The following is a 113094-nucleotide window of genomic DNA, read 5'->3' as shown; positions in this document are numbered from 1 at the left end:
CCGCCCGGCAGCATCGGCTTCGGCGTGCCCGGCACCGTGGTGCCGCTGGCCGGCGATTTCCCCGAGGACCTGCTGGGCGAGGTGCGCATCCACCGTGCCATCTACCGCCGCCGCCCCGACATCGGCGGCGTGGTGCGCGCCATGCCGCCCAAGACCATGTCGCTCTCCACGCTGCGCCGCACGCCGCGCGTGCTGCACGGCATGGGCAGCTACTTCCACCCCGGCACGCCGCTCTGGGACGATGTACAGCTCTTGCGCTCGGACGCACAGGCCGAGGCCCTGGTGGCACAGATGGGCCAGGCACCGGCCATCGTGATGCGCGGCAACGGCGTGGTCGTGGCCGGCCCCAGCCTGCCCGAGGCCGTGGTGCTGACCTGGTACCTGGAGGACGCCGCCCGCATCGAACTGGACTGCGCCGCCGCCGGCGGCGAGCCCATCGAACTCACGGCCGACGAAGCCACGCGCCGCGCCACGCGCGCCGGCCGCATCTTCGAACGCATGTGGGACCACCTTTCGCACGGAGATACCGAAGTTTGAAGACTGCAGACCAAGCCCCCATCGCCGTGCTCGGCGCGGGCGTCATCGGCGCCGCGTGGGCGGCCTTCTTCGCGCTGGCCGGCCGCGAGGTGCGCGTGGCCGATCCCTCGCCGGACGCGCAGCAGCGCCTGGACGACATGCTCGCGCGTGCCCGCCCGGCCATGCAGGCGCTGGGCCTGCTGGCCGAACACCCCAGGCTGCCGCGCCTGTGCGCCGGCATCGAGGAAGCCGTCGCGGGCGTGGGCGCCATCCAGGAAGCCCTGCCCGAGCAGCTGGAACTCAAGCGCAGGGCCTACCGCGCCGTGGAGGCCGCCGCGCCGGCCGATGCGCTGCTGATGTCAAGTTCCTCCGGCCTGATGCCCACGCTGCTGCAAGAAGGCCTGGCGCATCCGCAGCGCCTGCTGATCGCCCACCCCTGCAACCCGGCCTACCTGATGCCGCTCGTGGAACTGGTCGGCGGCCAGGCCACCAGCGCCGACACGATGGACCGGGCCGAGGCCTTCTACCGCACGCTGGGCAAGCAGACCGTGCGCCTGCAGCGCGAGGCCACGGGCCACCTGGTCAACCGGCTGCAGGCCGCGCTGTGGCGCGAGGCCGTGCACCTCGTCGCAGGCGGCTACGCCACGGTGGCCGACGTGGACCGCGCCGTGACCGAAGGCCTGGGCGCGCGCTGGACCGTGTGCGGCCCGCACGCCATCTTCCATCTCTCGGGCGGCCCCCGCGGCATGGAAGCCTTCCTGGAGCGGCTGGGCCCGGCCGTGGAGAGCTGGTGGGCCGACCTGGGCCAGCCGACCCTGGATGCGGACACACGCGCCAAGCTCATCGCGCAGATGCAAGACGCCGCCGCCGGCCGCAGCACCGAGACCATGGCGCAGGAGCGCGATGCCCACATGCTGCGCGTGATGCGCTTGCTGCAGGGCGACTCTCCATCCGTCTGAGGATTGCGTTCGCCGCTGGGCGCCGCACAATCCGCAGCGCGGCCCGCCGGCCGTGCAAGGAGCCCACGATGAGCGAAGAACGCAAGCAATGGATCTGCACGGCCGTCGACATCGACGGCGGGCAGCGCGTGGCGGGCAGCCCCACGCAGCTCACGCCCATGGGCGTGGCGGCGAAGAACAAGCTCTGGCCGCGCGACAAGCTGCTGAAGGTGCGCTTCCTGCAGGGCGACGCCGCCCTGCACGCCCGCACGCTGAAGACCGCGCAGTCCTGGATGCTGGACGGCGTGCACCTGCAGCTGGAGCAGGCCCAGCCGAACGAAGCGGGCGACATCCGCATCACGTTCGACCCCGGCGCGGGCTCGTGGTCCTACGTGGGCACGGACGCCAAGGGCATCCGCAGTTCGCAGGCCACCATGAACCTGGGCTGGGCCGCGCTGGACACGCCGGAGGAAGACTTCTCCAGCGTGGTGATCCACGAGTTCGGCCACGCGCTGGGCCTGCTGCACGAGCACAACCACCCTGGCGCGCTGGTGCAATGGGACAAGGCGGCCGTGAAGGCCGACCTGGGCGGCTCGCCCAACTTCTGGGACGACGCGACCATCACGCACAACGTGTTCGCCAAGTTCGACGCGTCCACCACCATCACCACCGACTTCGACAGCGCCTCGGTCATGATCTACACGATCCCGGCCCACTGGACCACCAACGGCAAGAGCTTCATGCCCTCGTGGAAGCTGTCGGCCGGCGATGCCGCAACCATCCGCAAGCTCTACGCATGAGAGCTTGAGAGGCAATCGCTTGAGCTCACGCGATCCCCCGCGGTGCGCCGTGGCATCTGAGAACAATGGGTTGGCGGGGTCTCGCCCTGCGGGCCATGGCCCCCAAAGACGCCGGGCGGCGTTGCACCGCTTGCCCATATCCCGATATGGGCTGCGCGGCGCGCCTTGCCCGGCGCCTTCGGGAGCCCTGTCGTGAGCCCAACCAATTCCCTCTCAAGCTCTGACCTGCAGCGCGACCTGCTGGTCTTCATGGGCCTGCGCATGCGCGTGCACCGCATCGGGCTGGCCCACTGGCAGGCCGGCGCACGGCTGCGCAGCTGGGGCGTGGTGCCGCTGCACCGCAATGGCGACGAGCTGCTGGCACCCTGCGGCGCGCGCGAGGCCCTGTGGCTGGGCTTCTGGCAGGACGAGGAGGACGGGCCCGGCGCAACCGTGGAACTGCACGACCGGGCGCGCGGCGCCTCGGCCAGCATCGTGCTGCCGCCGGAGTTCCAGCTCACCGCGCTGCGCGGTGCCGACGGCACGGCGCACCCGATCGCGCCACCCGCGGCGCACTACGCACTCGCCTTGTCCACCGGCGGCGCGCAGTGCCTGCTGTCGCTGCAGCTGCAGCCGCCACGCGAATGGGCACAGGCGGCCGGCCGTGCCGCACCGCCGGCCCTGACCGGCCCGCCGCCCCTTCCGCCCCGCTACGCCTAGGAGATCCCATGGCACTGGAACCCGTCGCCAACACGCCAGGCCTGTGGCGCGACACGCAGTGGCAGGCCGGCATGCCGGGCCTGTATGCGCTGCTGGCCGGCGTCAGCGCCTACCCACACCTGGAAGGCGGCAGCGCACCCGCGCCCGACGCCTTCGGCCTGGGCCAGCTGGGCGCATCGGCCAACACCGCGGCCAGCCTGTTCGACTGGCTGCGCGCCGACTTCCGGCGCGACGGCCTGCCGCTGGTCTGGTGCCAACTGCTGCTGGCGCCGACGGACGAGGAGAAGGCCGGCTTCGACCAGCGCGGCCTCGTGCACTACGCGCCAGCGGACCACGCCACACTGGTCAAGGCCATCCAGCGCTGGACGGGGCAACTGCCCAGCGCGCCGGCCGCGGCACGCCAGAGCCGCACCCTCTTCTTCTTCAGCGGCCACGGCGTGCAGTCCAACTGGCGCGCGCTGCTGCTGCCCAGCGACTACCTGGACCCGGACCCCGGCGCGCCCCAGTTGCAGAACTGCGTCAGCACGCGCGAACTGCAGGACTGGATGGAGCAAAGCCCCGTGGCCGAGCACCTCGCGCTCATCGATGCCTGCCGCAACGAGTTCTCGCCGCTGGCCTCGCGCGGCGCCACGGCCAACACCTGCTTTCCGCTGTTGCAGGCCGGCACCCAGGTGCCGCGCACGGCCGCCTCGCTGGCCGCCACCTCGCCCGGCACACAGGCCTACCAGGTGCCGGGCCAGCCGCACACGCTGTTCGGCCAGGCGCTGCTCAACGCCGTGCGTGGCGATGGCGGCACCGATGCGCGGCTGGAATTCCGTGAACTCGTGGAGGCCGTGCGCAAGGACGTGAATGCGCTGCTGAAAGCGGCCAGCCAGGGCCAGCTGGAGCAGGCTGTGCGGCCCCGCGTCGAGGGCGACGATGCGCTCGTCGTCACCGAGTTGCTGGCCGGGCCGGTGCCGCCACCGCCCGTGCCCACGCCGGGCGCGCTGCCGCGCGTGGGTGGCGGACGCCCGCGGCCCGATGCACTGACCGAAGCGCTGCGCGCCAGCGCGGAGCGCTTCGATCCCCGGCTGGCGGTGGGCGACGCGATCCCGCTCGAGGCGATGGTGCAGGACTTCGGCGAGATCCACCGCCGCATGGGCCACGAGTACACCTCGCACCTGTGGCGCGAAGGCGTGCATGCGTTCGGCCTGGACGACGGCCTCCCGCTCACCGCAGGCCTGCTGCTGCTGGCCGTCGAGCGCGACGACCCGAGCAGCCAGGTGCAGGTCGACCTGGAACTGCCGGCGCGCACCGGTGGCGTGCTGCTGGTGTTCGAGGGCGTGCAGTACGTGCAGCGCGAGCGCCTGGCCGTGGCGCTGCCGACCGACGCCAGCGGCCCGGTGCCGATCCGCCTGTCGCTGCAGTTCGGCCCGGGCATGCCGGGCGAGCCGCCGCGCCTGCTCAAGCTGCAGGCCCGCCTGGGGCCGTCGGCCCACAACCCCCACTACCAGTACCTGTGGACGCTGCTGCGCGAGGCCGAACTCGGCAGCGCGCGCAAGGCGGCCGAGCGCATCGACCCCGAGCGCCTGCGCGCCGCCGCGCAGGACCAGCCCAATGGCCAGGCCGCGCTCACGGCCGGCATGTTGCTGCAGGCCAGCACCGGCCACATCGAGGAGCTGCAGGCCTGGCCGCGCAGCCTGCTGCAGCGCGCGCCGGACCTGCCCGATGCGGCGGTGCTGTGGGCTGCCTCGCTGCGCCACGCGCTGGAGCACGGCAAGAAGAAGCCCTTCGGCGAAGCCGCGCCGCAGGCCGCATTCGTGGCGGCACTGGCCAGCCTGCAGACGCGCGGCCTGCCTTACTTCGTCGACAGCCTGGAGCTGGCCGAACGCCTGCTGCGCCAGGCCCTGCGCGGGCCACTGCAAGCCGGGCAGGGCGAGCAGCTGCGCGGTGTGCAGCAGGCCATCGCGCAGCTGTTCGAGGTGGCCCAGCCCGACGGCCAGTTCCCCGTGCTGGCCGGCCTGCCGCGGCCCGCCCAGCTGCCCGGCGACGGTCCGCTCACGGTCGCCGAACTGCGCGCCGTGCTGGGCCGGCGCTGAGCTACCATGCCGGCCGCGGTGCAAGCCGCGCCCGGACCCGCGGGAAGGGTTGAACCCACTTGCCCCACGCACGCTGTCACGCGTGCGCCCGAGGTTTTTCCCCACCTTTGTGCGGCCGATGCTGCGGGTCCCCGGCCATCCACGCACGGAGGTTTCTCGTGAAGCACATCCCCCCGCGGCCCGACGCCGCGCACCTGAAGAAGCAGGCCAAGCAGCTGCTGGCCGCACTGCGCGCCGGCGACGCCGACGCCTCGGCCCGCATGCGCGCCGCCCTGCCCGCCGCCCGCGGCGCCAGCAACGCCGCCATCGCGGCCATGGGCCTGCGCCTGCACGACGCGCAGTCCTGCATCGCGCGCGAACACGGCTTCGTCTCCTGGTCCGAACTCATGGACTTCGTGGCCGCGCGCATCGCCCACGCCGAGGCCATCGCCGACCCCGCGCGCGCACGCCTGCGCTGGCTGCAGCTGGCCTATGCCGGCGATGTGGCCGGCGGCACCGGGCGCGCGCAGCCGGCCGTGGCCGCGCGGCTGCTGGCCGAGCAGCCCGAACTGGCGGACGGTGACCTGCTCATGGCCTGCGCAACGGGCGATGCCCCGCGGCTGCGCACCGCCATCGCGCAGGACCGCGCGTGGCTGCACCGGCCTGGCGGCGCGCTGCAGCTGCCGCCGCTGTTCGCCGTGGCCCACTCCAGCCTGTGGCAGCTGCCCGCCTTCCGCCCGGGCCTGCTGGCCTGCGCGCAGCTGCTGCTGGATGCCGGGGCCGATGCCAACCAGTCCGTGGGCAACCGCTGGCCACCGGCATCGCTGGCCGCGCCCTCGCCCACGGAGCACCTGTCGACGCTGTACGGCGCTGCCGGCCAGAACCGCGACGCGGCTCTCACACGCATGTTGCTGGCCGCGGGCGCCGACCCCAACGACGGCGAATCGCTCTACCACGCGCTGGAGAGCGTGGAGTGCACGCTGCTGCTGCAGGCTGGCGCGCGCGTGACGGGCAGCAACGCGCTGTACCGCGTGCTCGACCTGGACGCCCTGCCCCAGCTGCGCCTGCTGCTCGCCCATGGTGGCGACCCGAACGAGCCCGCGCCCGCCCCGCTCGCGGGGCCGTGGGGTCGGCCGCTGCTGTGGGCGATCCGCCGGCGCCGCTCGGCCGCGCATGTCACGGCCTTGCTGGAGGCCGGCGCCGATCCACAGGTGCGCACGCCGGACGGCACCGACGCCGCCACGCTGGCGCTGCGCTACGGGCTGCCCGAGGTGGCGGCGCTCCTCGTGGCCGCCGGCGTGCCGGCACCGGCCGCGCCGCTGGAGCGCTTCCTCGCCGCCTGCGCGCGTGGCGACGAGACCGAGGCCAGGGCACTGCAGGCCGGCCATCCCGAGTGGCCGGCCGCCCTGCCGCCCGAGCACCTGCGCCTGCTGCCCGAGCTCGCGGCCCAGGGCTGCCTGGCGGCCGTGCAGTGCATGGTGCGGCTGGGCTGGCCGGTCGCCGTGCGCGCGGGAGACTGGGACGCCTCGGCACTGAACCAGGCCGTGTTCCGCGGCGACGCGGCCATGGCGCGGTTTCTCCTGGCGCACGGCGCGCAATGGACCGAGCGCCACGGCTTCGACGACAACTGCTGCGGCACGCTGCAGTGGGCCTCGTGCAACCGGCCCGACGACGCCGAGGGCGATTGGCTGGGTTGCGCGCAGGCGCTGGTCGCGCACGGCATGCCCGGTGCGCGGCCCGATCCGCAGAATCCGGATGGTGTGCTCGTCCACGGCCAGCCTGCCCGGTTTTCCGACGAGGTCGCGGAATTCCTGCTGGAGGCCGGGGCCGCACAGGCGCGGCCTGCATCGCCCGGCTGATCTCGATAGACTGGATCGATGCCTGACGATCCAACCTACACCCCGCCCGCCGTCTGGACCTGGAACAAGGCCAGCGGCGGCCGCTTCGCCAACATCAACCGCCCCGTGGCCGGCGCCACGCACGACAAGGAGTTACCGGTCGGCCGGCATCCGCTGCAGCTGTACTCGCTGGGCACGCCCAACGGCGTCAAGGTCACCGTGATGCTGGAGGAACTGCTGGCGCTGGGCCACAGCGGGGCCGAGTACGACGCCTGGCTCATCAACATCGGCGAGGGCGACCAGTTCGGCAGCGGCTTCGTCGGCATCAACCCGAATTCCAAGATCCCGGCGCTGTTGGACCGCAGCGGCCCGCAGCCTGTGCGCGTGTTCGAGTCCGGCGCCATCCTGCTGTACCTGGCCGAGAAGTTCGGCGCCTTCCTGCCCACGGGCGGCGCAGCGCGGGCCGAGTGCCTGTCGTGGCTGTTCTGGCAGATGGGGAGCGCGCCCTTCCTGGGCGGCGGCTTCGGCCACTTCTACGCCTATGCGCCGAGCAAGATCGAGTACGCGATCGACCGCTACGCGATGGAGGTCAAGCGCCAGCTGGACGTGCTCGACCGGCGCCTGGCCGAGAGCCGCTATGTGGCTGGCGACGACTACAGCATCGCCGACATGGCCATCTGGCCCTGGTACGGCGCGCTGGCCAAGGGCCAGCTCTATGGCGAATCGGGCCAGTTCCTGCAGGTGCAGGAGTACACCCACGTGCAGCGCTGGACCGAGGAGATCGCGCAGCGCCCCGGCGCGCGCCGCGGCCGCATGGTCAACCGCGTGCAGGGCAAGCCCGAGAGCCAGCTGCGCGAACGCCACGATGCGAGCGACTTCGACACGAAGACGCTCGACAAGCTCGGCGGCTGAACGCGGCTACGGGCGCACCGTGGGCGGCGCCGCGTTGAGCGTCTCGATCGCGAAGCCCGCCGCCGCCTTATAGCGCGCCATGAAGGCCTCGCGTTCGGCCTTGGGCAGCACCTGGTCGATGTCCTCGAACACGCCGCCGCAGCGCTCGTCCACCAGCCCCAGCAGGCCGAAGGGCCCGGCGCCACGGTTGCGCAGCACCAGGGCGGAGATGTCGGCGCAGAGCTGCTCGTCGTAGCTGCGCAGCGCGGCAGGCCCCACGCCCTGGTCTTGCAAGGCTGCGCCCAGCACGCGCGCATCCACGATGGCCTGGCTCGCGCCGTTGGAGCCCACCGGGTACATCACGTGCGCGGCATCGCCGAGCAAGGCCACGCGGCCATCGACCCAGGTCGCCACCGGGTCGCGGTCGATCATGGGGTACTCGAACACCTGGCTCGCGCCGCGCAGCATGGCCGGCACGTCGATCCAGCCGTAGTCCCAGCCCTCGAAGTGGTGGATGAACTCGTCGATGCCGACGCGGCGGTTCCAGTCGCCCTGCGTCCAGCCCTGCGAGTTGTCCACCGTGATCTCGGCGATCCAGTTGATGGTGGCCAGGCCCGTGGCCGGGTCCGGCTGGGAGATCGGATAGCACACGACGCGGTGCTTCAGGCTGCCCAGGCCCACGAACGACGCGCCCGTGCGGATCGGCACGCCCGGCGTGGTGCCGCGCCACATGATGGCGCCGCCCCAGTGGATGGGTGGCTGCTGCGGATGCATCTGGGCGCGCACGGCCGAGTGCAGGCCGTCGGCTGCGACCAGCACGGCGCCCTGCACCTCGCGGCGCTGGCCGTCGCGCGTCTCGATCAGCGCTGTGACGCCAGCTTCGTCGTTGCGGTAGCCCGCCACGCGCTGGCCCAGCTGCACGGCCTGCGGCCCCAGGCGTTCGAGCACGGTGCGGTACAGCAGCATCTGCAGCTCGCCGCGGTGCACCGAGTACTGCGGCCAGCGGTAGCCTGCAGCCAACCCGCGCGGCTCGGCATAGATTTCGCGGCCATTGCGGCCCACCAGCGCCCACTCGCGGGCCTGGATGCCGATGCGGTCGAGCACGTGGTGGTCCAGGCCCAGGTCGTAGAGTTCGCGCACGGCATTGGGCTGCAGGTTGATGCCCACGCCCAGCGGCTGCAGGGCCGGCACGGCCTCGTAGACCACGCAGGGCACGCCGATCTGGTGCAGCGTGAGGGCCATGGCCATGCCGCCGATGCCGCCGCCGGCAATCAGCACGGGGGCCTTCGAAGGGGTGTTCGTCTCCAACATGGGGCGCGATTGTGCGCGCGTTGCGGCAGCTGCCGCCGCTCGTCGGTTCGGTGGATGCGCCCTGGCTTCGCGGCGCGCATGATGCCGGCGGTCGTCGCAACGGAGACCGCCATGGCCACCCGCCGCAAAAGCCCGAGCCGCAAGACCACCTCAGCCAAGCCCGCCCCGGCCAAGGCCGCCGTGGCCAAGAAGCGCGCGCCGCCGAAGAAGGCCGCAGCGCCCCGCCCCGCACGGCCTGCGGACGGGCCGCTGACGCTGGGCCAGGCCAAGGCCCTGGTCGCTGCCCGCAGAGCGGCACCGGCGCATGCGCCCATGCGCGGCGTGGCCCCGGCCGGTGCACCGGCCGGCCCGGCACCGACGCAGCCCACGCCGGGCGACGTGGGCCGGGAACGCCGCCAGCTGGCCATCGCCCAGCGCCGCGAGGAACGCCAGCGCATCCAGGACTACAAGGCCGTGATGCGCCTGCTCAAGCAGCGCGGCGTGCAGGGGCTGCCGGCGCCCGCGGCGGCACCAGCCCGGGCCGGCGCTGCCCCGCGCGAAACGGCCGGCGCGGGCATGCCGCTGCAGATGCTGGCCGAGGGCGATTCGTGGTTCGACTACCCGGTGCCGCTGTTCGGTGGCGGCATCGTGCCGCGGCTGGAGCGCCTGGCCGGCCTGCCCATCCTGAACCTGGCCAAGGCCGGCGACGAGGCGCGCCAGATGATGGGCGTGGAGCAGCGCCAGCGCTTGACGATGCAGCTGCGCGATGGCTGCCCGGCCGGCGGCGCCTGGGATGTGCTGCTGTTCTCCGGCGGCGGCAACGACATCGTGGACGACCCCATGGCGCTGTGGGTGCGCGACTTCGTGGCTGGCCGGCCACCGGCCGAACAGCTGCACCGGCCACGCTTCGATGCGGCACTGGCCATGGTGCGCGCGGCCTACGAAGACCTGATCGGACTGCGCGACACCTGCAGCCCGGGCACGCAGCTGGTGTTCCACGCCTACGACTTCGCGCTGCCCGACGGGCGGGGCATCTGCCACATGGGCCCCTGGCTCAAGCCGACCTTCTCGCTGCGCGGCTTTCCGACGCAGCAGGACGGCTTCGAGGTCATGCAGGTGATGCTGACCGAATTCGCCGCCATGCTGGCCAGCCTGGCGGCAGCCAATGCCCGGGTGACCCTGGTCAACGGCCAGGGCACGCTGGCGCCGGAGCGCGCGAACTGGCACAACGAACTGCACCCGTCGCGCCAGGGTTTCGAACGCTTCGCCGAGCAGTTCCCGGCGCAGCTGCGCGCGCTGTTCCCGGGCCGGCTGCCGAACTGAGTCAGCGCCGGAACTCGGGGATGTCCGGCCGAGCGCCCCACATGCAGAACGAGGCCGGCTCGAACGGAAACTGCCGCGGCCGGTGCGCCGGATCGGTGATCTGGCTGACACCGCTCGAGTACTCGTAGACCATGCCGTCCGGCCCCTCGAAGTACAGGAACATCGCGCCCGAGGTCGGATGCCGGCCCGGGCCGAACACGGTGCGTACACCGCGCTCCTGCAGGAAGTACCAGGACTGCATGATGTCGTCGATGGAAGCCACCTGGTGGTTGATGTGCTGCACGCCAGCGAAGGCCGAGGGGAACAGCGCGATCTTGTGGTGCACCGCGTCGATGCGCAGCAAGGGGGCGGCGCCGATGCGGTCGCTGACCTTGGCCGACAGCACGCCGGTCCAGAAGGCCTCGTCGCGCACCGGGTCGGTGCTGCGCAGGCCCACGTGCGAGAAGCCGGTGTTGGCCACCGGCCGCGTCGGCGCGAAGGGCCGGCCCGCCTGCGGAGTAGGCGCCAGCAGCTCGATGCGGTTGCCGCTCGGGTCGCGGAACTGGATGAAGGCGTCCACGCGGCGCTGCGCGCACTCGGCATCGCTGCCGCGGTGCACCGGGTGGCCCAGGCGTTCCAGTTCGGCGGCGGCGGCGTCCAGTGCCACACCTTCGCGCAGGTCGAAGCCGACCGTGTGGTCGCGCGGGTCGCCGTCGTGGTAGACCAGCGTGTGGTCGCGCGTATCGCTGCGCAGGTAGACCGTCTGGCCGTTCTTGGCATTGCCGCTGCGCCCGCCTTCGGCCAGCCCCAGGATGTCGTGGGCGTAGCGCACGGCGCCGTCCAGGTCCCGCGTGCCCAGGCGCACGTAGCGGATGTCGTGCAGGTCGATCATGCTTGTCTCGCTTCGGCGCTCTGGTGGCGCCATCGTGGTGGAGTGCCGAGTCTAGACACCGAACGCGCCCGACGGAACCCACCGGCCCGCAAGCCCCGCGCAGGCCGTGCGGAATGCGGCCCGGCCCTGGGACGGCGCGGCGCCGCCATTACGCGCAGCCCGGCGCGGTCCGGGCCGCGCCAGCTTCATGGTCCCGGGCGTGTCAGCAGCTTCTGCAGCACCGCATGCACCTGCGGCGGGTCGACCGGCTTGACCAGGTGGCCGGCGAATCCCGCGGCAGCCGTGCTGCGCAGGTCGCTCTCGGCGCCGTAGCCGCTCAGCGCCAGCACCGGCAGGCGCCCGCCGAGCGCGCGGCCGATGTCCACGCCGCTGCCATCGGGCAGGCCCAGGTCGGTCAGCACGATGTCGAAGGCCTGCGACTGCGCCAGCTGCAGCGCCTCGGCCACGCTGGCGGCATGCTCGACGGCGTAGCCGTACTCCTCCAGGCACATGCGCAGCGCCATCGCCGCACCCGGGTGGTCTTCCACCATCAGCACGCGCGCATGCTGGGCCTGCACCGGCTCGGCCGCCGGGTCAGACGGCGGTGGCGGTGGCGGGACGGCGCCCTCGCGCAGCGGCAGGCGCAAGGTGAACCGCGCGCCCTTCCCCACGCCAGCGCTTTCCGCCAGCAGCACGCCGCCGTGCGCCAGGGCCAGGTGGCGCGCAATGGCCAGGCCCAGCCCCAGGCCACCACGCTCGCGCGCGGTGTCACGGTCGGCCTGCTCGAAGGCCGTGAAGATGCGCTCCAGCGCATCGGGCGCGATGCCGATGCCCTGGTCGCAGCAGGAGAACACGAACTCGCCGGACTCCAGCGCCGTGTTCAAGTGCACCACGCCGCCGGGCTCGCTGAACTTGATGGCGTTGCGCACGAGGTTGGCCATCACCTGCTGCATGCGCACCGGGTCGGCGTGCACCCAGGCCGGCTGCTCGGCCAGCGCCAGCTCCACGCGCATGCCGCGTTCGGCAATCGCCTCGGCCAGCATGGTGAGCGCCTCGCGCAGCACGGCGTGCATGTCCACCAGCTCGGGCTTGACGCCCAGCTTGCCGGCAGAGATGGCCGAGATGTCGAGCAGGTCGTCGATGAGCCGCGTCTCCACGGCCACGTTGCGGCGCACCAGCGGCACCAGGTCCTTGTGCGTCGCCGGCACGCTGGCATGCCGCTCCAGCAAGTGCACGGCGGCCGAGACGGCCGACAGCGGCGCGCGCAGTTCGTGCGAGAGCATGGCGATGAAGCGGTCCTTGGCCTGGCTGGCGCGCTCGGCCTCGCGCCGCGCGGCTTCGGCCTGCTCCTTGGCCTCGCGCAGCACCTGCGCGGCCAGGTGCTCGGCCGTGGTGTCGCGCGCGATGCTGCACCAGCCGACCACGGCGCCGCCTTCGCCATGCAGCGGCATCAGCACGCCTTCGGCCCACAGGCGCGAGCCATCGCGCCGGCGCATCCAGCGCTGCGTGGCGGCGCGCTGCGCGGTGGCGGCCAGGCGCAGGTCGCGGCGCCAGGCCTCGTGCGCGTCCTCGCCCTCGGGCAGCAGCAGCATGGCGTTCTGGCCCACGGCCTCGGCCCGCTCGAAGCCGAACATGGCCTGGGCGCCGCGGTTCCAGCTGGTGATGCGGTGCTCGGCGTCGAGCAGCAGCACGGCGTAGTCGCGCAGGGATTCGACGATGTGGGCGTACAGGCTGTCGGCCTCGCGCAGGCGTGCCTCGGCGGCGTCGCGCGCGGCACGCTCGCGCACCTCGCGCAGCGCGCGCTCCAGCACCAGCGGCAGCCGCTCCAGGCGGCCCTTGCTCACGTAGTCGGTGGCACCGCGCTTGAGCAGCTCGACGGCGTTGTCCTCGCCGATCACGCCGGACACGAAGATGAAGGGCAGCTGCGGCGCCCTGGCCCGGGCGATGGCCAGTGCATGGTCGCCGCCGAAGCCGGGCAGCTGGTAGTCGGACAGCACGGCGTCGAAGCGCTGCGTGGCCAGCGCCTGCACGAAGCCGGCCTCGTCGCGCACCAGCGTGCAGCGGGCCGCGGGATGGCTAGCACGCACGCACTCCTGCACGAGCTCCGCATCGAAAGCGGAGTCCTCCAGCAGCAGCAGCTCCAGCGGTTCACTCATGTTCGTAGCGCCGGCTGGCCCGCAGCGAACCGGGCGGCGGCTCATTCAGCACGGCCCAGAAGATGCCCAGGTCGGCGATGGCGGCCACGAACTGCCGGAACTCCACGGGCTTGACCACATAGGCGTTGACGCCGAGCTCGTAGCTGCGCACCACATCGGTCTCCTGCTGCGAGGAGGTCAGCATGACCACCGGGATGGCGCGCAGGCCCGGGTCGGCGCGCACGGCCTGCAGCACCTCCAGGCCGTTGACCTTGGGCAGCTTGAGGTCCAGCAGGATCACCGCCGGGTTGCCTTCGCTGCGCTCGGCATGCGCATCCTCACGGCGCAGGTAGGACAGGGCCTGGGCACCGTCGCGCAGCACCACCACGTCGTTGGCGAGCTGGCTGCGCTCCAGCGCCAGCAAGGTGAGTTCGAGGTCGCGCGTGTCGTCCTCGACGAGCAGGATCGGCTTGAGCATGGGGATGTTTTTCTAGTGGATGGGGGAGCGCGGCAGCACGAATCCGAAAGCCGCACCTTGCTGGGGCGCACCGCGGGCCCAGACTTCGCCACCATGGCGTTCGACGATGCGCTTGACGTTGGCCAGGCCAATGCCGGTGCCCTCGAATTCTTCGGTCGCATGCAGGCGCTGGAAGACGCCGAACAGCTTCTCGACGTACTTCATCTCGAAGCCGACGCCGTTGTCTTCGACCTCTAGCCCGACCCCGTCCTCGCGCACGACGGCACGCACTGTAATGCGTGGCGCGGGCTGCCGGCGCGTGTACTTCTGGGCGTTGGCCAACAGGTTGCGCGTGGCCACCTGCAGCAGGAAGGGGTCGGCGTGCAGCGCCGGCAGGTCTGGCGCAACGTCCCATTGCACGTTGCGCCCGGGTTCGTCGCGCCGCAGCTCGCGCACGAGGTCGGCCACCATGGCGACCATGTCCACGCTGCGTGGCTTGAGCGCGGCACGGCCCAGGCGCGAGAAGTCCAGCAAGGCATCGACCAGTTGGCCGGCGTACGCCGCGGCCTCCTTCACGTGGCCCAGGTAACGCCGGCCGCGCTCGCTGACATGCGCGCCGTCCATTTCCAGTACCAGGTCGGCGTAGCCTGCGATGTGCCGCATCGGCGCGCGCAGGTCGTGCGATACGGTGTAGGAGAAGGCTTCCAGTTCCTTGTTGACGCGGCCCAGCGCCGTGGCGGCGTCCGCCATCTCCTGGGCACGGCGCAGCACGATGCCGATCAGCGCATCGCGCAGCTCGCGCGCCGCCGCCAGTTCGGACGGCAGCCAGCGGGCCGAGCGGCCGCCCAGACGCTCGACCCAGCTGTCGAAGCTCTTGCGCGGATGGATGCGGCCGGCCTCGTCCACCGCCTTGCGCGGGTTGCCGGCCCAGCGCACGGTACGCACGATCTCTGGCCTGAACCACAGGATCACGTGGCGGTGGACCTGCGAGATCGACACCGCCAGCACGCCGGCGGCGTTCTCGCGCAGCGCAGGGCTGCCGCCGAAATCGCGCGCGAGCTCATCGCTCGCGTAGATGTCCTCGCCGCGGGCGGCGACCCAGTGCGCCAGCGCCTCGAGCTCGGCCGGCGGCGGTGTGGTGCCGACGGTCCAGACGGCCTCGTCCAGCACGACGGCAGCGCCGCTGGCGCGCGCCAGCCGCAGCAGGCCGCCGGCCTGCACCAGGCGGCTCAGCGTGCCATCGCTCTCGGCCAGCTGCGCCACGAGCGACAGCGTGAGCTGGCGCAGTTCCAGCCGCGCGGCTGCCTCCTCGGCGGCCTGCAGCGCGCCGATCTGCAGCGACAGCAGCTGGCCCAGGTGTTCACAAGCGGCCCGTGCGTTGGGCCCCAGCGTGCGCGGCGCATGGTTGTGGCAGGACACCAGGCCCCAGAGCTTGCCGTCGACGACGATGGACACCGACATCGAGGCCAGCGTGCCCATGTTGCGCATGTACTCCACGTGCACGGGCGAGACGCTGCGCAGCAGGGCATGGGACAGGTCGACCTGCGACGCAGCGCAGCCCTCCAGGCCGAGCAGCGGCACCGGTGCATAGCCTGCGTCGGGGATCAGCCGGAAGTGGTTGAGCAGGTAGAGCGCGCGCGCCTGCCGCGGAATGTCGGAAGCCGGGAAATGGTGGCCGAGGTAGCTGTCGTAGTCGGGCTCCAGCGTTTCGGCGAGCACCTCGCCGTGGCCGTCGTCGTCGAAGCGGTAGACCAGTGCGCGGCCGAAGCCGCTCACCCGGCGCATCTCCTCGGCCGCGAGCAGGCACAGCGCCGGCAGGTCGCGTGCCTCGTTCAGCCGCGACAGGAAGTTGCGTGCCAGTGCATAGATCCGCGACGGGCCGTGGTCCTGCGGACTGGCGTCCTCGCACTCGACGATCACATGGGAGGCGGTGCGGTGCGCCGACACTTCCTGTGCAGCGCGGCCTGGCAACTGCACGCTGCCCAGGCTGATCGGCGACATGCCGGGGCCCGCGGCCGGCAGCGACGACAGCGCCGTGCGGTCGAGCGCCTCGAGCACGGCGGCGTGATCGGGCGCAGGCCAGCCAGCGCTCGCAGCCACGGGCTGCAGCGTCTGGGCGTCCAGCACCAGCATGCGGCCATGGGGCTGGATCGCGCCGGGCCAGCGGATCGGTTCGAGATCGCAGGCAGCGAGGTCGGAGGGGAGTGCGTCCGCCGTCATGAAGCGGTGTGTGGGCTGGCAAGGAAACGTTTTCGGCGGGCGGAGTTTGCCACCGTGCCGAAGCGCGCCCTGTAGGAGAACGGCGCGGCCCGCTGTGGCATCCTCGCGCGGCCCCCAGCCCCACCCCGCCCTCACCATGAACGCCGCCACCGCCCGCGCACCGCACTACTGGCTCATGAAGTCCGAGCCCGACGAATGCTCGATCGACGACGCACTGGCCGCGCCCGGGCAGACCGTGCCCTGGACCGGCGTGCGCAATTACCAGGCGCGCAACTTCATGCGCGACGGCATGCAGGTCGGCGACGGCGTGTTGTTCTACCACTCCAGTTGCCCGGAGCCCGGCATCGCCGGCATCGCGCGCGTGGCCTCCGAGGTGCGCACCGACCCCACGCAGTTCGACCCGGCCTCGCCCTACCACGATGGCGCCTCCAAGCCCGATGCGCCGCGCTGGCTGCTGCGCGACGTGCAGGCGCTGCGCAAGACCCGGCTGCTGCCGCTGGCCGAGCTGCGCGCGCATCCTGGCCTGGCCACGATGGTGGTGCTGCAGCGCGGCAGCCGGCTGTCGATCACGCCGGTGGAGCCCGGGCATTGGACCTTGATCGTCGATGGCTTGCTGGGCGGCCGATAATCCGGGCCCGCAATCCGCATCCCACAAGGCCGCCCAACGGCCTGCATCCCCTCAAGGAAGACTCGACATGGCACGCATGGTGAACTGCATCAAACTGGGCCGCGAAGCCGAAGGCCTGGACCTGCCGCCCTACCCGGGCGAGCTGGGCAAGCGCATCTGGCAGAGCGTCAGCAAGGAAGCCTGGGCCGCCTGGCTCAAGCAGCAGACCATGCTGATCAACGAGAACAAGCTCAACATGGCAGACCAGCGCGCGCGCCAGTACCTGTCGCGCCAGATGGAGAACCACTTCTTCGGCGCCGGCGCCGACGCCGTCCAGGGCTACGTGCCACCCGCCGCCTGAGCACCGGTGGCCGAGCCCATCGAATGGCTGGCCGATGGCGCTCCCTACAACCCGCGCTTCGGTGACCGCTACCGCTCCGAAGCCGCTCTGGCGCAGGCCCGCGGCGTGTTCCTGCACGGCTGCGGGCTGCCGCAGGCCTGGGCCGGGCGACCGCACTGGGCGATCCTGGAAACCGGGTTCGGCCTGGGCCTGAACTTCCTGGTGGCCTGGGCCGCCTGGCGCGCCGATCCGCAGCGGCCCGCACGTTTGCACTTCGTCTCGGTCGAGGCCCATCCCGCGTCGGCCGAGGACGTGCTGCGCGGCGCTGCGGCCTTTCCCGAGCTGCAGCCGCTGGCCGATGAACTGGCGGCCCAGTACCGCAGCCTGCGGCCGGGCGTGCACCGGCTGCGCCTGGACGAGGGGCGCGTGCTGCTGACGCTGGCCATCGGCGAAGCACAGCCCATGCTGCGCGAACTCGTGTGCCAGGCCGACAGCGTCTTCCTGGACGGCTTCAGCCCGGCCCGCAACCCCGACATCTGGAGCCTGGACACCCTGAAGGCCGTGGCACGCTGCTGCCGCAACGGCACGCGGCTGGCCACCTGGACCATCGCCCGCGCCGTGCGCGACAGCCTGGCGCAATGCGGCTTCACGGTGCAGCGCGTGGCCGGCGTGCCGCCCAAGCGCGACCGGCTCGAAGCCACCTACGCACCCGCCTGGACGCCCAGGCTGCGCCCGCAGCCCTGGCACGACGACGGCCCACCCGCCCAGCCCGGCCATTGCACGGTGCTGGGCGCCGGGCTGGCGGGCGCCAGCGTGGCGCGCCAGCTGGCCGAGCGCGGCTGGCAGGTGCTGGTGCTGGACGCCGCGGAGGCGCCGGCCGCCGGTGCCTCCGGCCTGCCCGCGGGCCTGTTCTCGCCACACGACGCCGCCAGCGACACCTTGCCCACGCAGCTGTCGCGCGCGGGTGCCCGCTGCACGGCGCAGCTGCTGCGGGCACTCCTGCGCGAGGGTGAAGACTACGCGCTGACCGGCGTGCTGGAACGGCGCCTGCGCGGCGCGCGGGCGCTGGCCACGCCCGGCGATGCGTTCAGCGCGGCCGCCGATGCCGCGCAGCTGCAGGCCGCGGGCCTGCCCGTGGACACGCCCGCGCAATGGCATGCGTTGGCCGGCTGGGTGCGCCCTGTCCGGCTCGTGCAGGCCCTGCTCGCACATCCGGCGATCCGCTTCCAGGGCGGCTGCCGCACCACCAGGGTGCAGGCCACGCCCGGGGGGTGGTCGCTGCGCAGTGACGACGACTGCGAACTGCACGCCACGCCGCTCTTGGTCGTGACGGCTGGCATCGGCAGCGGCGCACTGCTGCAAACACAGGGGCTGCAGACGGTGCGTGGACAGGTCAGCCTGGGGCCCTGCCCGCCCACGCTGCCGGTACCGGCCATGCCGGTGAACGGCCATGGCCACTTCATTCCCGGCGTGCCGGGTCCGCAAGGCCCGGTCTGGCTCAGCGGCTCGAGCTTCGAGCGCGGCGACACGGCCACCGACCTGCGCGAGGCCGAGCAGCGCTACAACCTGGAGCGCCTGCAGGCGCTGTTGCCGGCCACTGGCCAGGCGATCGCCGAGGGCCCCGCGCCCGCGGCCTGGGCCGGCGTGCGCTGTACCTCTGCGGACCGGTTGCCGCTGGCCGGCCCCTGGGCCGCCGGCCTGTGGGTGTTGACGGCCTTGGGCGCGCGCGGCCTCACCCTGGCGCCGTTGGCGGCCGAGTTGATCGCCGCCCGCCTGCATGGCGAGCCGATGCCCTTGCCGGCCCGCCTGGTCGCGGCACTCGATCCGCGCCGGCTGCGGCCCGCCGCGTAGCCATCAAAAAAAAGGGGCCCGAAGGCCCCTTGTCGCTGCGGTCGCGGAAAACGCTCAGCGCACCACGGCGAGCTGCTCGCGCTGGCCACCCTTGTAGGTGTACAGCGTCAGCGCGCCGTTCTTGATGTCGCCCTTCTCATCGAAGGCGATGTTGCCGGTGATGCCCTTGTATTCGATCTTGGCGAGCTCGGGCAGGTACTTCTCAGGCTCGGGCGAACCGGCCTTCTGCATGGCCGTGGCCAGCACCTTCACGGCGTCGTAGACATACGGGGCGTACAGCTTCACGTCGACGTTGTACTTGGCCTGGAAGTCGGTCTTGAACTTGTCCAGGCCGGGCTTCAGGTCGCCGTCCACACCGCCGGCTTCGGCACACACGACCTGGCCGTCGGCCATGGCGTCGCCGGCCAGCTTGGACAGCTCGTTCGTGCAGATGCCATCGCCGCCCATGAACTTGACCGTCAGGCCCAGCTGCTTGGCCTGGCGCAGCATCGGGCCGGCCACGGCGTCCATGCCGCCGTAGAACAGCACGTCGGGCTTGGCGCCCTTGAGCTTGGTCAGGATGGCGTTGAAGTCGGTCGACTTGTCGGTCGTGAACTCGTGGCCGATCAGGGTGCCGTTGGCAGCCTTGACGGCCTTCTCGAATTCCTCGGCCACGCCCTGGCCATAGGCCGTGCGGTCGTCGATCACGGCGACGGACTTGCCGGCCAGTTCGCCCACGGCGTACTTGCCCAGCGTGCTGCCCAGATGCACGTCGTCGGCCACCACGCGGAAGGCGGTCTTGAAGCCCTGGCGCGTGTACTTGGGGTTGGTGGCGGACGGCGATATCTGCGGAATGCCGGCGTCGCTGTAGATCTTGGAAGCAGGGATGGTGGTGCCCGAGTTCAGGTGGCCGACCACGCCATGGACCTTGCTGTCCACGAGCTTCTGGGCGACCGAGGTGCCCTGCTTGGGATCGGCCGCATCGTCTTCGGCCAGCAGTTCGAACTTGGCGGTCTTGTCGCCGATCTTGAACCCGGCGGCGTTCAGTTCCTCGATGGCCATGCGGGCACCGAGTTCGTTGTCTTTGCCCAGGTGGGCGATCGGGCCGCTGGTGGGGCCGACGTGGCCGATGCGGACGGTGACCGTCTCGCCGGCAGGTGCGGCTGCGGGTGCAGCCGCAGCGGGCGCAGATGCGGGCGCCGGCGCCGGTTCGTCCTTCTTGCCGCACGCAACGAGCACCATGGCGGCCAAGGCGACAGCGGTCCATTTCAACTGCATAAAAATCCTCCAGACAGGGAAAAACGAGAGAACAGGTTTATACATCTGCCGGTATGCAATTTGCGGGCCCGATTGCGACGATCGGCACAAACGCCACTAGGGGTTTCACGCAGGTGGACGCTGGGCCAGTTCGGCCGCCACGGCCTCGGCCACGGCCTGGCGCACGACGAACTCGATTTCCTCGCGCAGGCGCGGTACCAGCGCGTGCGTGTGCTGCAGCACCATGCTGGCCACGGCGTCGTGCAGTTGCTGTTCGAGCGCGAGGTCGACGCGCTGCATGACACGGTGCAGCAGCTGGTCTTCGAGCGTCTGCGCGTCGAGCGGCGGAGCCACCGGCACGGGTGGTGCCGCAGGCGGCGGCGGCGCCGGCGGCACGGGCTCCACGCGCGCGGCGGCGCCGACCACCTCGGTCAACACCGGCACGTAGCGCGGCGGCACGCGGGGCACGTCGCTCATCGCCTCACTCCTTGAGTTCCAGGTCGTGGCGCACGATGGTGTAGCCACGCGCGACGTAGTGCTTCCAGCGCCCGCGCGCGAGCGCGCGGTCTTCCTCGTCGTTGCTGACCACTTCGATCAGGCGTTCGAAGCGTTCGAAGCCGGCCGGCACCAGGTCGGCCAGGTTCACGAGCACGGGCAGGGCCGGTGCCTGCAGCACGTCCACGGCCAGCACCACGGGCGAGGCGGCCAGCACGCGGTCCGGGCTGCTGCCCAGCATGCAGTGGGGCACGAAGTCCAGGGCCGAGAAGGTCCACAGCTGCTGGTCGAGCCGGGCCAGCATGTCGTCCGGGCCGCTGACGACGGCGCGCGCGCCGCCCGCCACGGCCTTGCGCAACAGCCGGCAGGCATAAGCCAGTTTGTCCGGGGCGTTGAAGTGGAAGGCGATCTCGGTCATGCCCGCGGACGGCCGCAGCTCAGGCCTTGACGCTGCGCTTGCGGGCGACTGCCTTGGGCGCAGCGGTGGCCGCCTGACCCAGCAGGTAGGCCAGCAGAAGGCCCACGGGGCGACCGGTCGACCCCTTGGCGGCACCGCCCTTCCAGGCCGTGCCGGCGATGTCCAGGTGCGCCCAGGCGCGCGTGCCGACGAAGCGCTGCAGGAACTTGGCCGCCGTCACCGCGCCACCCGCGCGGCCCGCCACGTTGGCGACGTCGGCGAAGTTGGTCTTCAGGCCATCGGCGTAGTCGTCGTCCAGCGGCAGGCGCCAGCAGGGGTCGAGCGCGCTCTCGCCGGCCGACAGCAATGCGGCGGCCAGCGCCTCGTCGTTGGAGAACAGGCCGCTGCGCACGCCGCCCAGCGCGACCACGCAGGCGCCCGTCAAGGTGGCGATGTCGACGATGGCCGCGGGCTTGAAGCGCTCGGCATAGGTCAGCGCATCGCACAGGACCAGCCGCCCCTCGGCATCGGTGTTGAGGATCTCGATGGTCTGACCGCTCATGCTCGTGACCACGTCGCCGGGCTTGACGGCGCGGCCATCGGGCATGTTCTCGCAGCTGGCGATCAGCCCCACCACGTTGATGGCGGGCCGGATCTCGGCCAGCGCGCGGAACACGCCGAGCACGCTGGCGGCGCCGCACATGTCGAACTTCATCTCGTCCATCTCGCCGGCAGGCTTGATGGAGATGCCGCCGGTGTCGAAGCTGATGCCCTTGCCGACCAGCACCGTGGGCGCCACGCTGCGTGCCGCACCGTTGTAGCGCAGCACGGCAAAGCGCAGCGGCTCCTCGGAACCCTGCGACACGGCCATGAAGGCGCCCATGCCGAGCTTGGCCACCTCGCGCGGGCCCAGCACCTCGCAGCTGATGCCGGGATGGCGGGCCAGCGACTTGGCGGCGTTGGCGATCAGCGTGGGCGTGGCATGGTTGCCGGGCCGGTTGCCCCATTCCTTGGCGAACTCCACGCCGGCCACCAGGCCCACGGCCTGGTCGAACGCTGCGCGGGCCTTGGCGACCTCGGCCACGGCGACGACGACCTGGGCCAGCTTGCGCGGCTCGGCCTTGGACTTGGTCGCGGTGTAGACATAGCTGGCGTCGGCCACGGCGGCGATGGCGGCGCGCAGTGCGGCCTCGGTCCAGGGGCCGGCGCAACACAGCACCAGGCGCTTGGCCTGGCGCAGCGTGCCCATGCCGGCCAGCACGGCCTGGCGCACGGTGCGGGCGCTGCCGTCGCCGCTGCCGGCCAGCACCACCCGCGTGGCCGCCACCCCCTGGGGCTGGTACAGGGCCAGCGTCTTGCCGGCCTTGCCGTCGAAATCGCCGGATTTGCGCGCCTGCGCGATCCAGCCGGACAGTGCGTCCTTGCCCGTTGCCGCGGTTTCTGGCACCAGGACCAACAGGGCATCGCACCTGGCGCTGGCACAGCCCGCAGCGTCGAGGGACTTGAGTTCGAAGTTCATAATCCAGCCTTTTTTGGCTGGCGATGTTATTCCATTCCTCCCTACGCAAGGAGCTGGCCAGGGGCTTTGGCGCGACCTTCGTCGCCCTCATCACCATCGTGATGACCATGCTGCTGATCAGCACGCTGCGGCTGGCCTCGCGTGGGCGCGTGAACCCCTCGGACGTGCTGCAGGTGCTGGGCTACACCATCCTGGGCCATCTGCCCACCATCCTCACGCTCAGCCTGTTCGTGGCGTGCGTGGCGACGCTCTCGCGCATGTACCGCGACAGCGAGATGGTGATCTGGTTCACCGCGGGCCAGGGGCCGGCGCGGCTGTTCGTGCCGCTGCTGCGCTTCGCCTGGCCGATGCTGCTGGTGGTGGCCAGCATGGCGCTGGTGGTCTGGCCCTGGTCGAACCAGCAGATCCAGGAGCTGCGCTCGCGCTTCGAGCAGCGCAGCGATGTGGAGCGTGTGACGCCGGGCCAGTTCCAGGAGTCGGCTGATGGCAGCCGCGTGTTCTTCGTCGACAAGGATTCGCCGGACGCGATGAACGTGAACAACGTGTTCATGTCGGCGCAGGACGCGGGCAAGGAGTCGGTGACCTCGGCTCGCGCGGCCCGCACCGAGATCCGCGGTGACGACCGCTTCGTGCTGCTGACCGAGGGCCAGCGGCTGGAGACCACCAACGGCAAGGAATCGCTGCGCATCACCGAGTTCCAGGAGTACGGCACGCGCATCGGCGACAGCAACGCCGGCGGCGCGCAGCGCGTGAACCCGCGCACGCTGTCGACCATGGCGCTGCTGGCCGAGCCCACGTCCGTGAACCAGGCCGAGCTGTCCTGGCGCATCGGGTTCGCGATCGCGGCTTTCAATTTCCTGTTGCTCTCGCTGGCACTGGCCAGCGGCAACCCGCGTTCGGCGCGCAGCGGCAACCTGGTGCTGTCGCTGTTTGCGTTCGTCGTCTACTACAACCTGATCAACCTGGGGCAGAGCTGGATCGCCAGCGGCCGCGTCGGTTTTGCGACCTTCGTCGTGCTGGTGCATGGTGGCGTGCTGCTGCTGGCGCTGCTGGCGCTGGCGCAGCGCCACCACCGCTTGAGCCTGCGCGCCTGGCTGCGCCGCGGCCGTGCCCTGCCCGACTCCGCGCAAGCCACATGAAAACCATCCGCCGCCTGATCTACCGGGAGCAGTTGACGGCCGTGGCCTTCGTCACGCTGGGCTTCCTCGCGCTGTTCTTCTTCTTCGACTTCGTCGACGAGCTGTCGGACATCGGCAAGTACGGCGCCGCCGGCTACCAGCTGACCCACGCGCTGCTGTACGTGACGCTGCTGGTACCCAACCACCTGTACGAGCTGCTGCCGATCACGCTGTTGATCGGCACCATCTTCGTGATGGCGCGCTTCGCCCAGAGTTCCGAATACACCATCCTGCGCACCAGCGGCCTGGGGCCGTGGCGCGCGCTGGGCACGCTCGTGGCGCTGGGCCTGGGCTTCGTGGTGCTGACCTTCGCTGTGGGCGACTACGTGGCGCCGGCCACCGACCGCACGGCGCAACTGCTCAAGGCGCGCTACCAGGGCCGCATCACGATCGGCCAGACCGGTGCCTGGCTCAAGGAAGGGCAGCGCGAGCATTCGTACGCCGCCAACGTGGCGGCGCTGACGGCCGATGGCCAGATGCAACAGGTGCGCATCTTCGAATTCGACGGGCGCAATGCCCTGCGCTCCGCCGTGCAGGCCGAGCGCGCGCGCTTCGCCCCTGGCGGCTGGGAGCTGCAAGGCGTGCAGCGCACCACCTACAGCCACAGCGGCGACGAGGCCAGCGTGCAGCGCGAGCGGCTGCCGCAGCTGCGCTGGGACACCGGCATCACCTATGAGATGGTCACGACCGCGCTGCTCAAGCCCGACCGCATGCGCACCATCGACCTGTTCCAGTACATCCAGCACCTGAACGCCAACCAGCAGTCGGCCCAGCGCTTCGAGATCGAGTTCTGGCGCAAGGTGTTCTATCCGATCAGCTGCGTCGTGATGGTGGTGCTGGCCCTGCCCTTCGCCTACCTGCACTTCCGCAACACCGGCATCGCAGGCTATGTGTTCGGCGGCGTGATGGCCGGCATCAGCTTCTTCCTGCTCAACAACGTGTTCGGCTACATCGGCAACCTGCAGAACTGGCAGCCCTGGCTGACGGCTGCGGCGCCGGGGTTGATCTACAGCGCGATCTCGCTCGGGGCGTTCGGCTGGCTGGTGCTGCGCCGATGAAGGGCGTTCTGCTGTTCGGCCATGGTTCGCGCGACCCGGCCTGGCGCCAACCGATCGAGGCCGTGGCTGCGCGCATCGCGGCCCGGCCCGGCGCGCCGGTGGTGCGCTGCGCCTACCTGGAACTGTGCGAGCCCGATTTCGACAGCGCCTGCGCGGAGCTCGTGGGCCTGGGCGTGACCGAGTTGCGCGTGCTGCCCATGTTCCTCGGGATGGGGCGGCATGCGCGCGAAGACCTCCCTGCTTTGGTGCACGCCCTGCAAGAGCGCTGCCCCCAACTCAGCATTGCCGTGCTGCCACCCGTTGGTGAGCACCCCAGCGCACTGGACCTGTTCGCGGACATCGCGGCTCTATAGATGATTGCGACATAATGAAGCTCGTCGTTAGGCGAAATCATTATGAATTTGCACCAGTTCCGTTTCGTCCAGGAAGCCGCACGGCGCAACCTGAACCTCACCGAGGCGGCCAAGGCCTTGCACACCTCGCAGCCCGGGGTCTCCAAGGCCATCATCGAGCTCGAAGAGGAACTCGGCATCGAGATCTTCGCGCGCCACGGCAAACGCTTGAAGCGCATCACCGAACCCGGCCAGCATGTGCTGCGCAGCATCGAATTGATCATGCGCGAGGTGGGCAACCTGAAACGCATCGGCGAGCAGTTCAGCGCCGAGGACAGCGGCACGCTGTCGATCGCCACCACCCACACGCAAGCGCGCTACGTGCTGCCGGTGCCGGTTGCCAAGCTGCGTGAGGCCTACCCCAAGGTCAACGTGAGCCTGCACCAGGGCGCGCCCGACCAGGTGGCGCGCATGCTGATCGATGAAGTGGCCGAGATCGGCATCGCGACGGAATCGCTGTCCAATTACACCGAGCTGCTGACCCTGCCCTGCTATGAATGGCAGCACGTGCTGGTGCTGCCCAAGGAGCATCCACTGGCGGCCAAGGAACGGCTCACGCTGGAAGACATCGCGACCGAGCCCATCATCACCTACCACCCCTCCTTCACGGGCCGCACGCGCGTGGACCACGCCTTCGCGCAGCGCCACCTGACACCGCGCATCGCGCTGGAGGCGATCGACTCGGACGTGATCAAGACCTATGTGCGCCTGGGCCTGGGCCTGGGCATCGTGGCCGAGATGGCGGTGCGCGACGACACCGGCGGCGACCTGGTGTCGCGCCCCATGGGCCAGCTGTTCGGCATGAACGTGGCGCGCGTGGCCTTCAAGCGCGGCGCCTACCTGCGCAACTTCGTCTACCGCTTCGCCGAGTTGCTCAGCGACCGGCTGGACCGCAACCTGGTGGCCAAGGCCATGTCCGGCCAGGCCAACGACTACGAGCTCTGACCCACCCCTTCTTCTCCTGTTCCATCGCCATGTCGATCGCACCCCGCACCCCCACGATCCAGAGCAAGCTGCCCAAGGTCGGCACCACCATCTTCACCGTCATGTCGGCCCTCGCGACCGAGAAGAACGCGGTGAACCTGGGCCAGGGCTTCCCCGATTTCGCCTGCGACCCCCTGCTCGTCGATGCCGTCGACCAGGCCATGCGCGAAGGCCTGAACCAGTACCCGCCCATGGCCGGGGTGTTGCCGCTGCGCGAGGCCGTGGCCGCCAAGATCGAAGCGCTGCACGGCAAGCGCTACAGCGCGCAGGACGAGATCACCATCACGGCGGGCGCCACCCAGGCGATCCTGACGGCGATCCTGGCCATCGTGCGGCCGGGCGACGAAGTGATCGTGCTCGAGCCCTGCTACGACAGCTACATCCCGAACATCGAACTGGCGGGCGGCACCGTGGTGCGCGTGCCACTGGTGCCGGGTACCTTCCGGCCGGACTTCGACAAGATCGCCGCGGCGATGACGCCGCGCACGCGCGCCATCCTCGTCAACTCGCCGCACAACCCCAGCGCCACGATCTGGTCGGCAGCCGACATGCAGCGGCTGGAGGACCTGCTGGCGCCCACCGACGTGTTCCTGATCAGCGACGAGGTCTACGAGCACATGGTCTACGACGGCCGCGCCCACGAGAGCGCGGCACGCTTCCCGGGTCTGGCCGCGCGCGCCTTCGTGGTCTCCAGCTTCGGCAAGACCTACCACGTGACGGGCTGGAAGGTCGGCGTGGTGGCTGCGCCGGCGGCGCTGACGGCCGAGTTCCGCAAGGTGCACCAGTTCAACGTGTTCACGGTCAACACGCCCGTGCAGCACGGCCTGGCGCGCTACATGGCAGAACCCGGGCGCTACCTCGCGCTGCCGGCGTTCTACCAGGCCAAGCGCGATCTGTTCCGCGAGGGGCTGCAGGCCAAGACGCGCTTCAAGCTGCTGCCGAGCGAAGGCAGCTTCTTCCAGTGCGTGGACATCTCGGCCGTCAGCGAATTGCCCGAGGCCGAGTTCTGCCAGTGGCTCACGACCGAGATCGGCGTGGCCGCGATCCCGCTGTCGGCCTTCTATGCCGACAGCTTCGACCAGCGCGTGGTGCGCTTTTGCTACGCCAAGGAAGACGCCACGCTGCGCACCGCCTTGGACCGGCTGGCCAAGCTCTGATCAGCTCTTGGCCGCCAGGCCGAGCCGCTCGATCGTCGCTTTCTCGGCCGCATAGCTCTCGCGGGCGAAGCGCGTGTAGTCCTCGGTGTTCTTGTAGATGATGGTCTGGTCGAACTTGTCGAAGGTGGCGAGCACGGCCGGGTCTTCCAATGTCTTGCGGAAGGCGTCGTGCAGCGTGCGCACGATGGCCGGGTCCATGCCCTTGGGGCCGCACACGCCGAACGGCGAATCCGACACGGTCTGGTAGCCCAGCTCGTCCAGCGTGGGCACATCGGGCCAGCGCTTGGTGCGCTTGCTGCCGTAGGTGGCCAGCAACCGGAACTTGCCGGACTCCACATACGGCCCCCAGCCGGTCGCGTCGCTGGCCGACATCACGTGCCCGCCCAGCAGCCCCAGCATGTTGTCCGCGTTGCCCTTGTACGGCACGTTCATGAGCTTGATGCCTGCCCGCTGCGCGAACTCCTCCATCGCCAGGTGCGGGCTGGTGCCGGCACCGGTGTGCCCGTAGCTCAGCTTCTCCGGGTTGGCCTTGGCATAGTCCACGTAGTCCTTGATGGTCTTGATCGGTGAACTCGACGGCACCACCAGCCCGAAGGTGTAGCCGGTCAGGCAGGCGATCCAGGTGAAGTCCTTCATGACGTCGAACGACACCTTCTGCATGTGCGGGATGCGGAACACACCGTGCGGCAGTTGCGACACCACGTAGCCGTCGGGCTTGGCATTGACCAGCTCGACCGCACCCAGCGTGCCGCCTGCGCCCGGCTTGTTGTCCACGATGATGGTGGTGCCCAGCGTGCGGCCCGCGCTCTCGGCCAGAGAGCGGATCACGGCATCGGTGGAGCCGCCCGCAGGCCAGGGGCAGATGTAGCGGATCGGCCGGGTCGGATAGGCCTGCGCGCGCAGCACGGCGGGCGCGGCGACCGTGGCAAGCGCGGCGGCGGAACGGGCCAGGAAAAGGCGGCGGTCGGTCATGGGTTCAGTCCTCGGTCGGGGCGGTGAAAAAGGTCGCCGCACTGTAGGCAAGAAGACCGCAGGTCTACCGTAGGAAAACCCTCACCGGTTGTCGCGCCGCGGACCGGCGGACGCCGCAACAACGGGCATCCAAGATGTGCCCACACCAACCATCCAAGAGGGGAACGACCATGACCATTTCGACCATTCTGCTGATCGTGCTGATCCTGCTGCTGATCGGCGCCCTGCCGTCCTGGCCGCACAGCCGCAACTGGGGTTATGTGCCGAGCGGCGGACTGGGCCTGGTGGTCCTGGTCGTCGTGATCCTGCTGCTGATGGGACGCATCTGACGCCAACGAAAAAGCCCCGCGATGCGGGGCTTTTTTCTGACGCACAGGGGCGTGTCGTTCAGGCGAAGTTGGCCTGCGCGAACTCCCAGTTCACCAGCTTGTCGAGGAAGGTCTCGACGAACTTGGGACGCAGGTTGCGGTAGTCGATGTAGTAGGCGTGTTCCCAGACGTCGACGGTGAGCAGCGCCTTGTCGGCGGTGGTCAGCGGCGTGCCGGCAGCGCCGGTGTTGACGATGTCGACGGAGCCGTCGGCCTTCTTCACCAGCCAGGTCCAGCCCGATCCGAAGTTGCCCACGGCCGACTTGACGAAGGCTTCCTTGAACGAGGCGTAGCTGCCCCACTTGGCGTTGATGGCGTCGGCCAGCTTGCCGCTGGGCTCGCCACCGCCGGCGGGCTTCATGCAATTCCAGAAGAAGGTGTGGTTCCAGATCTGGGCCGCGTTGTTGTAGATGCCGCCGCTGGACTTCTTGACGATCTCTTCCAGCGTCATGTTCTCGAACTCCGTGCCCTTCTGCAGGTTGTTCAGGTTCACGACGTAAGCGTTGTGGTGCTTGCCATGGTGGTACTCCAGCGTCTCCTTGGAGTAGTGCGGCGCCAGTGCGTCGATCGCGTACGGCAGTTCAGGCAGCTTGTGTTCCATGTTCTTTCCTCGTGGGTGGGTTGGAGAAATGATGGGGTCTCGGGGGACGCGGCATTGTAGGAATTAAACGCGACCGGTCTTCGTGACCTGCAGATCGGCCTCGCCGTCGGCCAGGGTAGCGCGCACGGCAGCGCCTTCGGTCAGCTGCGCCACGCTGGTGACGGTGCTGCCCGACGCGTCGGTGAGCCAGGTGTAGCCGCGCTGCAGCACCACGCGCGGATCCAGCAGTTCGAGCCCGCGGGCGGCATGGGCCAGGGCCTGGCGCGCCTGCTGGGCGCGGCCCTGCACGGCGGCGCGCAGCCGCGGTTGCTGCACATCCAGGCGATGGCGCCGCTGCGCAAGCTGCGTGGCCAGCCCATGCTGCAGCCGTTGTTCGAGTTGGGCCAGGTGCAGGCGCTGGCGGCCGGCCCCTTGCGACGGGCGGCCGAGCCGGGCCGCGGTTTGGTCCAGCCGCTGGGCGAGCTGGTCCAGGTTGCGCATGGCGGCGTCGTGCAGGCGGTTGGCCATGCCGTCCAGCAGGGCCAGCCACACCTCGCGCGGCTGCGCCGCCAGTTCGGCAGCGGCTGTGGGGGTGGGCGCGCGCAGGTCGGCCACGAAGTCGGCGATGCTGAAGTCGGTCTCGTGGCCGACGCCGCTGACCAGCGGCACGGGGCTTTGCACAATGCAGCGCGCCAGCGCCTCGTCGTTGAAGGCCCACAGGTCTTCGACCGAACCGCCGCCGCGCACCAGCAGGATGAGGTCGATGGGCTGGTCCGCACCGTCGCGCGCATGCGCGTACAGCCGCTGCAGCGCGCGCACCAGATCGGCCGGCGCCTCGGCACCCTGCACCGACGCCGGTGCCAGCAGCACGGGCACATGGGGAAGGCGTCGCCGCAGCGCGGTGACCACGTCGTGCAGGGCTGCCGCGCCCGGGGAGGTCACGAGGCCGATGCCGCGTGGCAGGGCGGGCAACGGGCGCTTGCGCGCCGCGTCGAAGAGGCCTTCGGCCTCCAGGCGGGCTTTGAGGCGCAGGAACTGCTCCATCAGCGCCCCGGCGCCGGCGCGCTGCAGGCTCTCGACGACCAGTTGCAGGTCGCCGCGCGCCTCATAGACCGACAGACGGCCCCGCAATTCCACCAGGTCGCCATCACGCGGCGAAAAATCGACCAGGGCGGCTGCGCGGCGGAACATCGCACAGCGGATCTGGCCTTGCCCATCCTTGATCTGGAAGTAGCAATGCCCGCTGGATGCGCGCGAGAAGCCCGAAATCTCGCCGCGAACCGCGACAGGATTGAACTTCTGTTCCAAAGCCCCAGCAATGGCGCGGCACAGCGCCCCAACCTGCCAGACAAGCGGCGCCATTGCTGGCTTCAGCGGTGCCTGCATGGGACGGCCTTTGCTGCAGTACAGCATTCGGCGGACGAATACTCCACAGCGGCGCCGATCTGCCCCGTAGTCTGCCCCAGGCACCCGTTACGCCCAGCATGCATTTAGAAGGCCCTTGATTTCATTGGTATTTTTTGTGCCTGCGTTTTAATCAAAGTGTCAAAGAGCCGCGCCAGTGCTGGGTTTCGGCCGCACGGAACAGAGTTCTTCACAAAGTTATCCACATCTCCTGTGGGTACTGTCCGACGGACGCCGACAGACACAGCTGGCGTGCACGGCGCGCGTGGCGGCCGAAAAACACTGCGCCATAATCCGCGCGGCGTTCCATTGCCAGGGGAGATTTGCTCTTGTTTTCGATCATACAAGCCGCCGGTTGGCCGATCTGGCCTCTGATTGCGTGCTCGGTACTGGCCTTGGCCCTCGTCATCGAACGTTTCATCAACCTCCATGCCCGCCGCATCGTCCCGCCCAAGCTGCTGGAGGAGGCCATCACGGTGTCGCAGAAGTCCGTGCCCGAACCGGGCATCGTGGCGCAGCTGGCGCAGAACTCGGCCCTGGGCGAGGTGCTGGCCAGCGGGCTGCGTGCGCTGCACAGCAACCCGCGCTGCAGCGAAGACGACCTGCGCTCCAGCATCGAGAGCACCGGGCGTGCCGTGGCGCACCGGCTCGAGAAGTACCTCACGGCGCTGGCCACCATCGCTTCGGCAGCGCCGCTGCTGGGCCTGCTCGGCACGGTGATCGGCATGATCGAGATCTTCGGCTCCCAGCCGGGTGCCGCAGCTGGCGCCGCCGGCAATCCGGCGCAGCTGGCGCAGGGCATTTCGATCGCGCTGTACAACACGGCGTTCGGGCTGATCGTGGCGATCCCCTCGCTGATTTTTTGGCGCTACTTCCGGGCCCGCGTCGACGGCTACCTGCTGACGCTGGAGTTGTCGGGCGAGCGCTTCGCGCGCCACCTCAACGGCCTGCGCAAGAGCGCATGAACTTCCGCCGCCGCGGGACGGAAGAGCCCGAGATCAACCTGATCCCGTTCATCGACGTGTTGCTCGTCGTGCTGATCTTCCTGATGCTGTCCACCACCTACAGCAAGTACGCCGAACTGCAGGTCCGACTGCCCCTGGCCAATGCCGAGGCGCAGCGCGAACGTCCGCGCGAGGTGGTGGTGTCGATCGCTGCCGACGGCCGCTATGCCATCGACCGCCAGGCGCTCGAGGGCCGCAGCGTGGAGCTGCTGGTGCAGGCCTTGCTGAGCGCCACCAAGGGCGTGCAGGAGCCCATCGTCGTCATCAGCGCCGATGCGAGCACGCCGCACCAGGCCGTCATCACGGCCATGGACGCGGCGCGGCGCGCGGGGCTGCAGCAACTGACCTTCGCCACCCAGCGTTCCGCCAGCGGGCGCTGAGGCCGGCCGGCACCATGCGTGGCTGGCTCTCTGCGCTGCTGCCGCGGCTGTGGCTGTCGCGCGCCCTGGCCTGGCCACTGTGGCCGCTGTCGCTGCTTTACGCGGCCGTGACCGGGCTGCGCCGCGGGCTCTACCGCAGCGGGCTGCGGCGCAGCACGCGGCTGCCGGTCCCGGTGCTGGTGGTCGGCAACGTCGTGGCCGGCGGCTCGGGCAAGACGCCGGTGGCCATGGCTCTGGTGCAGCGCCTGCAAGCGCAGGGCTGGCGCGTGGGCGTGCTCTCGCGTGGCTACGGCCGCAGCACGCGCGATTGCCGCGAGGTGCTGCCCGACAGCATGGCGCAAGAGGTGGGCGACGAACCCGCGCTGATCCGCCGGCACTGCGGCGTGCCCGTGTTCGTGGCGTCCCGCCGGGCCGAGGCCGGCCAGGCGCTGCTGGCCCGGCATCCCGAGACCGATCTGCTGCTGTGCGACGACGGCCTGCAGCACCTCGCGCTGGCGCGCGACCTGGAGGTCTGCGTGTTCGACGACCGCGGTGTCGGAAACGGCTGGCTGCTGCCGGCGGGGCCGCTGCGCGAGCCCTGGCCGCGCGCCGCGGATCTCGTGCTGCACAGCGGCGAGCAGCCGGCGTTCGCAGGCTTTCGTGCCTGCCGCACGCTGGCCGCGCACGCACAGCGGGCCGATGGCGCGCGCCTGGCCCTGGCCGACCTGGTCGAAACGCCAGTGTTGGCCCTGGCTGGCATCGCCCGGCCCGAGCGCTTCTTCGCCATGCTGCGCGCCGCTGGGCTGCGCCGGCTGCAGGAGCTGCCGCTGGCCGACCACCAGGATTTCGAAGGTTGGCAACCGCCTGCCGATGCGCCAGCCGTCTGGCTCTGCACCGAGAAAGATGCGGTCAAGCTGTGGGCACGGCACCCGGGCGCCTGGGCTGTGCCGCTGCGCGTGGAACTCGATGCCGGTGCCTGGCAGGCGCTGGATGCGGGGCTCGCGGCACTGCGGTCGCCCCGGGTACCATAGCGCCCTTTCGACAGCCTCACCTCGATCCCATGGACAGCAAGCTTCTGGAACTGCTCGTCTGCCCCGTCACCAAGGGCCCACTGCAGTACGAGCGCGAACGCCAGGAGCTGGTCTCGCGCAGTGCACGGCTGGCCTACCCCGTGCGCGACGGTATTCCCATCCTGCTGGAGAACGAAGCCCGCACGCTGAGCGACGAGGAACTGGGCCTGTGAGCACCGCCGGACCGTCCCACGGGGCTCCGCAACGCGAAGGTTCGATCCCCGGCTTCACCGTCCTGATCCCGGCGCGCCTGGCCTCCACACGCCTGCCCAACAAGCCGCTCGCAGCGCTGGGCGATGCGCCCATGGTGGTGCGCGTGGCGCAGCGTGCGATGCGCTCGCGCGCCACCCGCACCGTGGTCGCCTGCGACAGCGACAAGATCATGCAGGCCTGTGCCGCCCATGGCGTGGAAGCCATCCTGACGCGCGACGACCACGTCTCCGGCAGCGACCGCCTGGCCGAGGCCTGCGCGCTGCTGGGCCTGGACGGCGACGACCTCGTGGTCAACGTGCAGGGTGACGAGCCGCTGATCGCGCCGCCGCTGATCGACGCCGTGGCCGAACTGCTGCACCAGCATCCCGAAGCCAGCATGAGCACGGCAGGCCACGCCATCGACAGCGTGGAAGACCTGCGCAATCCCAACGTGGTCAAGGTCGTGTGCGACGCCCGCGGGCGGGCCCTGTACTTCAGCCGCGCGCCGATTCCATGGTGGCGCGATGGCTTTGCCGACGGCGTCAACGCACTGCCGCAACCGGCCCCGCTGCGGCATGTGGGCATCTACGGCTACCGCGCCGGTTTCCTGCGCAGCTTTCCCACGTTGTCGCAGGCACCGATCGAGCAGACCGAAGCACTCGAACAGCTGCGGGCCATGTGGCATGGCCACCAGATTGCAGTGCATGTGACCGAGCACGCACCAGGCCCGGGCGTGGACACGGCACAAGACCTGGAACGCGTCCGCCGGCTGTTTTGACGAACTGTTGCGCCGGGGACTGAGCTCTCCGGGGTGCATGCTATCCTTTGACGGAGAAGCACTGCGACAGCCTGCGCGCTGTCAGCGCTGCCGCCAATATCTACAAGCAATCCGAGGACATCCATGAGACTGATTCTGTTGGGCGCGCCAGGCGCCGGCAAAGGCACGCAAGCCACGTTCATCTGCAAGCAGTTCGGGATTCCACAGATTTCCACCGGCGACATGCTGCGCGCTGCCGTCAAGGCCGGCACGCCGCTGGGCTTGCAGGCCAAGTCGGTCATGGATTCGGGTGCGCTGGTGAGCGACGACATCATCATCGGCCTGGTGAAGGAACGCATCGCCCAGCCCGATTGCGCCAAGGGCTTCCTGTTCGACGGCTTCCCGCGCACCATTCCCCAGGCCGACGCCATGAAGGCGGCCGGTGTGAAGCTCGACTTCGTGCTCGAGATCGACGTGCCCTTCGACGCCATCATCGAACGCATGAGCGGCCGGCGCTCCCACCCGACCTCGGGCCGCGTCTACCACGTGCGCTTCAATCCGCCCAAGGTCGAAGGGCTGGACGACGTGACGGGCGAGCCGCTGGTGCAGCGCGAGGACGACAGTGAAGCCACCGTCACCAAGCGGCTGGATGTGTACAGCGCGCAAACCCGCCCGCTGATCGACTACTACACCCAGTGGTCCAAGGACGATCCGGCCCACGCACCCAAGTACCGCAGGATCGACGGCACCGGCAGCGTGGACGAGATTACCGCGCGCGCACTCGCGGCCCTGGCCGCCTGATTCAGGTACCCAGCAGCTCCAGCTGCAGCTGGATCCGCGCCTTGACCGGCGACAGCGCTCCAGCCCCAGCCAGCGCGTCGCCCTCCCCTCCCAACACCCGCCCCTGCTCGCAACGGCTGGCCCGCAGCACGCGGACGCCGGCCGCCTGAGCACGCAGCAAGGCCGCCTCGAGCGCTTGGTGCACGCTGCCGTTGCCGGTTGCAGCGACCACGATGCCGCGCGTACCGTCGCGCACCAGTGCATCGACGCCCGCGCCACCCGCGCCTGCGTGGCTGAAAACGATCTCCACGCGTGGCCATGCCTGTGGCGTGGACGGCAGCCGCGCCAGCAGCCCCGTCGTGGGCACGGCATGCGGCCAGCCCCGCAGCTGGCGCAAGGCGCCCGCCTCCACATAGCCCAGCGGGCCCGCGTCACCCGAGCTGAACGCATCCAGGCGGTAGCTGTGCACCTTGCGCACATCGGTCGCCGCGTGGACCGCGCCGGCGCAGACGGCCACGACACCGCGCGCACCCGGTTGCGCCGCGACGGCCAGTGCATCGCGGAGGTTCTGCGGGCCGTCCGGCATGGCCGCGTTGGCAGGCCGCATCGCGCAGGCGAACACCACCGGCTTGGCCGGCGCCAGCACCGCCTGCAGGAAATAGGCCGTCTCCTCCAGCGTGTCGGTGCCGTGCGTGATCACGATGCCCTGCACGCTCTCGCGCACGAGTGCCTCGGCGCAGCGCTGCGCCAGCAGCAGCCACACCGTGGCGTCCATGTCCTTGCTGTCGACCTGGGCCACCTGCTCGACCTGCAGTACGCAGCCGGGCGGCGCGTCGACGCCAGCCAGCAGTTGCGCCACACCGACCTGAGCCGCCTGGTAGTCCAGCGTGTCGCCCGCGCGCGGCGCGAGTCCGGCGATGGTTCCACCGGAGCCGAGGACGAGCAATGTGCGCGGGGATGCCCCTGGAAATGCGTGTGGTGCTTGCATGCTGGTAGAAACTGATTGAAAATACAGGTACTGGAAATTTACACAGACCTCTGTGTCATCCAGCCACCGGGTAGCTATACCACGTCGCACAAGGAACTGCCATGTCAGACGCCTCTTCTGCATTTCCGGCCAAGCTCACGGCACGCCAACAACAGATCCTGGAACTGATCCAGGCCGCCATCGCGAACGCCGGCGCCCCCCCCACGCGTGCAGAGATCGCCGCCGAACTGGGCTTCAAGTCCGCCAACGCCGCGGAAGAACATCTGCAAGCCCTGGCGCGCAAGGGCGTCATCGAACTCGTGAGCGGCACCTCGCGCGGCATCCGCCTGCGCAGCGACATGCTGCGCTCGGTCAACGAACGCCGCAGCAAGCAGTTCACGCTGCCCCTGCAGGAACTGGCGCAGCTGGCCCTTCCACTCGTCGGCCGCGTGGCGGCGGGCTCGCCCATCCTCGCGCAGGAGCACGTAGACCAGACCTACTACGTGGAAAGCAGCCTGTTCCAGCACAAGCCGGATTACCTGCTGCGGGTGCGCGGCATGTCCATGCGCGACGCCGGCATCATGGACGGCGACCTGCTCGCCGTGCGCGCCACCAAGGACGCCAAGAACGGCCAGATCGTCGTGGCCCGGCTCGGCGACGATGTCACCGTCAAGCGCTACAAGCGCACCGCCGAGAGCATCGAACTGCATCCCGAGAACCCCGACTACCCCACCATCTTCGTGGAGCCCGGCGACCCCTTCGAGATCGAAGGCCTGGCCGTCGGGCTGATCCGCAACACCATGCTGATGTAGGCCGCAAGCCTGTCCGCACAGTGCCAGGTGGCGGGCGTCCGCCGCGCAGCGCGTGGCAACCCTGGTGCTGTGCCTTTCATCAATCCTGCCCCAATCCGCCCGATGGACGGAAGGAGTTTGAAATGGGAATCGCAATGCTGACCGCCGTGCGCGTGGCCCGGTTGCCGCAGTGGTTTGAAGAATTCGGTCCGCGGCTGGCGGGGCGCCTGCAGCAGCGGCTGCGCCGCCGGTCGCTGCAGTCGGTGCCCGCCGTGGCGCGCCCCACACCGGCCCTGCGCGTGTTGCGCGTGCTCGAGCCACACCAACCCCGCACCGCGGCAGGCCGCATGGTGATCTCCGGCCGCATGGCCGATGTGTGCGCCGAACTGGACCGCCTGGCCGCAGTGGAATCCGCGTCCGCACGGCACTGACTGCGCGGCGCCGAGGCCGCACTCCGCGCGGGCGCACACCCGCTGCTGCCCGGGCGCCGTGGGTGCGCGAGGCACAATGGCCGCATGAACATTGTGATCCTCGACGACTACCAGGACGCGGTGCGCAAGCTCGAATGCGCAGCCAAGCTCGAACCCTATGCGGCCAAGGTCTACACCAATACCGTGAAGGGCCTGGGGCAGTTGTCGGTCCGGCTGCGCGACGCGGACATCCTGGTGCTGATCCGCGAACGCACCCACCTGAACCGGGCGCTGATCGAGAAACTTCCCCGCCTCAAGCTGATCGCCCAGACCGGGCGCGTCGGCCCGCACATCGATGTGGCCGCATGCACCGAACGCGGTGTGGCCGTGGCCGAAGGCGTGGGCTCGCCGGTGGCGCCCGCTGAACTGACCTGGGCACTGATCATGGCGGCCACGCGCCGCCTGCCGCAGTACATCGGCAACCTCAAGCATGGTGCGTGGCAGCAATCCGGCATGAAGACCGCTTCCATGCCGCCCAACTTCGGGCTGGGCACGGTGCTGCGCGAGCGCACCATGGGCATCTTCGGCTACGGCCGCATCGGCCAGATCGTCAGCACCTACGCGCGGGCTTTCGGCATGCGCGTGCTGGTCTGGGGACGCGCCGGCTCGTGCGAGCGTGCGCTGGCAGACGGCCACCAGATTGCGGCCAGCCAGGACGATCTGTTCGCCAACAGCGACGTGCTGTCGCTGCACCTGCGCCTCAACGAGGAGACGCGCGGCATCGTCAAGCTCGACGACCTGGCGCGCATGAAACCGACCTCTTTGCTGGTCAACACCTCGCGTGCCGAACTCATCGAGCCGGATGCGCTGCTGGCCGGCCTCAACCGCGGCCGGCCCGGCATGGCTGCCGTCGATGTGTTCGAAAGCGAGCCCATCCTGCAGGGCCATGCTTTGCTGCGCCTGGAGAACTGCATCTGCACGCCGCACATCGGCTATGTGGAACTGCAAAGCTACGAGATGTACTTCAACGCCGCTTTCGACAACGTGCTGAACTACATCCGCGGCACACCCACCAACATCGTGAATCCTGGGTCGCTGCAGGTGCGACGCTGAAGATGCCGGGGCGCCGAAAGGCGCCCGGCCCACGCCCCATCAGCGCGTGGACTTGGGCGCGATGCGCGCCTCTGTGTTCGGATCGAACAGGTCGAAGTCGATCAGCCCGCTGTCGATCTCGGGCTTGTCGGACTTGGCTGGCCGGTCGACCGGCGGCACCATCGGGGTAGGCGCCGATGCCGGCACCTGGGCGAACGCGTCGTCGTCCAGGAGCGGCAGGTCGATGTCGACCAACGACAGCTCCGGAAGCGCCGCGACTTCGCCCGTGCTCGTCGACAGGTCGATGTCCAGTTCCAGCCCAGAGCCGTCGTGCGCCGTCGGCAGCGGAGCCTGGCCGGAATCCGGCACGAGATCCAGCATCGAATCGGTGGCGGCGCCGGCCATGAGCGGCGCACCAGCCTGCAGGCCAAAGCCCGCTCCACGCTGTCCGGCACCTGCCGGAGCAGGCGGAGGAATCACGCCGAAGCCAGACGGTGAGCGCGAGCCCCCCGCGGGCACGAACACGTCCTGCGCGACGCCGTACAGCATCAGCAGATCCCGGTAGGCTGCCAGGTCCAGGGGGCGGCCGGTGTCGTCCGGATGGCGCAGCAGATTGGCTTCGATGGTGTCCAGCACGCGCACGTGGCCCCAGGCCGTCTCGATGCTGAGCAGGGTGGCCGGATAGTCCTCCAGGCCCAGGCCTTCGTCGGCAAAGGCGGCGAAGTTGGGCACATGGGCGTTGAAGCGGCGCTCGAAGCGCGCACGCAAGGCGTTGAAGTCGTCCTTGCGGCCCTGCTGGTGGTAGATGCCGAACAGTTCCAGGAAGGCCAGCGGGCTCATGTCCTGGTGCTCGTCCAGGTGCTGCTGGAGAACCTCGATGGCTTGCTCGTACTGGCCGAGCGAGACGAAGAAATCGGCATGCTGCTGCACGTCGACGAATTCATCCGGACGCACCGGCCGCGACACATCCACCCGCTGCACCCGGTCATGCGCGAAGACGGCGGCTGCCACGGCACCCGTGTCCACCGTCGACGGCCGTCCGACCCCCAATGCCGACGCTGGCTCGCTGTCCAGGAATTCGTCGGCCAGCGACGGCCTGGACACCACCGGTGGCCGCGTCACGGGCGGCGGAACGACCGCTGGCACCGGCGCGCCTGCGGTGTTGCGCGGGTCGACGTCGCCGCTCCAGTGCGCCGCGGCGAGCGCCGCATGGCGGGCGCGTTGCCAGAAGTACGCAGCCAGCGCCACCATCAAAGCCAGCAGCGCCAGCAGGCCGTAGACGAACAGGATGTCGACGCGACCACTTTCTGCCTCGTCCAGCCGCCGCTCTGCGCGCTCCAGCCGGGCGCGGAGCTCACGCTCGGCCGCGGTCGGCTCGGCCGCCTGCTTGCGCTGCACGGCCTGCTGCGCTTCCAACGCTTCGAGACGCTGCTTGTCGCGCACGATCTCTTCCGGCGTGGTGCGCAGCGCGCGCCAGATGGCCGCCACGGCTTCACGCTGGGCGGCATCGTCGATGAGTTGCGAGTTCAGCGCCGGACTGGGCTGCATGCCGGCCACAGGCGTGGCCGGCGCGTCCAGCGTCAGGCGCGGTGCGCCCGTCGCGGGCGCCGAAGCCGCTGCCTGTGCCTTGGCGGGGGCAGGCCGTGGTGCGGAAGCGGATTTCGGCGCGGCAGCCTGGGCCGGTGCGCGCGCAGGTGCGGGCGGGCGGGCTGCCGGTCGCTGTGCCTGGCGTTGTACCGGGCGCGGCGTGGGCGCGGCGGCGGCACGCGGCGCTGGCGCAGGTGCCGGTGCCGGCCGCACGGCGTCGGCCTGTGGCAGTGGCGCGGCCGCAACAGAAGGCGGCGCTGGAAGAGGTCTTGCGAGGTCCACCGGCCCCGCGGCGGTCTTCAGCTCCGCCGGAAATTCGGGCAGGAAGTCATAGCGCCGTACACCGCCATGGCCGCACAGCGCATGCAGCACCAGGCCCACCACGGGCTCGTCGATGACGGCGTTGGAACGAATGCGCAGCACCGCTTCCTGGGAGCCGGTCGCCGGCGCCTGCACCATCAGGCGCACGCGCGAGGACTCCACCAGCGTGTCGCCATGGAACACCTCGATGCGGAAACACTGCGCCGTAGCATCTTCAGGCTGGTCGACCCGTATCTCCACCGCCAGGCTCAGCGGCTGACCGAGAACCACGTTGCCGCGTGCCCGGCCCAGACTCAATGCCGAACTGCCGACCGCCACCCCCAGCAGCCCCAGCCCCACCAGCTTGTGTTGTAGTTTCACAGTGAGTGCTTATGCGTCTTTCGCGCACCATACCACGCAGGTCGGCACGTCATAATTGCCCGATGGACACAGCATATCGCGTTGTCGGCGTGGTCGGCGCCGGCGCAATGGGCCGCGGAATCGGCCAAATTGCAGCACAAGCGGGTAGCACCGTCAAACTCTTCGACGTGGCCCCGGGCGCCGCCGCAAAGGCCAGGGACGCCGTGTATGCACAGTGGGGCAAGCTGCACGAAAAAGGCCGATTGGACGCAAAAGCACTCCAATCGCAGCGAGAGGCGCTCACGGAGGCCACGACGCTGGCCGAGTTGGCGGACTGCGACCTGGTCATCGAGGCGGTCGTCGAGCGGCTCGATGTGAAGCAGGCGCTGTTTGCACAACTCGAAACAATCGTGCGCCCGGACACGGTTCTGGCCACCAACACCTCCTCGCTCTCGATCACGGCCATCGCGGCGGCGCTGAAGCATCCGCAGCGCTTTGCCGGCTACCACTTCTTCAACCCCGTGCCGCTCATGAAGGTGGTCGAGGTCATTGCCGGGCTCAAGACCGAGGCAGCGGTGTGCGACGGGCTCACGCGCTACGCCCGCGCGATGGGGCATACCCCGGTGCAGGCCGCAGACACGCCGGGCTTCATCGTCAACCATGCCGGGCGCGGCTACGGCACCGAAGCGCTGCGCATCGTCGGCGAATCGGTTGCCGATTTCGCCACCATCGACCGCATCCTCAAGGACCAGGTCGGCTTCAAGCTCGGCCCGTTCGAGCTCATGGACCTGACCGGGCTGGACGTTTCCCACCCGGTCATGGAATCGATCTACCGCCAATACTACGACGAGCCGCGCTACCGCCCCAGCGCCCTGGCGGCCCAGCGCGTGGCCGGCGGCGTGGTGGGCCGCAAGGCCGGCGAAGGCTTCTACCGTTATGTCGATGGCGTCGCCCAGGTGCCGCCAGAGCCGCCCGTGCCGCAGGTCGAGCAGATGCCGCCGGTCTGGGTCTCGCCACGCGCCTCGCGGCGCGCCGAACTGCTGCAGCTTCTCAAGGACCTGGGCGCCCGCATCGAGACCGGCCAATCGCCGTCGATGCAAGCCCTGACCCTGGTCGCGCCGCTGGGTTTCGACATCACCACGGTGGCGGTGGTCGAGCGGCTGGATCCGGCGCGCACCGTCGGCATCGACATGCTCATCGACGACGCCGCCACCAAGCGCCGCGTGCTGGCCACGAATCCGGCCACGCGCGAGGACATGCGCGACGCCGCACACGCGTTGTTTGCGCGCGACGGCAAGGCCGTCAGCGTGGTCCGCGACAGCGGCGGCTTCGTCACGCAGCGCGTACTGGCCACCATCGTGAACATCGCCGCGGACATCTGCCAGCAGTCCATCTGCACGCCGCGCGACCTGGAACTGGCCGTCACGCTGGGCCTGGGCTATCCAGCTGGCCCGCTGGCCCTGGGCGATCGCTGCGGTCCCACGAACGTGCTGGAAGTGCTGTTCAACCTGCAGACCGTCTACGGCGACCCGCGCTACCGCCCCAGCCCGTGGTTGCGCCGCCGTGGTGCCATCGGCCTGTCCCTGCTGCACGAAGAAGCCTGAAACCGCCCGCCCCATGCCCGCCGCCCTGCTCAGCACCCGCCATGGCGCGACCATGGTGCTCACCCTGTCGCACCCGGAGCGACACAACGCGCTGGGGCCGGATCTCTGGGCCGCCGGGGTCGAGGCCTTGAACGTCGCCGAATCCAACGCCGAGGTGGCCAGCGTGGTGATCACGGGCGCAGGCGCACTGTTCAGCGTCGGCCATGACCTGGCGCAATTGCAGGCCAGCCGGCGCGAGAGCGCCGCGCACCAGGTCGCGCTGACGGAAGGCCTGCACAGCTGGATCGAGGCCATTCGCAGCTTTCCCAAGCCTGTGGTCGCCGCGGTGGAGGGCGCGGCCGCCGATGCCGGCTTCGCGCTCGCGCTGGCCTGCGACTTCATCGTCGCCGCACGCAACGCGCAGTTCGCGCTGGCCGCCAGCGCGCTGGGCCTGTCTCCGGATGCAGGCGCCAGCTGGAGCCTGGCGCGCGCGTTGCCGCGCCAGCTGGCCGGCGAACTGCTGATGCTGGGCACACGGGTCGACGCCGAGAGGCTGCATGCGCTGGGCGTGGTCAACCGCATCTGCGGCCCGGGCGCGGCACTCAACGAAGCCCTGGCGCTGGCCGCGCAGATCAATGCGCGCGCGCCGCACGTTGTCGCCAGCGCCAAGGAGCTGCTGTCCCTGGCCGACAGCGCCACGCTGCCCGAACAACTGGCGCACGAACGCGATCGCTTCGTCACCAACCTGCACCACGCAAGCACCGGCGCGGCCATCGCCGCCTTCCGCGATCAGCGCGGCGCCGCACCGCTCGTTTGAACCTCGCTGCGGCCGCCCGGCCCAGTCACCCAAAAGACAGGACATGGACGAACCCATTCTTAACATCGCCGAGCGCGAGGCCATCAACGCCGGGCGCTGGTTTTCCTCCCTCTCTCCCTCGCTGCGGCACGACATTCTTCGATGCGCCTACGTTCGACGCTACAAGAACGGCGACCTGATCGCCGCACGCGGCGACATCGCAGAGGAGTGGATCGCCTGCGCCAAGGGCGCGGCCCGCGTGAGTTCCACCTCGATCTCGGGCAAGCAGATCACGCTGACCTATGTGGAGCCTGGCATCTGGTTCGGCGACGTGGCCTTCTTCGACAGCGACCGCCGCACACACGACGTCTATGCGCACGGCGCGACCACCATCGTCTGCGTGGCGCGGGCCGATTTCAAAAAGATCCTGGCCGCGCACAGCGAACTCTACGAAGCGCTGATGTGGCTGCAGTCGCGGCGCATCCGGCTGCTGTTCGGCCTGGTGGAAGACCTCAACACCCTGCCCTTGCGCGCGCGGCTGGCCAAGCAGCTGCTGCACCTGGTGCGCAGCTACGGCGTGCCCAGCCTGGAAGACGGCAACGAGGTGCGCATCAGCCTGCAACTGGCGCAGGAGGAACTGGCCCAGCTGCTGGGTGCCTCGCGCCAGCGCGTGAACCAGGAACTCAAGACCATGGAGCGCGAGGAGGCCATCCGCATCGAAGCGACCGGCCTCATCGTGCGCGACCGCGATGCGCTGATGCGCATCGTCGAAACCGACCGCTGAGCCACCACACCGACACCAATCCAGGGAGACAACCCGCATGAGCGAATTCGACCATTTCGAAGGCACCAAGGAAGTCAGCGGCCAGCATGCTTTCGACATCCAACGGCTGACCGACTGGCTGGCCGCGCAGTTGCCCGGCTTCGCAGGCCCGCTGCAGGTCGCGCTGTTCAAGGGCGGGCAGTCCAACCCAACCTACAAGCTCACGACGCCCACCCAGCGCTATGTGATGCGCTCCAAGCCCGGCCCTGTGGCCAAGCTGCTGCCATCGGCCCACGCCATCGAGCGCGAGTTCGCGGTGATGAGCGGCCTGGCCGGCACCGACGTGCCCGTGCCCGCCATGCTGTGCCTGTGCGAGGACGAGTCGGTGATCGGCCGGGCCTTCTACATCATGGAGTTCAAGGAGGGCCGCGTGCTTTGGGACCAGGGCCTGCCCGGCATGGAGCCGGCCGGCCGCGCCGCCATCTACGACGAGATGAACCGCGTCATCGCCGCGCTGCACAGCGTCGACTTCGCCGCGCGCGGCCTGGCCGGCTACGGCAAGCCCGGCAACTACTTCGAACGCCAGATCGGCCGCTGGAGCAAGCAGTACGTCGCCTCCATCACACAGCCCATCCCCGAGATGGACAAGCTCATCGACTGGCTGCCCCGCAACATGCCGGCCAGCGCGCGCGACGAGCGCTTCACCAGCATCGTGCACGGGGACTACCGGCTGGACAACACCATGTTCCACGCGACCGAGCCGCGCATCATCGCGGTGCTGGACTGGGAACTGTCCACGCTCGGCCACCCGCTGGCGGACTTCAGCTACCACTGCATGTCCTGGCACATCAGCCCGGGCCAGTTCCGCGGCATCGCCGGGCTGGACCTGAAGGCACTCGGCATTCCTGCAGAGGCCGACTACATCGCGCGCTACTGCGAGCGCACCGGCTTCGCCACACCCGCAGACCTCAAGCGGGACTGGAACTTCTACCTGGCCTACAACATGTTCCGCCTGGCCGCGATCCTGCAGGGCATCGCCAAGCGTGCCGAAGCGGGCACCGCCTCCAGCGACCGCGCAGCCACCTCGGGCGCCGGCGCCAGGCCGCTGGCCGAGCTGGCCTGGAAGTTCGCCCAGCAGGCCTGATTGCCAACGACGGAGACAACGCCATGGATTTCGCGTATTCCCCCAAGACCGAAGCCCTGCGCCAGCGCGTGCTGCGCTTCATGGACGAGCACATCTACCCGGCGGAGAGCACCTACCACGCCGAGCTCGAGGCCAACACCGCCGCCGGCAAGCGCTGGACGCCGCTCAAGACCATCGAAGACCTGAAAGCCAAGGCGCGCGCGCAGGACCTCTGGAACCTGTTCCTGCCCGAGGACACGGCCGAACTCTCCGGCTTCAAGGGCGCAGGCCTCAGCAACGAGGAATACGCGCCGCTGGCCGAGATCATGGGCCGCGTGCCCTTCGCCTCCGAGGTCTTCAACTGCTCGGCGCCCGACACCGGCAACATGGAGACGATCGCGCGCTACGGCAGCGACGAGCACCGCGCGCGCTGGCTCCAACCCTTGCTGGAAGGCCAGATCCGCTCGGCTTTCGCAATGACCGAACCCGACGTGGCCTCCAGCGACGCCACCAACATCGCCACGCGCATCGAGCGCGATGGAGACGACTACGTGATCAACGGCCGCAAGTGGTGGATCTCGGGCGCGGGCGACCCGCGCTGCGCCGTCTACATCACCATGGGCAAGAGCGACCCCGACGCCGCCCGCCACCAGCAGCAGAGCATGGTCCTGGTGCCTGCAGATGCCCCGGGCATCAAGGTGCTGCGTCCGCTCAACGTGATGGGCTACGACGACGCGCCGCACGGCCACATGGAGATGCTGTTCGAGAACGTGCGCGTGCCGGCCTCCAACATGCTGCTGGGCCAGGGCCGCGGTTTCGAGATCGCCCAGGGCCGCCTGGGCCCGGGCCGCATCCACCACTGCATGCGCCTGATCGGCCTGGCCGAGCGCGCACTGGAACTCATGTGCCGGCGCGCCGCCTCCCGCGTGGCCTTCGGCAAGACCGTGGCCCAGCAGACCGTCACGCAGGAGCGCATCGCCGAGGCGCGCTGCAAGATCGACATGGCGCGCCTGCTCACGCTCAAGACCGCCTGGCTCATGGACAAGGCCGGCAACAAGGTCGCCAAGAACGAGATCGCGATGATCAAGGTGGTGGCGCCCAGCATGGCCTGCCAGGTCATCGACTGGGCCATGCAGGTGCACGGCGGCGGCGGCATGTGCGACGACTTCCCGCTGGCCTTCGCCTACACCCACGCCCGCACGCTGCGCTTTGCCGACGGCCCGGACGAGGTGCACCGCAACGCCATCGCCAAGATGGAACTGGGCAAGTATGCCGACCGGCCCCAGCAGCACGACATGCCGGTGACCCGGTTCTGAGCATGATCACCGTCCACAGCTGGGCCACGCCGAACGGCCACAAGGTGCACATCATGCTGGAGGAATGCGGCCTGCCCTACGAGGTGGTGCCGGTGGACATCGCCGCGGGCGAGCAGTTCCAGCCCGCCTTCCTGCGCATCAGCCCGAACAACAAGATCCCGGCGATCGTCGACCCCGACGGGCCGGACGGCCGCCCAGTCACGCTGTTCGAATCGGGCGCCATCCTGTTGTACCTGGCCGGCAAGACCGGCCAGCTGCTGCCCGAGGGCGACCGCGCGCGCTATGCGGTGCTGCAGTGGCTGATGTTCCAGATGGGCGGGGTCGGCCCCATGCTGGGCCAGAACCACCACTTCCGGCTCTACGCGCCCGAGAAGATCGCCTACGCGATCGGCCGCTACACCGACGAGGCGCGCCGCCTGTACGGCGTGATGGACCGCCAGCTCGCCGACAACGCCCACATCGCCGGGCCCGAGTACAGCATCGCCGACATCGCCATCTTTCCCTGGCTGCGCAACTGGCAGAACCAGGGCATCGATTGGGCCGACTATCCGAACCTGAAGGCCTGGTTCGACCGCATCGCCGCCCGCCCGGCCGTGCAGCGCGGCGTGGCCGTGCTGGCCGACCGGCGCAAACCCATCACGGACGACAAGGCGCGCGAGAACCTGTTCGGCGCCACGCAATACCGGCGCCGCTGAGGCGGTGCCAGCCGGCCGGCGACCAGGCCCGATCGCCGGGCCGCTCGATCAGGCCGCGGCCAACAGGCCGGCGGGCCCGGTGTGGCCCAGGGCGGCCCCCCTGCTGGCAACGGCCTCGGTGCCCTGCCCCGCGCGCACCTTGAATACCGCCATCGCCTGCACCAGCTGCTCGGCCTGGCCGCGCAGGCTGTCGGCGGCGGCAGCCGATTCCTCGACCAGTGCCGCGTTCTGCTGCGTCGCCTGGTCCATCTGCGTGACCGCCTCGCCCACCTGCGAGACGCCCGCGCTCTGCTCGCTGCTGGCCGCGCTGATCTCGCCGACCAGGTCGCTCACGCGCTGGATCGCCGCCACCACCTCCTGCATGGTGTTACCGGCCTGGCCGACCAGCACCGTGCCGTGCTGCACACGCTCCACGCTGGTGCCGATCAAGGCCTTGATCTCGCGCGCCGCCTCGGCCGAACGGCCGGCCAGGCTGCGCACCTCGGTGGCCACCACGGCGAAGCCGCGGCCCTGGTCACCGGCACGTGCGGCCTCCACCGCCGCATTGAGCGCCAGGATGTTGGTCTGGAACGCAATGGAGTCGATGGTGCCGATGATGCTGGCGATCTTGCCCGAGCTCTCGTCGATGCCCTTCATGGTGTCGACCACGCGCGCCACCACCTCGCCGCCGCGGCCGGCCACGCTGGACGCGTTCTCGGCCAGGCTCTTGGCCTGGCGCGCGTTGTCGGCGTTCTGCCGCACGGTGGAACTGAGCTGCTCCATCGACGCGGCGGTCTCCTCGAGTGCAGAGGCCTGCTGCTCGGTGCGCGCCGACAGGTCGTTGTTGCCGTGTGCGATCTCGGCACTGGCCGTGGCCACGCCATCGGCATTGCGGCGCACGCCGGCCACAACGCTGGCCAACTGCTGCTGCATGTCGCGCAGTGCCGTGGCCAGATCGGTGGCCTCGTCGCGGCCTTCGACCAGCACGGGCTGCGTGAGGTCGCCGTCTGCGATGCGGCGCGCCACGCCGCCGGCCTGGGCCAGCGGCTGCGTGATCGAGCGCGAGATCGTCCAGGCGAACAGCGCACCCAGCAGCACCGCGGCCACCCCGCTGGCGATCAGCACGGTCTGGCCCTCCGTGGCGGCGGCTTCGGTATCGCGCAGCGACTGGGCATACAGCTCCTGATAGCGCGTCTCCAGCGTCCGGATGCTTTCGCTGTAGGCGGCGGCCAGCGGACGCAGCGTGCGCTCCAGCTCGGCCGACACGTCCTCGCCGGCCAACCGGCGCTTGAGCAGCGCGGCACGCGGCGTGCGGTAAGCCTCGCGGCGCGCATCGATGTCCTGCAGCATGCGCTTGCCGATGTCGGTGCGCACCAGCTGGTGGAGCCGCTCGCGCGAGGCGGTGCTGATCAGCGAGGTCTTGTCCATCTCGGCCTGCCAGCGCGGGATGCGGCTGGTGTCCGAGTCCGTCAGGGCCGCCTCGGTCCGTACCCAGTTCAGATCGATGGTCTGGCGCCAGATCAGCGCCGCTTCCTGGCGTTCCTTGTCCGTCGTGCCCAGCTGATGGGTGGCCGCGTTCGACTGCTGCAGCCGCGCCACGCCCAGCGCTGCGCTGGCGGCCACGATCAGCAGGATCACACCGAAGGCCAGGCCCAGCCGAGCGCCGATGCGCAGCTTGCGCAGGCCGTTCATGGTTGGCACTCCAGGTACGCGGCGCGCCGCGCGGGGGAAGAAGCAAGTACGTGCATGGAATCCCTGCGGGTTGGAAGACGGTTCGGCCGTGGCAACGCAAGGCTGCGCGCACGGTGCCGAATGTCCGGTGCCCCCTGCGGGATGCAACCCAGCTGCCCGACCCGGCGCATCCGCGCCGAAGGGGCCTGTGGCTTTGCGTGCGCAACTTTCATTGCGTTTGCCGTCGAAAAGTCTAACAGTGCGACATATATGAAGCAAATGAATTGGTTAATTTGTTGAATCAGAGAAACAGTTTGGCGGCCGTCAAGCGGCCAGCGTGGGCTCTGGCCAAGGCACGGCAGCCCCTGTGGGTGGGGTGGCAGGCCAATGGCCTGCCATCGCGGTGCGCATGGCGGGCACCGTGGCAGCCGGGTTCTCGCCGAGCATGCGCACGACGCAGATGCCGTCTGCCCCGGCCGCGGCCGCCGCGCTGATCTGCGCAGGCGTGAGGACGCCGCCGATGGCCACCACCGGCGTGCCGGCCATCGCGCACCACCACGCCAGGTTGCCCAGGCCCTGGGGCCGCCAGGGCATGGCCTTGGTGAGCGTGGGCCAGACCGGGCCGCAGGCGATGTAGGTGGGAGCCAGGCTGCGCGCACGTGCCAGCTCCCACAGGCTGTGCGAGCTGATGCCCAGCGCCAGGCCGCTGGCGCGCAGTGCCCCACGTGGGCCCGGCTCCAGCGCCAGCAGGTCTTCCTGGCCCAGGTGCACGCCATGCGCACCGTGCCGCAACGCCAGCTCCCAGTGGTCGTTGACGAACAGGCGTGCACCCACGGCCCGGCAGGCCGCTGCGGCCTCGGCCACCTGGGCGTGCAGCCCATCCCACCAGGCCGGCGTGGCGGCCGCCGGCTGCTTGATGCGCAGCTGCACGCTGCGCACGCCGGCATCCAGCACGGCGCACACGCGCGCGGCGCTGTCGACGATGGCGTACAGGCCCAATGGGGCCGCGCGCTCGGCCGCTGGCCCAGCTCCGCCCGGCTCTGCGCCCCAGCCCATGGTGGGCAGCAAGGCCGGCTCGGCGTGGAAGCCGGGCCGTGCCAGCACCTGGCCCGGGCCGCGCCCGGCCGCATGGCCGTGGCGCAGCGCGTGCGTGGCCGCCATCTTGGCCAGCACCACCGCATCGGCCGCTACGAAGCCATGGGCCAGCGCTGCCGCCGCGCTGCTGGCGAACGTGCAGCCCGTGGCATGGGTGTTGCCCGTGCCGATGCGCGGCAGCGCCAGCCAGCCGCTGGCCTGCGGGCTGTCCAGCCAGTCCAGCGCCATGCCGGCCTCCTCGGGGGTGGCGTCGTCGGGCGTGTCGGCCGGGTCGCCACCCGTGATGCAGACGGATTGCGCGCCCAGCGCACGCAGCGCCTGGGCGGCAGCAGGCACCTCGTCGCGGCGCAGGCCGGGCCGCCCCAGCAGGCGCGCAGCCTCGCGCCGGTTCGGGGTGATCAGCGTGGCACGCGGCAGCAGGTGCGCGCGGTAGGCGGCGACCGCGCCGTCGTCGGCGAAGTTGGCCCCGCTGCTCGCGCCCAGCACGGGATCGACCACGAGCGGCAGGCCGGGGGCAGCCTCGCGCAGGCGATCGGCCCAGGCCGCCATGCTGCGCATCTGGGCGGCATCGGCGAGCAGGCCGGTCTTGAGTGCGGCCGGTGGCATGTCGGATTCCAGCGCGGCCAGCTGCGCGTCCAGCAGCTGCGGGCTGACCGCCTCCACGCGTGTGACGGCCTGCGAGTTCTGCGCCGTGACGGCGGCCACCACGCCGCAGTAGTGGGTGCCGGGCCAGGCATCCAGCGCACGCTGGTCGGCGGCGAGGCCGGCGCCGCCGCTGCTGTCGGTCCCGGCAATGCTCCAGACCCGCTTCACGCTGCGCCTCCGATCAGCAGCGGCGCGCCGCCCACCGGCGTGCTCGGCACGGCGAAGTCCTGGCGCGCCATCACGCCGGCCTGCCAGGCCGCCCTGCCCGCCTGCACAGCTGCACGGAACGCCCCGGCCATGCGCACCGGGTCGCGCGCCTGGGCCACGGCCGAGTTCAGCAGCACGGCGTCGAAACCCAGCTCCAGCGCCTGGGCCGCGTGCGAGGGCGCGCCGATGCCCGCATCGACGATCAGCGTGGCATCGGGCAGCCGCTCGCGCAGCGTGCGCAGCGCGAACGGATTGAGCAGACCCTGGCCCGAGCCGATGGGCGCGCCCCAAGGCATCAGCACGGGGCAACCCGCGTCGAGCAGGCGGCGGCACAGCACCAGGTCGTCCGTGCAGTAAGGCCAGACCACGAAGCCCTCGCGCATCAGTTGCTGCGCGGCCTGCAGCAGTTCGAAGGGGTCGGGCTGCAGCGTGTGCTCGTCGCCCACCACCTCGAGTTTGAGCCAGGGCGTGTCGTAGAGCTCGCGCGCCATCTGCGCCAGCTGCACGGCCTCGCGTGCGGTGCGGCAACCGGCGGTGTTGGGCAGGAGCCGCGCGCCCTGCTGCTGCACGGCCGCGCGCACGATGGCGACGAAGCCGTTGTCGCCGCTGGCCGCCAGTGCGCGCTTCAGCCCCACGGTGACAACCTCTGCGCCCGACGCCGCAATCGCCTGGCCCAACACGTCGGGCGAGGGATAGCCGGCCGTGCCGAGCAGGAAGCGGCTCGTGAGGGAAGTGCCGGCAACCTGCCAGCGGTCGTTCGATGCTCCAGCTTCAGGCATGGCTCATCCTCCGGTGATGGGTTGGAACAGCACGACGGCATCGCCTTCGTGCAGTGCGAGGTCGTGGCGGTGACCGCGGGCGACGAAGACGCCGTTGACGGCCGTGCCGACGGCCTCGGGCCGGTGGCCGAGCGCGTCGACCAGCGCGGCCAGCGTGCTGCCCGCGGCCAGCGCATGCGGCTGGCCGTCCAGCACGATGGGGACGGTTTCGGCCCTCATGCCGCCACCTCATGCCGCAGCAGCGCCAGTGCGTCCTGCACGAGCGCCGGCGCCATGAGCCAGCCGTGGCGGAACAGGCCGTTGATGCACAGCAGCCCATCCGCGTGCTCGGTGCGCGGCAGGTGGTCCGGCAACGCAGGACGCAGGTGCCGGTCCAGCCGCAGGATTCTTGCCTCGGCCAGCACGGGCAGCACGCTGTGCGCCGCACTCATGAGCTCCACGGCGCTCTTGAGCGAGACCGGCGAGCGGTCTTCGCTCTCGATCTCAGTCGCGCCCAGGAACAGCAGGTCGTCCGGCCGCGGCACGAGGTAGACGCGCTGGCGCGGGTGCACCAGGCGCAGGGGCCGCGTGAGGCCGTGGCCCGGCGCGTGCAGCCAGACGGTTTCGCCGCGCACGCCGCGCAGCGGCCAGACAGGCGCGGCACCCAGGCCGCGCACATCGATCACGCAGTCGAATGCGGCACTGCCGCCATCGGCGAACAGCAGCCGCCCGGGCAGCGCCTGCGCTACCGGACGCTGCCAGTGCCAGGCCACGCCCTCGGCGGCGGCATGCAATGCGGCCATCGCCGCCAGCGGGTCGATCTGCGCCTCGCCCGGCAGCAGCCAGGCATGCGCCGGCGCCGGCAGCGCAGGCTCCAGCCGGGCGAGCGCGGCGGCGTCCAGCGGTTCGGGCTCTGCATGTGTGTCGTCGACCAGCCGTGCCAGCACGCGCTGCGCGCTGGCGAGGTCGCTGCGGTGCGCCACCAGCAGGCTGCCGCGCTCCGCGAAGAACGGCCGCGGCACCGGGAGCGCCGCGACGATGCCGCGCCACAGCGCGATCGACCGCCAGCCCAGCGCGGCCACGCGCGCGTCCGCATGGTCGCGCTCGGCCAGCGGGCAGAGCATGCCGGCCGCGCTGAACGCGGCCGGGCCCTGCGCGCCGAAGGCCGGTGCCGGGCCTGCCGCGGCGTCGAACACCTGCACCTGCGCGCCCGTGCGCGCCAGCTGCCAGGCCAGCAGCCGGCCGAGCAGGCCGGCGCCGGCAATGCCGATGCGGGCCATGCTCAGGCCTTGCCGATGGGGATGTAGATCTCGCCGCCGCCGGCCTTGAACTCGGCCGACTTGTCGGCCATGCCCTGGGCCAGCGCCTCGCGCTCGGCCACGCCCTTGGCAGCCGCGAACTCGCGCACCTCCTGCGTGATCTTCATCGAGCAGAACTTGGGCCCGCACATGGAGCAGAAATGCGCGACCTTGCTGGCATCCTTGGGCAACGTCTCGTCGTGGAATTCGCGCGCGGTGTCCGGGTCCAGGCCCAGGTTGAACTGGTCGGTCCAGCGGAATTCGAAGCGCGCCTTGCTGAGTGCGTCGTCGCGCGCACGCGCACCTGGATGGCCTTTGGCCACATCGGCCGCGTGCGCAGCGATCTTGTAGGCAATGATCCCCTGCTTGACGTCCTCGCGGTCCGGCAGGCCGAGGTGTTCCTTCGGCGTCACGTAGCACAGCATGGCCGTGCCCATCCAGCCGATCATGGCGGCGCCGATGGCGCTGGCGATGTGGTCGTAGCCCGGCGCGATGTCGATGGTCAGCGGGCCCAGCGTGTAGAACGGCGCCTCGTGGCAGTGCTTGAGCTGCTCGTCCATGTTGGCCTGCACCAGGTGCATGGGCACGTGGCCGGGGCCTTCGATCATGGTCTGCACGTCGTGCTTCCAGGCCAGTTGCGTGAGCTCGCCCAGCGTGCGCAGCTCGGCGAACTGGGCCTCGTCGTTGGCGTCGGCCGCGCAGCCGGGGCGCAGGCCATCGCCGAGCGAGAAGCTCACGTCGTAGGCCTTCATGATGTCGCAGATGTCTTCGAAGTGCGTGTACAGGAAACTCTCGCGGTGGTGGGCGATGCACCACTTGGCCATGATCGATCCGCCGCGCGAGACGATGCCCGTCATGCGGTCCGCCGTGAGGTGGATGAACGGCAGGCGCAGGCCGGCATGGATGGTGAAGTAGTCCACGCCCTGCTCGGCCTGCTCGATCAGCGTGTCGCGGAAGATCTCCCACGTGAGGTCTTCGGCCACGCCGCCGACCTTCTCCAGCGCCTGGTAGATCGGCACCGTGCCGATGGGCACCGGGCTGTTGCGCACGATCCAGTCGCGCGTGGTGTGGATGTTGCGGCCGGTGCTGAGGTCCATCACGTTGTCGGCGCCCCAGCGGATCGCCCAGACCAGCTTGTCGACCTCCTCCTCGATGCTGGAGGTCACGGCCGAGTTGCCGATGTTGGCGTTGATCTTGACCAGGAAGTTGCGCCCGATGGCCATGGGCTCGACCTCGGGGTGGTTGATGTTGGCCGGGATGATGGCGCGGCCGCGCGCCACCTCGTCGCGCACGAACTCCGGCGTGATCGGGCCCTTGGGCAGCGCGGCGCCCATCGGGTTGCCGGCCAGCCGGCGTTCGCGGGCGGCATCGCGCTGGTACTCGGCCATCCATTCGCGCCGGCCGTTCTCGCGCAGTGCCACGTACTCCATCTCGGGCGTGACGATGCCGCGGCGCGCGTAGTGCATCTGCGTGACGTTGGTTCCAGCTTTGGCGCGGCGCGGCGCACGTTGGAGCGCCGCGGCCTCCGCGCGCAGCTGGGCCAGCCGCGCATCGTCCTTGCCGCCGTCGTCCAGGGCCTGGCGGATGCGGCCTTCGTAGGTCTCGGTGTCGCCGCGGCTGTCCAGCCAGGGCGCGCGCAGGGCCGGCAGGCCGCTGCGCACGTCGATGGCCGCAGTTGGGTCGGTGTAGGGGCCCGAGGTGTCGTACAGGTGGATGCGCTCGCCGTTGCTCAGCAGCACTTCGCGCAGCGGCACCTGGAGATCGGGGCGCGAACCTTCGAGGTAGACCTTGCGCGAACCGGGAAACGGTTCGCGCGTGAGCGCAAGGCGCTCGGCAAGGGGAACGGCGTGGCGGTCGGGGGCGTTCATGCGGGCAATCTCCTTGGGATGGATGGATTGCTCCGCATCGGCCGGGATGCACGCACGCACGCCACGGAACACCGTGAGGACGTGCGCAGGCACCCAAGCACTGCAGCTCTTCTTACGCTGGTATGACCCAGATCAAGTTCGCGGTTCCGGCGATCAAGTTCGCCATCTCAGCACGCCATACGTGCACCCCGGAGCGGGGGCGAGTCTAGCGGCGCGGCGCGCAGGGTGTCAATGCGCGGCCACGCGCCAGCGACTTCGCTATCATCGCGGCCTTCGCACCAACGCCATGTGCGGAGCGCTCCGCCAGCTCAGAACCCAACTGCAGCAAGGAATGGCGCATGTTCAGCACTGCCCGTAGCTCAGTTGGATAGAGCAACAGCCTTCTAAGCTGTGGGTCGGGGGTTCGATCCCCTCCGGGCAGGCCAGCCTAAAATAGTCGTTTTCAGAGGGAAACGAGGCTGCATGCGGGCTTCCAGCCACAAGGCTGTATCAGCGGGGTGTATCACTAGTGGCACTTGATCAACCTGATTTGAAGGGTGACAAGATGCGACTTCCAGCCGGCGTGTTCCCGCGTGGTTCCATGTTCTGGTGCCGCCTGGTGATACCCAAGGATCTACGGCACCTTTACCCGCGTACCGCATCTGGTGCCCTCGCCACCACACATAGCTGTGTCTCGCTGCAGACCAGCGACCGGGCCGAAGCACGCGTCCGGGGCATGGCGCGACGGGCCGAGGTTGAAGGCGAATTCCTCGAAAAGCGACGCGCCCTTGCGGTGCCGGCAGTGCGCCCGACTGCGGCCCTGCAGACCATCATCGCGGATGCTGTCTATGCGGGGCAACTGGCATGGGACGAAGGCCGAAGGGCCGACAGACACACCACGGTGCGGATGGTCTCCGGCGTTCACTCTGGCCCCATCGACAGCCGCCCGGACTACCCCGAGGTCTCCCGGCTGGCTCCCTTGCCCGCGTCGGTGGTGGCCCAGCGTGCAGCCTTCAACCGTACGCGTTTGGAGTACGTTCAGCACGCAATTGCGTCCGGCGATCTTCAGGCAATGATCCCGCTGGCATCGCAGGCCGCGCGATCTCTGGGTCTCACGGTGGACTGGGACAGCGCCGAAGGTGCCGCGACTTTGGAAGCTTGCCTGCGGGCCCATGCGCGGGCCTGTGAAGTGTCGATCAAACGAGACTCCGGCGTGGTGGTCGACACCCCGGCGCTTCCTGAGCCGCCCAGCGACACCAGCGCCCTCAAGGCCACCCCGCTGCATCTGCGGGACGCGCTCGTGAACTGGGAGGCCAAGCGCCGCCCAAAGCCCGATGCACTGAAGCGCACGGAAAGGGCCTTGCTTCTACTGAAAGAGGCAGGCCACGACAAGCCCCTGGGCAAGCTGACGCGGCCCGATGGTGCTCGTTTGCGTGACTGGCTGCGCGACCCAGCCCGAGGCTTCAAGCAGAAGACCGGTCAGAACTACTGGCTGGCGTTGCAGTCCCTGCTGAACGTTGCAACCGAATATGGCCAACTTGAACGCAATCCATGGGCCGGCCTGGAGTTCGACGTAACGGACAGCAAAGGACGCGCGGAGTTCACGGCCGAGCAGTTGACGGCGTTGTTCGGCTCTACTCTGTACACCGCTGGTGCCTACCGCCCCATCTACAAAGTGCAGCCATGGGACGCGTACTACGTGATGTTGCTGGGCCTTTGGACAGGCTCACGTATTGGCGAACTGGGACAGCTTGAGGTGGCCGACGTGCTTACCGAAAACAGGGTTGCCTTGGTATCTATCCACGAAGACGCGGAAGGCTCGACTATCAAGAACCCCGAAGCGGGCATCCGCAAGGTCCCTATCGCTCCCGAGGTCCTGCGCCTGGGACTCATGGATTTCGTGCGCGACCGCCAGGCCGCTGGTGACATCAAGTTGTTCCCCTCGCTACACCGCGGCGGCAAGACTAGCCCGGGCGACGTGATGGGCGAATGGGTGCGTGGGTATCGCAAAGACCTGGGGCTGCCGCCTGGGCCATTGGAGGGCTTCCACAAGTTCCGTCACACCATCCGCACCGCCCTGGCTGCACACCACGTTGGCGAGGCGACTGCAGATGCTCTGACAGGCCACGCAGCAACGGGAAGCACCGGTCGCAAGGTTTACACCCATGTGCGCCCGGTCACGGTTCTGGAGGCGCTGCGACTACCGCTGTTCCCCTTCCTGGACCTCCCGCGCGTCTACCCGACTCGCAGCGCCTCCTAAGCATCCCAGCACCCCATGAAGTCCCTGGCAATCACCCAAGGCCCCCTGGAGCTCACAGGCGAACCGCCGCCCTCGTTCGGCTCCACCTATCGGGACTTCGTGGTCTTGTTATGGCTTGAGACCACGCCGGACGGCTGGGAGTGCGCCGGGATCGCTCACACGGCGCTGTGCGACCACAACATGACGTTCAGGATGCAGAGAGTTCACGGGGAGCGGAGGGACGCCATTGATGCCGCGATGGCCCAGGCAGGACGTGCTATCGACGTGTGGTACGCAGACAGGGGCCAGTAAACACAGACATGGCGCTTGGCGCATCGGCCTACACGCAGCCTAGTGGGCGGACTGCAAATCAGTGGGCGCACCTTTGCAGACTCTTCCGTGCTCGCCATCAAAGCTAGCGGGCGCCGACCTTGGAGGCACGGATGAGCTACCTTGAATGCAGCCGAGCGTGGAAGGCCGCGCATCTTGCCGCCGATCTAGCAGAGCGGCGTATTTTTCGCGGTGTCCTGGCCGGTGCTCAGGCGACGCCTATAGAGCGGGAGGTCGCCAAGACCTTGCGACTAGAGGCCCAGGAGAAATTACGCGCAATGGTTGCCGCCTGTAGCGCCGACGCGGCCCGCTTCCCACTGGCTCATTAAGGTCCAACTCGGCACGCAGCTTGCCCGGGGCCGAGATGGCCGAAAGTGTTGACCAAGCTGTGATTGAGGGGCGCGAAGCTTTTCACGCTGGCTTTCAGTCGGCCGCGAATCCGTATGCTTTCTCTCCCGGCCTACTGCATGCTGCCTGGTCTATGGGCTGGCACCAGGAGCATGGGTCTACCGCCTTGCGGGAGTCCCGGGTGCTGACAAAAGCCGTGAGGGCGTTCAGATCGATGCAGCATGCGTCCCAGCACTCGGAGATCGGGCGTACTTAGAGCGGAAACCGTGGTGGCCTCATGCGTTCTCGCGCCAATGCCGCGCGGCCCTCTGGCGCAATTCTGTGAACAACCGATGAACGATTTCCGTCCTCGGCGCTCGGCGCGGACACCGAGGCTTCAATAAAGCCCGCCGCGCGAAGCGCTTGAATATCGCGCACTGCGTCTTGATCATCGACGTGCAGCGGAAATGCAGCATTCGCGATGGATTTCAAGAATTGCATAGGCCGCATAGACATACACCGATGTTATGTCAACGGAGCAACGCGACAGCGTGGCACCGTGCGAACCCGCCAGGCCAAGCAATGGAAGCTGAGACAGCGCCCGTCTAGAACAACGCGGCGCCCAACTGGGAGCATGCAATGGCGTTCCATGCGCTTCGCATCTTCAATGTGTCGGGCGTGACCTCATGTACTGCCCAACGCTCGGAAGCCGAGTGCTTGGACGTGCTGATTCTGGGAAGTCCTGAAGCCTTGCGTATCGTCGCCCAACTAATGATGCTGGGGCCCCTTGATGCCGAGTTCCACGGCCAGCAGTTCCGATTGACCAAATTCACTGTGCGGAACCAAGGGGACCGAGGGCGCTTGGTGTTCACTGCGACCCACACGCCGGCTACAGGATTCACCGCCTCCTAGAGCTATAGCCCATGCCAGCCGGAGACGCTGCGGGCCGCCATAGCCTCCAGCGCCTTGATGCTGTCTTCGGTCCCTGGGAGTCCCCGGAATGCGTCCAGGGCCAGCAACATGGACGCCCTACTCAGCCGCTGCTGGTGGTAGTCCATCTCAAGCCGCATGACCAGTTCCAACGCCGCCACCCGGACTTCCAGGTCGTCCGCAACCGCTGCGGCCACTCGGATGGCTTCCAGGTGGATCAGCGCGGATGGGAAGTGGTGCATGCGGTCAATGTAGACGACGGCGTAACGACTGGCGCTAAATCGTCGCAAGGGTTGTCCCTTGGCCGGTCGAGCACCTAAGTTCACGGCGGTCGCGGCGTCGACCTACCTTCTGCGCATGTGACCAGCCTCAAGCTTGGGCTCTTGTGCAGACCCCCTCGTGCCGCGCCTGCCAAGCAGTAGAAGGCACATCATTGAGGTAATCCGGATGACCTGTTGTCAAGCTAGCTTGGCCTGGAAGGCTGCCCATCTTGTCGCTGAGCGCGCGGAACGGCGCGTGTTTCGGGGAGGTCTGACCGGCATCCCCGCTACGCCCGCTGAACAGGAACACGCCACATCGCTGCGAGCGGACGCCCGGCAAAAACTACGCGCAATGCTATCTGCCTGTTCGGGTTAGACGCAGCTTTTCCACCCATTCGTCTAGGTGCCAGGATGGGCACGGGGCTTGCCCGTGTTCTACATGGCCACCTGCGTTGACGAAGCTGTTTTGGAAGGTCGGGCGGCGTTCCACGGCGGTACGCCATCTCCGGCGAACCCCTACCCCGAATCCCCAGGCCTTTTGCATGCTGCCTGGTCTATGGGCTGGCATCAAGAGCACGGGGCCGCGGCGGTCAATGAAGCTCGGGCTTTGATAGAAGCACTGCGCCAGTTCAAATCAAAGGCGCGAACCCAGAGACAAAGGTGAACGCGCCTAGGCCGGATGGCCTCATGTTGTCCCTGCGCCCCGTGGACAACCCTGTGCCTAACCCCATGCAGAACTGCCGTAAGCGTTGCCTGGCGCGGCTGCGCTGCGGTGCCCAAGGAATGGGCAGCGCATAGCTGCGGTCTCTTAATCCGCTGCTTCCTTCGTCCTCTCAAGCCAAGGTCCCCGCGCCCTTGAGTCCTCCCCAGGCTCCGGGGCCTCATCGATCCTCGCCCGGAGCCACGCGGCGCCGCCCAGGCGGTCGACCTTGTCGCGCTGATCTCGGCTCAGGCGGATCATCATGGTTGCGCTCTCCCCCTGGATGACCCTGGGCCGCCCGGTGCGCTTTGGTTTCTCCTGTTCCATGTACGAATTCTGCCGGGAAGTGAAGCGTTTTGCCTATGCATAAGTCCCTGCACAATGCTCGGGCATTGCTGCGCATCAGACTTTCGCAATTGCATAATTCAGTTGTCGACACCCAACGCAAAGGAAAGCACCATGAACGCCATCACCGCTCCCCTGTCCCTGCATTCGTTGCTGGCACGCCTGGAGGCGAGCGAAACCATCGCAGTGGTTGAGCACGAGTTCAACGAGGCCGCAGAGGCGCCCTGGATCTCTCTGGAAGTGGGACAACTGGACGCAACGGTTACTCTCGACCTCCAAGATTCCCGCGTCCTCATCATGACCGCGGACAACCAAGCTTTGTACGTCAAGCGCATCAGTGCCGACTGGGACCAATCGGTATTCGAGTTCTTGAACGTGCTTGCATCTGCTGTCGAGTCAAAAGCCGTTACCGCGTGATGTGCCTATGCGTTGCGTTCCCCCTACGAACGTCGCGCCGATCCCGTAGGACAACAGGCAGCGTTCTCCCAATTGAGGATGAAACGCGACAAACGGACTAAATCCCCCACAGTTTGCGCATCAGACTGTGTGGTTCTCTACAGCAATGGAGGACCAATGCGCGACCGACTGCCCCCATCTGCCCTGATGCTCAGAATGCGATTCGGAGCGACGCTCAAAGGGCGCAGGCAAGACCTCGGATTCACTCAAGGCGACATCGCGGAACGCTTAGGCATCGAAGCAAACATGGTGTCGCAGGTTGAGCGGGGAGTGACTGCCCTCCCAATGCACGACTTGCAACGCTGGGCCGCTGCGCTTCGCATGCCGAAGGCGGCGCTTGCCGACCGCTTCGCGTTCTATAACCTGCCGGACTTCTACTGCGCTAGGTACAACAAAGATCCGTATGCGGTCGAGGAGCTAGCCCGGCCAGCCCTAACAGCCCGAAGTGCCCCGGGTCGCCCCGCGGAGCGCGGCGCCCGAGACCGCCGGGAACCCTGAATTGGAAAGGCGGCTAGTGGGGCTTGTCATTGGGGTGCTCAGCGCTCGGGCTCTCGGTCGTGGAGGCATGGCAGGGGCTAATAGAATACGAAGCTCCTACACTCGCCGGGTTGAAGTTAGTTGCTTTGACTAACTCGATTAGGCGGGCACGCCGCCAACCAAGGCCTGTGTCCGAGCAAGCATGCCATCGTCAGCGTTGAGAATTTTAATGGCCGCTGCTTCATAGTGCTTTGAATCTGTAAAGCCTAGGGCGTTTGCTATCGTTTTCTTTATGCCGGATTTCTTAATATTGAACCGTCCGCATATGCCGTCCCAGTCTCGATTTTGGACAAATTCATTCAGCAGAAGTTTGTGCTGTTCTACAACCTGCTCCACATTGAGGCGCCGTTCAAATGGGACGCCCGCGCGAACGTCGTTCATCGTGGGTGCGTTGCGTTCCCACTCATTTCGTAGCGCCCGCTCCGCAGAGCGTTCGGCCAGACCGGCTGCACTTTGCTTCAGGACGTCCAGTGCCGCAGAAATGGCTTTACGGCCCATAAGCTGTGCGTCCCCTGGTAAAATCTGCGACATCTTCTCCGCTATTGCAAAAATGATCGTTGAGTGATAATACACAGATTCAACGGAATAGAGCGGTAGGGTGTGCACCTTATCCTGGTTCAGGCTCTGGATCTCATCGGCCGACCTTGAATCCCCGTCTATCAAGCCATGCGCGTTTATCCAGTGAAGCTCTTCCGACTGCGTTATTCCTTTGGTTGCTTGAATTACGTCTTTGCAGCGCCGCTTTGCGACAACCGAGAAGCCAGGAAATAGTACGGAATAAAGAGCAAGATCCATACTTCCGACTTCATCGCCTTCGATAAATAGGATTTTCTTTCTTGCCCCAAGGATATCCTCTTGGATCTGGCGGTCCAGCGCCTCTCCGGGTAGAAAAAGGTCGGCTTCCCACCGGACGGGGTGTTCTCCAGAGTATGAGCAGCCGCGTACCAACAAGGTTTTTGTTGCGGACGTGTCAAGCGGTAGGTGCAAGTCGTGAGTTGATACTACAAATGCGCAGTCATTCCTTTCCGCCAATAACATCGAAAGAAAAGGCGCAATAATTGATCGATGCAGGTGCCGCTCTGGCTCATCGATCAAGATAAGACGACCCGGTTTTGCGGAAAGCACCATCGCGGCAATGATAAGCGCATTTCTCTCACCATCAGACAATTGCTGAATGCTATATTCGGCACCGGTAGTGGCGCGTCGTGCAACGAGGTTGTCGCGTCCATCGATCGCGACTGAAATCGGGAGATTTGCTACGCTAAAAAGGTTGTTTATACGCGCAACTGGCGAACTTTTGGCAGTTTCTTTCGAAATAGCATCTAAGTCGCCGCGTGTCAGGAGCTCGGTAATCGCGCGCGCCCTACGATTCTCCTCGGCCATGAGGTCCGATACGCCGATATTTGACCTATAAGGCGCATAATCGTCTCGATACCGGGAATTTATGTTTATGTCGGACTGTCGAAGGCTAGTGTCGATATTTACCCTCTCGGCCGGAGAAATTCCAACAGCGGCATTCTGAAACCACATTTGCCGATGAGCTGTTATTCGCTCGGCATTGCCATGGTGCTGAAGATAAAAATGATGCATTAGGCTTGATTTTCCTGCACCATTCGCGCCCAGTAGAAAGATCGATTCTCCTGCGTTCAGTTGAATATTATTGGGCTCTCCCGCATTGGGAAGCGATAGTAGGTAAGTCATTGCAATATGAGGTAAGGACTACCGGCGAGTAAACAGGCACCTGTTGTAACAGATACCACAAGTCGTAGAACCTCGCTTGGTCGCTATGTGCCAACCTAAAGCGCTGGGACCCTCATCCTGGTCTCAGGCTACTCCGTGACCACGCGGGCCAAGATCATCGACCGCTGGCAGGAGCTGGAGGGCTCAAGCCGAAGCCCTGGAGGCCAAGGACGCACAGATCGCTGCCCTGAAGCCGGCGGCCACGGTGGGCACCTTGGTCGCCGAGCCTCCGCCAGCAACAAATCCGCAGGGGGTGAACACCCTACCTGCCGATAAAACCGCTAGGGGGTGACAACCCTACAGGCCACCACATGACCATTCCCACTGCACCCAGCGAACCCGACGCATTGCAAACCAGCTTGACGGCCTTGCGTTCCCGGCTGGGCCTGACGCAGCCGAAAGCGCTGCGACCGCCGCCGAGCCTCCCAGCAGCGCCCGAGGCTCCTAGCGCACGCCGAGCCACCCGGCGCACCTCCTCATCTCCAAAGCCCCCCGCGTCCGCTTCGGCCGCCGTTGCGACGACGTACTACGCGGACAACAAGTCCGCCGTTCGTGCGCAACAGGCCAGGTACCGCGCAGCAAACCGGGATGCCATCCTGGCACGGCGGCGTGAGGCTGCGGCGGCGAACCGGGCCGCCCAAGCCGCCAGCAACGCCAAGCACTATGCAGCGAACCGCGATGCCATCTTGTCGCAGAAGCGGGCGGCCTACGCGGTAAAGAAGGCGGCCCGCAGCTTGTCGCCGAGCACCCCCGAAGAACAAACCCGCAGGGGGTGACAACCCTACCGCCGCAGCACGCGGCCCGGCGCACCTTGCGCCCCATTGCTGTCCCGTCGCTGCTTTGACGGACTCGCCTGCCCATCCATCCAAGCAACAGCATGACCACACAACAACCATCCGCCGGCCCGCGCGGCTTCAGCGTGAACCCCGCGCCCTCCGTGCGCACCCAGCAGCACCAAGCCACCCAAGCCACCGTGCAAGGCCAAGGGGCACAACTGAGCGCCATCGGCTCTGCCCTCGGCTCTTTCTTCGGCACTACGGCCAAGACCATCGAATCCATTGGCGAGATCCAGCACCGCGAAGAACTGGTCGAGATCGAGCGCCAGAACGAAACGCGCAAGGCCCAGGGCCTGGCCGAAGCTGGATCGGGCGCACCGCGCAATGAGGCGCTGAATGGCTTCCAGGCATACAAAGGCGCCTATGACGTCGCAGTGGCCGACGAGACCGCCTCGCGTATCTCCACGGACCTCGGGACCGCCATTCGTGACCTGCCTAACACGCCAGACCAGGACCTAGATGCCTTCGCTACCGACTTCGTCCGCAAGCAAGTCGCGGGCGGCACGGGCGACCCGGCCATTGACGGGCGGGTTGCATGGGGCGTCAAGCGCCAAGCTGACCAGCTGTTGGCGCAGAAGCGTGAACTGATCGCGCAGACCGCCGAAAGCAACATTGCAGAGACCATCAGCAAGTCGCTGACGCGGAAAATGATGGAGCAAGGCGGCGTGACCACGGGCCAAGTGGACGGCTTTTACGGCGAGGCTCTTGGTCTGATGAAAGGCGATGTCGCGAAGGCCGACCAGTTCTTTGCTGGTGTCCTGAAGACCGCCATCTACAACCCCGGTCACGCCAATTCCACCCTGGCCGCTATGCGCGAGTCCGGCTTCGCCCAGCGCAATCCCGATGTCTATCGCGAGATCACCGAGGCCGCATGGCAACGCACGAATCAAATCAAGTCTGTGGCCGCAGGCAGCGAGGTTGAGCAAGTCAACACCGACTATGCAGCTGCCCAGGCGAACTACAGGAACGCCGGGACCCTGATGCCAGTTCAGGAATACCTGGGCTTCATACGTCGCGCGGCAGATGTCGATAACCGGCATGGTGTCGGCCGCGGTCAATTCCCATGGCTGACCGCTGGCCTTGATGACCGCGCAAGCGGTCACGCGGGCGCCCGTTCGGCCCTGCAGACCCAGGCGGAAGCGAACTCCATCGTCCAAGCCTTCTTGGGTCAAAACGGTGGCTCGCTGCGCCGCGTGCTGTCCAACGGCACCGCGAAGGAACCTGAGTTCAACTCGACCATCCAGAAGTCGTTCATTCCTGCCGTCAACACCATCATGCAATTGCCCGGGTTCGCAGAACGCTATCCCGACCTTGCCGCGGCCCAGCAGGCCGGCGGCGGCTATGACTTCCTGGCAAGTCGACAGAGCGCGGGGCAGTTCGGTCGGCTCTTGGGATCTCGACCGGACGCCTTCGGCTTCGCCGTCGACGACAACACCGCGGCCCAGTTCTCGGATGCGCTGATGAGCGGCGACCCGCAACGCATGATGATCGCTGTCACAGGCGCATCCGCCCTCAAGGACACCCCAGGCGGCGAGCAGTTCTTGCGGTCGCTGCTGCGTGACGACAAGGCACGTGCGCGGTTCGATGTCATCCTGACCCGCGCTAGGGACGCGGGCGGCCTGGAAACCGCCGTGCAACTTGTGGCGGCCGATGCCGGCGCGGAGCAGCGCGGACACAAGGCTACGCTCCCGACTCGTATCGACTGGGCCGATGCTCTGCGCGATCCTGAACTGAAGGAGTTTGCCGCGAAGGACGAGATCGATCGACGAGCCGCAAAGGCACTGACCAAGGCCAGCGGCCACGACGGGGTCATCTTCAATCCTCGTGTCAACTTGCACCCCACCTTACAAGACAAGCTGTACCGACTCACGGCACGCCACGCCTACGAGCAGCAGGCCAATCTACCAGCCGGCGGGAAGCCTGACCTGTCGCAAGCGGCGGACTGGGCAGCGAAGTCCGTTGCGGCCGAGGCTGTACCGATCTCGGCTCAGGGTGGAGTGCTGCGGTACATCCCGGACCCTTATGCGGGCAAAGGCCGGCAGCTCAAGGACCCCATTGCCACCTATGGTGGTCGGAAGGTCTATGCCGGAACCAAGATCGTCAACGCCTTTGGACAGGAGGAGGACCCGCACGCGACATTCGTGCGCAAAGACCTCCCGGCCATCGTGAAGACCTTTAGCGGCCTTCTGGGTCTCGACCCGGCAGACGACAGCTTCGCGGATGAGTTCATCGACGGGCTCAACCCAGATCGCTCCAAGGTGGCCGAGGGTCGCCAGACCCGGCAAAGCGGCGCAGCGGCCTCCCGAGTCTACTTGGCGCTGCCGGACATGAAGCCAGGCCTAATGCCGATCATGAAGACTGGACAAGTCCCGCTTGCAGTTTTCGGCGGCCAAACCGTCCACCTGAACGGGAAGGACCAAGTGATCCCGAAGTCCCCTGCCGAAGCCGACAGCTTCTTGGCTGGCATCTTGCCGCCTGGGGTCCACGTGATCCGCGGCGCTTCGACCCGTGAAGGCGCCAACACCTACCGATTTGCCTACGGCTATCGACTGGTTGGCGACGAACGTGCGGCGGCCGAGCAACTGCACCAGCAGGGCGAAGCCCGCAAAGCGGAGATCAAGGTGTGGCAAGCGAACGCGGATCCGGTGACGGGTGCCGTTCAGCACCAAAAGCACCCGGTCGCCTTCGCGCGGCCCTGAGGCCATCGGGGCAAGCCCATAGTGACCCAGCGTCCCCGGGGGATACATCGTGATCCCTGGGGCGCATCGGGTCCAGCGAAACAAACGAATAAATCCGCAGGTGGTAAGAGAGACCCTATGCACGGCCCGACCGTTGTGCACCCTGGCTTCGCGAAACAAACGAATAAAAGGCTAGGTGGTAGAAGGACCCTAGGTCCCGACCACTCCCAGGCCTGACAGGGGCCATCACTTCACCCTGTCACCCCCGTGTCTTCACGGCGCCACCCGGCGAAACGAAGAGGCTCCCATGGCCGACATGGGCGAACGCGCAGAAGTTCGCTGGACGAGGCCTGACCCCACCTCCCCAGCTACTGGCCCCCGAGGCCGCACTGAAACCCGTTCGACCTCCACCGTGTCGTGCGCGAGCACGACTTGCGCTCTGGGGGGTCTCGCCGAAGGCGAAACCTTGAGTCTTCTTGAAGACATCGAAGGGTCAAACACAAAGAGCCTGATGAGCTTGAGAACCTTGGGTTGATCCCTTCGTATCTCAGTGTTTACGGTCTTGAAGAACAACTCTCAGAGTAGTCCTAAGCATCTTCAGGACACCCAAGACCATCCCTGATCCGGCTTCGCCGTACCCCTTTCAGAGATGGTCAGCAGGCCGCAAGGCCCGCCACGTACCCCAACCGTCCATCGCTGGTGGGCGATGGGCAAGGCAACTCCATGAACCCCCTGTGTCGCAAGGCTCAGGGGGCTTCTTTTTGCCTGCCCGTTTTCTGTCAGCCGCGCCGTCGACCGCCAAGAGTCGCCGCGTATCCCGACACCGCCGCAATGGCGCTGTAGCCGCCATGCGCTTCGCATGGCACCTTGCACCACACCACCAATGATCATCACCTTTCTCAGCCGCTACCCAGGCGGCACACCCTGGAGTGTTCGCATCTCCGGGAACCCATCTGAACCTGTGGCCCGCCGTGCGGCCATCGAGCACGCTGCGCGAACCGGCGAGGCGCTGCACTTCCTGAGCCTGGATGGCATGGACCTGAGCGAGGGCCACTACGAGGGCCTGAAGCTGGTCAACTGTTCCGCCGTTGGCGTGAACTGGTCCGGCTCCAAGATGGCCGGCGCCAGCTTCGACAACTGCGCATTGAGCTACAGCCTGTTCGGGCGCGTAAAGGCGCACGGCGCCGCGTTCACGACCTGCGACCTGTCCGGGTCTCTATGGAACGGCGCGGATGCGACCGAGGCCGTGTTCACTGCCGTGAACTTCCGCGGTGTCTCTGCGCGTGACCTGGTGGCCCCGCGGTCTCGCTGGTCGTCCGTGCGCACTGCTCGCGCTGACTTCCGCGGCGCAGACCTGGCCTATGCCGACCTGCGCAGCGTGGACGACCGCGAGGTGATCCTGGCGCAAAGCAGCATGCCCGAGCACATCAAGGCCGGGACCCGCTGCGTCGCCGCGGGCAGTTCCATCGAGAACGCCCAGAAGTTCGCCGCCCAGTTCAACCCCGAAGCAGTAGCGTGAAGGCGCCCAGCATGTTCAAGATTTCCACCGTCGCCGACAAAGGCGCCCCGACCATCGAGACCGAGTCCGGTCCGATCTACGCGGACACGCCCGAGGCCGCAAGGTACCTGGAAGCAAAGGCCATCGCTGATCCGCTTCGCTCGCTGGTGCTCGGCGTTCAAGCCATGGCCCTAACCAAGCCGCAGGCCCTAGACCTCGTGGTCCAGATGCTTGCCAGCTTGCCGGCCGCACATGAACGGCTCAGCGAGGATCTCCGAGGTCTGCGCACGGTCCTGGAGACCGGCGGCGATTTCGCGCCCATCATGGTCCGCCTGGAGCATGACCACCTGTCCCGCATTCAGTTCGGTATGGGTTGCACGTCCAGTTCCGCCCCTGCGCCCTTGCGCCCGGGCACGATCACCAAGGACGACCCGAGGCACCCCGAGCACCCGCTGAATCCCACGCAGCAACACAAGAGCCTGCCGAGGAACGCCTGATGCACTTCGATTCCAACGGTAACCCCGTGCAGCCCAGTGGCTTCCGTCAAAGCCGCATCACGGGTGCGCTGCAGTTCGTGGCGACCCCGAACACGACCATGACGCAGGGCCAATGGGCGCGACGCGTTGACGAAGCTGGAGCCATGGCGGATCAGACCTTGGACAACGCAGAGCGTGTCACGGTCGTGGGCCCAGGCAGTCGGGACGTGCGTTTCCGCGTAGGTGGCCGCTGATGGGTGGCTATGCAACTCTGAGCCGCAATTACGGGGCGCTCGCCCCGCGTGCGCTCAATGGGCGCACGTACGCGGCCGCCTTCGGCACTCGGCACGACCCGGACGGGACCGCGCATGTGTCTGTCGAGGGGCATCCAAGTATGCGCGTGATGCTGCGCACCAGCGATCACCACCGCTTGGTGGGTGCCTATGGTTTGACCGGGACACGCTGGGTCTACGAAGACGGCGAAGTCCGCGCGTATGCCCTGGGGCCCGGCCGCAAGCCGATCAAGGACCACACCTATAGCGTGGCCGCGTTGATCCTGGGTGCCCAGGATGGCGACGTGATCCACATGGAAGACTGCCTAGACCTGAGGCCCGAGCGCATGCGCTTGGAGCGACGGGGCGGGCACTGAGAAACCCGGCGGGCCTGAGGTCCGCCACCGATTGAAAGAACACTCATGTACTACGCTGTACGTGTCCGCGGCAACAGCCTGCAAGTTGCACAAGATGATGAGAGCGCCGACGCGCTCTATGAGGGCCCCGAGGGCCTAGGCGTTATGGACTACCTCCCCGCTGGCTGTCGGTTGCTCGGCGGCCTAGCCCGCCGACCGGGCCGTGTCACCTACAACGCCGCTACTGGGAAGTGCTCGGGCGTGGGCCTGCCCGATGTGAGCCCGACTCCTCCAGCCGCGCCGCCGATTCCCGGAGTCACGTCGCTACGCTGACACGCGGTCCAATTTTCCCCCTGAAAAATTCGCGGGACCTCCTGTGCCCGCGAAGCCGCGCGAACTCCCCCCATGGGCCCCCGGGGCCCCCCTGGCCACCCAGGCGCGAAAAAGCCGGCGCAAGGCCGGCTCTGTGGGGTCGCAGGGCTCCCCTAGCTGTCCGCGCTGTCTCGGGCCCGCATGATGGTCTGTCGGCTGGTGTTCATGGCCCGTGCCAGCGCAGCCACGGTCTGACCGCGTGCAATGCCTTCGCGCACCTCGCGTACCTGGGCGGACGTCAGCGACGACGGCCGGCCCAAGGTCTTCCCTTCAGCCTTCGCGCGGGTCAGACCCGCCTGCGTCCGTTCGATCAGTAGATCCCGCTCAAACTCGGCGACCGCTGCGATAACGCCCATGGTCATGCGGCCCGCTGGGCTGCACAGGTCCATCCCGCCAAGGGCCAGACAGTGCACGCGGATGCCAAGCCCCCCCAAGGCCTCGACGGTCCCCCGGACGTCCATCGCGTTCCGTCCCAGGCGGTCCAGCTTGGTCACGACCAGCATGTCCCCGGCCTCCATCTTGTCCAGCAGCTTGCCGAAGCCTGGGCGCTCTGAGGCCGCTACGGACCCGCTGACGGTCTCTGTGATCGCCCGGGACGCTTGGATCGCAAAGCCGGCCGCAGCGATCTCCTGTAGCTGGTTTTCGGTGGTCTGGTCCGAGGTGGACACACGGCAATAGGCGAAGACACGGGACACGCTGGGGCTCCTGTACGAAATGGGAGTCCGAATTGTGATGCATGTCCAGAAGTAGAACAAGCTACTTTTTGAACATGCATTCCAGGCATGCCCTAAGACGGTCGATTTCGGACATGTGGCCCGGGGCTGCACAAAGCGGCCTGGAGGGGCTGGGAGGTCTTGGGGTGACCCTGGGCCCACCGTGCGGCCTGCGTGGCTTCTGGGGGCCTTTGCGGGCCCCTGCTGACTTCAATTGCGGATGCGCGCGTATGCGTGCGTCTGTTTTTACGCAAAACAAACAATGATCTTCACTAACAAGTGCTGTAGGGCCTGCGGCAAGTCAAAGGCGCTGGCCGACTTCTATAGCAACGGCACTGGCTACTTTCCGAGCTGCAAAGAGTGCTACATGGGGGCACGCCGCGCGGCATACCGTCGCGACCCCGAGAAAGCGAAAGAGCAGGTCCGGCGGTATCGCGCCCGGCTGAAGGCCCAGCGGCTCGCAACGACTCCCGGCGCCCCCAAGACCCCCAAGGTCTCCCAGTGACCCCCCGCACCCCCGCGCCTGGCAGCGTCACCGAAGCAACCTGCACGCGCTGCCAGATCCTGAAGCCGGCCGCCGCGTTCTACGCAAACCCCTTGACCCGGAAGGGCCTGCACAGCCGCTGCATCGAGTGCATGAAGGACGTGGGCGCATTGAGGCGCGAAGTACCCAAGACCACCGCAGCCGAGGCGACATGCAACGTTTGCGGGTGGCTCAAGCCCTCCAGCGAGTTTCATGTGAACCGCCGCAGGTTCAACGGTTTGACCAACAGGTGCAGGGCGTGCGCCCAGGACTACTACCAAGCAAAGCGCCGCGGAATCATCGAGTACCAGCGTCAGCACCGCTGGGAAGACGCCCGGGTTCGCATGGCGTCCGATGCTCGACGCCGGGATCGCAAGCACGGTCGGGAATCGGACATCAAGGCGAAAGACATCGTGATCCCCAGGGCCTGCCCAGTGACCGGCAAGCCGATCTATCACGGGTATGGCGTGCGCATGGCGTGGTCCCCGTGCCTGGAGCGGATCGACAAGTCCAAGGGCTTCGTGAAGGGCAATTGGCGCGTGGTGTCCTGGGAGGCCGTGGAGGCCTCGGGGTGGCAGTTGACTAGGACATAGCGCGGATACATTCGGCGCCTTCCCCCCAACTACTTTCGAGTTCCATGACCTGCGAAATCATTATGGAGTGGTTGAAGGTTCTGATTTCGGCGGGTACGCCGGTATCCGCCTTTCTTGCTTACTTGGCCTATCGTGCAAATGGTGTGCGTGACGCAGACAAAGAACTGACTGCCCAAGCGCGGATGTCTCTCAAGTGGGCATACGACGCCCTCACGGAGGAGGGAAAAACTATTCCTCCACCTGCTGATCGCTTGAACTGGCTGACCTGCGCACGCCATCTCCTTCGCCACGATTACTTGGTAGCCCAGATCAAAACGGACACATACCGCACTGTGCATGCAGAGCAGGCTGAGTTCTGGCGCCATCAGTTCTATCTTGCGCTCAACCATCAAACTTTGGCCTTTCCTCACTACTACGCAGGCCCAGGGCGCTATGGGCCACTTTCTGGCAACGGCATTGAGCCACGATCAGCGGCAGTCGTAGTCGCGTTCAGCAGTTGGCCCGAGGGGCAAGTCGACTTGATAGAGCGCGTAGATGCCGCGGGCATGGTCGGAGGATCGGACACCAGCGCAAAGTTTGGTGTTCGTGCTTACTTGGCGGACTTCGCACGTGCGAGGGAAGAACTTGCAGCAAAGGCCCGGGCTTCTGATCGCGCTCCAGAGGATGCGTGATATCCGCGCTTCGTGCGTCGCGCTATGATCGTTGCCGGTGTGTCACTTTTGACGCATCCCAGCGCTGATACACGGCAACTCTTCCTCTGTAGAGAGGCGCCCGGGACCGGGTTCGATCCCCTCCGGGCAGGCCACCAAACAGGCCTCTACAACATGCACTTGCAAGGTCTCCGGCAAGGCGTCGGACGGGTGTCTGGCGTGGCCCCCACACGGTTCCAACACCACGTCGGCATGCTCTTGCCGTTCCAAGGCGCCCACCGCACGTTCCGGGACGGACCGGGGATGCAGCGGCTGCGCACCTGGCAGCTGGCCCTGTGCGTGCTGCTGTGCATGGGCCCCGCCCCGGCGGCGACGCTGCGCGTGGCTTCGGCCTTCGATCCGCAAACCATGGACCCGCACGCGCTGGCGCTGCTGTACCACGCGCGGGTGAGCACCCAGATCTACGACGCGCTGGTCCACCGCGACGAGCACTACCGGCTGGAGCCTGCACTGGCGCTGTCCTGGCAGGCCACCGCCTCCACGCGCTGGCAGTTCCGGTTGCGGCCGGGCGTGCGCTTCCATGATGGCGCCGCGTTCACGGCCATCGATGCCAAGTTCTCGCTGGAGCGTGCGATGGCGCCGCCTTCGCTGCGCAGCTTCCAGTTGCGCGGGGTGCGCGCCGTGCGCGTGCTGGACCCGCTGGCCATCGAGATCGAACTCGACGCACCCGACGCCTTGCTGCCCGAGAAGCTCTTCGGCGTGGCCATGATGAACAAGGCGTGGTGCGAGCAGCGCGGCGTGGTGGCCGCGCAGGACTTCAACGCCAGGCAGGAAACCTTCGCCGTGCGCAATGCCAACGGCACAGGGCCCTTCCGCCTCTTGCGCTACGAGCCCGATGCGCGCACGACGCTGGAGCGCTTTGCCGGCCATTGGGGCTGGCAGGACCGCCGCAGCGGCAACGTGGAGCAGGCGCAGTTCGTGGTGATCAAGTCCGACGCCACGCGCCTGGCAGCGCTGTCCTCGGGCGAGGTGGATGCCGTGCTCGACCCACCCTACCAGGACATCGCCCGGCTGCGCAGCGACGCCCGCCTGAACCTGCTCAGCACCGCGGACCTGGGCCAGCAGTACCTCGCCTTCGACCAGTCGCGCGACGAATTGCAGGACAGCGATGTCAAGGGCCGCAACCCCTTCAAGGACCTGCGCGTGCGCCAGGCCGTCTACCACGCGCTGAACATGCCGCTGATCGTCGACAAGGTGCTGCGCGGCCAGGCCCAGGCCACCGGCGCCTTCCTGTCGCCGCTGCTGGACGGCTCGCCGGCCGAACTGGACCGGCGCCTGCCCTACGACCCGGCACTGGCGCGCCAGCGGCTGGCCGAGGCCGGCTATCCCGACGGGTTCTCGGTCACGCTGGACTGCGTCAACGTGGCCTGGCGCGAAAACGTCTGCCAGGCCATGGCGGCGATGCTCACGCAGGTGGGCATCCGGACCCGGCTGCGCACCAGCGTCTCCACCGTGTTCTTTCCCAAGCTGAGCCAGGGCCAGGGCAGCTTCATGGAATTCGGCTGGACGCCCGGCATGGACCCCTACCTGTCGCTGAACGCCCTGCTGCGCAGCCACGACCCGAGTGGCCTGGGCAGCTTCAACGCCGGCCGCTACAGCAATCCGCGGCTCGACGCGCTGATCGACCAGATCCGCGTGGAGACCGACCCGACGCGCCGCCGCGCGCTCGTGACCACCGTGCTGCGGCTGGTGCACGAGGAGTTGCCGCTGGTGCCGCTCTACCGGCGCACGCTGACCTGGGCGCTGGCGAAGAACGTGCAGGCGGTGCAGTGGCCCAGCGACACCATCGAGCTGCGCTGGGTGCGGCTGCGCTGAAGGGCCCTGCCTCCTGGAGGCTTCCCATGGGCTTGTGGCACCGGCCGGCCCGGTTGCGCCCGGGGCGCCACGCCCAACGGTGGCACCGGGGCGACCGCAGGCGGGCCCGCGCCAGACCCGCCGGCGCACAGGCGCATACATTCACTGGCCACATGCAGAGTCCCGACATCCGCGCCCGCCTCGAACGTTGTCAAAGCCTGCTCGGCACCATCGCCGTGCCGGCCGAACTGGACGACCTGGCCTTCGACCTGATCGCCCATCTGATCCAGCTGCACGATGCGGGCCGCCTGACACCGGCCTTTCTGCTGCTGGCGGTGAAGGCCTTCGAGGAGGTCGACGCCCTCGCCCCCGTGCTGGCCCCGCTGGCCGAGCTCGCCAGCGCGCAGGCCGAGGCCGAAGGACACAGGGAACCCAAGGAATCTTCCGGACGGCCGTGGGTGGTTTCCCGCTACGACCCCTTGCAGGCATGAAGCGGCGCCGCGCACCCCAGCGCGGCACCCGCACGGGCCAGGCTAGCGCCCGAGCCTGGGGCCGCCGCGCGGGGCAGCCTTGCGGAGCTTGGACGGATCGTTGTCGCTGATCCGGGCCCGGCGCCAGCGCATGGGCTCGCCGTCGTGGCCACGCAGGGCCAGCAGGTCGTCGTTGTGCGCCAGCAGTTCCTTCCCGTCGGGCGACCACAGGGCACATTCGGGCAGGTCGGCAGTGAAGGCGATCAGCGGCGTGCGCGAGGTGATCAACCACCAGCCCGATGCCCGCCCCGGCGGCAGTGCCGCCTGCACCTGGTAGCGGCGCACCACGTGCACAACCACCCCCACATTGGCTTCGTGGCTGCTGCGGGCGATGACCGCCATGATTCCGGGCGCGATTTCCATGGGGGCGCAGTATCTGGTTGCGCCTTCTGAACGAACGCCAACTATTCCACGAACTTATCTGCTCACCTTGACGAACAAGAGAATCCATGAACAGGTGGTGCTGTTCGCAAGACGAACGGCGCACGCAAAGCCCTGCACGCAGGCGGCCCACAACTCCCCCCGTTCACTTGCTACATTTTCTGTGCGCTAACATGCAAACCAGCGCGCGCTGAGCGAGCGAATTCCGACCCCGGCGGCAACTCCTGCGGCTTCGGTCAATGGTGCCTCCTCTGCGCAGCACCGGACATGTCCACCCCACCAGGCGCTCATCCACCATCGCAAGTCCGCGCGGGCCCGCCATCGGGCTTCAGCGACCTTGCCCCGCTGGGCCAGCCGCCGGACGCCCCCGCACCGGCACGCGACCCCATCCGGCGTGCGCGCTGGCTGGTGGTCTTCGTCTGCCTGGCGCTGCTGGCTACCAACGTCTGGCTCATCATCGATGCGCGCGCCCATGCCATCGCCCAGGCGCAACTGGCCAGCACCAACCTCGCGCGGGCCGTGACCGAGCGCATGGAAGCAGCGGTCTCCGAGGCCGACCACATCCTGGACGGCCTGGTCTACGAGCTCGAGCGCACGGATCTCTCGCCGGCCGCCCTCGAGCCGATGCAGCCGCTGCTCGTCAACCACGTGGCCCGCACGGAGCAGATCAAGGGCTTGTTCGTCTACAACGCGCGCGGCGCCTGGGTCGCCACATCGGTGCCGCAATGGGACCCGGCCTGGAGCAACGCCGACCGCGCCTACTTCATCCACCACCAGCACAACCCGAGCGCGTCGACCTTGGTCAGCCCGCCGATCCTGAGCCGCTCGTCAGGCGAGTGGATCGTGCCCGTCTCGCGCCGGCTCAACGGCATCGACGGCGAGTTCGCCGGCGTGGCACTGGCCACGCTGAGCGTGCCGCACCTGCGCGGTGTGCTGGAGCGCTTCGACGTCGGCGAAGGCGCGATCCTGCTGACCGCGGCGGGCCGCATGGTGGCGCGCAACCCCTCCATCGATGCCGACATCGGCAAGCCGCTGCCGCCCTCGGACGTCACCACCTTCCTGGCGACGCACCGCTCCGGCACGGTCGATGCGCGCTCGCCGCTGGACGGCGTGGTGCGGTTGATCAGCTTCGAGCATGCGCGCAACTATCCGCTGCAGGTCACGGTGGCGGCCAGCAAAAGCCAGGTGCTGGCCAACTGGCGCATCAACTCGACGCTGCAGACGGTCTGGGTCGCATTCCTGTGCCTGCTGCTGCAGCGCGCCGGCGCCTACACGCGCCGCACCATGGCACAACGCCAGCAGGCCGAAGCCGGCCTGCGCGATGCACGCGATGCGCTGACGCAGGCCAACGAGCAGTTGGCGGCGCTTGCCCGCATCGACGACATGACCCGCCTGCCCAACCGGCGCTACTTCGACAGGCGCTTCGCGCGCGTGTTCCGCCAGGCCCAGCGCGACGGCGGCACGCTGGCCGTGGTCATGGTCGATGTCGACGACTTCAAGAAATACAACGACCTTTACGGCCACGTGGAAGGCGACGAGTGCCTGCGCCGCGTGGCAGCGGCGCTGCGTGCCACGGTGCAGCGGCCCGAGGACTTCGTCGCGCGCTACGGCGGCGAGGAAATGGTGCTGCTGCTGCCGCAGACCGATCTGCTGGGCGCCACCATGGTGGCCGAAGCGGCGCGCACCGCCGTGGCCGCAATGGACATCCCGCACGCGGCCGTGGTGGCCGGCAAGGTCACCATCAGCCTGGGCGTGGCGGCCATGGTGCCCGGGCAGCAGGACACCGAGCCGGCGTTGCTCAAGGCCGCCGACGCTGCCCTCTACGAGGCCAAGCGCAAGGGCCGCAACCAGGTCGCCGTCAGCGGCTGAGCACTGCCGCCTGGTACTGCGCGCGCACGGTGTCGATGGAGGCCTGCTGGCTCTGCGCGTACAGCGCGATCTCGTCGGCCACCGGGGCGCCCAGCGCGGCCTCGAAGGCCTCCTGCGCCGCGTTGGCCGCGTAGCTCTTCTGCTCGGCCCCGCCCAGGTTGGACTGGAAGATGCCGGCCGCGCTGACGGGCAGGAAGTCTTCGTAGACGATGGGGCTGGCCGCCACCAGGCCCTTTGCGCGCAGCGCCTGCAGGTCGAACGGGGCGCCGCTGGCGGCCACGCGGGCCAGGCCGTCGGCATCCAGCACGCGCCAGCGGAAGAAGGCCAGGCCGCGCTCCAGCAGTTGGTCCAGATCGTCCGGGAAATCGCGGAAGGCCGCGGCCAGGCGCTCGCTGTAGTCGGCCGAGGCGCTGCCCGCCCCCTGCATCGAGCGCACACCGGCCAGCAGCTCGTCGTACAGCGCACGGCCAGCCCGCGTGAGCGCCATGCCGCGCTGCTCGATCTCGCCGAAGCGGGCCGAGTGCGAGCCATCGGCGCCGTCGTCGGCGAAGACGATGGGTTCCTCCAGCGCCTTGAAGCTGGTCTGGCGCAGCAGGATGGCGTGCTTGCGGCGCGGCGGGCCTTCCACCACCTCCTTGGCGGCGATGCCGCGGCGCGGCATCTCGGCCTGGGCCGCGTCGATGTCCAGCGTGCGCGGCGTCAGGTGGTTGATGTGCGGGCCCTTGAACGAGACCACGTCGGCCACCAGGCGGTGCGCCGCATGCAGCTGGCGGTAGCGCGCGTGGCTCACGGTGGCCTCGCTGTGCCAGCGGAAGGTCTGCGTCACCTCCTGCACGAATTCGGCCGCCTGCGCCTTGGTGAGGCCGCCGGCCTCTTCGGCCAGCGCCGTCAGTGCCAGAGCACGCGGCGTGAAGATCGCGCGCCGGGCCAGGATGGCCTGGGCCTCCTCGCGCAGCGCCGGGTCGGCGATCAGTTCCAGGCGCAGCAGCGAGGTGAAGACGCGGAACGGATTGGTGCGCAGCGCCGCGTCGTCCACGGGGCGGAATGCCGTGGCGTGCACGGGCACCCCGGCCACCGAGAGGTCGTAGTAGCCCACCGGGTGCATGCCCATGACGCGGAAGATGCGCCGCATGTCGGCCAGCTCACGGGCCGTGCCCAGGCGGATCGCGCCATGGCGCTCCACGTCCAGGCGGCGCAGCTCGTCGGCGGTCTCGAGCTGGGCACGCAGCGCGCCGTCGTCAGCAAGCGTGGCGCGGTTGATGTCCGCGACCAGGTCGAGCAAGGTGCCGTACTGCGGCACCTCGGTCTTGTACATGGCCGACATGGCGCGGGAGAACTGGTCGCGGATCTGGTCCGAACTGGCAAACGTGGGCATGGGGATGGAACGTGGAGATGGAGGAAGTCTGCGGATCAGCCCTGCGGTGCCAGCACACGGCCCGGGTTCAGGATGTCCAGCGGATCGAAGGCGGTCTTGACCGCGCGCATGAGGTCCAGCGCCACGGGCGACTTGTGCAGCGGCAGCTTGTGGCGCTTGAGCTCGCCGATGCCGTGCTCGGCCGAGATCGAGCCGCCGAAGGCGCTGACGGTGTCGTAGACGATGCCCGTGATCTGCTCCTCGTGCTGCTGCACGAAGGCCCTGGAATCGCCCTCGGCCGGGGCCTGGATGTTGTAGTGCAGGTTGCCGTCGCCCAGGTGGCCGAAGTTGACGAAGCGCACGCCCGGCACCGCCTGGGTGAGCGCGGCATCCGCCGCCCGCACGAAGTCCGGAATGCGCGAGACCGGGATCGAGATGTCGTGCTTGATGTTGAAGCCCTCCTCGACCTGGGCCAGCGTGATGCTCTCGCGGATATGCCAGAGGTCGTGCGCCTGCTTGATGCTCTCGGCGACGATGGCGTCGGCCACGATGCCCTGCTCGAACGCGGTTTCCAGCAGCCGCTCGAACAGGCCGCGCGCATGCGCTTCCGATTCATGGTCGGAGATTTCCAGCAGCACGCACCAGGGCTGCTCGCGCCACATCGGCACGCGCAGCTGCGGGTAGTGCCGGTCCACCAGGCCCAGCGCGAACTGGTTCATGAGTTCGAAGCCCGTGAGCCCGGCCGCCAGCTGCTGGTGCGCCAGGCCCAGCAGGCGGTTGGCGTCCTCCAGCGAAGGCACGGCCGCCCAGGCCGTCAGCTGCGCGGCCGGCTTGGGGTATAGCCGCAGCGTGGCGGCCGTGATGATGCCCAGCGTGCCCTCGCTGCCGACGATGAGGTCGCGCAGGTCGTAGCCGGTGTTGTCCTTGCGCAGGCCCGCCAGGCCGTCCCACACCTGCCCCTGGGCCGTGACGACCTCCACGCCCAGGCACAGCTCGCGCGCATTGCCGTAGCGCACCACCTGGGTGCCGCCGGCATTGGTGGCCAGGTTGCCGCCGATGGTGCAGCTGCCCTCGGCGCCCAGGCTCAGCGGGAACAGGAAGCCCGCCGCATCCGCCGTCTCCTGCAGCGTCTGCAGGATGCAGCCGGCCTCCACCGTGATGGTCATGTTGTGCGGATCGACGGCGCGCACGGCCGCCATGCGGCGCAGGCTCAGCACCACCTGCGTGCTCGTGCCGTCGGGCACGGAGCCGGCCACCAGGCCGGTGTTGCCGCCCTGCGGCACGATGGCCACGCGCGCGGCCGCACAGGCCTGCACCACGGCCGCAACCTCCTGCGTGGAGCCGGGGCGCACCACGCAGAGCGCGCGGCCCTGGGCGCGCCGGCGCCAGTCCTGCTCGTAGCCCGATGCGTCCTCGCCGCGCAGCACATGGGCCGCGCCGACGATGCCGGCCAGTGTCTCGATCACACTGCTCATTGCACCGTCACGCCGGCGTTCTTGATGATGGCGCCCCAGTGCTGGTACTCGGTGCGCGTGAAGTCGCGGAACGCGGCGGACTCGAGCAGGCGCACCTCGCCGCCCAGCGCCGTCACGCGGGTCTTGAAGTCGGCGCTGCCGGCCACCTTGAGCGTGGCGTCCTGCAGCCGCTGGACGATGGCAGGTGCCGTGCCCTTGGGCGCCAGCACGCCGTTCCAGGTCGCAGTCACGAAGTCGGGGTAGCCGCTCTCCCTCATCGTGGGCACGTTCGGCAGGGCCGGCAGGCGCTCGGCCGAGGTCACCGCCAGCGCGCGCAGCTTGCCCGACTGCACGAACGGCAAGGCCGGCGTGACGTTCTCGAAGATGAAGTCGATCTGCCCGCCCATGAGGTCGGTCAGCGCCGGCGCGCTGCCCTTGTAGGGCACATGCAGCAGGTCCAGCTTGGTGGCGGTCTTGAACAACTCGCCGGACAGGTGCACGGTCGAGCCCGTGCCCGGGGAGCCGTAGCTCAGGCCCGCGCCGCGCTTGCGCTCGGCAGCGACGAACTCGGCCACGGTGCGCACGGGCGTCTTGCTCTCGTTGACCACCAGCACGTTGGGGATGCTGGTCACGAGCGCGATGTAGGCGTAGTCGCCCAGGTTCTTCTCGCCCAGGTTGCGGTACAGGCTCTGGTTGATGGCTTGGGTGCCGGCCGTGCCGAAGAGCAGCGTGTAGCCGTCGTTGGGCGCGCTCGTCACGCGGCTGGCGCCGATGGAACCGTTGGCACCGGCCAGGTTCTCCACGATCACCGGCTGGCCCAGCTGCTCGGCCAGGCCCTGCGCCAGCATGCGCGCGATCACATCGGTGTTGCCACCCGGCGAGAACGGCACCACCAGCTTGATCGGCTTGTTCGGGTAGTCGCCCTGGGCGAAGGCCGGGGCGGCGAGGCTGGTGGCCAGCAGCGCCAGCGTGGCGAGGAACTGCTTGCGCGTGGAGGTCTTGGTCAGGCGGGAACGGGTCATCGGGAGGCTCTCCGGGAATCGGTGGCATCGCCCAGCGGGCGCGCCGAAAAGACACGGATGTTTCCGACAAGCGGTCTTGAGATCAATCAATGTTTCGGAAGAACTTCATTCGTAAACGGAATGAACCATTGCGGGAAACACGTAGGCCGGCGCTGGCTAGAATCGCGCGCAGTACCGCTGTTTTCCCTCTCCAGGGCCGCTCCGCGAGGGCCTTTGCCTGGTGTCGGTGGCGCACACGAGTTCATGCACGCACGGAAATACCTCCCCTCCATGGGACTGCTGGTGGCCTTCGAGGCCTGCGCCCGGCTGCAGAAGTTCACGGCGGCCGCCGAGGAGTTGAGCCTGACGCAAAGTGCGGTGAGCCGGCAGATCCGCGCGCTCGAGGACATCGTTGGCGTCGAGCTGTTCGCGCGCGAACGCCAGACGGTGCGCCTGACCCCGGCCGGCGAGGCCTATGCCAACGAGCTGCGCCAGGCCCTGCGCGCCATCTCGCAGGCGACGCTGCGCCTGAAGGCCAGCCCCGACGCCGGCACGCTCACCCTGGCCATCCTGCCCACCATGGGCACGCGCTGGCTGGCCCCGCTGTTGCCCGACTTCACGCAGAAGAACCCTGGCGTGACGCTGAACCTCGTCACGCGGCTGGAGCCCTTCAACATGGAGACCGACGGCGTGGACGCCGCCCTGCACTACGGCGCGCCCGAATGGCCGCGCGCCGAGCTCGATTTCCTGTTCGAGGAAACCGTGGTGCCGGCCTGCTCGCGTGCACTGAAGGCGCAGCACGGCTTCGCGGCGCCGGCCGAGCTGCTGGCCGCGCCGCTGCTGCACCTGTCCTCGCGGCCGCAGGCCTGGGCGGATTGGTTCGGCGCCCAGGGCCTGGTGTTCGGCGGCGACGCGGGCATGAGCACCGACCAGTTCGCCACGGCGATGCAGGCGGCTGCGGCCGGGTTGGGCGTGGCCCTGCTGCCGGAGTTCCTGTTCCAGGAAGAACTGGCGCGCGGCACCCTGGTGCCGGCCGTCGACGTGCGCAGCCGCAGCGCCGGGCGCTACTACCTGGCCTGCGCCGCCAACCGGGCCTGGTACCCGCCGCTCACGGCGTTCCGGCGCTGGATCCGCGCGCAGGCGGCGGGCGTCGCCGCCTAGCCGCCGCGCTCAGGCGGCCTGGCGCTGCCCCTGCGCGAACGCGTTGCCCGGCCGTTCGAGCCCCAGGTTCTCGCGCAGCGTGCGGCCTTCGTAGGCAGTGCGGAACAACCCGCGCCGCTGCAGTTCGGGCACCACTAGGTCGACGAACTCGTTGAGCGAGGCCGGCAGCACCGGCGGCATGACGTTGAAGCCGTCGGCCGCGCCGTTCTCGAACCATTCCTGCATGCGGTCGGCGATCTGCACGGGCGTGCCCACCACCACCCAGTGGCCACGTGCGCCGGCCAGGTATTCGTAGAGCTGGCGGACGGTGAAACCCTCGCGCCGCGCGAGCTCCAGCACCACCTGGGCGCGGCTCTGGATGCCCTTGGGCGCCTCGGGGATGTACGGCGGCGGCGCGTCCAGGTCCCAGCGGCTCAGGTCTTCGCCAGGCCAGAACGGCGCGATCGCGGCCAGGCCCACCGAAGGATGGATCAGGGATTGCAGCTCGGCCCACTTGGCCCGGGCTTCCTCCTCGGTGCGGCCGACCACGGGCGAGATGCCGGGCAGCACCAGCAGCTGCTCAGGCCTGCGGCCGTACCGCGCCATGCGGCCCTTGACGTCGCGGTAGAAGGCCTGCGCCTCGGCCAGGCTGGTCCAGGCCGTGAAGATGGCCTCGGCCGTGGCGGCGGCCAGCTCCTTGCCGTCCTCCGACGAGCCGGCCTGCAAGATCACCGGGTAGCCCTGGGGCGGGCGTTCCAGGTTCAGCGGCCCCTTCACCTTGAAGTGCTTGCCCACGTGGTTGAGCGCATGCAGCTTGGCTGGATCGAAGTAGACGCCCGAGCCCCCATCGCGCACGAAGGCGTCGTCCTCGAAGCTGTCCCACAGGCCTTTGACCACCTGGACGAACTCGTGCGCGCGCTCATAGCGCAGGGCCGGATCCGGGTGGGCATCGAGGCCGAAGTTGCCGTGGACGTTGTCGGCGCTGGTGGTCACTACGTTCCAGGCCGCGCGGCCCTTGCTGATGTGGTCCAGCGAGGCGAACTTGCGCGCCAGCAGGTAGGGGTCTTCGTAGGTCGTGGAGGCCGTCGCGACGAAGCCGATGTGCTTCGTCACCGCCGACAACGCCGCCCACAGCGTGACAGGTTCGAAGTAGGACACGCGGCCCTGGCGGCGCAGCGCCTCCTCGTCGCCGCGGAAGCCGATGCCCGGGCTGTCGGCCACGAAGACCTGGTCGAACAGGCCGCGCTCGGCCGTCTGCGCGACTTCGATGTAGTGGTCGATGTTGACGCCCGAGTCGATCTGGGACCCTGGATGGCGCCAGGCCGCGATGTGGTGGCCGGTGGCCATGATGAAGGCGCCCAGGCGCAGTTTGCGCTGCGTCATCACACGATCCTCGCGGCTTCGTCGAAGGGCAACAAGCTCGCCTTGGCCTGGGCGCTGCGCACGAACACATAGCGCGCAGGCTGGGCGTTGAAGGCCGTGGGGCCCCACTTCAGCAGGTCGTACAGCTGGTGCAGCGTGGCGTCGGAGACGGCCACGGGCTGGAAGGCGTGCACCGTGCGGGCCTGGCGGAACAGGCGGTCCAGCGCGGCATCGGACAGCGGTGAGAGATCGGACATGCGGGCTCCTGGCGCGCCGCCACCGCCGGCGGCGGTGCTGGGCGCGCAGCAGGCCATTGTTCGAAGCACCGCGCCGCAACCCAACGAAGCTTTTCGCGCAAGCTTATGCGCCGGCGTGCGAGCCCCCAAAAGATAAAGCGGCTGCGGGCCAGGCCCGCAACCGCTTGTGCAGAAGGAAGCCCGGCCTACTTCGCCAGCGTCAGCGTGCCCTTCATGATGGCCGAGTGGCCGGGGAACGAGCAGAAGTAGCTGTAGGCCTCGGCGGCCTTGAGCTTGGCCACGTCGAAGCTGACCGAGGCACTCTCGCCGCCGCCGATGACCTTGGTCGCGGCGAGCACGCGCGCATCGCCGGGCTTGAGGTAGTCGTTGGGCAGGCCGGCGGCGATGCCATCGCTGGCCACGCCGGCCATGTCGGCCGTCTTGCTCAACACCCAGTTGTGGCCCATGGCGGCCTTGGGCAGCTTGCCCACGTGCTTGAGCGTGAGCTTGAACTGCTTGCAGCTGGCCGGCACGGCCAGCGTGGCCTTGCTGAACTGCATGGCGTCGGTGCCGTCGATCTCGGCCTCGCAGGGGCCGGCGGCCAGCGCCGGGCCGGCCAGCACACAGGCGGCGAGCAGCGCCAGGGTATTGCGTGGGATGCGCATGTCTTGTCCTCTCGGGTTTCGTTGGAAGCTGTGGAGCAGACTCTAGGACCGGCGCAGCGGCCGGGCCTTGATGTGGATCACGCCTTGAGCAGATCGAACAGCGTGCGCGCCACCACCTTGGTGGCGCGGCGCAGGTCTTCCAGCACGATGTGCTCGTCGGCGCGCTTGGCGTTGGACTCGAGCACGGTGCGCGGGCCGGCGCCGTAGATCACGGCCGGGATGCCGCGCTCGCTGAACAGGCGCGCATCGGTGTACAGCGGCGTGCCCGAGGCCTTCACGGGCTCGCCGAACAGGGCCGTGGCATGGCTGCACAGCGACTCGACCAGGGGCGCATTGCCGGCCAGCGGCTTCATGGCATGGGCCATCAGCAGGCGCTTGATCTCCACCGTGATGCCGGCCTGCCCTTCGGCCGCCTGCACGATCAGCTGGCGCAGCCGGGCCTCGACCGCCACCGGGTCTTCCTCGGGAATCATGCGGCGGTCCACCTTGAGCACGACCTTGCCGGGCACCACGTTGGTGTTGGTGCCGCCGTTGATCTGGCCCACGTTGATGTAGCCGTGGTTGATGCCCTCGACCGCGCTCTTGGTCTTGCGCAGCTCGCCGTTCTCCGCGTACAGCGCCGTCAGGATGCGGTTGGCGGCCTGCAGGGCATCCACCGCGGTCTCGGGCACGGCGGCATGGCCCATCTTGCCGTGCACCGTGACCTCCAGCTGCAGGCAGCCGTTGTGGGCGGTGACCACCTGGTAGCTGAAGCCGGCGGCGATCTCCAGGTCCGGGCGGGTGATGCCTTTGTCCAGCAGCCATTGCGGGCCGAGTTCGCCACCGAATTCCTCGTCGTAGGTGAACAGCAGATCGACACCGCCGGCCAGCGGCACGCCGGCCGCCTCCAGCGCGCGCGTGGCAAAGCTGAAGGTGGAGAAATCGCACTTGCTGACGGCCGCGGCGCGGCCGTAGAGCTTGCCGTCCACGACCTCGCCGCCGTAGGGCTTCTGCGTCCAGCCTTCGCCGGGTGGCACCACGTCGCCGTGGGCATTCAGGGCCACGACGCGGCCGCCCTTGCCGTAGCGGCGCTGCACCACGAGGTTGGTGATGGACTCCAGGCCATGGGCCTGCACGGTGGCGGCCGGCACCTCGTGCGCCTGCGCCTCGAAGCCGAAGTCCTTGAGCAGTGCGGCCGTGCGCTGGGCATGCGGCGTGTTGTTGCCGGGCGGCGTGTCGGTCGGCACCTGCACCAGGGCCTGCAGGAAGCGCACCTGCTCGTCGAAGTGCGCATCGACCCAGCGGTCGATGGCGTCGTAGGTGGTGGTCGTCGTGGTCATGCTTGTTCGCTCGCGAGTTGGTCGAGAAGGGTCTGGAACGCGCGCACGCTGAGTTCCATGTCGTGGTTGGTGGTCGATTCCAGCGGGTTGTGGCTGATGCCGGCGTTCTCGCCACGCACGAACAGCATGGCCTGGGGCATGCGCTCATGCAGCTTCATGGCGTCGTGGCCGGCCCCGCTGGGCATGCGGTACAGCGGCAGGCCCAGGGCCTGCACGGCCTGCTCCCAGCGCTGTTGCCAGGCTGCCGCGCTGGGTGCCGCCGACGCGCGCATCGTCTGCTCGACCTGGTGGTGCACGCCGCGGCGCTCGCAGATGGCCTGCAGCTCGGCCAGCACGTCGCGCTCGCAGGCGTCGCGCGCTTCGTTGGTGGTGGCGCGGATGTCCAGGCTGAACTTGCAGCGGCCAGGCACCACGTTGATGGAGCCGCTCGGCACCTCGAGCATGCCCACCGTGGCGACCAGGTGCGGCTCGGCCGCGGCGCGCTTTTCCATGAACAGCACCAGCTCGGCCACGGCGGCGGCGGCATCGCGGCGCCGGTCCATCGGCGTGGTGCCGGCGTGGCTGGCCATGCCGATGACTTCGCCCACGTAGCGCACGCTGCCGTTGATCGAGGTCACGATGCCCAGCGGCAGGTCCATCTCGTTGAGCACCGGGCCCTGCTCGATGTGGACTTCCACGAAGCCCTGGTACCGGGCCGGGTCGCGCTGGAGGCCCGCGATGTCCTCCACGCGCAGGCCGGCGTTGGCGATGGCTGCGCGCATGGTGATGCCGTCGGCGTCCTGCTGGTCGAGCCAGTTCGGGTCGAAGTCGCCCGTCAGCGCGCCCGAGCCGAGGAACACGGCTTTGTAGCGCTGGCCCTCTTCCTCCGCGAAGCCGACGACCTCGAAGCCGTAGGGCAGGCGGCGGCCGGCGCGGTGCAGTTCGCGCACGCAGGCCATGGGCACCAGGATGCCGAGGCGGCCGTCGTACTTGCCGCCATTGCGCACGGTGTCGTAGTGGCTGCCGGTCAGCAGCCGTGGTGCATCGCGGTCCGTGCCGTGGTAGATGCCGACCACGTTGCCGACGGCGTCGATGCCGACCTCGTCGAAGCCGCAGTCCTCGCGCATCCAGGCGGCCAGCTGCGCGGCGCAGGCGCGGTGCGCGTCGGTCAGATAGGTGACCGTGAGTTCGCCGCGCTCGGCATAGCCGGGGTCGGAGTGGGCGGCCAACTGCTCCGACCAGTCCCACACCAGGTTGCCCAGCACGGGCGCCTGGCCGAACTTGTCGTCCAGCCGGATTTCGGCGATGCGGTGGATCGCGCGCAGCGCCTCGGCGAACTCGTAGTCCGGGTGGTGGTTCAGCCGGCGCTGCACCGTGGCGATGATCTGCTGCTTGGACAGCCCGGTGCCGCGCGGCCCGCGCACCGGCATGATGAACGGGAAGCCGAAGCGCGCGTTGTACTGCGCGTTCAGGCGGCCGATCAGCGCGAGCTCATCGGGCGTGCAGTTGGTCAGGCCCGCCTTGCTCTGCTCGTTGGTCGATTCGGCCGTCAGGCTGTTGCTGGCCATGGCCTTGCCGGCCAGCTCGGGGTGGGCGCGCACCAGCGCCATCTGCAGGTCGCGGCCGGCGCGGCGCACCGACCCGGCCAGCGCCGCCTTGAGTGCAGCCAGCGAGGCGAAGGGCCGCGCGGCCCAGGCGCCCTCGGCCACCCAGGGCGAATGTTCGTAGGTGCCCTCCAGCAAGGCGACGAAGTCGGCCTGCGTGGCGGTGTTGAGTTGCTCCAGCGTCAGCGGCATGTTCATTCCCAGACAAAGGCGGTGTTGGCATCGAAGGGATGCTCCTGCTTCCAGTGGCGTGCGATGTCGATGCGGCGCGTGACCCAGACCCGGTCGTGCGATTGCACGTGGTCCAGGAAGCGCTGCAGCGCACGCATGCGGCCGGGTCGGCCGAGCAGGCGGCAGTGCATGCCGATGCTCATCATCGAGGGCCGCTCGTCGCCCTCGGCGTAGTGCACGTCGAAGGCGTCGCGCAGGTACTCGAAGAACTCGTCGCCATGGCTGAAGCCCTGCGGGAGCGCGAAACGCATGTCGTTGCAATCCAGCGTGTAGGGCACGACGAGCTGCGGCGCCAGGCTCTCGTCGGTCTTGCGCACCTGCAGCCAGAACGGCAGGTCGTCGCCGTAGTAGTCGCTGTCGTACTCGAAGCCGCCGTAGTCGGCCACCAGGCGGCGCGTGTTGGGGCTGTCGCGGCCGGTGTACCAGCCCAGCGCACGCTGGCCGGTCAGGCGTTCGAGCACCTCCATGCCCAGGCGCATGTGCTCGCGCTCCTTGGCCTCGCTGGTGTTCTGGTAGTGGATCCAGCGCCAGCCGTGGCAGGCGATCTCGTGACCCAGTTCGACGAAGGCGGCGGTGACCTCGGGGCAGCGCTGCAGCGCCATCGACACGCCGAACACCGTGAGCGGCAGGCCGCGCTTCTCGAACTCGCGCAGCAGTCGCCATACGCCCACGCGCGAGCCGTACTCGTAGATGCCCTCCATGCTCATGTGGCGGGCCGCATAGGCGTTGGGGTTGAACATCTCGGACAGGAACTGCTCGCTGCCGGCATCGCCGTGCAGCACCGAGTTCTCGCTGCCCTCCTCGTAGTTCAGCACGAACTGCACGGCCACGCGGGCCTGGCCGGGCCATTGCGCGTGCGGCGGGTTGCGGCCGTAGCCGCGCAGGTCGCGCGGGTACTGGGGGGTGGCGCTGGAGGAGGCCATGGTCACGTGTGTTCTTTCAGGTTCAGGTCTTGGGCCGCAGGACAGCGGCCAGGTCGGGGCTGCGGGGATCGAGCCGCAGGTTGCGCTCGACGCTGGTGATGTGCTGCTCCATGAGCTTGGCCGCGGCGCGGCCGTCGCGCTTCTCCAGCGCCTGGACGATCTCGATGTGCTCGGACTGCGAGTGCTCGGCCGAGTGGCCGCTCTGGTACATCAAGGCGATCAGCTGCGAGCGCGAGAGCAGGTCGGCGATGAGTTCGGCCAGCACCTCGTTGCCGAGCAGCCGCGCCAGGATCACGTGGAAGTCGGCCAGCAGCCGGGTGCGGCCGGTCACGTCGGACCGCTTGACCGCGTCGCGCTCGTCCTGCAGGTGCGCACGCAGCTGGGCGATCTGCGCGTCGGTGATGCGGGCCGCCAGCTCGCGCGCCATGCCGCCTTCCACCAGGCGGCGCAGCTCGAACACCTGGCGCGCCTCCTCCGCGCTCATCGTGGCCACGAAGGCACCGCGCGCCGGCAGCAGCGTGACGAGCCGGCTGCGCGCGAGCTGGTTCAGCGCCTGGCGCACGACCGTGCGCGAGACCGAGAACACGTCGGCGATCTGCTGCTCAACGAGCTTGGTGCCGGGCATCAGGCGCTGCTCGACGATGGCACCCGTGATGGACTCGACGATCTGGTCCGTCGTGCTGGGTGCATCGCGCGGCGTGCGCACCGGTTCCACCAGGCGCAGGGATGAGGCAGGCTTGCGGGGCATGATGGATTGAAGACGATTTATGCGTCTAATTGTGTACAGTAATTCAGGGCAACGCAAGTCCCGGATGGCCCAATGGGTATCCATTGGGCCGGTGTCCTCTCTGGCGCGCGCGGCTCCGCGCCGAGAAGGCGGCCGAAAAATCTGAATACAGGAAAGGGTGGAAATCGCCCTAGTCGCCCTGTGTCAGGTCGGCGACCCACCACTCGCCCTGCAGCTGCTGCTGCAGCCAGACGATGAAGGCCGTGACCTTGGCAGGCACCAGCTTGGGCGAGGGAAAGACGGCGTGCACCTCCTGCGAGGGCAGCGCATGGTCGGCCAGCAACTGCACGATGCTGCCGTCTGCATGCGAGGTGTTGGCCACGTACCAGGGCAGCACCGCCAGCCCCATGCCGGCGCGGCAGGCCGCCAGCAGGGCCGACAGGTTGTTGGACTTGAGCGTGGCACGCACGGGCACGGCCAGCTCCTCGCCCGCGGGCGTGACAAAGGGCCAGCGCGCATCGCCCTGCACGCTGCTGTAGACCAGGCAATCATGGCCGGCCAGGTCGGCCGGGCGCTGCGGCGTGCCGCGCGCCGTGAGATACGCCGGCGCACCGGCCAGCATCCAGGGGTTGCGGCCCAGGTAGCGTGCACCGAGCGAGGAATCGGCCAGCCGGCCCATGCGCACGGCCAGGTCCACGCCCTGCTCCACCAGGTTCACGTAGCGGTCGTCGAAGGACAGCTCGACCTGCAGCTGCGGATGCGCCTGCATGTAGCGCAGCACCAGCGGCACCAGCACGCGCCGGCCGAAGGCCACCGAGGTGTTGATGCGCAGCAGGCCGCTGCCGCCGCCTTGCACCAGCGCGGCCACGCTGTCGGCCTCGTCGGCATCGCGCACCAGGGCCTTGCAGCGCTCGTAGTACAGCAGGCCCACCTCGGTCGGCGTGACGCCGCGCGTGCTGCGGTGCAGCAGGCGCGCGCCCAGCCGGCGCTCGGCCTCGGCCACGGCCTTGGTGGCCGTGGGCTGGGTGGTGGCCAGCTCGGCCGCGGCCTTGCTGAAGCTGCCCGTCTCCACGACGCGCACGAACACCTGCATGGTCATCAATCGGTCCATGGCTGCAGTGTAGGCACGCCTATTCCGTCGCGGAATAGTTGATATCCAGTGGCAGGCGTTCACGCGGGGCGGCGCCGTCGCGACCATTGCCCTCGATTGCACCAACCAGGAGACCAGCAATGGCAAAGATGAAGGCGGCGATGGCCGCAGTGCTCGTGATGGAAAAAGAAGGCATCACCCAGGCCTTCGGCGTGCCCGGCGCCGCCATCAACCCGCTCTATGCGCAGCTGCGCGAGCGCCAGACCATCAGCCATGTGCTGGCGCGCCATGTCGAGGGCGCCTCGCACATGGCCGAGGGCTACACGCGGGCCAAGGCCGGCAACATCGGCGTGTGCATCGGCACCTCGGGCCCGGCCGGCACCGACATGGTCACCGGCCTGTACTCGGCCAGTGCCGACAGCATCCCGATCCTGTGCATCACCGGCCAGGCGCCGCGCGCACGGCTGCACAAGGAAGACTTCCAGGCGGTGGACATCACCAGCATCGTCAAGCCCGTGACCAAGTGGTCCACCACGGTGCTGGAGCCGGCCCAGGTGCCGCGCGCCTTCCAGCAGGCCTTCCACCTGATGCGTTCGGGCCGCCCCGGGCCGGTGCTGATCGACCTGCCGTTCGACGTGATGATGGCCGAGATCGAATTCGACATCGACACCTACTCGCCGCTGCCCGTCTACAAGCCAGCCGCCACGCGCGCGCAGATCGACAAGGCGCTGGACATGCTGGCCGAGGCCGAGCGCCCGCTGATCGTGGCCGGCGGCGGCATCATCAATGCCGACGCGAGCGAGCTGCTGGTGGAGTTCGCCGAGCTGACCGGCATCCCCGTGATCCCCACGCTGATGGGCTGGGGCACCATCCCCGACGACCACCCGCTCATGGCCGGCATGTGCGGCCTGCAGACCAGCCACCGCTACGGCAACGCCACCATGCTGGCGTCGGACTTCGTGCTGGGCATCGGCAACCGCTGGGCGAACCGCCACACCGGCAGCCCCGAGGTCTACTGCAAGGGCCGCAAGTTCATCCACGTCGACATCGAGCCCACGCAGATCGGCCGCGTGTTCGCGCCCGACTACGGCATCGTCTCCGATGCCAAGGCCGCGCTCGAGCTGTTCGTGCAGGCCGCACGCGAACGCGCCGCGCAACGCAAGCTGCCCGAGCGCTCCGCCTGGGCCGCCGAATGCCAGGACCGCAAGCGCGACATCCAGTACCTGCGCAAGACCAACTACGACAGCGTGCCCATGAAGCCGCAGCGCGTGTACCAGTGCATGAACAACGCCTTCGGCAAGGACGTGACCTACGTCTCCACCATCGGCCTGTCGCAGATCGCGGCCGCGCAGTTCCTGCATGTCTACGGCCCGCGCCAGTGGATCAACTGCGGCCAGGCCGGCCCGCTGGGCTGGACGGTGCCGGCAGCCCTGGGCGTGCGCGCCGCCGACCCGAGCCGCAAGATCGTCGCGCTGTCGGGCGACTACGACTTCCAGTTCATGCTGGAGGAGCTGGCCGTGGGTGCGCAGTTCAAGCTGCCCTACCTGCACATCGTGGTGAACAACAGCTACCTGGGCCTGATCCGCCAGAGCCAGCGCGGCTTCGGCATGGACTACTGCGTCCAGCTGGCCTTCGACAACATCAACACGCCGGCAGACGAGGCGGTGCGCAGCTACGGCGTGGACCACATCAAGGTGGTCGAGGGCCTGGGCTGCAAGGCCATCCGCGTGCACCGCCAAGAGGAGATCGCGCCGGCGCTGCGCCAGGCCGAGGCCTGGATGGAGGAGTACCGCGTGCCGGTCGTGGTGGAGGTGCTGCTGGAGCAGATCACCAACATCGCCATGGGCACCGAGATCGACAACGTGGTGGAGTTCGAGGAACTGGCGGCGAACAAGTCCGACGTGCCCACGGCCATCGCCGCGGCGATGCTGGACTGAGGGAGACGACATGCCCCGCTTTGCCGCCAACCTCTCGATGCTGTTCACCGAGGTGCCCTTCCTGGACCGCTTCGAACGCGCAGCGCACGCCGGCTTCCAGGCCGTCGAGTTCATGTTCCCCTACCCGTATTCGGCCGCCGACATCCTGGGCCGCATGCAGGAACACCGGCTGCAGCTCGTGCTGCACAACCTGCCGGCCGGCGACTGGGATGCCGGCGAGCGCGGCATCGCCTGCATCCCGGGGCGCGAGCGCGAGTTCCGCACCGGTGTGGGCCAGGCCATCGAGTACGCCCGCGTGCTCGGCGTGGGCCAGCTCAACTGCCTCGTCGGGAAGACGCCGCCCGGCGCGGACGCCGGCCGGGTGCACGCCACGCTCGTGGAGAACCTGCGCTATGCCGCGCTGCAGCTGGCCGATGCGGGCCTCAAGCTGCTCGTGGAGCCCGTCAACAGCTACGACATCCCGGGCTTCCACCTGAACCGCAGTGCGCAGACGCTGGCGCTGCTGGACGAGGTCGGCGCGCCCAACCTCTTCCTGCAGTACGACATCTACCACATGCAGCGCATGGAAGGCGAACTCGCGGCCACGCTCACCCGGCAGCTGCCGCGCATCGCCCACATCCAGCTGGCCGACAACCCTGGCCGCAACGAGCCGGGCACGGGCGAGATCAACTACCCCTTCCTGTTCGCCCACCTGGACCGCATCGGCTACTCCGGATGGATCGGCTGCGAATACAAGCCCGCGGGCCGCACCGAAGACGGCCTGGCCTGGATTCCCTCCCACTGACAACGACACGCTCTCAGACATGACTTCTTCCTCCCTCAAGATCGGTTTCATCGGCCTGGGCGTCATGGGCACGCCCATGGCAGGCCACCTCATCGCCGCCGGCCACCAGCTGTTCCTGCACACGCTGGGCAAGGTGCCGGCCGCGCTGGCCGAGACCAGTGCCACGCAGTGCACCTCGGCGCGCGGCGTGGCCGAGCGCGCGGACATCGTGGTCACCATGCTCCCGGACACGCCCGACGTGGCGGCCGTGCTGTTCGGCGAGGACGGCATGGCCGCGGGCCTGGCCACCCATGGCAAGGGCAAGCTGGTGATCGACATGTCCTCGATCTCTCCCGTGGAGACGCAGGATTTCGCGCGCCGCATCGAGGCCCTGGGCGCCGACTACCTGGACGCGCCGGTCTCCGGCGGCGACGTGGGCGCGCGCAACGCCACGCTGTCCATCATGTGCGGCGGCAAGCCCGAGGTGTTCGAGCGCGCCAAGCCGGTGCTCGCGCTGATGGGCAAGAACATCACGCGCGTGGGCGGCAGCGGCGACGGACAGTCCTGCAAGGTGGCGAACCAGATCGTCGTGGCGCTGACCATCCAGGCCGTTGCCGAAGGCCTGCTCTTCGCCGCACGCGCCGGCGCCGACCCGGCCCGCGTGCGCGAGGCCCTGCTGGGCGGCCTGGCCAGCTCGCGCATCCTCGAGGTGCTGGGCGAGCGCATGGTCGCGCGCACCGTGGAGCCGGGCTTCCGCATCGCGCTGCACCAGAAGGACCTGAACCTGGCCCTGGGTGCCGCACGCCAGCTGGGCCTGGCACTGCCGGGCACGGCCGGTGCGCAGCAGCTGCTCTCGGCCTGCGTGGCCCAGGGCGGCGCGGCCTGGGACCACTCGGGCATGGTGCGGGCGCTGGAAGCCCTGTCGCAGTTCAAGATCGGCGACAAGCCGGCCTGAGCCCGCCCGCCCCTCCCGGTACGGCGCTTGCATCGCCTCCGCGGCCGCGGAGGCGTGCAGGCGCCTTATCGCGTATACGATCCAGACTCTGCCCAACCTCTTCGAAAGGAACACCGACCATGGGACACCTGAGCACCCACGTCCTCGACACCGCCAACGGCTGCCCCGCCGCAGGCATGCTTGTGAAGCTGCAGCGCGTGCAGGCCGACGGCAGCGCGCAGACCGTCAAGACCATCACGCTCAACGCCGACGGGCGCAACGACGGCGGCCCGCTGCTGGACGCATCCACCATGGAAACCGGCCGCTGGCGCCTGGTGTTCGAGGTGGCGCCCTACTTCCGTGCGCGCGGCGTGGAGCTGCCCGAGCCCCCGTTCATCGACAGCGTGCCGCTCGACTTCGGCATCGCCGACAAGGCCGGCCATTACCACGTGCCGCTGCTCGTGAGTCCCTTCAGCTACAGCACCTACCGCGGTTCCTGAGCGCTATTCGTATGCGATCAGAGGGTTTATCCGGAGACAAAAAACACTCTAAGGTGTATACGATAAGCCTTATATCCAGGTCGCCGCGGGTCTCCTTCTCCAAGGGGTTTTGCGACCAGAGCTCCTCACAGAACCCGCTGTGGTGGGGGGAAGAACCGGCCGGCACTGGCCGCGGCTTCCCCCACTGAAAGCCGCCCAGCGCGCGTGCATTTTTGCGAAGTCCTGGAGACACCCCGATGACCACGCCCGCTGTCCACCCCGTGGATGAACGCCTGCCCACCGGCCGCCTGGCCGCGCTGGGCCTGCAACACGTTCTCGTGATCTACGCCGGCGCCGTCGCCGTGCCGCTGATCGTCGGCCGCGCGCTGCAGCTCTCGCCGCACCAGGTGGCCATGCTGATCAGCGCCGACCTGTTCTGCTGCGGCATCGTCACGCTGATCCAGTCCTTCGGCATGACGCGCTGGTTCGGCATCCGCCTGCCGGTCATGATGGGCGTGACCTTCGCGGCCGTCGGCCCCATGGTGGCCTTCGCCAACGCCATGCCCGGCGTGGAGGGCGCGCGCGCGATCTTCGGCGCCATCATCGGCGCGGGCGTCGTCTCCATGCTGATCGCGCCGGCCATCAGCAAGATGCTGCGCTTCTTTCCGCCCGTCGTGACGGGCACCATCATCGCCGTCATCGGCATCAGCCTGATGCGCGTGGGCGTGGGCTGGGCCATGGGCGGCCCGTCCTCGATGGCGCAGACCGTCAACGCCGACGCGCTGGTGCGCCTGGTGGACGCCACGCGCGCCGCCGCAGAAGCCAAGGGCGTGCCGGTGGGCCAGTTGCTCGGCCCGATCCCGATGCAGGACAACCCGAACTACGGTGCGCTCGACACCATGGGCATCGCCGCCGCGGTGCTGGTCTTCATCCTGCTGCTGGTGCGGTTCGGCCGCGGCTTCTTGGCCAACATCTCGGTGTTGCTGGGCATCGTGGCCGGCTGCGCGGTGGCCGTGGCCATGGGCAAGATGGACTTCCACAAGGTGGCCGAGGCGCACTGGTTCGACATCGTCACGCCGCTGGCCTTCGGCATGCCGACCTTCGACCCGGTGATGATCCTGACCATGACGCTGGTCATGGTGGTGGTCATGATCGAGTCCACCGGCATGTTCCTCGCGCTGTCGGACATCACGGGCAAGAAGATCTCGCAGGCCGACCTCGCCGCGGGCCTGCGCACCGACGGCCTGGGCACCGTCATCGGCGGGTTCTTCAACACCTTCCCGTACACCAGCTTCAGCCAGAACGTGGGCCTGGTCGGCGTGACCGGTGTGCGCAGCCGCTGGGTCTGCGTGGCCGGCGGCGTGATCATGGTGGTGCTGGGCCTGCTGCCCAAGATGGGCGCGCTGGTAGAGAGCGTGCCCACCTTCGTGCTGGGCGGCGCCGGCCTGGTGATGTTCGGCATGGTCGCGGCCACCGGCATCCGCATCCTGTCGGCGGTGGATTTCCGCGGCAACCGCAACAACCTGTACATCGTCGCGCTGGCCATCGGCTTCGGCCTGATCCCGCTGGTGGCGCCGCGCTGGATGCAGCAGATGGCCCATGGCCTGCACCCGCTGCTGGAGTCCGGCATCCTGCTGACGGCGATCGCCGCCGTGCTGCTCAACATCTATTTCAACGGCACCGGCGACAACACGGCCGATGCGATCGAGGCCGCCAAGGCGGCCGAGGCGCACTGAGCCGGCGGGGGCCTGCCGCGCCCGCCGGCAGCCCCCAGATCTTCCGGCCAAGAATCTGCCAGCGACACCGGCACGGGCAGCGGCACTGCCGCGCTCGTCGCCCTGTCCTACGTTCCCACGCCGGCGCCGCGCTTAGGCTCGGCGGTTCTGCAGCCGCCACGCCACGGAGGTTTGCCATGCCGCCCACGGACCCGCGCAGCCCACGCCTGAAGTTCGCCCAGCTGGCCTGTGCGCTGTCGGCGCTCATGGGCCTGGCGGCGCTGGCGGGCTGGGCCTTCGACCTGCCCGTCCTGCGCAGCGTGGTGCCGGGCGCGGTGCAGATGAAGGCCGACACCGCGCTGGGCCTGCTCGCCAGTTCAGCCGCCCTGTGGTTGCGCACCCGTCCCTCGCCTTCGAACGACCGCTGGGCCCTGGCCCTGGCCGCCGGCGTGGCCTTGCTCGCCCTCATGGCCCTGGCCGGATACCTGTTCGGCTGGAACCCCCGGCTGGACGAGGTGCTGTTCCGCCACCACGACACGGCCACGCACCAGGCGCGCGGCCACATGTCGCCCTACAGCGCCGTCGCCCTGACAGCCCTGGCCGGTGCCATCGCCGCCATGCCGCGCCCGCGGCTGCTGCCGCTGGCCCGCATCGCGGCGGCCCTGGTGGCCGGCGTCGGCATCGTGTCCTTCATCGGCTACCTCTGGGATGTCGGCGCCATCGCGACCGACCGCACCGTGCCACCAGTGGCCCTGCACACGGCCTGGGCCCTCCTGCTGCTGGGCACGGCGGCGCACCTGCTGGCGGCCACGCTGCACGCGCAGCCCGGCTCCCACGTGCGCAACCGCATCGAGACGCTGGTGCTGTCGGGCTTCATTCCCACGGCGCTGTTCGTGCTCATGGGCGGCGGCCTCACCTACACGACGGGTGCGCGCTTCGCCGACACGGCGCGCCTCATCGCCCACACGCAACAGGTGCGCGCGGAGCTGGCCGCCGTCTACGGCGCGATCGCCGATGCCGAGCTCGCGCGCCGCAACCAGATGCTGACGGGCGAGCGGAAGTTCTCGGCCGACTACGAGACCTGGGCGGTCGAGACCCGCCGCAACCTGGACGACGTGCGGGCCCTGGTCAACGACAACCCCGAGCAGCTGGCGCGCCATGCGCAGCTGACCCGGTTGGCCGAGACCCACCTGCGCATGCTGGACGCCCTGGGCACCGCGCTGCTCCGCGAGGGCGCGGCGCCCGCACGCGACATGCTGCGCAGCGAGAGCACGCGGCAGAACATGCAGGAGTTGCGCGATCGCGTGCAGCAGATGGACGCCGCCGAGGCCGCGCTGCTGGAAGCCCGCCTGCGCCGCGCCGAGTCGCAGCGCGATTCCACGCTGCTGGCGCTGCTGGTCACGCTGGTGCTGCTGACGGCGCTGTTCGTGCTGCTGTTCCGCGGCATCCGCCAGGAGGTCAAGGCCAGGGCCTTGGCCGAAGACCACCTCCAGCAACTCAACGCCGGGCTGGAGCAGCGCGTGCAGGAGCGCACCAGCGAACTGCAGTTCCAGCAGGCCTTCCTGCGCCGCGTGATCGACCTGAACCGCAACCTGATCTTCGCCAAGGACGCCGAGGGCCGCTTCGTGCTGGCGAACCAGGCGCTCGCCGAGGCCTATGGCACGGATGTGGAGTCCCTGGTCGGACGCAGCGAGCTGGACTTCAACCCCGACCGCGAACAGGTACTGCGCTTCTTCGCCGCCGACCGGCAGGTCATCGAGAGCGGCCGCGACCTCTTGATCGACGAGGAACAGCTGGTCGCCGCCGATGGCAGCGTACGCTGGTTCAGCACCATCAAGCGGCCCATCCTGTCGCTGGACGGGCGCCAGCACGTGCTGCTTGGCGTGGCCACCGACATCACCAAGCGCAAGGAGGCAGAGGACGGACTGCGCCAGATGGCCGCCACGCTGGAGCAGCGCGTGCAGGAGCGCACACTGGCCCTGCAGCAGGCCAATGCGGCGCTGGTGGGGGCGCGCCAGGAGGCCGACGCCGCCAGCCGCACCAAGTCGGCCTTCCTGGCCAACATGAGCCACGAGATCCGCACGCCGATGAACGCCATCATCGGCCTGACGCACCTGCTCGCGCGCGACGCGCGCGACCGCACCCAGCGCGAGCGGCTGGACAAGGTGGGCGCCGCCGCCCAGCACCTGCTGCAGGTCATCAACGACATCCTGGACATCTCCAAGATCGAGGCCGGCAAGCTGACGCTGGAGCAGATCGAGTTCTCGCTGGACGGCGTGATGGCCCGCGCCATCGAGCTGGCGGCCGGCCCGGCCCGCGACAAGGGACTGGAGCTGATCCTGGACCAGGACCACCTGCCGCGCCGCCTGCGCGGCGATCCCACACGCCTGTCGCAGATCCTCATCAACCTCGTGACCAACGCCGTCAAGTTCACCGAGACGGGCTGGGTGCGCGTGCGCGGCGCGGTCGCCCGCGAAGATGCGGAGCGGCTGCTCGTGCGCTTCGAGGTACAGGACACCGGCCCCGGCATCTCGCACGACCGCCAGGCGGCGCTGTTCAACGCCTTCGAGCAGGCCGACAACTCCTTCTCTCGGCGCCACGGCGGCACGGGCCTGGGCCTGGCCCTGTCGCGCCAGCTGGCACGCGCGATGGACGGCGACGCCGGCGTGGAGAGTGCGCCGGGCTCCGGCAGCACCTTCTGGTTTACGGCCTGGCTGGGCCGCGCAGCGCAGGCGCCGCGCGCCGCCATCCAGCCGGTGCTGCAGGGCCTGCGCGCGCTCGTCATCGACGACCTGCCCGAGGCCCTGGCCGTCATCGGCGAGCAACTGCAGCTGCTGGGTGTGCAGGTCGATGCGGTGGGCGGGTGCGAGGAAGCGGTGCGCCGCATCGAGACGCGCATGGCAGCGCGCCAGGCCTACGACGTGCTGCTGATCGACTGGCGCATGGAGCCTGCCGACGGTATCGAGACCCTGGAGCGGCTGCGCGCGCTGCTGGGCGACGGCATCCCGCCCAGCATCCTGGTGACGGCCTTCGACGAGCCGAGCCTGGTGGCACGCGCCCGTGCCGCGCATTTCGATGCGGTGATGCTCAAGCCGCTCACCTCCGCCGCGCTGCAGGAACGCCTGGTCGAGCTGCTGCGCAGCGCGCACACCGAGGCCGAGCCGGCCGGACTGCATGCCTCCAATGCCGCCAGCCTGCTGCAGCAGCGCCACGCAGGCCAGCGCATCCTGCTGGCCGAGGACAACCCCGTGAACCGGGAGGTGGCGCAGGACCTGCTCCATCTCGTGGGCCTGGTGGTGGAGACCGCGTGGGACGGCGGCCGCGCCGTGGAGATGGCGCTGTCACGCCAGTACGACCTGATCCTCATGGACGTGCAGATGCCGGTGATGGACGGCACCGAGGCCACGCGCGCGATCCGCCAGCGCGATGGCGACGGCACGCCCATCGTCGCCATGACCGCCAACGCCTTCGCCGAGGACCGCCAGGCCTGCCTGGACGCGGGCATGAACGACCACGTGGGCAAACCCGTCGACCCCGAGGCCCTGTACGGCAAGCTGCTGCGCTGGCTGCCGCTGCGCGAACCGGCCTCCTCCGGCCTGCAGCCGTTGCCACAGGCCGGCGGCACGCTGCACGGCGAGCCGCTGCAGGCGCGGCTGGCGCGCGTGCCAGGCTACGACGTGGAGCAGGCGCTGCGCCATGTGGCCGGGCAGATGCCCATCCTTGAGCGTGCACTGGGCCGCTTCGTGGAAACCTATGCCCATGGGCTGCCGGAGCTGCTGGACACCAGCGGCACGCCGGCGGAGGTCGTCGCGCGCTGGCGCAAGGTCTGCCATTCGGTGCGCGGCGCCCTGACCACGGTGGGCGCGCCCGCGCTGCTGCAGGCGCTGCGCAGCTTCGAGCGGCAGCTGGGCGACGGCGCCGCACCTGCCACGCTGGCCGGGCCGGGCCTGCAGCTGCACCGCGACCTCGTGCAGCTGGTGCGCCGCCTGGCGCGCGAACTGGGCCACGGCGGCCCGGCCTGACAAACGTCCGGCCACGGGCCCAACGCGCTGCGCCGGGATGCAGCCTGCCGCGTCTGGCGCCACCAGCCGCGCACCCGTCGCAGCGCACGGCTGTGTGGTAGGACAGCACCACATTCGGGCGATCCCCAACACAAAAGTTACAAGAACTGTTTCAAAATTCGGCCGTTGCAAACAAGGAGATCCATGCCGTTGCCGATGCGGTTCGCGGCGCTCGGCTGTGGCACGGTGCCCGCTGCGGCGGGATTTGCCGGCCCCGGGCACGGCCGAGGCCAAGCCCTCGCCCATGGCCGGGCTGCGCGGCCCGGCCGTCGGAGCGGACCGGCGCCGGCCAACGGCGACAGCCTGCCGGCCGTTCCCCGCAGCGCGCGCATCCATCCCGGCCAGGCCCGTCCTGCGCCCCGCACCGGCACCGGCAACGCGGGCGCTGGCGCGCGCCTCGGAACGGCGTCAGCGCACGAAGAACAGCGCCACGCTGACCGCCACCCCCGCGGTCCAGGCCAGGCTGCGCAGGGTGCTCTTGTCGCGGATGTAGCACGAGACATAGACCACGCGCAGCAGCACATAGGCCAAGGCGAGCGCGTCGATGCGCGCCTGCGTGGCCCCGAACTGGTGGGCCGCCAGCACGCCGGCCATGAACAGCGGCAGCCCTTCGAAGCCGTTGTGCTGCGCCGCCAGCGCGCGGGCGCGCCAGCCGCCCTGGCGTGCCGCCCACGCGCGCGGCGTGTGGTTGTCGCCAGGGCCGAAGGCACCGGCCTTGGCGATCCAGGCAGTCACGTAGGGCAGCACCGCGGCGGCCAGCAGGCACCAGTAGGCCAGCGTCAGATGGTGGGTCGGCATGGGAAGCGGTCTCCTCGGGGTGGCAGATGGGCCGCGATTGTCATCGCCGGCCCCGGCCCCGCTACCGCAGGGCGGCGCAGGACCGCTGCACGTGCCGGCATTCCGATGTTTTAGAAGGAGCAAGAATGCACATCGCCATCCTGGAGGACGACCCGGTGCAGCGCGAACTGCTGACGCTGCTGGTGCAGCAGGGCCGCCACACCTGCAAGGGCTTCGAGACGGCCGCCATGTTCCAGGCCGGCGTACAGGCCGAGACCTTCGATCTGGCACTGATCGACTGGATGCTGCCCGACGGCAACGGCGGAGAGGTGCTGCAATGGCTGCGCAAGACCGTCGGCTGGCAACTGCCCTGCATCGTCATCACCGCGCGCGAGGAGGAACCCGTCACCGTGGCGGCCCTGGAGGCCGGTGCCGACGACTACATCGTCAAGCCGGCCAAGCCGCTGGAACTGCTGGCGCGCATCACCGCCGCCTCGCGCCGCGCCCGCCCCGGCCAGTTGCCGGTGCTGCGCGCGGGCGAGTACGAGATCGACATCACCCGCCAGCGCCTGGCCATGGCCGGCCAGCCCATGGAGCTCACGCAAAAGGAGTTCGACCTGGCGGTGTGCCTGTTCCAGAACATGGGCAAGCTGCTCTCGCGCGACTTCCTGCTCGACAAGGTCTGGGGCGTGTCGACCGAGGTCGACGCGCGCACCGTGGACACCCACGTCAGCCGGCTGCGCCGCAAGCTCAAGCTGGACGGCACGCACGGCTGGAAGATGGTCTCGGTCTACGGCTTCGGCTACCGCTTCGAGCGCGTGGACGGCTGATCAGAGAAGACGCTGCGCCACGGCGGCGACGAGGGCGTCGAGTTCGGTGCGCAGTTCGTCCACCGGGGCCTGCAGTTCCTGCTCTGGCGTGCCCTTGGCCAGTGCGGCCTCCACGGCCGCGCTCATCTCGCGCAGCCGGCCGGCGCCGATCATGCCGACCACGCCGCGCAGGCCGTGCAGCGCCCGCGCCAGCGCGGTGCGGTCGCCCTCCTCCAGCAGCCGTGCCAGCGTGGCGCCGGTGGCGGCATAGTGGGTGACGAACTGCTGCAGCACGCGCAGCAGGATGTCGCTCTGGCCAGCCGCGTACTCCAGCGCCTGCGGCAGGTCGATCAGCGCGGCCATGCGCGCGACGGTGTCGGCCGAGCTGGCCGGCGTGGCCGGTGCCGCCGCCACGGCCGGGGCCGGTAGCGGCGCGGGGCTCGGCACGGTGGGCAGCACGGGCTCCTGCACGGCCAGAGGTGCCGGCGGCCGGCCCTCGCCGAGCCGCGCCGGCAGCCAGCGCAGCAGCGCGGCGTGCAGCTCGCGCGGGTCCACGGGCTTGGCCAGGTGCTCGTTCATGCCGGCATCCAGGCAGGCCTGGCGGTCCTCGGGAAAGGCGTTCGCAGTCATCGCGATGATGGGCAGCTGCGCCAGCGCCGGCTCCCGGCGGATGCGTCGCGTGGCCTCCAGGCCGTCCAGGTGCGGCATCTGCACGTCCATCAGCACCAGGTCGTAGGGCCGGCTGCGCACCATCTCCAGCGCCTGGGCGCCATCGCCGGCCACTTCCACGTGCACGCCGGCGGCATGCAGCAGCTGCGCGGCCACCTCCTGGTTGACCAGGTTGTCCTCGGCCAGCAGCACACGCGCACCGGCCGTTCCGGCCAGCAGCGTCTGCGGCCTGGCCTGGGTGTCGACGGCGCCGGCGTCGGCCACCAGGCGCAGCAAGGTGTCGCGCAGGAGGCCGGCCGTGACCGGCTTGGCGAGCACGGCGCCGAAGCCGGCGTCGCGCGCCAGCTGGTGCAGCGACGCGCGGTCGTGCGTGGCCAGCAGCACCATGGCGCGCGGCGGCGCCAGCGCGGCCAGGCGGGTGCCGGCCCGCACGCCATCCATGCCCGGCATGGCGCCATCGAGCAGCAGCAGCTCGTAGGGCTGGCCGACCTGCACCGCCTGCTCCGCCTGGTGCAGCGCCTGGGCGCCGTCCGGTGCCGTGTCGGCCGCCATGCCCAGGCTGCGCAGCAGCTCGGCCAGCGTGTCGCGTGCCTCGGGCAGGTCGTCCACCACCAGCGCGCGCAGGCCCTGCAGCGGCGCGGGTGGCGGCACCGGCGCCGCCTGGACGATGCCCAGGCGCGCGGTGAACCAGAAGCGGCTGCCGCTGCCGGGCTGGCTCTGGGCGCCGGCTTCGCCGCCCATCTGCTCGGCGATGCTCCGCGTGAGCGCCAGCCCCAGGCCGGTACCGCCGTGGCGCCGCGTGCTGGTGCCGTCGGCCTGGGCGAAGGGCGTGAACAGCCGGCCGAGGTCGTCTGCGGCGATGCCGATGCCGGTGTCCTGCACGGCAAAACGCAGCAGGAGCTCGCCGCCGTCCTGGCTCAGCAGTTCCACGCGCAGCATGACCAGGCCGCGCTCGGTGAACTTCACGGCGTTGAACAGCAGGTTCAGCAGCGCCTGCAGCAAGCGGGCGGCGTCGCCGCGCAGCAGGTCGGGCATGGGCTCGACATGCAGCACCAGCTCGATGTCTTTCTCGCGCGCAGCGTCCACCACGGCAGCGCAGCTGCGCGCGAGCAGGCCGTCGAGCGAGAAATCGGCCTGGTCCAGGCGCAGCTGGCCCGACTCGATGCGCGACAGGTCGAGGATGTCGTTGAGCTGCTGCAGCAGCTGGCTGGCGGCGCCGACGATGCGGCCGAGCTGCTGCTGCTGCGCCGGGTCGTCGATCTCGCGGCGCAGCAGGTGCGCGAAGCCCAGGATGGCGTTGAGCGGCGTGCGGATCTCGTGGCTCATGTTGGCCAGGAAGATGGTCTTGGCCTGGTTGGCCGCGTTGGCGCGGTCGCGTGCCTGCTCCAGTTGCTCGTGGCGCTCGTGCAGCAGCAGTTCGGCCTGCTTGTCGCGCGTGATGTTGGTGGACAGCACCACGAAGCCCTTGACCTCGCCCTCGCGCCGGTCGGGGATGTACTGCACGCGCGTGTCGGCGCGTTCGCCGCGCACGCTGTACTCGGTCTGCTCGAATTCCTGCGGCGTGCCGGCGAGCGCTGCGGCGACGCGCGGCGCTGCGCGTTCGGCGAAGGCGGTGCCGCGCAGCTCGACCAGCGTGCGGCCGATCACCGCCTCGTCGGCTTCGCCGAACCACTCCCGCTGCGTGCGGTTCACGAAGCGGCAACGCAGGCTGCTGTCCCAGTAGACCAGCCGGCCCGGCACGCTGTCGGCCACGAGGTGGGCGAAGCGCTCGGCCTCCTGCAGCTGGGCGTTCAGGGCCTGCATGCGCTGCTCGGCCTGGGTGCGCTCTTGCAGCATGGCGGTCAGCTCACGCGTGCGCGACTGCACCTCGCGCTCGAGCTGCTCCAGCGCCTGGCGCTGGCTCTGCTGCTGCTCCGTGACGTCGGTGAACGAGCAGACCACGGCGCTCAGCGCGCCGTCCGGACTGCCGTGCACGGGTTCGGCGTTCACGCACAGCCACTGGCGCCGGCCGTGGCGGTCGGTGCGCGCCACCAGCACGTCGCGCCGGGCCTGGCCGTCGGCCAGCACACGGCCCACCGGCGTCTGGGCGGGCACCACCGGCTGGCCTTGCGGGTCGTGCAGCACCAGGCCCCAGGCCTTCGGGTGCGTGCCCAGCATGTCTTCGGCGCGCAGGTCCAGCAGGCGTTGGGCGGCGGGATTGACCGCGGTGACCAAGCCCTGCGCGTCGTAGGCGATCAAGCCTTCGTTCAGCGAGGCCAGCAGCGAGCGGTGGAACTCCTCGCTGCGCGCAAGCGCCTGGTTGGCCTGGCGCACGTCGTGCACGTCGCTGCTGGTGCCGAACCAGCGCGTGGGCCGGCCCCCGGTGCCCCCGACCGCGCCGAACCGCACGTTGCACCAGCGGTAGCTGCCATCGGCGCGGCGCAGCCGGAAGTCGGACAGGCGATCGGTGCCGCTGGCCTGCAAGGCGCGCCATTCGCCGAGCACGGTCGGGCGGTCGTCCGGATGGATCAGCTCGAGCCAGCCGCCGCCCAGCAGTTCGCGCAAGGGTTTGCCGCTGAAGCGGGCCCAGCGTTCGTTGAGGTATTCGGACTGCGCGTCGGCATCGCAGATCCAGACCATCTGCGGCAGCAGGTCGAGCATCTGGCGGTGCTGGGCAGCCTCGGTGCGCAGCGCCGCTTCGAGCTTGCGCCAGCGCCACTCCCAGCGCCAGGCCGCCGCCAGGCCCACCAGCAGCAGCGCAGCCAGCGCCGACCAGGCCAGCGCATAGCGCCGCTGCTGCACCGCGCGCGACTGCGCCAGGCGGCCTTCGCTCTGGGTCTCCACGCGCTCGGCCTCCTGCAAGAGGGCCGCCAAGGCCGACCGGCCAGGCCCGGCGTCCGCGCCGGTCCAGGGCGAGCGTGCCAGCGCCATGCCGGCCCACTGCGCATGCAGCGCCTGGGCCTGTTCAGACAGCGTGTTGGGCAGGCTCAACGGCTCGCCCGCCACGCGCTGGCCCAGCACGTTCACGCGCTCCAGCGCATACAGCCACGCGGCGCGTTCGGCCGCGTCGTGCGGCGCGTCGCCCTCGGCGGGGCGGGCCTGCAGACGCGGTGCCAACTCGGCCCGCACCACGGCCAGCTGGCGCAGCGGGCGCATCTGCTGCTCGAAGTGGTCGGCCTGGAAGCGGTCCATCGCGGCCAGCCCGAGCGAGGCCAGTGCCGCCACCAGCCAAAGGACCAACGCCGCACGCAGCAGCAACCGCGGCGTCACAGGCGGCTGCACGCGCGCCAACGCGGGAAACGGGCCTTCGGTGCGGAGGGGGTGTGGCATGCGCGCATGGCCTTCAGGAACAGGATGGCGAATTGGGCCCCAGACCGGCGCCGCAAATGTGGCGCAACTGTGGTGCCAGGGGCCAGGGCCGGGCCCTGGCGGGGCCGGCCGGGGCTTGCCGCCGGCCAGGTGTCTGCGCCGCCACGGTTACCCCCTTTTACGCGCCGGACTGGAGCCTCTTCAGGCCGCAGAGCTCGTCGAGGTCGGTGAAGCGCCAATCGGACGGCGACTCGTAGCGCTCGATGGCGTCACCCAGGGCGGCATCGGCCAGGTCGACCTCGCGCGGGTAGACCCGCACGTTGGACGCCAGGTCGAAGAAGGCCTTGACCCGCGGCGCCAGCAGGTTGGCGGCGTTCTGCTCGACGACCACGGCGAGCCGCCCCGAGCGCAGCCGCACCAGGGAGCCGATCGGGTAGATGCCCACCGTGCGCACGAAGGCCTGGAACACCTTGGGGTCGAAATGGCCCTTCCACTGCACCATCTGGCGCAAGGACTCCGCCGGGCTCCAGGCGCGCTTGTAGGGCCGGTCGGAGGTGATGGCGTCGTAGACATCGCAGATGGCGCCCATCTTGGCCACGGTGCTGATCTGCTCGCCGGCCAGGCCGTGGGGGTAGCCCGTGCCGTCGACCTTCTCATGGTGGTGCAGGCAGACGTCCAGCACCACCGGCCCGGCGCCGCCACCTTCCGTGAGCAGCGCGTGGCCGCGCACCGGATGGCTGCGCATGACGCGGAATTCTGCGTCCGACAACTTGCCGGGGCGGTTCAGGATCTCCAGCGGCATGGCGGCCTTGCCGACGTCGTGCAGCATGCCGGCCAGGCCGACCTTGCGCAGCAGCCTGTCGTTCAGGCCAAGCTGGCGCCCCAGCCCGATCATGAGCGCGCACACCGCCACCGAGTGCATGTACGTGTATTCGTCGTGGCGCTTCAGGCGCGCAACGCTGATGAGGGCATGCGGCTTGGAGATGACCGACTCGCAGATCTCGTCGACCATGCTTTCGCATCCGGGCAGGTCGAGCGCCTTGCCCAGCCGCGCATCGGAGAACATCGTCGTGATCTTGGGCAGCGAGCGGTGGATGAGCTCCAGCGCCTGCCCCACATCGTCGCCGCTCTCCGGCACGGTGGGCATCAACGGTGCAGGCATGGTCGCGAAATGCTCCAGCTCCTGCTCCACCATGACCCTGACCTGCGCCTCGGGAATGCCGGTTTCGATGTCCAGGCCCTTGTCGGTATCGATCCAGAGCTCGTGGACGCCGCTCTGGCGCACCTTGGACAGCTGGGCCTCGGTCGCGAGCAGGAATTTCGCGCGCCAGAACGGGTGGTCCATCCACGAACCACAGAACTCCTGCACGTACATCCCCAGCCGCAGCTGCGCGGACGGAATTTTCTTCAGCATGAACTTCGGCTGCCAGAGGGCGAGCGCGCCGTTGTTTGCAGCCATGGCGCTTGCTGCCATGCTTTCACGGAGGCGCCGGCGTTCAGCCGTTCGACGATCCCGAAGTTCTTCTGACGCATCCTCGCCCTCCAGTTGAGCACGGCCGTGCGTGATGCCACTGCCGTGCGGTGCTTGACCGGCCGCCTCCCACAGCATGCCGAAGCGGGTCGATTCTCTGGAGAAGGAGCGCCCGATTGTGGCGACACTGTGAAAGCCGGACGGGCCGGCCGGGCCGGACGGGCTGGCGACCGGCCGGCTGCCACCGTTGGGGCGCACCCGCAGCCTGCATGCCGGCATGGCGGCAACCAGCGGCCCGTTGCACAGCCGTGGCGTGCTACAAACCCCCCCTTTTCCAACACCTCCGAGACGCCCGAGGCGCCCCCGCATGAAACTGAAGATGGCCGAAAACTCGCTGTTCGCGATCCTGCTGCGCTCGCGCTGGTGGATCAGCCTGGCGATCGCCTGCGGCTTCGTGCTGGTCAGCGCGGCGCTGCTGCCGCGCGAATACGCGCTGGCCGGCGCGCTGGGCGGCATGCCGTTCGCCATTATCGGCGCCATCGCGCTCAAGCGGCAGTGGGGCGCGCCGAGCGCGGCCATGGTCGAGGCGCAACTGGCGCGCGCCGCCGGCATGTCGTGGAACGAGTTCGCTGCGGCGCTGGAGTCGGCCTACCGCCAAGCCGGCTACGAGGTGAAGAAGACCACCGGCGGCGCCGACTTCGTGCTCGACAAGGGCGGGCGCACCACGCTGGTCAGCGCCAAGCGCTGGAAGGCGGCGCGCCAGGGCGTGGAGCCGCTGCGCGAGCTGGATGCCGCACGCCAGGCCAAGGACGCCGATGCGGCGGTGTTCCTGTCACTGGGCGCGCTCAGCGACAACGCCTTGGCGTTTGCCAGGCAGGCGCCGATCCGGGTGATCCAGGGGGCGGACCTGGCCGTGCTGCTGAAAGCAGGCTAGGCCTCGGAAGCGTCGGGCGCCCCGCGCTGCGGCGCCTTCTTCTGCTTGCGCGCCGCCTGCTTCTCCGCCCGCGCCGCATCCGCCACCTCGGCCTGCGCGCGCCACTCCGCGAACTCCTCCAGCGTCTCCAGCGTCACACGGCCCCAGGCGCTGCTGCGGAAGTCGTGGATGGCGATCTCGGCGGCCTTCTGCAGGTCCGGCCGGCCGCCTGGCAGCAAGGGCGCGCGCCTGCGGCCGATCTCGGCCAGCACGGCCTCGTCGTTCAGGCCGTCCATGTCCTTGAGCTTGTAGCGTTCGCGCAGCCGCTCCGGATAGCGCCCCAGCATCTGCGTGAGCAGGGCCAACGCGACCTCGACATCGTCGTAGGCGTTGCGGCCGACCGCACCGCTGGCAGCCAGCAGCTCGCCGCTCTGCGCGATGGCGATGCGCGGCCACAGCATGCCCGGCGTGTCGTAGAGGTAGAAATCGTCCTCCAGCACGATGCGCTGCTCGGTCTTGGTGACGCCGGCCTCGTCGCCGGTCTTGGCCTTGCGCTGGCCGCGCAGGCTGTTGATCAGCGTGGACTTGCCCACGTTGGGAATGCCGCAGACCAGCACGCGCATGGGCTTGGCCATGCCGCCGCGGTTGGGCGCCAGCGCGCGGCAGGCCGGGGCCAGTGCGCGGATCGGCGCGGCCATGCCCGAGTCCAGCGCGATGGCATTGGTGCCGGCCTCGGCCTGGTAGTGCGCCAGCCAGCGCGCGGTCTGCTCCGGATCGGCCAGGTCCTGTTTGGTCAGCAGCTTGAGCGACGGCTTGCCCCGGGTCAGTTCGGCGATCAGCGGGTTGGCGCTGGAGCCGGGCAGGCGCGCATCCAGCAGTTCCATCACCACGTCGATCTCGGGCAGGCGCTCGGCAATCGCCTTGCGCGTCGAGTGCATGTGACCGGGAAACCATTGGATGGACATGCGGAGCGGACTTTCGTTGCGGATGCGGGGCCGGATTGTCGGCCAAGTGGCGGCGCGCGGTTTTTGCACGTCTCGCGTGCGCCAGTGCACGTCGATGGTGCGCGTTTCGGTCTCGCGCACCGCCAGCAACGCCGATTGCCGGGTTTCTGCGGATGTTTGGGCTGGCACGGGATCTGCATCATGTCAGCTGTCGACAGATGACAGAACACACTTCCGGAGAATCCGTGGAAACAGCAGAACGCACCGCCCCGGCCGCACGCCCCGCCAGTCGCCCCGCCATGTCGGCGGCCGAGCGCCAGGTCCGTGAAGACCTGGCCGCCGCCTACCGGCTCGTCGCCCTCTACGGGATGGACGACAGCATCTACACCCACATCTCGGCGCGCGTGCCCGGCACGGAAGACCAATTCCTGATCAACCCGTTCGGCATGCTGTTCCGCGACATCACGGCGTCCTCGCTCGTGAAGATCGACCTGGACGGCAACATCGTCGAGCCCGGCGAATGGGATGTGAACCCGGCCGGCTTCACCATCCACAGCGCCGTGCACGCGGCCCGGCACGATGCCGCCTGCGTGCTGCACACCCACACGGTGGCCGGCGTGGCGGTGTCCTCGCTGGCCGGCGGCCTGCATCCCTGCAACCAGTGGGCGCTGCAGTTCCACAACCGCGTGACCTACCACGCGTTCGAGGGCATCGCGCTGGACCACGCCGAGCGCGAGCGCCTGGTGGCCGACCTGGGCCCCACCTCGCGCGCGCTGATCCTGCGCAACCACGGCCTCGTGACGCTGGGCCGCACGGTCTCCGAGGCCTTCATCCTCATGCACAACCTGGAGCGTGCCTGCCGCGTGCAGGTCGCCATCCAGAGCACCGGCCAGGCCGTGAACCCGGTGCCCGAAGAGGTCTGCGAACTGACGGCGCAGCAATACGCCAGCGGCGACACCAACCGCCTGGCCGCGGTGCCCACCGACCCCTATGCCCGCGAATGGCGCGCACTGCTGCAACGGCTGGAGCCGGCCAGCACTGCCTCGTTCCGCGACTGAATCCTCCTTCCTTCCCAGCCCTCCCCCACATAGAAAGGCCTGCACCGATGAAACGCCGCCACCTGATCCAAGCCGTCCCCGCTGCGCTGGGCCTGTCCATCGCCGGGGTGCCCCTGATGAGCCTGGCCCAGGCGAAGAAAGGCGTCGTCAACGTGCTGGTCCAGCCCGAGCCGCCGGGCCTGATGATGGGCATCGTGCAGAACGGCCCCACCCAGCTGGTCGCCGGCAACATCTACGAAGGCCTGCTGCGCTACGACGAGAAGCTCGCGCCCCAGCCCCAGCTGGCGACTTCGTGGACGGTGAGCCCGGACAGCAAGACCTACGTCTTCAAGCTCAAGCCCAACGTGAAGTGGCACGACGGCAAGCCCTTCACGGCCGACGACGTGGTGTTCTCGTGCGACGTGTTCCTGCGCAAGACGCATGCGCGCTTTCGCGCCAGCCTGGCCCATGTGGAATCGATCAAGGCACTGGACCCGCTCACGGTGGAGTTCAAGCTCAAGCAGCCGTTCGGCCCCTTCATGGGCATCTTCGAGAACGGCACCATGCCCATGGTGCCCAAGCACATCTACGAAGGCACCGACTTCCTGACCAACCCGGCCAACGCCACGCCCATCGGCACCGGTCCGCTCAAGTTCAAGGAATGGTCCAAGGGCTCCTACATCCACCTGGTGGCCAACGAGAACTACCACCAGGCCGGCGTCGTCAGCGTGGAGAGCGTCTACTTCCACGTGATCCCCGACGCCGCCGCGCGCGCCGCGGCCTTCGAATCAGGCAAGGTCGACATCGCCCCGGGCGGCACGGTGGAGTATTTCGACGTGAGCCGTTTGTCCAAGCTGCCGGGCGCCTCGGTCACCACCAAGGGCTGGGAGTTCTTTGCGCCGCACAGCTGGCTGTGGATGAACAACCGCACCAAGCCGATGGACAACGTGAAGTTCCGCCAGGCCATCTGGACCGCCATCGACCGCGAGGCCATGGCCAAGATCGCCTGGTACGGCTACGCCAAGCCGGCCACCGGCCCGTTCAACAGCCACATCGCCTTCGCCAGCGAGGACGTGGCCAAGTACCCGCGCGACCTGGCCAAGGCCAAGAAGCTGCTGGCCGAATCGGGCTACAAGGGCGAGACGCTGCGCCTGTTGCCCCTGCCCTACGGTGAATCCTGGCAGCGCCAGGCCGAGATCGTGCGCCAGAACCTCACGCAGGCCGGCGTCAAGATCGAGATGGTGGCCACCGACGTGGCCGGCTGGAACCAGCGCTGCAACGAGTGGGACTTCGATCTCGCCTTCACCTACGTCTACCAGTACGGCGACCCGGCCCTCGGCGTGGGCCGCAACTACACCAGCGACAACATCGCCAAGGGCTCGCCGTTCAACAACGTGGCCGGCTACACCAATGCCAAGGTCGACGAGCTGTTCGCCGCCGGTGCCAAGGAAGGCGATCCGGCCAAGCGCAAGGCGCTGTACCTGGAGGCGCAGAAGATCCTGGTCGACGAGGTGCCCGTGGCCTGGCTGCACGAGATCAACTTCCCGACGCTGTACCGCAGCAAGATCCAGAACATCGTCTCGTCCGGCATCGGGCTGAACGACAGCCTGGGCCGCATCAAGGTCGCCTGACCGGGCTGGCCTGATCTTTCCCTCCCCGCATGCGGCGGCCTGGCCAGGCCGCGCCGCCGCATGCCCGACCCGAGCCCGCGATGAAACGACTCCAGTTCATGTCCGTGCGTGTCCTGCAAGGCCTGTTGGCCCTGCTGGTGATCGCGACCGCCAACTTCATGCTGGTGCGCGCCGCGCCGGGCGACCCGGTCTCCATCATGGCCGGCGAGGCCGGTGCGTCCGACCCGCAGTTCGTGGCCCAGCTGCGCGCGCAGTTCGGGCTCGACCAGCCGCTGCCCACGCAGCTGGCCAATTACCTCGGCCATGTGGTGCAGCTCGACCTGGGCTACTCCTACCGCCAGCAGCAGCCCGTGGCCACGCTGATCCTGGAACGCCTGCCCGCCACGCTGCTGCTGACCGGCACCGCCTTCGCGCTGTCGCTGGCCATGGGCATCGGCCTGGGCGCGCTGGCCAGCCGCAACGCCGGCAAGTGGCTCGACAGCGCCATCACCGTGGTGGCGCTGGTGTTCTACGCCACGCCGCTGTACTGGCTGGCGATGATGGCCGTGCTGCTGTTCACCGTGCAGCTGGACCTGCTGCCGGCCTTCGGCTTCTTCACCGTCGGCGCCGACCTCAGCGGCCCGGCCAAGTGGCTGGACATCGCCAAGCACCTGATCCTGCCCGCCGGCACGCTGGGCCTGTTCTACATGGCCGTCTACGCCCGCATGACGCGCGCCGCCATGCTCGAGGTGGCGCAGATGGATTTCGTCAAGACCGCCCGCGCCAAGGGCGTGCGCCCCGGCCGCATCCAGCGCAGGCACATCCTGCGCAACGCGCTGCTGCCGGTGGTCACGCTGGCCGGCATCCAGGCCGGCGGCATGATCGGCGGCGCCGTGCTGACGGAGACCGTGTTCGCCTGGCCCGGCATCGGCCGGCTCATGTTCGACGCCCTGCTGCAGCGCGACTACAACCTGCTGATGGGTTGCTTCCTGTTCACCGCGGCCATGGCCGTGCTGTTCAACCTGATCACCGACTTCGTCTACACCCTGGTCGATCCCCGCATCGAACTGGGCTGAGGAGCAACACACCATGAAAAGCAGTTTCTGGCGGCGCTTTTGCCGCAACAAGGGCGCCGTGTTCGGCCTCATCGTGCTGATGCTGGTGGCGCTGGTCACCGTGCTCGGCCCCTTCATCGCCCAGAACAATCCCTGGGACATGGTCGGCATGCCGTTCGCCCGGCCCTGGGCCGAACAAGGCCTGCCACTGGGCTCGGACACCATGGGCCGCGACATCTTCGCGGGCATCGTGGCCGGCGCCCGCGTCTCGCTGCTGATCGGCGTGGTCTCCACCGTGGTGTCGCTCCTGATCGGCGTGTCGATCGGCGCCATCTCGGGCTACTTCGGCGGCTGGGTCGACGCCACGTTGATGCGCTTCACCGAACTGTTCCAGGCCATCCCGAGCTTCGCACTGGCCATCGTGCTGGTGGCCATCTTCGAGCCCTCGGTCGGCTCCATCGTGGCGGCGATCGCGGTGGTCTCCTGGCCACCCGTGGCGCGCCTGGTGCGCAGCGAGTTCCTCACCCTGCGCCAGCGTGATTTCGTGGCCGCCGCCCAGCTGGCGGGCCAGTCCACGCCGCGCATCATCCTCACGCAGATCCTGCCCAACGCGGCCTCGCCCATCGTGGTGATGGCCTCGCTGATGGTGGCCACCGCCATCCTGCTCGAATCGTCGCTGAGCTTCCTCGGCCTGGGCGACCCGAACCAGATGAGCTGGGGCTACATGGTGGGTTCGGCCCGCACCGTGCTGCGCCAGGCCTGGTGGATGGCGGTGTTCCCGGGCCTGGCGATCCTGCTCACGGTGCTGGCGTTGAACCTGGTCGGCGAAGGACTCAATGACGGCCTGAACGCGCGCGCCGACGGGAGAGGGAAATGAAAATGGAAAAGATGGAACTGCCCGTGCTGGACATCCAGAACCTGGACATCCGCCTGCCCCGGGGCGCCGACCGTGAACTCGCCGTGCAAGGCGCCTCGCTGCAGCTGCTGCAGGGCCAGACGCTCTGCGTGGTCGGCGAGTCCGGCTCGGGCAAGTCCATGATCGCCAACGCCATCATGGGCCTGCTGCCGCGGCCGCATGTGGAACCGGTGGCCGGCAAGATCCTGTTCGACGGCAAGGACCTGCTGCAGCTCAATGAAGGCCAACTGCGCGAACTGCGCGGCCGGCGCATGGGCATGGTGTTCCAGGAACCCATGACGGCGCTGAACCCCGTCATGCGCATCGGCGAGCAGATCGCCGAGGTGTTCGATGCGCACGTGAGCCTGTCCGCAGCCGAGAAGCGCCAGCGCATCCTCGCCGCACTGGCCGACGTGGGCCTGCCCGAGCCCGAGGTGCTGATCGACAGCTACCCCTTCCGCCTGTCCGGCGGCCAGCGCCAGCGCGTGATGATCGCCTGCGCACTGGTGCTGGAGCCGGCCCTGTTGATCTGCGACGAGCCCACCACCGCGCTGGACGTGACCACGCAGGCGCAGATCCTGAAGCTCATCCGCGAGCTGCAGCAGCGCAAGGGCACGGCCGTGCTGTTCATCACGCACGACTTCGGCGTGGTCTCCGAGATCGCCGACCAGGTCGTCGTGATGCAGACCGGCCAGGTGGTCGAGGCCGGCCCCGCCGCCGCCGTGCTGGCGCGCCCGCAGCACGCCTACACGCGCAAGCTGATCGCCGCCATCCCGAACGGGCAGGTGCGCGCCACGGCCGAAGACCGCGAGATCGAACATGTGCTGCAGGTGCAGGACCTGCGCAAGACCTACGTGACGGGCGGCAGCCTGTTCAAGAAGGGCCGGCGCGTCGAGGCCGCCAAGGGCCTGTCGTTCGACGTGCGGCGCGGCGAGACCCTGGGCCTGGTGGGCGAATCCGGCTCGGGCAAGTCCACCGTGGGCCGCTGCATCGTCGGCCTGGCGCCGTTCGACAGCGGGCGCATCCTGTTCAAGGGCCGCGCGCTGCAGCCGGGCGCGCAGTTCCGCCAGCAGACGCAGGGCAAGATCCAGATGGGGTGGATTCAACCGGTCGACGCAACACCTTCAATCAAGGAGGTGTCTATGGGCCGACCGGCGGGTTGGATGCAGAGGTTGACGGGGCGTGGCGCG

Annotated in this window: 100 protein-coding genes, 1 tRNA gene, 1 pseudogene and 2 riboswitches (1 of these 104 only partly in view); of the genes and pseudogenes, 62 read left to right on the top strand and 40 right to left on the bottom strand. The window is 69.0% G+C overall.

All coding sequences use genetic code 11. From position 1 onward, the window contains the following. The 7 genes from DES41_RS18435 to yghU all read left to right on the top strand — a co-directional run. Positions 1 to 537: the 3' portion of a class II aldolase/adducin family protein gene (locus DES41_RS18435; protein ID WP_114469136.1), read on the top strand. The gene continues 141 nt to the left of window position 1, outside the view; the window shows 537 of its 678 coding nt (coding positions 142-678); its start codon lies off the left edge, out of view; it ends in the stop codon at positions 535 to 537. Further along, entirely contained in the window at positions 534 to 1475 is a 942-nt protein-coding gene (locus DES41_RS18430) for a 3-hydroxyacyl-CoA dehydrogenase NAD-binding domain-containing protein (RefSeq protein ID WP_114469135.1), read from the top strand. The genes DES41_RS18435 and DES41_RS18430 overlap by 4 nt, the downstream gene beginning before the upstream one ends. Before the next feature lie 68 nt (positions 1476 to 1543). Then, complete coding sequence (locus tag DES41_RS18425) at positions 1544 to 2254, top strand: matrixin family metalloprotease (RefSeq protein ID WP_114469134.1); 711 nt, start codon at positions 1544 to 1546, stop codon at positions 2252 to 2254. 192 nt (positions 2255 to 2446) lie between these two features. Beyond that, entirely contained in the window at positions 2447 to 2953 is a 507-nt protein-coding gene (locus DES41_RS18420; RefSeq protein WP_147282889.1) for a hypothetical protein, read from the top strand. An 8-nt stretch (positions 2954 to 2961) separates the two neighbouring features. Further along, positions 2962 to 5031: a caspase family protein gene (locus tag DES41_RS18415; protein WP_170168216.1), complete on the top strand. Its 2070-nt coding sequence runs from the start codon at positions 2962 to 2964 to the stop codon at positions 5029 to 5031. A gap of 158 nt (positions 5032 to 5189) precedes the next feature. Next, entirely contained in the window at positions 5190 to 6869 is a 1680-nt protein-coding gene (locus tag DES41_RS18410; RefSeq protein WP_114469131.1) for an ankyrin repeat domain-containing protein, read from the top strand. Positions 6870 to 6887: 18 nt separating this feature from the next. Further along, positions 6888 to 7760, top strand: coding sequence for a glutathione-dependent disulfide-bond oxidoreductase (gene yghU / locus DES41_RS18405; protein ID WP_114469130.1), 873 nt, complete (start codon positions 6888 to 6890; stop codon positions 7758 to 7760). Positions 7761 to 7766: 6 nt separating this feature from the next. On the opposite strand, the gene DES41_RS18400 is transcribed toward yghU, so the two are convergent. Then, positions 7767 to 9050 carry a flavin-dependent oxidoreductase gene (locus DES41_RS18400; protein ID WP_114469129.1) on the bottom strand — a complete coding sequence of 428 codons (1284 nt, stop codon included), beginning with the start codon at positions 9048 to 9050 and terminating at the stop codon, positions 7767 to 7769. A gap of 111 nt (positions 9051 to 9161) precedes the next feature. On the opposite strand from DES41_RS18400, the gene DES41_RS18395 reads away from it, so the two are divergent. After that, positions 9162 to 10352, top strand: a complete 1191-nt coding sequence (locus DES41_RS18395; RefSeq protein WP_147282888.1) for a hypothetical protein — start codon at positions 9162 to 9164, stop codon at positions 10350 to 10352. A gap of 1 nt (position 10353) precedes the next feature. Here DES41_RS18395 and DES41_RS18390 read toward each other — a convergent pair whose 3' ends face one another. The 4 genes from DES41_RS18390 to DES41_RS18375 all read right to left on the bottom strand — a co-directional run bounded on the left by DES41_RS18390 (position 10354) and on the right by DES41_RS18375 (position 16014). Continuing rightward, positions 10354 to 11223: a VOC family protein gene (locus DES41_RS18390; protein WP_114469127.1), complete on the bottom strand. Its 870-nt coding sequence runs from the start codon at positions 11221 to 11223 to the stop codon at positions 10354 to 10356. 185 nt (positions 11224 to 11408) lie between these two features. Then, on the bottom strand, positions 11409 to 13358 hold the full coding sequence (locus DES41_RS18385) for a hybrid sensor histidine kinase/response regulator (protein WP_170168215.1): 1950 nt from the start codon (positions 13356 to 13358) through the stop codon (positions 11409 to 11411). After that, positions 13351 to 13815 carry a response regulator gene (locus DES41_RS18380; protein WP_114469125.1) on the bottom strand — a complete coding sequence of 155 codons (465 nt, stop codon included), beginning with the start codon at positions 13813 to 13815 and terminating at the stop codon, positions 13351 to 13353. Before DES41_RS18380 ends, DES41_RS18385 begins: the two co-directional genes overlap by 8 nt. 12 nt (positions 13816 to 13827) lie before the next feature. Then, a complete protein-coding gene (locus DES41_RS18375) occupies positions 13828 to 16014 on the bottom strand; it encodes an ATP-binding protein (protein WP_114469124.1) in 2187 nt (728 codons plus the stop codon). 136 nt (positions 16015 to 16150) lie between these two features. On the opposite strand from DES41_RS18375, the gene DES41_RS18370 reads away from it, so the two are divergent. From DES41_RS18370 to mnmC, 3 genes are all read left to right on the top strand, one after another. Next, positions 16151 to 16642, top strand: a complete 492-nt coding sequence (locus DES41_RS18370) for an EVE domain-containing protein (RefSeq protein ID WP_114469519.1) — start codon at positions 16151 to 16153, stop codon at positions 16640 to 16642. Between the two features lie 67 nt (positions 16643 to 16709). Next, on the top strand, positions 16710 to 16982 hold the full coding sequence (locus DES41_RS18365) for an oxidative damage protection protein (RefSeq protein WP_056902400.1): 273 nt from the start codon (positions 16710 to 16712) through the stop codon (positions 16980 to 16982). Positions 16983 to 16988: 6 nt separating this feature from the next. Next, positions 16989 to 18812: a bifunctional tRNA (5-methylaminomethyl-2-thiouridine)(34)-methyltransferase MnmC2/FAD-dependent 5-carboxymethylaminomethyl-2-thiouridine(34) oxidoreductase MnmC1 gene (gene mnmC / locus DES41_RS18360; protein ID WP_114469123.1), complete on the top strand. Its 1824-nt coding sequence runs from the start codon at positions 16989 to 16991 to the stop codon at positions 18810 to 18812. A 54-nt stretch (positions 18813 to 18866) separates the two neighbouring features. Here the strand turns inward: mnmC and DES41_RS18355 are convergent, their stop codons facing one another. From DES41_RS18355 to DES41_RS18340, 4 genes are all read right to left on the bottom strand, one after another. Further along, positions 18867 to 20069 (bottom strand): branched-chain amino acid ABC transporter substrate-binding protein, encoded by a 1203-nt coding sequence (locus tag DES41_RS18355; protein WP_114469122.1) that lies wholly within the window; start codon positions 20067 to 20069, stop codon positions 18867 to 18869. A 105-nt stretch (positions 20070 to 20174) separates the two neighbouring features. Further along, a complete protein-coding gene (locus DES41_RS18350) occupies positions 20175 to 20525 on the bottom strand; it encodes a hypothetical protein (protein ID WP_114469121.1) in 351 nt (116 codons plus the stop codon). A gap of 4 nt (positions 20526 to 20529) precedes the next feature. Further along, positions 20530 to 20961 carry a DNA polymerase III subunit chi gene (locus tag DES41_RS18345; RefSeq protein ID WP_114469120.1) on the bottom strand — a complete coding sequence of 144 codons (432 nt, stop codon included), beginning with the start codon at positions 20959 to 20961 and terminating at the stop codon, positions 20530 to 20532. Positions 20962 to 20980: 19 nt separating this feature from the next. Continuing rightward, the gene (locus DES41_RS18340) at positions 20981 to 22459 is read right to left on the bottom strand and encodes a leucyl aminopeptidase (RefSeq protein ID WP_114469119.1); all 1479 of its coding nucleotides are present in this window, start codon (positions 22457 to 22459) and stop codon (positions 20981 to 20983) included. Between the two features lie 23 nt (positions 22460 to 22482). Here DES41_RS18340 and lptF point away from each other — a divergent pair, with 23 nt between their 5' ends. Genes lptF through DES41_RS18315 form a run of 5 tightly spaced genes read left to right on the top strand, consistent with a single transcriptional unit; the run spans position 22483 to position 27228 of the window. Next, entirely contained in the window at positions 22483 to 23598 is a 1116-nt protein-coding gene (gene lptF, locus DES41_RS18335; protein WP_114469118.1) for an LPS export ABC transporter permease LptF, read from the top strand. Continuing rightward, the gene (gene lptG, locus DES41_RS18330) at positions 23595 to 24695 is read left to right on the top strand and encodes an LPS export ABC transporter permease LptG (protein WP_114469117.1); all 1101 of its coding nucleotides are present in this window, start codon (positions 23595 to 23597) and stop codon (positions 24693 to 24695) included. The genes lptF and lptG overlap by 4 nt, the downstream gene beginning before the upstream one ends. After that, positions 24692 to 25048 (top strand): sirohydrochlorin chelatase, encoded by a 357-nt coding sequence (locus tag DES41_RS18325; RefSeq protein ID WP_114469116.1) that lies wholly within the window; start codon positions 24692 to 24694, stop codon positions 25046 to 25048. The genes lptG and DES41_RS18325 overlap by 4 nt, the downstream gene beginning before the upstream one ends. Positions 25049 to 25090: 42 nt before the next feature. Beyond that, positions 25091 to 26032 carry a CysB family HTH-type transcriptional regulator gene (locus DES41_RS18320; protein ID WP_114469115.1) on the top strand — a complete coding sequence of 314 codons (942 nt, stop codon included), beginning with the start codon at positions 25091 to 25093 and terminating at the stop codon, positions 26030 to 26032. Between the two features lie 29 nt (positions 26033 to 26061). After that, entirely contained in the window at positions 26062 to 27228 is a 1167-nt protein-coding gene (locus DES41_RS18315) for a pyridoxal phosphate-dependent aminotransferase (protein WP_114469114.1), read from the top strand. On the opposite strand, the gene DES41_RS18310 is transcribed toward DES41_RS18315, so the two are convergent. Beyond that, positions 27229 to 28200 (bottom strand): tripartite tricarboxylate transporter substrate binding protein, encoded by a 972-nt coding sequence (locus tag DES41_RS18310; RefSeq protein ID WP_114469113.1) that lies wholly within the window; start codon positions 28198 to 28200, stop codon positions 27229 to 27231. Positions 28201 to 28370: 170 nt separating this feature from the next. On the opposite strand from DES41_RS18310, the gene DES41_RS18305 reads away from it, so the two are divergent. After that, a complete protein-coding gene (locus tag DES41_RS18305) occupies positions 28371 to 28529 on the top strand; it encodes a DUF3309 family protein (protein ID WP_114469112.1) in 159 nt (52 codons plus the stop codon). 58 nt (positions 28530 to 28587) lie between these two features. Here the strand turns inward: DES41_RS18305 and DES41_RS18300 are convergent, their stop codons facing one another. Beyond that, complete coding sequence (locus DES41_RS18300) at positions 28588 to 29169, bottom strand: Fe-Mn family superoxide dismutase (protein WP_114469111.1); 582 nt, start codon at positions 29167 to 29169, stop codon at positions 28588 to 28590. Between the two features lie 63 nt (positions 29170 to 29232). Then, complete coding sequence (gene xseA, locus DES41_RS18295; RefSeq protein ID WP_114469518.1) at positions 29233 to 30534, bottom strand: exodeoxyribonuclease VII large subunit; 1302 nt, start codon at positions 30532 to 30534, stop codon at positions 29233 to 29235. A 347-nt stretch (positions 30535 to 30881) separates the two neighbouring features. Between xseA and DES41_RS18290 the strand changes: the two genes are divergently transcribed. The 6 genes from DES41_RS18290 (at position 30882) to adk (ending at position 34735) form a co-directional block, all read left to right on the top strand. Continuing rightward, positions 30882 to 31517 (top strand): MotA/TolQ/ExbB proton channel family protein, encoded by a 636-nt coding sequence (locus DES41_RS18290; protein ID WP_114469110.1) that lies wholly within the window; start codon positions 30882 to 30884, stop codon positions 31515 to 31517. Further along, positions 31514 to 31936 (top strand): ExbD/TolR family protein, encoded by a 423-nt coding sequence (locus DES41_RS18285; protein WP_114469109.1) that lies wholly within the window; start codon positions 31514 to 31516, stop codon positions 31934 to 31936. Before DES41_RS18290 ends, DES41_RS18285 begins: the two co-directional genes overlap by 4 nt. A gap of 14 nt (positions 31937 to 31950) precedes the next feature. Continuing rightward, on the top strand, positions 31951 to 32946 hold the full coding sequence (gene lpxK, locus DES41_RS18280; protein ID WP_114469108.1) for a tetraacyldisaccharide 4'-kinase: 996 nt from the start codon (positions 31951 to 31953) through the stop codon (positions 32944 to 32946). A gap of 29 nt (positions 32947 to 32975) precedes the next feature. Beyond that, the gene (locus DES41_RS18275; RefSeq protein ID WP_056673586.1) at positions 32976 to 33158 is read left to right on the top strand and encodes a Trm112 family protein; all 183 of its coding nucleotides are present in this window, start codon (positions 32976 to 32978) and stop codon (positions 33156 to 33158) included. After that, complete coding sequence (gene kdsB / locus DES41_RS18270; RefSeq protein ID WP_114469107.1) at positions 33155 to 33955, top strand: 3-deoxy-manno-octulosonate cytidylyltransferase; 801 nt, start codon at positions 33155 to 33157, stop codon at positions 33953 to 33955. The genes DES41_RS18275 and kdsB overlap by 4 nt, the downstream gene beginning before the upstream one ends. 123 nt (positions 33956 to 34078) lie before the next feature. Beyond that, positions 34079 to 34735: an adenylate kinase gene (gene adk, locus DES41_RS18265; protein ID WP_114469106.1), complete on the top strand. Its 657-nt coding sequence runs from the start codon at positions 34079 to 34081 to the stop codon at positions 34733 to 34735. Between the two features lies 1 nt (position 34736). Here the strand turns inward: adk and DES41_RS18260 are convergent, their stop codons facing one another. Continuing rightward, positions 34737 to 35702 carry an asparaginase gene (locus tag DES41_RS18260; protein WP_114469105.1) on the bottom strand — a complete coding sequence of 322 codons (966 nt, stop codon included), beginning with the start codon at positions 35700 to 35702 and terminating at the stop codon, positions 34737 to 34739. A 101-nt stretch (positions 35703 to 35803) separates the two neighbouring features. Here DES41_RS18260 and lexA point away from each other — a divergent pair, with 101 nt between their 5' ends. The 3 genes from lexA (at position 35804) to DES41_RS18245 (ending at position 37995) form a co-directional block, all read left to right on the top strand. Continuing rightward, positions 35804 to 36493 (top strand): transcriptional repressor LexA, encoded by a 690-nt coding sequence (lexA, locus tag DES41_RS18255; protein WP_114469104.1) that lies wholly within the window; start codon positions 35804 to 35806, stop codon positions 36491 to 36493. Positions 36494 to 36615: 122 nt separating this feature from the next. Then, complete coding sequence (locus DES41_RS18250) at positions 36616 to 36903, top strand: hypothetical protein (protein WP_147282887.1); 288 nt, start codon at positions 36616 to 36618, stop codon at positions 36901 to 36903. An 84-nt stretch (positions 36904 to 36987) separates the two neighbouring features. Beyond that, positions 36988 to 37995, top strand: a complete 1008-nt coding sequence (locus DES41_RS18245) for a D-2-hydroxyacid dehydrogenase family protein (RefSeq protein WP_114469102.1) — start codon at positions 36988 to 36990, stop codon at positions 37993 to 37995. A 39-nt stretch (positions 37996 to 38034) separates the two neighbouring features. Here the strand turns inward: DES41_RS18245 and DES41_RS18240 are convergent, their stop codons facing one another. Further along, on the bottom strand, positions 38035 to 40242 hold the full coding sequence (locus tag DES41_RS18240) for a type IV pilus assembly protein FimV (RefSeq protein WP_147282886.1): 2208 nt from the start codon (positions 40240 to 40242) through the stop codon (positions 38035 to 38037). Between the two features lie 62 nt (positions 40243 to 40304). Here DES41_RS18240 and DES41_RS18235 point away from each other — a divergent pair, with 62 nt between their 5' ends. From DES41_RS18235 to DES41_RS18210, 6 genes are read left to right on the top strand one after another with little or no spacing between them, the layout of a single operon-like run. Continuing rightward, positions 40305 to 41825, top strand: a complete 1521-nt coding sequence (locus DES41_RS18235; RefSeq protein WP_114469100.1) for a 3-hydroxyacyl-CoA dehydrogenase — start codon at positions 40305 to 40307, stop codon at positions 41823 to 41825. Positions 41826 to 41838: 13 nt separating this feature from the next. Continuing rightward, positions 41839 to 42621, top strand: coding sequence for an oxepin-CoA hydrolase, alternative type (locus tag DES41_RS18230; RefSeq protein ID WP_114469099.1), 783 nt, complete (start codon positions 41839 to 41841; stop codon positions 42619 to 42621). Between the two features lie 43 nt (positions 42622 to 42664). Then, positions 42665 to 43384 carry a Crp/Fnr family transcriptional regulator gene (locus tag DES41_RS18225; protein WP_114469098.1) on the top strand — a complete coding sequence of 240 codons (720 nt, stop codon included), beginning with the start codon at positions 42665 to 42667 and terminating at the stop codon, positions 43382 to 43384. A gap of 37 nt (positions 43385 to 43421) precedes the next feature. Further along, positions 43422 to 44507: a phosphotransferase gene (locus tag DES41_RS18220; protein WP_114469097.1), complete on the top strand. Its 1086-nt coding sequence runs from the start codon at positions 43422 to 43424 to the stop codon at positions 44505 to 44507. Positions 44508 to 44530: 23 nt separating this feature from the next. After that, positions 44531 to 45802 (top strand): acyl-CoA dehydrogenase family protein, encoded by a 1272-nt coding sequence (locus tag DES41_RS18215; protein ID WP_114469096.1) that lies wholly within the window; start codon positions 44531 to 44533, stop codon positions 45800 to 45802. A 2-nt stretch (positions 45803 to 45804) separates the two neighbouring features. After that, positions 45805 to 46497, top strand: a complete 693-nt coding sequence (locus DES41_RS18210; protein WP_114469095.1) for a glutathione S-transferase family protein — start codon at positions 45805 to 45807, stop codon at positions 46495 to 46497. Between the two features lie 48 nt (positions 46498 to 46545). On the opposite strand, the gene DES41_RS18205 is transcribed toward DES41_RS18210, so the two are convergent. The 6 genes from DES41_RS18205 to thiC form a co-directional block, all read right to left on the bottom strand. Next, positions 46546 to 48168: a methyl-accepting chemotaxis protein gene (locus DES41_RS18205; RefSeq protein ID WP_114469094.1), complete on the bottom strand. Its 1623-nt coding sequence runs from the start codon at positions 48166 to 48168 to the stop codon at positions 46546 to 46548. Positions 48169 to 48307: 139 nt separating this feature from the next. After that, positions 48308 to 48400: riboswitch (cyclic di-GMP riboswitch) on the bottom strand. Positions 48401 to 48471: 71 nt separating this feature from the next. Next, a complete protein-coding gene (locus tag DES41_RS18200) occupies positions 48472 to 50055 on the bottom strand; it encodes a PfkB family carbohydrate kinase (protein WP_170168214.1) in 1584 nt (527 codons plus the stop codon). Continuing rightward, positions 50052 to 50873, bottom strand: a complete 822-nt coding sequence (locus DES41_RS18195; RefSeq protein ID WP_114469092.1) for a thiazole synthase — start codon at positions 50871 to 50873, stop codon at positions 50052 to 50054. The genes DES41_RS18200 and DES41_RS18195 overlap by 4 nt, the downstream gene beginning before the upstream one ends. Before the next feature lie 3 nt (positions 50874 to 50876). Then, complete coding sequence (gene thiS, locus DES41_RS18190; protein WP_114469091.1) at positions 50877 to 51092, bottom strand: sulfur carrier protein ThiS; 216 nt, start codon at positions 51090 to 51092, stop codon at positions 50877 to 50879. After that, the gene (locus DES41_RS18185; RefSeq protein ID WP_114469090.1) at positions 51089 to 52132 is read right to left on the bottom strand and encodes an FAD-dependent oxidoreductase; all 1044 of its coding nucleotides are present in this window, start codon (positions 52130 to 52132) and stop codon (positions 51089 to 51091) included. The genes thiS and DES41_RS18185 overlap by 4 nt, the downstream gene beginning before the upstream one ends. Before the next feature lie 2 nt (positions 52133 to 52134). Next, positions 52135 to 54018 (bottom strand): phosphomethylpyrimidine synthase ThiC, encoded by a 1884-nt coding sequence (gene thiC, locus DES41_RS18180; RefSeq protein WP_114469089.1) that lies wholly within the window; start codon positions 54016 to 54018, stop codon positions 52135 to 52137. A gap of 92 nt (positions 54019 to 54110) precedes the next feature. Beyond that, positions 54111 to 54219: riboswitch (TPP riboswitch) on the bottom strand. A 147-nt stretch (positions 54220 to 54366) separates the two neighbouring features. Between thiC and DES41_RS18175 the strand changes: the two genes are divergently transcribed. The 3 genes from DES41_RS18175 (at position 54367) to DES41_RS37830 (ending at position 56895) form a co-directional block, all read left to right on the top strand. Continuing rightward, positions 54367 to 54443: transfer RNA gene (locus DES41_RS18175), tRNA-Arg, on the top strand. Between the two features lie 119 nt (positions 54444 to 54562). Beyond that, entirely contained in the window at positions 54563 to 56257 is a 1695-nt protein-coding gene (locus DES41_RS18170; protein ID WP_114469088.1) for a site-specific integrase, read from the top strand. A gap of 422 nt (positions 56258 to 56679) precedes the next feature. Further along, the gene (locus DES41_RS37830) at positions 56680 to 56895 is read left to right on the top strand and encodes a hypothetical protein (RefSeq protein WP_147282885.1); all 216 of its coding nucleotides are present in this window, start codon (positions 56680 to 56682) and stop codon (positions 56893 to 56895) included. 271 nt (positions 56896 to 57166) lie between these two features. Here the strand turns inward: DES41_RS37830 and DES41_RS37825 are convergent, their stop codons facing one another. Beyond that, positions 57167 to 57385, bottom strand: a complete 219-nt coding sequence (locus DES41_RS37825) for a hypothetical protein (RefSeq protein WP_170168213.1) — start codon at positions 57383 to 57385, stop codon at positions 57167 to 57169. A 422-nt stretch (positions 57386 to 57807) separates the two neighbouring features. Then, entirely contained in the window at positions 57808 to 58065 is a 258-nt protein-coding gene (locus tag DES41_RS18155) for a hypothetical protein (RefSeq protein ID WP_114469085.1), read from the bottom strand. A gap of 1177 nt (positions 58066 to 59242) precedes the next feature. Between DES41_RS18155 and DES41_RS18145 the strand changes: the two genes are divergently transcribed. Both DES41_RS18145 and DES41_RS39830 read left to right on the top strand, forming a co-directional pair. Continuing rightward, a complete protein-coding gene (locus DES41_RS18145) occupies positions 59243 to 59545 on the top strand; it encodes a hypothetical protein (protein WP_114469083.1) in 303 nt (100 codons plus the stop codon). 78 nt (positions 59546 to 59623) lie between these two features. Further along, the gene (locus DES41_RS39830; protein WP_114469082.1) at positions 59624 to 60082 is read left to right on the top strand and encodes a helix-turn-helix domain-containing protein; all 459 of its coding nucleotides are present in this window, start codon (positions 59624 to 59626) and stop codon (positions 60080 to 60082) included. A gap of 138 nt (positions 60083 to 60220) precedes the next feature. On the opposite strand, the gene DES41_RS18135 is transcribed toward DES41_RS39830, so the two are convergent. Next, positions 60221 to 61822 carry an AAA family ATPase gene (locus DES41_RS18135; RefSeq protein ID WP_114469081.1) on the bottom strand — a complete coding sequence of 534 codons (1602 nt, stop codon included), beginning with the start codon at positions 61820 to 61822 and terminating at the stop codon, positions 60221 to 60223. Positions 61823 to 62172: 350 nt separating this feature from the next. On the opposite strand from DES41_RS18135, the gene DES41_RS37820 reads away from it, so the two are divergent. From DES41_RS37820 to DES41_RS18105, 6 genes are all read left to right on the top strand, one after another. Beyond that, positions 62173 to 62637 (top strand): hypothetical protein, encoded by a 465-nt coding sequence (locus DES41_RS37820; protein ID WP_147282883.1) that lies wholly within the window; start codon positions 62173 to 62175, stop codon positions 62635 to 62637. A gap of 101 nt (positions 62638 to 62738) precedes the next feature. After that, positions 62739 to 65396, top strand: a complete 2658-nt coding sequence (locus tag DES41_RS18125) for a hypothetical protein (RefSeq protein WP_114469080.1) — start codon at positions 62739 to 62741, stop codon at positions 65394 to 65396. A gap of 940 nt (positions 65397 to 66336) precedes the next feature. Further along, positions 66337 to 66894 carry a pentapeptide repeat-containing protein gene (locus DES41_RS18120; protein ID WP_170168211.1) on the top strand — a complete coding sequence of 186 codons (558 nt, stop codon included), beginning with the start codon at positions 66337 to 66339 and terminating at the stop codon, positions 66892 to 66894. An 11-nt stretch (positions 66895 to 66905) separates the two neighbouring features. Beyond that, positions 66906 to 67370 (top strand): hypothetical protein, encoded by a 465-nt coding sequence (locus tag DES41_RS18115; RefSeq protein WP_114469078.1) that lies wholly within the window; start codon positions 66906 to 66908, stop codon positions 67368 to 67370. Then, the gene (locus DES41_RS18110; RefSeq protein WP_114469077.1) at positions 67370 to 67603 is read left to right on the top strand and encodes a hypothetical protein; all 234 of its coding nucleotides are present in this window, start codon (positions 67370 to 67372) and stop codon (positions 67601 to 67603) included. Before DES41_RS18115 ends, DES41_RS18110 begins: the two co-directional genes overlap by 1 nt. After that, the gene (locus DES41_RS18105; protein ID WP_114469076.1) at positions 67603 to 67998 is read left to right on the top strand and encodes a hypothetical protein; all 396 of its coding nucleotides are present in this window, start codon (positions 67603 to 67605) and stop codon (positions 67996 to 67998) included. The genes DES41_RS18110 and DES41_RS18105 overlap by 1 nt, the downstream gene beginning before the upstream one ends. A 464-nt stretch (positions 67999 to 68462) precedes the next feature. Here DES41_RS18105 and DES41_RS18100 read toward each other — a convergent pair whose 3' ends face one another. Beyond that, positions 68463 to 69044, bottom strand: a complete 582-nt coding sequence (locus DES41_RS18100; protein ID WP_114469517.1) for a recombinase family protein — start codon at positions 69042 to 69044, stop codon at positions 68463 to 68465. A gap of 519 nt (positions 69045 to 69563) precedes the next feature. Here DES41_RS18100 and DES41_RS18095 point away from each other — a divergent pair. The 4 genes from DES41_RS18095 (at position 69564) to DES41_RS18080 (ending at position 73173) form a co-directional block, all read left to right on the top strand. Then, entirely contained in the window at positions 69564 to 70178 is a 615-nt protein-coding gene (locus DES41_RS18095; protein WP_147282882.1) for a hypothetical protein, read from the top strand. Positions 70179 to 70222: 44 nt separating this feature from the next. Next, entirely contained in the window at positions 70223 to 70849 is a 627-nt protein-coding gene (locus tag DES41_RS37815; protein ID WP_147282881.1) for a hypothetical protein, read from the top strand. Positions 70850 to 71080: 231 nt separating this feature from the next. Further along, positions 71081 to 72703, top strand: coding sequence for an ABC transporter substrate-binding protein (locus DES41_RS18085; protein ID WP_114469074.1), 1623 nt, complete (start codon positions 71081 to 71083; stop codon positions 72701 to 72703). 152 nt (positions 72704 to 72855) lie between these two features. Next, positions 72856 to 73173, top strand: coding sequence for a hypothetical protein (locus tag DES41_RS18080; RefSeq protein ID WP_114469073.1), 318 nt, complete (start codon positions 72856 to 72858; stop codon positions 73171 to 73173). 42 nt (positions 73174 to 73215) lie between these two features. Here DES41_RS18080 and DES41_RS18075 read toward each other — a convergent pair whose 3' ends face one another. After that, positions 73216 to 73575: a hypothetical protein gene (locus DES41_RS18075; RefSeq protein WP_114469072.1), complete on the bottom strand. Its 360-nt coding sequence runs from the start codon at positions 73573 to 73575 to the stop codon at positions 73216 to 73218. Between the two features lie 285 nt (positions 73576 to 73860). Here DES41_RS18075 and DES41_RS18070 point away from each other — a divergent pair, with 285 nt between their 5' ends. Beyond that, a complete protein-coding gene (locus tag DES41_RS18070; RefSeq protein ID WP_114469071.1) occupies positions 73861 to 75462 on the top strand; it encodes a sensor domain-containing diguanylate cyclase in 1602 nt (533 codons plus the stop codon). Here the strand turns inward: DES41_RS18070 and hglS are convergent. The 3 genes from hglS to DES41_RS18055 are packed head-to-tail and all read right to left on the bottom strand — an operon-like array spanning position 75452 to position 79292. Then, positions 75452 to 76837, bottom strand: a complete 1386-nt coding sequence (hglS, locus tag DES41_RS18065) for a 2-oxoadipate dioxygenase/decarboxylase HglS (RefSeq protein ID WP_114469070.1) — start codon at positions 76835 to 76837, stop codon at positions 75452 to 75454. The two genes, DES41_RS18070 and hglS, sit on opposite strands and share 11 nt — an antisense overlap. Positions 76838 to 76872: 35 nt before the next feature. Further along, a complete protein-coding gene (locus tag DES41_RS18060; RefSeq protein WP_114469069.1) occupies positions 76873 to 78291 on the bottom strand; it encodes an FAD-binding oxidoreductase in 1419 nt (472 codons plus the stop codon). Further along, positions 78288 to 79292, bottom strand: coding sequence for a Bug family tripartite tricarboxylate transporter substrate binding protein (locus tag DES41_RS18055; RefSeq protein WP_245965771.1), 1005 nt, complete (start codon positions 79290 to 79292; stop codon positions 78288 to 78290). Before DES41_RS18055 ends, DES41_RS18060 begins: the two co-directional genes overlap by 4 nt. 243 nt (positions 79293 to 79535) lie before the next feature. Here DES41_RS18055 and DES41_RS18050 point away from each other — a divergent pair, with 243 nt between their 5' ends. After that, positions 79536 to 80432 carry a LysR substrate-binding domain-containing protein gene (locus DES41_RS18050; protein ID WP_245965770.1) on the top strand — a complete coding sequence of 299 codons (897 nt, stop codon included), beginning with the start codon at positions 79536 to 79538 and terminating at the stop codon, positions 80430 to 80432. A 9-nt stretch (positions 80433 to 80441) separates the two neighbouring features. Here DES41_RS18050 and DES41_RS18045 read toward each other — a convergent pair whose 3' ends face one another. The 8 genes and pseudogenes from DES41_RS18045 to DES41_RS18010 all read right to left on the bottom strand — a co-directional run bounded on the left by DES41_RS18045 (position 80442) and on the right by DES41_RS18010 (position 88568). After that, positions 80442 to 81794 (bottom strand): LLM class flavin-dependent oxidoreductase, encoded by a 1353-nt coding sequence (locus DES41_RS18045; RefSeq protein WP_211333005.1) that lies wholly within the window; start codon positions 81792 to 81794, stop codon positions 80442 to 80444. 26 nt (positions 81795 to 81820) lie between these two features. Then, positions 81821 to 82030: pseudogene (locus tag DES41_RS18040) on the bottom strand (nitroreductase family protein); the annotation flags it as partial. Positions 82031 to 82215: 185 nt separating this feature from the next. Further along, positions 82216 to 82674 (bottom strand): azurin, encoded by a 459-nt coding sequence (azu, locus tag DES41_RS18035; protein WP_114469065.1) that lies wholly within the window; start codon positions 82672 to 82674, stop codon positions 82216 to 82218. Positions 82675 to 82751: 77 nt separating this feature from the next. After that, a complete protein-coding gene (locus tag DES41_RS18030; RefSeq protein WP_114469064.1) occupies positions 82752 to 83993 on the bottom strand; it encodes a M20/M25/M40 family metallo-hydrolase in 1242 nt (413 codons plus the stop codon). Beyond that, a complete protein-coding gene (uraD, locus tag DES41_RS18025) occupies positions 83990 to 85768 on the bottom strand; it encodes a 2-oxo-4-hydroxy-4-carboxy-5-ureidoimidazoline decarboxylase (RefSeq protein ID WP_114469515.1) in 1779 nt (592 codons plus the stop codon). The genes DES41_RS18030 and uraD overlap by 4 nt, the downstream gene beginning before the upstream one ends. Positions 85769 to 85770: 2 nt before the next feature. Further along, on the bottom strand, positions 85771 to 86730 hold the full coding sequence (puuE, locus tag DES41_RS18020) for an allantoinase PuuE (RefSeq protein WP_114469514.1): 960 nt from the start codon (positions 86728 to 86730) through the stop codon (positions 85771 to 85773). Positions 86731 to 86752: 22 nt separating this feature from the next. Then, a complete protein-coding gene (locus tag DES41_RS18015; RefSeq protein ID WP_114469063.1) occupies positions 86753 to 87478 on the bottom strand; it encodes a GntR family transcriptional regulator in 726 nt (241 codons plus the stop codon). Between the two features lie 169 nt (positions 87479 to 87647). Beyond that, positions 87648 to 88568: a LysR family transcriptional regulator gene (locus tag DES41_RS18010; protein ID WP_114469062.1), complete on the bottom strand. Its 921-nt coding sequence runs from the start codon at positions 88566 to 88568 to the stop codon at positions 87648 to 87650. Positions 88569 to 88687: 119 nt separating this feature from the next. On the opposite strand from DES41_RS18010, the gene gcl reads away from it, so the two are divergent. The 6 genes from gcl to DES41_RS17980 all read left to right on the top strand — a co-directional run bounded on the left by gcl (position 88688) and on the right by DES41_RS17980 (position 98397). After that, complete coding sequence (gene gcl, locus DES41_RS18005; RefSeq protein WP_114469061.1) at positions 88688 to 90484, top strand: glyoxylate carboligase; 1797 nt, start codon at positions 88688 to 88690, stop codon at positions 90482 to 90484. A 10-nt stretch (positions 90485 to 90494) separates the two neighbouring features. Continuing rightward, entirely contained in the window at positions 90495 to 91268 is a 774-nt protein-coding gene (hyi, locus tag DES41_RS18000; protein ID WP_114469060.1) for a hydroxypyruvate isomerase, read from the top strand. A gap of 19 nt (positions 91269 to 91287) precedes the next feature. Continuing rightward, positions 91288 to 92202 (top strand): 2-hydroxy-3-oxopropionate reductase, encoded by a 915-nt coding sequence (locus tag DES41_RS17995; protein ID WP_114469059.1) that lies wholly within the window; start codon positions 91288 to 91290, stop codon positions 92200 to 92202. A 119-nt stretch (positions 92203 to 92321) separates the two neighbouring features. Continuing rightward, complete coding sequence (gene uraH / locus DES41_RS17990) at positions 92322 to 92681, top strand: hydroxyisourate hydrolase (protein WP_114469058.1); 360 nt, start codon at positions 92322 to 92324, stop codon at positions 92679 to 92681. A 236-nt stretch (positions 92682 to 92917) separates the two neighbouring features. After that, complete coding sequence (locus DES41_RS17985; RefSeq protein ID WP_114469057.1) at positions 92918 to 94396, top strand: nucleobase:cation symporter-2 family protein; 1479 nt, start codon at positions 92918 to 92920, stop codon at positions 94394 to 94396. A 176-nt stretch (positions 94397 to 94572) separates the two neighbouring features. Further along, entirely contained in the window at positions 94573 to 98397 is a 3825-nt protein-coding gene (locus DES41_RS17980; protein ID WP_114469056.1) for a response regulator, read from the top strand. A 447-nt stretch (positions 98398 to 98844) separates the two neighbouring features. Here the strand turns inward: DES41_RS17980 and DES41_RS17975 are convergent, their stop codons facing one another. Continuing rightward, positions 98845 to 99234 carry an MAPEG family protein gene (locus tag DES41_RS17975; protein WP_114469055.1) on the bottom strand — a complete coding sequence of 130 codons (390 nt, stop codon included), beginning with the start codon at positions 99232 to 99234 and terminating at the stop codon, positions 98845 to 98847. Positions 99235 to 99359: 125 nt separating this feature from the next. Here DES41_RS17975 and DES41_RS17970 point away from each other — a divergent pair, with 125 nt between their 5' ends. Further along, positions 99360 to 100043 (top strand): response regulator transcription factor, encoded by a 684-nt coding sequence (locus tag DES41_RS17970; RefSeq protein WP_114469054.1) that lies wholly within the window; start codon positions 99360 to 99362, stop codon positions 100041 to 100043. Here DES41_RS17970 and DES41_RS17965 read toward each other — a convergent pair whose 3' ends face one another. Beyond that, positions 100044 to 104000 (bottom strand): response regulator, encoded by a 3957-nt coding sequence (locus DES41_RS17965; protein WP_114469053.1) that lies wholly within the window; start codon positions 103998 to 104000, stop codon positions 100044 to 100046. 157 nt (positions 104001 to 104157) lie between these two features. Continuing rightward, positions 104158 to 105393: a cyclic di-GMP phosphodiesterase gene (locus DES41_RS17960; protein ID WP_114469513.1), complete on the bottom strand. Its 1236-nt coding sequence runs from the start codon at positions 105391 to 105393 to the stop codon at positions 104158 to 104160. 424 nt (positions 105394 to 105817) lie between these two features. Between DES41_RS17960 and DES41_RS17955 the strand changes: the two genes are divergently transcribed. Continuing rightward, a complete protein-coding gene (locus DES41_RS17955; RefSeq protein ID WP_114469052.1) occupies positions 105818 to 106384 on the top strand; it encodes a restriction endonuclease in 567 nt (188 codons plus the stop codon). Here the strand turns inward: DES41_RS17955 and ylqF are convergent. Then, entirely contained in the window at positions 106381 to 107328 is a 948-nt protein-coding gene (gene ylqF, locus DES41_RS17950) for a ribosome biogenesis GTPase YlqF (RefSeq protein WP_114469512.1), read from the bottom strand. The genes DES41_RS17955 and ylqF overlap by 4 nt on opposite strands. 224 nt (positions 107329 to 107552) lie before the next feature. Here ylqF and DES41_RS17945 point away from each other — a divergent pair, with 224 nt between their 5' ends. The 5 genes from DES41_RS17945 to DES41_RS17925 all read left to right on the top strand — a co-directional run. After that, positions 107553 to 108365, top strand: coding sequence for a class II aldolase/adducin family protein (locus DES41_RS17945; RefSeq protein ID WP_281277215.1), 813 nt, complete (start codon positions 107553 to 107555; stop codon positions 108363 to 108365). Positions 108366 to 108412: 47 nt separating this feature from the next. Continuing rightward, positions 108413 to 109975 (top strand): ABC transporter substrate-binding protein, encoded by a 1563-nt coding sequence (locus DES41_RS17940; protein WP_114469050.1) that lies wholly within the window; start codon positions 108413 to 108415, stop codon positions 109973 to 109975. Positions 109976 to 110055: 80 nt separating this feature from the next. Beyond that, positions 110056 to 111030: an ABC transporter permease gene (locus DES41_RS17935; protein ID WP_114469049.1), complete on the top strand. Its 975-nt coding sequence runs from the start codon at positions 110056 to 110058 to the stop codon at positions 111028 to 111030. 13 nt (positions 111031 to 111043) lie between these two features. Next, a complete protein-coding gene (locus DES41_RS17930) occupies positions 111044 to 111886 on the top strand; it encodes an ABC transporter permease (protein WP_114469048.1) in 843 nt (280 codons plus the stop codon). A gap of 2 nt (positions 111887 to 111888) precedes the next feature. Further along, the coding region (locus DES41_RS17925; RefSeq protein ID WP_245965796.1) for an ATP-binding cassette domain-containing protein at positions 111889 to 113094 on the top strand (1206 nt) is incomplete at its 3' end.

Source organism: Pseudorhodoferax soli (assembly GCF_003337555.1).
Lineage (GTDB): Bacteria > Pseudomonadota > Gammaproteobacteria > Burkholderiales > Burkholderiaceae_C > Pseudorhodoferax > Pseudorhodoferax soli.
The sequence above is the reverse complement of the archived record's forward strand: the minus strand, read 5'-3'. Positions and strand labels throughout refer to the sequence as shown.

Excerpts from the sequence above, each read along its gene's own strand:
- DES41_RS18425 (WP_114469134.1), top strand. The coding sequence starts at position 1,544 with ATGAGCGAAGAACGCAAGCAATGGATCTGCACGGCCGTCGACATCGAC.
- DES41_RS18415 (WP_170168216.1), top strand. The coding sequence starts at position 2,962 with ATGGCACTGGAACCCGTCGCCAACACGCCAGGCCTGTGGCGCGACACG.
- yghU (WP_114469130.1), top strand. The coding sequence starts at position 6,888 with ATGCCTGACGATCCAACCTACACCCCGCCCGCCGTCTGGACCTGGAAC.
- DES41_RS18400 (WP_114469129.1), bottom strand. The coding sequence starts at position 9,050 with ATGTTGGAGACGAACACCCCTTCGAAGGCCCCCGTGCTGATTGCCGGC.
- DES41_RS18395 (WP_147282888.1), top strand. The coding sequence starts at position 9,162 with ATGGCCACCCGCCGCAAAAGCCCGAGCCGCAAGACCACCTCAGCCAAG.
- DES41_RS18390 (WP_114469127.1), bottom strand. The coding sequence starts at position 11,223 with ATGATCGACCTGCACGACATCCGCTACGTGCGCCTGGGCACGCGGGAC.
- DES41_RS18385 (WP_170168215.1), bottom strand. The coding sequence starts at position 13,358 with ATGAGTGAACCGCTGGAGCTGCTGCTGCTGGAGGACTCCGCTTTCGAT.
- DES41_RS18380 (WP_114469125.1), bottom strand. The coding sequence starts at position 13,815 with ATGCTCAAGCCGATCCTGCTCGTCGAGGACGACACGCGCGACCTCGAA.
- DES41_RS18375 (WP_114469124.1), bottom strand. The coding sequence starts at position 16,014 with ATGACGGCGGACGCACTCCCCTCCGACCTCGCTGCCTGCGATCTCGAA.
- DES41_RS18370 (WP_114469519.1), top strand. The coding sequence starts at position 16,151 with ATGAACGCCGCCACCGCCCGCGCACCGCACTACTGGCTCATGAAGTCC.
- DES41_RS18365 (WP_056902400.1), top strand. The coding sequence starts at position 16,710 with ATGGCACGCATGGTGAACTGCATCAAACTGGGCCGCGAAGCCGAAGGC.
- DES41_RS18355 (WP_114469122.1), bottom strand. The coding sequence starts at position 20,069 with ATGCAGTTGAAATGGACCGCTGTCGCCTTGGCCGCCATGGTGCTCGTT.
- DES41_RS18350 (WP_114469121.1), bottom strand. The coding sequence starts at position 20,525 with ATGAGCGACGTGCCCCGCGTGCCGCCGCGCTACGTGCCGGTGTTGACC.
- DES41_RS18345 (WP_114469120.1), bottom strand. The coding sequence starts at position 20,961 with ATGACCGAGATCGCCTTCCACTTCAACGCCCCGGACAAACTGGCTTAT.
- DES41_RS18340 (WP_114469119.1), bottom strand. The coding sequence starts at position 22,459 with ATGAACTTCGAACTCAAGTCCCTCGACGCTGCGGGCTGTGCCAGCGCC.
- lptF (WP_114469118.1), top strand. The coding sequence starts at position 22,483 with ATGTTATTCCATTCCTCCCTACGCAAGGAGCTGGCCAGGGGCTTTGGC.
- lptG (WP_114469117.1), top strand. The coding sequence starts at position 23,595 with ATGAAAACCATCCGCCGCCTGATCTACCGGGAGCAGTTGACGGCCGTG.
- DES41_RS18325 (WP_114469116.1), top strand. The coding sequence starts at position 24,692 with ATGAAGGGCGTTCTGCTGTTCGGCCATGGTTCGCGCGACCCGGCCTGG.
- DES41_RS18320 (WP_114469115.1), top strand. The coding sequence starts at position 25,091 with ATGAATTTGCACCAGTTCCGTTTCGTCCAGGAAGCCGCACGGCGCAAC.
- DES41_RS18315 (WP_114469114.1), top strand. The coding sequence starts at position 26,062 with ATGTCGATCGCACCCCGCACCCCCACGATCCAGAGCAAGCTGCCCAAG.
- DES41_RS18310 (WP_114469113.1), bottom strand. The coding sequence starts at position 28,200 with ATGACCGACCGCCGCCTTTTCCTGGCCCGTTCCGCCGCCGCGCTTGCC.
- DES41_RS18305 (WP_114469112.1), top strand. The coding sequence starts at position 28,371 with ATGACCATTTCGACCATTCTGCTGATCGTGCTGATCCTGCTGCTGATC.
- DES41_RS18300 (WP_114469111.1), bottom strand. The coding sequence starts at position 29,169 with ATGGAACACAAGCTGCCTGAACTGCCGTACGCGATCGACGCACTGGCG.
- xseA (WP_114469518.1), bottom strand. The coding sequence starts at position 30,534 with ATGCAGGCACCGCTGAAGCCAGCAATGGCGCCGCTTGTCTGGCAGGTT.
- DES41_RS18285 (WP_114469109.1), top strand. The coding sequence starts at position 31,514 with ATGAACTTCCGCCGCCGCGGGACGGAAGAGCCCGAGATCAACCTGATC.
- lpxK (WP_114469108.1), top strand. The coding sequence starts at position 31,951 with ATGCGTGGCTGGCTCTCTGCGCTGCTGCCGCGGCTGTGGCTGTCGCGC.
- DES41_RS18275 (WP_056673586.1), top strand. The coding sequence starts at position 32,976 with ATGGACAGCAAGCTTCTGGAACTGCTCGTCTGCCCCGTCACCAAGGGC.
- adk (WP_114469106.1), top strand. The coding sequence starts at position 34,079 with ATGAGACTGATTCTGTTGGGCGCGCCAGGCGCCGGCAAAGGCACGCAA.
- DES41_RS18260 (WP_114469105.1), bottom strand. The coding sequence starts at position 35,702 with ATGCAAGCACCACACGCATTTCCAGGGGCATCCCCGCGCACATTGCTC.
- lexA (WP_114469104.1), top strand. The coding sequence starts at position 35,804 with ATGTCAGACGCCTCTTCTGCATTTCCGGCCAAGCTCACGGCACGCCAA.
- DES41_RS18250 (WP_147282887.1), top strand. The coding sequence starts at position 36,616 with ATGGGAATCGCAATGCTGACCGCCGTGCGCGTGGCCCGGTTGCCGCAG.
- DES41_RS18245 (WP_114469102.1), top strand. The coding sequence starts at position 36,988 with ATGAACATTGTGATCCTCGACGACTACCAGGACGCGGTGCGCAAGCTC.
- DES41_RS18235 (WP_114469100.1), top strand. The coding sequence starts at position 40,305 with ATGGACACAGCATATCGCGTTGTCGGCGTGGTCGGCGCCGGCGCAATG.
- DES41_RS18230 (WP_114469099.1), top strand. The coding sequence starts at position 41,839 with ATGCCCGCCGCCCTGCTCAGCACCCGCCATGGCGCGACCATGGTGCTC.
- DES41_RS18225 (WP_114469098.1), top strand. The coding sequence starts at position 42,665 with ATGGACGAACCCATTCTTAACATCGCCGAGCGCGAGGCCATCAACGCC.
- DES41_RS18220 (WP_114469097.1), top strand. The coding sequence starts at position 43,422 with ATGAGCGAATTCGACCATTTCGAAGGCACCAAGGAAGTCAGCGGCCAG.
- DES41_RS18215 (WP_114469096.1), top strand. The coding sequence starts at position 44,531 with ATGGATTTCGCGTATTCCCCCAAGACCGAAGCCCTGCGCCAGCGCGTG.
- DES41_RS18210 (WP_114469095.1), top strand. The coding sequence starts at position 45,805 with ATGATCACCGTCCACAGCTGGGCCACGCCGAACGGCCACAAGGTGCAC.
- DES41_RS18205 (WP_114469094.1), bottom strand. The coding sequence starts at position 48,168 with ATGAACGGCCTGCGCAAGCTGCGCATCGGCGCTCGGCTGGGCCTGGCC.
- DES41_RS18195 (WP_114469092.1), bottom strand. The coding sequence starts at position 50,873 with ATGCCTGAAGCTGGAGCATCGAACGACCGCTGGCAGGTTGCCGGCACT.
- thiS (WP_114469091.1), bottom strand. The coding sequence starts at position 51,092 with ATGAGGGCCGAAACCGTCCCCATCGTGCTGGACGGCCAGCCGCATGCG.
- DES41_RS18185 (WP_114469090.1), bottom strand. The coding sequence starts at position 52,132 with ATGGCCCGCATCGGCATTGCCGGCGCCGGCCTGCTCGGCCGGCTGCTG.
- thiC (WP_114469089.1), bottom strand. The coding sequence starts at position 54,018 with ATGAACGCCCCCGACCGCCACGCCGTTCCCCTTGCCGAGCGCCTTGCG.
- DES41_RS18170 (WP_114469088.1), top strand. The coding sequence starts at position 54,563 with ATGCGACTTCCAGCCGGCGTGTTCCCGCGTGGTTCCATGTTCTGGTGC.
- DES41_RS37830 (WP_147282885.1), top strand. The coding sequence starts at position 56,680 with ATGAGCTACCTTGAATGCAGCCGAGCGTGGAAGGCCGCGCATCTTGCC.
- DES41_RS18155 (WP_114469085.1), bottom strand. The coding sequence starts at position 58,065 with ATGCACCACTTCCCATCCGCGCTGATCCACCTGGAAGCCATCCGAGTG.
- DES41_RS18145 (WP_114469083.1), top strand. The coding sequence starts at position 59,243 with ATGAACGCCATCACCGCTCCCCTGTCCCTGCATTCGTTGCTGGCACGC.
- DES41_RS39830 (WP_114469082.1), top strand. The coding sequence starts at position 59,624 with ATGAAACGCGACAAACGGACTAAATCCCCCACAGTTTGCGCATCAGAC.
- DES41_RS18135 (WP_114469081.1), bottom strand. The coding sequence starts at position 61,822 with ATGACTTACCTACTATCGCTTCCCAATGCGGGAGAGCCCAATAATATT.
- DES41_RS37820 (WP_147282883.1), top strand. The coding sequence starts at position 62,173 with ATGACCATTCCCACTGCACCCAGCGAACCCGACGCATTGCAAACCAGC.
- DES41_RS18125 (WP_114469080.1), top strand. The coding sequence starts at position 62,739 with ATGACCACACAACAACCATCCGCCGGCCCGCGCGGCTTCAGCGTGAAC.
- DES41_RS18115 (WP_114469078.1), top strand. The coding sequence starts at position 66,906 with ATGTTCAAGATTTCCACCGTCGCCGACAAAGGCGCCCCGACCATCGAG.
- DES41_RS18110 (WP_114469077.1), top strand. The coding sequence starts at position 67,370 with ATGCACTTCGATTCCAACGGTAACCCCGTGCAGCCCAGTGGCTTCCGT.
- DES41_RS18105 (WP_114469076.1), top strand. The coding sequence starts at position 67,603 with ATGGGTGGCTATGCAACTCTGAGCCGCAATTACGGGGCGCTCGCCCCG.
- DES41_RS37815 (WP_147282881.1), top strand. The coding sequence starts at position 70,223 with ATGACCTGCGAAATCATTATGGAGTGGTTGAAGGTTCTGATTTCGGCG.
- DES41_RS18085 (WP_114469074.1), top strand. The coding sequence starts at position 71,081 with ATGCTCTTGCCGTTCCAAGGCGCCCACCGCACGTTCCGGGACGGACCG.
- DES41_RS18080 (WP_114469073.1), top strand. The coding sequence starts at position 72,856 with ATGCAGAGTCCCGACATCCGCGCCCGCCTCGAACGTTGTCAAAGCCTG.
- DES41_RS18075 (WP_114469072.1), bottom strand. The coding sequence starts at position 73,575 with ATGGAAATCGCGCCCGGAATCATGGCGGTCATCGCCCGCAGCAGCCAC.
- DES41_RS18070 (WP_114469071.1), top strand. The coding sequence starts at position 73,861 with ATGTCCACCCCACCAGGCGCTCATCCACCATCGCAAGTCCGCGCGGGC.
- hglS (WP_114469070.1), bottom strand. The coding sequence starts at position 76,837 with ATGCCCACGTTTGCCAGTTCGGACCAGATCCGCGACCAGTTCTCCCGC.
- DES41_RS18060 (WP_114469069.1), bottom strand. The coding sequence starts at position 78,291 with ATGAGCAGTGTGATCGAGACACTGGCCGGCATCGTCGGCGCGGCCCAT.
- DES41_RS18055 (WP_245965771.1), bottom strand. The coding sequence starts at position 79,292 with ATGACCCGTTCCCGCCTGACCAAGACCTCCACGCGCAAGCAGTTCCTC.
- DES41_RS18050 (WP_245965770.1), top strand. The coding sequence starts at position 79,536 with ATGCACGCACGGAAATACCTCCCCTCCATGGGACTGCTGGTGGCCTTC.
- DES41_RS18045 (WP_211333005.1), bottom strand. The coding sequence starts at position 81,794 with ATGACGCAGCGCAAACTGCGCCTGGGCGCCTTCATCATGGCCACCGGC.
- azu (WP_114469065.1), bottom strand. The coding sequence starts at position 82,674 with ATGCGCATCCCACGCAATACCCTGGCGCTGCTCGCCGCCTGTGTGCTG.
- DES41_RS18030 (WP_114469064.1), bottom strand. The coding sequence starts at position 83,993 with ATGACCACGACGACCACCACCTACGACGCCATCGACCGCTGGGTCGAT.
- uraD (WP_114469515.1), bottom strand. The coding sequence starts at position 85,768 with ATGCCGCTGACGCTGGAGCAACTCAACACCGCCACGCAGGCCGACTTC.
- puuE (WP_114469514.1), bottom strand. The coding sequence starts at position 86,730 with ATGGCCTCCTCCAGCGCCACCCCCCAGTACCCGCGCGACCTGCGCGGC.
- DES41_RS18015 (WP_114469063.1), bottom strand. The coding sequence starts at position 87,478 with ATGCCCCGCAAGCCTGCCTCATCCCTGCGCCTGGTGGAACCGGTGCGC.
- DES41_RS18010 (WP_114469062.1), bottom strand. The coding sequence starts at position 88,568 with ATGGACCGATTGATGACCATGCAGGTGTTCGTGCGCGTCGTGGAGACG.
- gcl (WP_114469061.1), top strand. The coding sequence starts at position 88,688 with ATGGCAAAGATGAAGGCGGCGATGGCCGCAGTGCTCGTGATGGAAAAA.
- hyi (WP_114469060.1), top strand. The coding sequence starts at position 90,495 with ATGCCCCGCTTTGCCGCCAACCTCTCGATGCTGTTCACCGAGGTGCCC.
- DES41_RS17995 (WP_114469059.1), top strand. The coding sequence starts at position 91,288 with ATGACTTCTTCCTCCCTCAAGATCGGTTTCATCGGCCTGGGCGTCATG.
- uraH (WP_114469058.1), top strand. The coding sequence starts at position 92,322 with ATGGGACACCTGAGCACCCACGTCCTCGACACCGCCAACGGCTGCCCC.
- DES41_RS17985 (WP_114469057.1), top strand. The coding sequence starts at position 92,918 with ATGACCACGCCCGCTGTCCACCCCGTGGATGAACGCCTGCCCACCGGC.
- DES41_RS17980 (WP_114469056.1), top strand. The coding sequence starts at position 94,573 with ATGCCGCCCACGGACCCGCGCAGCCCACGCCTGAAGTTCGCCCAGCTG.
- DES41_RS17975 (WP_114469055.1), bottom strand. The coding sequence starts at position 99,234 with ATGCCGACCCACCATCTGACGCTGGCCTACTGGTGCCTGCTGGCCGCC.
- DES41_RS17970 (WP_114469054.1), top strand. The coding sequence starts at position 99,360 with ATGCACATCGCCATCCTGGAGGACGACCCGGTGCAGCGCGAACTGCTG.
- DES41_RS17965 (WP_114469053.1), bottom strand. The coding sequence starts at position 104,000 with ATGCCACACCCCCTCCGCACCGAAGGCCCGTTTCCCGCGTTGGCGCGC.
- DES41_RS17960 (WP_114469513.1), bottom strand. The coding sequence starts at position 105,393 with ATGCTGAAGAAAATTCCGTCCGCGCAGCTGCGGCTGGGGATGTACGTG.
- DES41_RS17955 (WP_114469052.1), top strand. The coding sequence starts at position 105,818 with ATGAAACTGAAGATGGCCGAAAACTCGCTGTTCGCGATCCTGCTGCGC.
- ylqF (WP_114469512.1), bottom strand. The coding sequence starts at position 107,328 with ATGTCCATCCAATGGTTTCCCGGTCACATGCACTCGACGCGCAAGGCG.
- DES41_RS17940 (WP_114469050.1), top strand. The coding sequence starts at position 108,413 with ATGAAACGCCGCCACCTGATCCAAGCCGTCCCCGCTGCGCTGGGCCTG.
- DES41_RS17935 (WP_114469049.1), top strand. The coding sequence starts at position 110,056 with ATGAAACGACTCCAGTTCATGTCCGTGCGTGTCCTGCAAGGCCTGTTG.
- DES41_RS17930 (WP_114469048.1), top strand. The coding sequence starts at position 111,044 with ATGAAAAGCAGTTTCTGGCGGCGCTTTTGCCGCAACAAGGGCGCCGTG.